The organism is Oenococcus kitaharae (assembly GCF_025758695.1).
In the GTDB taxonomy this organism is placed as follows: domain Bacteria; phylum Bacillota; class Bacilli; order Lactobacillales; family Lactobacillaceae; genus Oenococcus; species Oenococcus kitaharae_A.
Genome location: NZ_JANJQP010000002.1, coordinates 460,936 through 576,278, shown reverse-complemented (window position 1 = coordinate 576,278; position 115,343 = coordinate 460,936). Strand labels below are relative to the sequence as shown.

Here is a 115,343-nt window from a genome sequence, read left to right as displayed (position 1 = left end):
AGATAAAGGGCTTGAATAATTCAACAGCCATCTGGCGAGGAAGACCCATCTGGTTCATCTTCAAGAAGGGACCAACATCGATAACAGAACGGCCGGAATAATCAACACGCTTTCCTAACAAGTTCTGGCGGAAACGTCCTTGCTTGCCCTTCAGCAAATGAGAAAGCGACTTTAGAGGACGGTTTCCGGGACCAGCGACTGGGCGACCGCGGCGGCCATTATCAATCAAGGCATCAACAGCTTCTTGCAGCATACGTTTTTCGTTTTGCACAATAATACCAGGTGCATTCAAATCGAGCAGCCGCTTCAAACGATTGTTACGGTTAATGACACGACGGTAGAGATCATTCAAGTCAGAAGTGGCAAAGCGGCCGCCTTCCAACTGAACCATTGGGCGCAAATCTGGTGGAATAACTGGAATAACATCCAAAACCATCCATTCAGGTTTGTTGCCAGACTGCAAGAAGGCTTCAACAATGTCCAAACGACGAACTGCACGAGTCCGTTTTTGACCGGTTGCTTCCTTTAGTTCGGCCTTCAATTCTTTAGCCTGTTTGGCCAAATCTACTTCAGCTAACAATTCCTTGATAGCCTCGGCACCCATCTTAGCATCAAAAGCATCTGCACCGTATTGGTCGACATACTGACGATATTCAGCCTCAGTAATTAGTTGTTTCTTTTCCAACGGCGTACTGCCAGGATTAATGACAACGTAGCTGGCAAAATAGATAATCTCTTCCAGAGAACGCGGGCTCATATCGAGGATCAAGCCCATACGGCTTGGAATACCTTTAAAGTACCAGATATGTGTCACAGGTGCAGCAAGTTCGATATGCCCCATACGCTCACGACGCACTTTGGAACTCGTTACTTCAACACCACAACGATCACAAACGATTCCTTTATAACGGATTCGCTTGTATTTACCACAGGCACATTCATAGTCTTTGATCGGTCCGAAAATTCTTTCGTCAAAAAGACCATCACGTTCAGCTTTTAACGTACGATAGTTGATCGTTTCCGGCTTTTTCACTTCACCATAAGACCATTCACGGATCTTAGCAGGTGAAGCGAGACCGATTTGCATAGATTCAAATTTATTAACGTCTATTGCCAAGTCATTTCTCCTTATATATTTTCTTCATCGAGATTTTTTGCTGCAATGCGAGGTTTGTCATCGTCATCGCCTTTAAACAAGTCAGGTTTTTCTTTCGCGATTTGTTCAAGAGCATCAACCGTGGCAACATTATCGTCCTCGTCCATCTGCGCCATACGAACTTCTTGACCCTTGCCGTCCAGCACTTTGGTATCAAGACCTAAGGCTTGTAATTCTTTAACAAGGACACGGAAAGATTCAGGAACGCCGGGCTTTGGAATAGCTTGTCCTTTAACAATGGACTCAAATACCTTGTTACGGCCACGAACATCATCAGACTTATAGGTCATGATTTCCTGCAAAGTATAGGCAGCACCATAAGCTTCAAGTGCCCAAACTTCCATTTCGCCGAAACGCTGGCCGCCAAACTGGGCTTTACCACCCAAAGGCTGTTGTGTAACCAACGAATAAGGTCCGATTGAACGTGCATGGATTTTATCGTCAACCATGTGGGCCAGCTTCATATAGTGCATGACACCGACGGAAATACGATTATCAAAAGCCTCGCCAGTCTGACCGTCATAAAGAACGGTCTTACCGTCTTCATCTAGACCAGCCTCTTTTAAGGCATCAATAATTTCATCATCAGAGGCACCATCAAAGACCGGTGTCATAACTTTAATACCCAATTTTCTGGCTGCCATGCCAAGATGCAGTTCCAAAATTTGTCCAATGTTCATACGAGATGGCACACCCATTGGTGAAAGCAGAATATCAATCGGCGTACCGTCAGGCATGAACGGCATGTCTTCTTCAGGAACAACAACTGAAACAGTTCCCTTATTTCCATGACGTCCGGCCATCTTATCACCAACTTGAATCTTGCGTTTCTGGGCAATAAAGACACGAACCATCATGTTAACACCAGGTGCTAATTCATCACCGTTATCACGTGTGAAGATTTCAACATCTTGGACAATTCCGCCGCCGCCATGAGGAACACGCAAAGAAGTATCACGAACTTCGCGGGCTTTTTCACCAAAGATAGCATGCAGCAGACGCTCTTCAGCCGACAATTCGGTCACACCCTTTGGTGTAATTTTACCAACCAGAATATCGCCGTCTTCGACTTCGGCACCAATACGAATGATTCCGGAATCATCAAGATCTTTAAGCTGATCTTCACCAACGTTAGGAATCTCGCGAGTAATCTCTTCAGGTCCTAACTTTGTATCACGTGCCTCTGATTCATGTTCTTCAATATGGATAGAAGTATAAACATCATCACGAACGAGGCGTTCATTTAAGACGATCGCATCTTCGAAGTTGTAGCCATGCCAAGTCATAAAGGCAATGATAGGGTTCTGGCCAAGAGCTAGTTCGCCATTTTCCATCGAAGGCCCATCAGCTAAGACATCGCCTTTTTCGACAGTCTCGCCAACTTTGACGATAGGTGTTTGGTTATAATTCTTACCGCCATTAGAGCGTTGGAACTTCATCAATGGATATTCATGAAGGTTGCCATCATCTTCACGGACTTTGATATCGCGGCCATCAACATACTCAACGGTCCCTTTGGCTTCATTGATTTGAGCTAATCCTGAATCGACAGCAGCACGGTATTCAATACCAGTACCGACGATTGGCGAATGCGGTGCAACCAGCGGAACAGCCTGACGCTGCATATTGGCACCCATCAAAGCACGGTTGGAATCATCGTTTTCCAAGAAAGGAATCGCAGCAGTCGAAACGGCCACAACCTGTTTAGGAGAAACATCCATATAATCAACATCTTCGATTGGCGTTTCAATGTTGTTGTCACCATGACGTGCAGTAACGGTCGCATTAACGAAAGAACCATCATCATTTAATTCCGAGTTCGCTTGTGCAATCGTGTAATTATCTTCGACATCGGCCGTCAAATAATCGATCTTGTCTGTGACTTTATGTGTATCCCAGTCAACACGACGGTAAGGTGTCTCAATAAAACCGTATTCATTAATCCGGCCATAGACAGCCAGTGACGTAATCAAACCGATGTTCGGACCTTCTGGCGTTTCAATCGGGTCAATTCGGCCATAGTGTGAATAATGAACATCACGGACTTCATAACCAGCACGATCACGTGTCAATCCACCAGGTCCCAAGGCTGACAAACGACGCTTATGGTTCAACTCACCAAGTGGGTTGGTCTGATCCATAAATTGTGAAAGCTGAGAAGAACCAAAGAATTCTTTGACAGCCGCCACAACAGGGCGGATGTTGATTAACTGCTGAGGTGTCACAGTATCAGAATCCTGGATAGACATACGCTCGCGAACTACACGCTCCATACGTGTCAAGCCAATTCTAAACTGGTTCTCCAATAACTCGCCAACAGACCGGATGCGACGGTTACCCAAATGATCGATATCATCAGTAGCGCCGATGCCTTCCTGCAAGTTAAAGAAATAATTCATACCAGCCAAAATATCGGCAGGCAGAATGTGATGAATTGATTCGTCAATATGACCGTTTCCGATTAATTTAACTGCTTTAGTTGGATCATTCTTACTAAAAATCTTAATAATCTGCAATTTGATCGGATCAGGCAGAACACCTTCTTCGTCAGGCTGCAAAACAGTCATCTTGAAATCGTCTTTATCTAATAACGGAGAAAGCAGTTTCATGGCTTTTTTATCAATCTCTGTATTCTTGGCAACCAAGACATTGCCTTGTTCATCAAGAATATCTTCAGCCAAGGTCTGACCTAAAAGACGAGATTTCAACGAAAGCTTTTTATTAACCTTGTAGCGGCCCACGTTGCCAAGATCATAACGCTTTGGATCAAAGAAACGTGCTGCCAATAGAGAACGAGAGGAATCGATCGTCTTTGGCTCACCAGGACGCAAACGCTCATAAATATCTTCCAAGGCCTCGCCAACACGTGACATCGAAGCATCCTTATGAACATCTTTTTCAATAGCCAAATTCAAAGATTCAACATCATCACCAAAAATATCCTGAATTTCTGAATCAGAACCAAAGCCAAATGAACGGACCAATTCTGTGATTGGCAGTTTACGAGTACGGTCGATACGAATATTGGCAATCCCTTTGGCATCAGTATCCAATTCCAACCAAGCACCACGATTAGGGATCACAGTTGTGCCAAAAACAGTCTTGCCAGTCTTATCGGTATCTTCGTTGTAATAAATCCCAGGGGAACGAACAAGCTGTGAAACAACGACACGCTCAGCACCGTTAATCACAAAAGAACCATATTCGGTCATCAGCGGAAATTCACCAAAGTAAACATCCTGCGATTTGATTTCGCCAGTCTCTTTGTTCGTCAAACGCAAAGTCACATGAAGCGGTGCAGCGTAATTAACTCCCTGCTCACGCGATTCTTTTAACGTATACTTTGGTTCTCCTAATGAATAGTCAACATATTCAAGTGACAGCTTGCCGGCAAAATCTTCAATCGGCATGATATCGTTAAACATTTCCCGAATGCCCTTATCCAAAAACCACTTGTAAGACGCAGTCTGGACTTCGGTCAATGGCGGGATTTCAAGCACTTCTTTAGCAGAAGAGTAACTGCGTCGAGTGACATGCTTGTTTATCTTCACGTTGTGTGCAACCAATGTAATTCCTCCAATTTTTATCTGTGTTAGTCGACTGCTCAGCTTCAATCATAAAAAGATGCGTTTTATGTGAAATTATGAGCGTAAAAAAGCGCGGATCACATTGGATCTGCGCTTTGAAGCAGTTACGGGACAATATTGCCATAACCGCATTTTAAAAATCGACCTCACTGTGCATAAATTATACACAAGAAGCCGATCAATTACAAGCTTTACTTAGTTAACTTTGTTAACGTTGATAGCTTGTGGTCCACGCTGTCCGTCTTCAACTTCAAACGTAACCTTTTGGCCTTCATCCAATGACTTAAAGCCATCAGTCTGAATAGCAGAGAAATGTACGAAGACATCTCCACCATTATCACGAGTGATAAAACCATAGCCTTTATCGGCATTAAACCATTTAACTGTACCTGTTTCCATGAAAAAATTCTTTCTGCACCTAGTGCATCTTATTTGTAAATAATTGGTGCAGAGCTTTGAAACATTTGATTCTTGGAACCATACCGATTAATACTCCTTTAGTATAACAGATAATTGAAAATTTGTTTGGAACTAAGCGCATTGATCTCATTAAGGTGTATTCGTTGTGCCACTACTTGAGTTCCCTGCTGAGCTCGATGCTGATACTTGCGTTTGAGCCGATGCCGCAGAATCAGCTGCAGCCTGAGACTGAGCAGCAGACGCGGCTTGAGCTTGGGCATCCGCAGCCAATGATGCAGAAACTGATGCAGCTTGCGAAGCGGCGATGCTAGATGACAGCGCTTGAGCTCGGCTTGAGGCAGCGGCAGACGAGGATAGCTGTTTGGCTAATTTTTTATCAGCTGCACTTGGGGCGATTGACAATAATTCTCGAATGGCCGCAACTTGCATGCGCGCAGCTTGATTACTCCGGCCGTTTAGCAATGCTTGAGAGGAGGCCGATAATAGCATCGATACTTTTGCATCAGTTATCTTGGCTGGATTTGCCAACAGATTCTGTAGCCGTCGAAGCTGGTCGCTTGTGAGCTGAATCCATTGCTGAGATGGAATTTGGAAAACAACCTCCTGCCGGCTAATAACCCGATCCAAATGACCAATTCCAAACAAAATCCGTGATAGAGCACCGTTATAGTGCCAACGATAAGTATGTGTGACTTTATACGCGCGATTCGAATCAATGCCTTTCATCGAGACTGAACGGTAAGCATTCGGCACGCTTGTTTTGGTTTTTTCAGCTCCCGCTTGATCTTTGTACAAATAAATATCCAGATCGCTCCCAATATTCTTATTTTTCGTCGTAGCTAAGATCCCGGCGGCGAGTCTCCTGCCGGCCATAGAATAAATTTCCTGCCTTTGTGTGCTGACACTTCGTCTCATACCAAAATGCCTGCTCATATTCAAGGTCATCAAGATCACGCTGGCTAATAGCAGGCCGGTGAAGATCAGTCCAAAGAACCAGCGGGGAAACGCATGTTTAATCAGCATCCAACTAACGAAGGCCGCAGCAGTGAAAAAAATGACTAATAGAAAAATCATGCCTAATTGCCTCCCTTCTCATCCAGTAAATCAGGATCTTGCTCAATGACTTTGCCAGAATGCAGCATGCCTGCCAGAATTAATCCTAAGAGTGCAAAAAATAAGGAAATCGCAAACGAAACATGGAAACCCTTTAAAGAAGCATCCAATGTTCGCTGACCGAATTCAAAAATATTCTGCTGTTTTAGAGAAGCCGCAGGTGCATTGGTATTGGCAATGTTTTGTGTCACGGAAGATAGCAAAGAAACAACCATCGCGGTCAATACCTGCCTGACTGTATTATTTGAGGCCGTACCATCTGCCGCTTTTTCTTTTGGCAGTGCAGACATCGCCGAGGCTGTCAACGGCATCATCACCATAGCAATACCAAACATTCTTAGACTATAGAAAACCGTAATGAAATCCCTTGGTGTATTCAGGCCAAAAAACAAGAAAGGAATCGTGGCAATCAGGAGGATCAAAAATCCAACTCGTGCCAAGCGTTTTGCCCCGCTTCGATCATAAACAGCCCCAGCAATCGGTGACATAATACCGATTAAAAGCGCACCAGGCAGTAAAGTAAGCCCCGATGATAGAGGTGAAAGCCCGCGGAGCTGCTGAAGATAGGTCGGCAGCATCATCTCAATGCCAATCATGGCCATCATAGAAAGCGAAATCAAAACCGTTGTTACCGAAAATTGTTTGACAGCAAAAACACGTATATCCAGGAAGGGATGCCGCATTTCTAACTGATGCCACAAGAAAATAATGATGAAAAAAATGCCTACTGCGCCAGGAATAATCACATGCGTCATATCTGTCCAGCCGCCATAATTTGCGTTAGCGACATTAGTCAAACCCCACAAAAATAGGCCAAAACCAAGCGTCGATTGAACCAAAGAACGAAAATCAAGGTGAACTGGCTGGTTTGGAATGACATCGCGCAAAAAAATAAAACTTAAAAGAAAAGTTAATGCAATCACGGCCATCGGCAGCAGAAAAATGGATCGCCAGGAGTTGGATAGCGTAAAAGAGGCAAAACTGTGGCTGCTGTCCAAAATCCAACCGGACAGTGTTGGCCCAATTGCTGGAGCCATACCAATTACAAGTCCGCTGAGGCCCATTGCCGCGCCGCGCTTTTCAGCTGGAAAAATATAGACGAGAACGACCTGCATCAAAGGCATCGTGATACCGACAGAAATCGCTTGAATGATTCGGCCAATTAAAAACCAAGTCCAATTTGTGACTGGTGCGCTGTAGGAAATAAATTGGCCAACTAAAAGCAGTCCAAAAGCAAAGATGTAGAGTTTTTTTGTCGGAAATTTGGTTGATAAATACGCAGAAACAGGAATCATAATCCCGTTTGCCAACAAAAACCAGGTCGTGGCTTCCTGAGCCGTGGCTAAATTAATATGGAAATCATCCATCAAAGTCGGCAACGCCGTCCCTAAAGATGTCTGCATCAGCATACCTGCAAAAGTAGCAAACAAGATGACCAAGACAAACATAAATCGACTGTAACGCTTATTATGAATATCAACGGATTTAGCTGACATAAATTACCCCCTGTAAATTACAAATCACAATTATACTCGTTCCCGGCTCGGACAAAAAACTCATTAATCGCCGGAAGCAAATTGTGCGTTAAAGAGATCCGCATAAAATCCCTTAGCATCAAGCAGCTGCTGATGCGTACCAGTCTCAACGATTGAACCATGATTCATCACGACGATGTTATCCGCCTGCTGAATCGTGGATAGACGATGGGCAACAACAAAACTAGTACGTGAACGCTGAAGTTTAGCCATGGCGTTTTGAATCAAAAGTTCGGTTCGCGTATCCACCGAGCTAGTTGCCTCATCCAGGATTAAAATCTCAGGATCAGAGAGGAAGGCGCGTGCAATCGTCAACAGCTGACGTTGGCCTTGAGAAATATTTGAGGCTGCCTCATTTAACTGAGTTTGATAACCCTGAGGCAGCTGCTGGATAAAAGTATCTGCATAAGCTTCCTTTGCCGCTGCAATCACCTGATCTTTTGTAGCCCGCTCATTGCCATACTTAATGTTTTCGAAAACGGAGCCCGTAAATAACCAAGTTTCTTGCAGAACCATTGCGAAATGCGAACGCAATTCAGGGCGTGTCATGTGCCTGATATCCCTGCCCCGATACTGAATCACGCCAGCATCAACATCATAAAAGCGTTCTAACAAATTGATAACAGTCGTTTTACCAGCGCCCGTCGGGCCCACGATAGCAATCGTTTGGCCTGCATGAACATCTAAAGAATAATTTCGAATCAAAGGCGCGTGACTATCATAACTAAATGCCACATGATGAAAACTAATTAAAGGCAGTGATGACTCTCTAGGAAAGGTGGAGGCCGCCGAAATTTCTTTAGGCATTTCTTCAGCATCTAGGACCTGAAAAATCCGTTCGGCACTTGCAATCGTCGATTGAATCGTGTTGCTAAGATTAGCAATTTGGGTGACAGGCTGGGAAAACTGATTTGTATACTGCAAAAATGCCTGAATATCTCCGAGTGGCAGCTGGCCGTTAGCAACTTGAATCCCGCCGAAAACAGCAATTACCAAGTAATCTAAATTATTTAGAAACTGCATAGCCGGAAAAATCAGAACAGAAATGAATTGTGCTTTCCAAGCGGCGTGGTAATATCGCCTGCTCTGCTCTTCAAACTTGTCAGTGACAGCTTGTTCACGATCAAAAGTTTTAATAATTAAATGACCAGAAAAAGTTTCTTCCACCTGGCCGTTCATCGAACCAAGAACCTCCTGCTGTCTACTAAACAGTTTCTGAGCGTGTGGTGCAATCCAGCGTACAAGAAGAATGCTGATTGGAATCGTCGTAAAAGCCAGCAATGACAGAATCCAACTAATCGACAGCATAAAAATAATCACGGCAACAAATGTGATCGATGAGACCGCAATTTGAATTAAAGCCTGCTGCAAAGTCCCAGAAATGTTATCCATGTCATTAACAACGCGGCTCATCATATCGCCATTTTGGTGCTGATCGTAATAACTCACGGGAAGGCGGGCCATCTTGGCTTTAAATTCTGCACGTAGACGAAAAACGGTACGTTGTGATATATGAGTCATTATCACTTGCTGCAAAAAACTCATCAGAGCAGACAGAACATATAAAACAGATGCAAGCACTAGAATTGAAATAATTGCATGATAATCAATCCGGTAACGTCCCGACTGCAAGCCGGCACGAACACCACGATAGATGATCGTCGTAGCTTCGCCTAAAATTTTCGGTACGCTGACAGATAACAGCACCGAAATAATTGCCAAGGCAATCGAAAAGATGACACCGAAGCGATTTTTCCCCAAATATCTGAATAATCTAAAGGTTGTCCCCCAAAAATTATGAGCGTGTTCGGCAATCCGTGCCATTGGTCTTGGCCCGCTGCCGCCTCGCATTCTCGAAGCCGGATTACGCATGTTCGTCTCCGGATAACGCAGCAGCTGCGTCAACCCGATGCAGCTGAGAATTAACGATCTCACGATAGACAGCACTAGTTTTTAACAATTCGGTATGCGTTCCAAAGGCTGACATCCTACCTTGCTCTAATAAGAGAATCCTGTCTGCATCAGCAATCGTTGAAATACGCTGTGCCACAATAATTTTAATTGCCCGATTGATCTTGCTGTCTTTATGCAGTGCTGCCCTGAGTAATGCATCGGTCTTAAAATCCAGAGCAGAAAATGTATCATCAAAAATGTAGACATCCGCATCTTTCAAAATAGCCCTTGCAATCGACAGGCGTTGTACTTGGCCTCCTGAAAAGTTCTGGCCATTCTGCTCAACAGGTGCATCCAGTCCGCCTTGTTTTTTGACAAAGGCGTCAGCCTGAGCAGTGTGAAGCGCCTGCCACATCTCTTCTTCACTGGCTTTTGGATTGCCATAATGCAGATTGCTGCGAATAGTGCCTTGGAATAAAAAAGATTTCTGACTAGCAAAGGCAATTTTTTCATGCAAATCACTTTGGCGGAATTGGCGAATATCAATGTCGTTGATTGATACACTGCCCTTTGTCGGATCGAATAATCTGGGAATTAAATTAATTAAACTACTTTTCCCAGATCCTGTACCACCGATAATTGCTAGTGTTTGTCCACGCCCAACTTGCAGATTAATATCCTTTAATACCCTCGCGGCTGAATGCGAGAAGGCAAAATCAACATGTGCAAAACGAATACTTGTAATATTCGGCACGGTTTGGGCGTTCTTTGAATCAAGAATGGTATCAGAAATAGCCAGAACTTCCTGAATGCGCTGGGCGGATGCCTGAGCTCTGGGTACAATAACAAAAATCATCGACAACTGCATAAATGCAAACAGCATCTGTGTGGCATAAGTAATAAAAGATAACAAGTTTCCAATCGGCATCTGACTGCCGGCAATCAGACGTGCACCGAACCAAACAATGGCAATATTCGAAGCGCTGATAATAAAAGTCATGGTTGGACTCATCAGGCTCGTTGTCACATAGGCATTAATCGCATTATCAGTCAAATTCCCATTAGCTCGAGCAAAGCGTCTTTGTTCAAAGGCATCCTGATTAAAAGCGCGTATCACCCGAACACCGGTCAGCCCTTCTCGGAACACAAGATTAATGCGATCAGTTAACCCTTGTATCTTTCTAAAAAGCGGCACAGACTTTCTCATAATCAGTAAAACGACAATCGCCAAAATCGGGATGGCAGCTACAAAGACGAGCATTAATTGAGGACTTTGAAAATAGGCCATCAGGCTCGCACCAGCCAACATCATCGGTGCCCTCACCATCATCCGAAGCATCGAGTAGGTCACATTCTGCATCTGGACAACATCGTTCGTTGTTCTAGTAATCAAAGAGGCTTCACCAATCTTAGTGAAATCGGCCGTTGCCATTGCCGTAATTTTGGCAAACAAAAAATGCCGCAGTGTAACACCCAATTTCTGTGACGACGTCGCAGCTATCAGCTGATTACATACAGCACCGATAATGCCTAACAAACTCACGGCCAGCATAATCAAGCCCGTGTGCCAGATATACGGAATGTTTTTCCTCACAACACCGATATTGACAATATCGGCAGTAATTGAAGGCAGAATCAAATCCGCCGCTACTTGAAAAAACAGGCAAAAAAAGGCGAAAGAGACAAGCAATTTATTGAGATTTTTAAAGGCAAGTTTGAACATATACTTTAAAATCTATCTTACGCTTATTTGCAGTATACAATTACATGGAAAGATAGATGGCAAAATACATGGCAGCTGTACCTAAGAGCACAAATAAATGCCACCAAACATGATTCCACCAGATTTTAGTATTCAAATAGAAAAAAGTACCTGCTGAATAAGCAATTCCACCAAAAAATAACAGCCAAAGCGAATATACTGGTACGCTGTGATGAATGATTGGGAACATCACGGCAATTAACCAACCCATAGCTAAATAAATCAAAACAGTGATCCAGCGATAGCGCCCAATAAACAAGAAATCATAAACGATACCAGCAAGTGCCAAAATGAGATTGGCAACCCAAATCCAAATCGCAACGGGATCCTTGATAAAGACCCAGCAAAAGGGCGTGTAGGTGGCTAGAATGATCAAAAAAATACCCAGATGATCAAAATGTTGAAAGACCCAAGCGGCTCTTGTGAAAATTAGTGCATGAAACAAAGTAGAATTGAGCAGAAAAATGATCAAACAGACAGCATAGATAATGAATGCCGTTAAGGCAACAGCCGACGTGTAGCCCTTGTCGATGACTTTGATGAAAAGAAATATAATTCCGACAATCGCGGCTATTAAACCTAAACCGTGTGTAATCGAATTAAAGATCTCTTCAACCAAACCAAATGTTTTAACGCGGTGTTTGAAATTGTTTTTTGTAGTCTGCATTGGTTCAAGTTTACTCTATAAAAAAATCCGACAACATCGGATTTTTAAAAATTAATAAATATCATCATCAGTCAATGCATCGTCAGATTCACTGGCCTTTGGATTGTAATTAGGGTCAGCAAAAGGATCGCTGCTGCTATCTTCTATTGGTACAGCCTTGCCAGTATCAGTTGTCACTTTTTTTTTGGCGCCAATACCATAAGCATCACGTACCGCCTGAAAGATCGTATCATGTTCTTTTTGATGTTCAGGGTCTTCCAACCAAGCAATTGCATTAACGCGTCCCTGACCAATTTTTTCACCTTTATAGGCATACCAAGCGCCCGACTTGTCGATAATATCTTTATCAACGGCCAAATCAATTAATTCACCTGTCTGACTGATGCCTTTGCCATACATAATATCCACTTCGGCTACTTTGAAAGGTGGTGCAACTTTGTTTTTGACAACCTTGATTTTCGTATTATTACCAATAATATTCGTACCGTCTTTAATCTGTGTTGACCGGCGTACCTCTAAACGTACCGTTGAATAAAACTTCAAAGCGCGACCGCCAGGTGTTGTCTCGGGATTGCCAAACATAACCCCGATTTTTTCACGAATCTGATTGATGAAAATGGCAATTGTGCCTGTTCGGTTCAGAGTACCGGCCAATTTCCTCAAAGCTTGGCTCATCAAACGCGCTTGCAGGCCCACATGGGCATCTCCCATCTCCCCCTCAATTTCAGCCCTTGGGACAAGAGCTGCAACCGAATCAACGACCAGCATATCGATCGCACCTGAATTAACCAAATCATCAGCGATTTCCAAACCTTGCTCGCCTGTATCCGGCTGGCTCAGAAGCAGATCATCAACATTAACACCTAAAGCAGCTGCATATTTCGCGTCCAGTGCATTTTCAGCATCAATATAAGCAGCCGTGCCGCCCTTTTTTTGAATCTCGGCAACAGCATGAAGCGCGACAGTCGTCTTGCCAGAAGACTCAGGGCCAAACACCTCGATGATTCTTCCCTTTGGATAACCGCCAACACCTAAAGCAATATCTAATTTTAAAGAACCGGTTGAAACCACGTCGACTTTTGTGTGCGCATTTTCGCCTAAACGCATAATCGATCCCTTGCCGAAATCCTTTTCAATTTTTTTTAATGCCGCATTTAATGCGGCCTTTCTTCCATCAGACATAAAACCTCACCAATCTATTATGCTACGAAAGTCAAGAAAATGCGAACGCTTGTTCGTATTTAAAAAATACTTAACTTTCTACAGTGGTTATACGAAACCATGGGCATTTTTTTAAATCACATGCCATCCGAGAATACTGAACGGTTCTGAACGAAATAATCGATCCCTGAATAAATTGTAAAAATCACAGCAAGATAAATTAAGATCTGCCCAATCGGAATAGGACTGCCGAAGTTGCTGCAATACAGGAAAATAATGGCAAACATCTGTGTGAATGTTTTGATTTTGCCAGGCATCTGTGCAGCCATAACCGTACCGTTATTTTCAACAATTAAGGTTCTTAACCCTGTGATGGCTAGTTCGCGGATAACAATAATAGCGGTCATCCAAGCCGGAACAGCGCCAAATTGAGTCAGAAAGATCAAAGCGGTCATCACCAGTAGTTTATCAGCCAAAGGATCAGCAAACTTGCCAAAATTAGTCACCAAATGACGTGACCTGGCAATTCTGCCATCGAGTAAATCGGTCAACGAAGCCAAGGCGAAAATAGCAGCAGCCAGCAGCCAGCCACTTGGCCGGCCGAATGTCGTCGACCAATTGATAGGCAGCGATAAGATTAAAATAAATAAAGGAATCATTAAAATTCGAAAGGTTGTTAATTTATTAGGCAAATTCATTGCGGTGTTTTCTCCCGTCTAATAATTATATTCGTAATCAGAATCGATGAGCCAGACATAAACTGCGTATCTTGATTATCAAACAGGATTCTCGTGTTGTATGGATTGCCTAAATGAATCATAATTTGATTCTGGTCACCACTTAGCGTTGTATCGTGCTCGGCACCTGCTGCAATTGTACTGGCAAACTGACGGACATTATCCACTGTCACTGTCGTCCATCCGGCATTGGCCGCCTGGATCTGAATCGTATGGTCCGCCGTATCGTAGAAGGTCATGGTCGCCGTGTTATTTTGAAACTGCGGTTTCGATAAAGGCTGCGTCTGGCTATTGGACAAAGACGAGGCAGATGAACTACTGGACTGCGGCCGGCTGCTGCTAGATTGTGAAATACTCGTTGAACTTGAATTAACCGGATTCTGGCTAAATAAACTTGGCCGAATTCTACCAAATGCCAGCCATAAGGCAAAGGCCAGAATAATTAACGCAACAATTAGAAAAATAACGGGCAGGCGGCTGAGCAGGCGGCGGGTAACTGGTGTGGAGAGATTCATGCCGGCACGCGGAATCCTGTCAGACCCTACTCGAATAGAATTATTAGACAGAGAATCATTCGCATCTTTGTCTTGCTCTTCCTGCTTGTTTTCCGAAAAGCCATCAAATAAGTGCGCAGAAACACCTCTGTTCTGGCCGGCTTTAATCTCGCCGCCATCTTTAGGCTGGCGAGCACGATCTGCAGCTGGCATAGTATCCAAAATCGTATTTGGATCAAGGTCCACTGTATTAGCGTATTGGCGTATAAATGCCTTCACATAAAAAGGGCCAGGCAGCCTATTCACTTGGCCATTTTCGATTGCTTGCAGATAACGAACTTGAATTTTAGTCGACGAGGAGATATCTTCTAAGGTCAAACCATGCTGTTCACGTGCATCTTGCAGCCGTTTTCCAATTGATTGGTAATCAGTATCCATTCATTAAGATTATAACAATCTTAATCTAACGGTTCGATCGAAAAACGACTAAATGAATTTATATCGTAATATTTTTCAAATAAAGCCACTGCTCGCTTATAAGTGAGGCTTTTGAGATTATCTGTAATTTGAAAAACATTGCTATCCGTATCATATTCATCTAAAACTGTGAAAACGTTGTTTTCCAACTGATCCAAAGACATCGACAGCTCACCAAAAGTAGCTGATTTTTGGACCTCGAATTCATTTGCTAAACGGCTATCGAAAGATATGCGCTTTAACTGAGACAAAATCTCTTGAAAGGCTTTCTGTTGTTTGCCATGGCCGCTAAAACTAATGAACTGATAATTGCGGCCAATTTCTGCTTGTGCCATAAAATCGTCATTCAAAATACCTGCATCGTAATTTTTCATGTACCAGTCAGATGAATCAGAAAAATAAAGATCCAGCAGTAAATCACTTGCAAAAGCCAAATCAATAGCTTCATCCCGGCTCGATGGCATGTTTATGCCTTTAATACCGGCTGTAATTAAAGTTTGAGAAATCGGCATCTTTCTGCTACCTGACGCAAGGATCGGGATTTGATTATCAAACAAACTCATCGACGTAAACGCTATTTTCGGGCGCGACAATTCCCTTTGCGTGTCTCTGATTAAAGCCATAGTCGCCTGTGGATCAATGTTGCCTGAAATTTTGAGGTGCAGATTGCTTGGCTGATAAAAGTATTTGTGAAACTGGTAAAGCATGTCGCTGGTTAATTGGCTGATCGTCGATACTTTGCCGGCAATATCTTGAGCCAAGGGCTGTTGAGCGTATAAATTACCCATCAATCCAAAAGAAAGTGCCCAATCCGGCATATCCTGGTACATGACCAGCTCTTGGCCAATGATCCCCTGCTCCTTGTTAATAGAACTCTGCGTATAATAAGGTTCCTGAACAAAATGCAGCAGCAGCCGGATCGATGCGGCAATCTCCTCTGTTCCCTGAAAGTAGTAAACAGTGCGGGATTGGCTCGTATAAGCATTTGAAAATGCACCATAGCGGCTAAATATTTGGTCCACATCTCCCTGCTCTTTTTCAAACATCTTGTGTTCAGCAAAATGCGCAATGCCCGAAGGAAAAGTGACCACTTTGCCATTTTCATCGACGATTTTCTGGTCAACAGCACCCGCATCCACAAACAATGCGGCAAAAACTGAATGAAAATCTTTCTTAGGCATCAAAGTCACTTTCAAACCATCTGTCAGTGTTTCACTGTAAACAGTCTGTTTAAATTGCGAATATTCGTCAATCTTCATTAATCAAAACCGCCTCTGCTTGCTTTACCGACTTTTTTGCAAAATCTGCTACCTGCTGAGGCGTCACAGATTGGATCACGGCTATAATTTGGCTGCTGGAAAGAGCGTAACCAGTCAAAAAAGCATTGATCGATTTCTCAATGGCAGTCTCTTCGTAGTCCTCGCCCGCCTGAATAGCTGCAACTAGCTCCTCTTTGATCGTGGTAAACAAATCATTGGAAAAATCCTGCTTTTTAACTCGTTCCAGCTGCAGATCAATCTCATTTTTAACAAGTTCGACATTATCCTTATCCAATCCTGCCTGAACGGTCATCCAACCATCAACGGCGAAAAAAGTTGAATTTGCGTAATAAGCCAGATGTAATTTTTCACGGATATTCAAAAAAAGCAAAGATTGACTCGAACCACCAAAAAGGCGGGAAAAAACCATCGCCGTATATCTCTGTTGAGTCAGATAATCATAATCCAGAAAATTATAGGCTCGTTCCAAGAGCGCCTGATCACCCTTTTCGTGCAGTTCAGCAAATTGGTCAGGTTTTACTGCTTGTGTATAGACTGGATTGGGAATCGGCCGGCTGTTTTGCGAAACGTTTGGCCAAGAAGCGACCAACTTTTCAACTTCAAGTTCACTCGGGAGGCCAGCTACTTCCAATGACATTTCATCGTTAGCCCGCATAGCATGGTAAGCCGAAACGACGGTTTCATTTGTTAACTGCCTGATTGACAAAGGGCTCCCTTCGGGTTGAATTCTAAAATCAGGATTGACAAAATATTTTTTGAGAATCAGATCATGGAGCTTATAGCTTTTATTATCAAAATTTGCTAAAAATTCAGAAAGAAAATTCTGCTTTTCATTTTCAAACAAATGCTCAGGAAATAAGCCATCAACAATTAACGGATTAAAAATCTGGCCGGACAAAAAATTGAAACTTTTTGCCAATAATTGCTGGTCTCCCGCAGCTTGCGGGCTGGGTATCTTCAGTGCAAAACGCAGTTTGGAAAGCCGCCCAAAACGACTTGTCGACACAGAAAAATGTGCGCCGTAAAGTGTATTAAGTTTCTTAGTCAGCAACTGTCGGTTCGGAAAAAAGGCCGAACTATCTTCCAGTATTTGAGCCAGCAACGCACGATTGGCTGCCGTGCCTTTTTCAAAGGGAGCGTAAAATTCCGCAACAATTCTAACTGACTGAAATTTATCAGTCGTTAAGACATTTAAATTGATACCATTGGCTAATTTTTTCATATTTTTCACAGGATCGGTGACAGTAAACGCGAAAACTTCTGCAGTACCGTCATCCAAACCCCCTGTCCATCGAAATCTTCCTGACTCAGAAGTTTTGACTGTGACACATCTTTAGTGATTTGATTCTTGATTTTGTTGGCAAACTTGGCACTGTAAATAAAAGCATTTGCTTCAAAACTCAATTCAAAGGACCGAATATCCATATTAGCAGAACCGATGCTGATAATTTCATCATCGATCATTAATAATTTGCTGTGCAGAAAACCATTATCATAACGATAAACATGTGCGCCAGCCTGTATCAACTCTTGTGCATAATACTGTGTTGCGCGATAAACAAAGGGATGGTCTGGTCGATTGGGAATAAAAACATCTACTTTAACACCGGCAGCCAGAGCAATCAGCAGGTTTTCAAAAATCGGTTGATCGGGAATTAAATATGGCGTCTGAATCGTAATCGTTTTTGTAGCAAGACTAATCATTTTCAAATAGCCTTGTTTAATCTGATCAACAAGCGATTCCGGGCCGGACGAAACAATTTGAATCGGATGAATACCGTTGACTTGTGTTGCTGGAAAGTAATCCGCCAGAAAAGATAATTTGTCATCTTCCTTAGCCGTGGCATTCCAATCAATAAAAAAACGTGATTGCAATGACAGGACGGCATCTCCAACAATTTTCAACTGTGAATCACGCCAATTACCGAATTTTTTTGATTTCCCCAGATACTGGTCACCAACATTAAAGCCGCCGATATAGCCAACTTTTCCGTCGATGACGACAACCTTGCGGTGAAAACGAAAATTGATTCTCAACGCAAGCAGCTGAAAACGCCGCGTTAAAAAAGGATAAATGATACCACCAGCCTGCTGTAAGCGGCGGTACATACGGCGATGAGTACCGTGAGAACCATAAGCATCATAAATCACACGAACTTCAACACCTGCTTGGGCTTTTTTGGTCAGCAGATCAATTAGCTTGTTACCGGTTGGATCGTCAAAAATAGAAAAAAAAGCCAAATGAATATGGTCCTGTGCCTTCTCGATTTCAAGAAATAAATCATCAAAAAAATCTTGACCATCAAAAAAGGTATCAAGATCATTGCCATAGGTCAGAATCGCTCCGCTGTTACTGGCAAACAGTTTAGAAAGCATTGTGGCATTTTCATCCAGCTTCAAATGATGATTGTAATATTTTTGATTATCCCGAATCTGTTCTCGGCCAACAATTTCCTGACTGGTAAAATCAAAAATTTTTTTATCAGAGATTCGGCGTCCTGTAAACCAATAAATAACAAAGCCAAAAACAGGTACAAATAACAGGACAACTAGCCATGCCCAAATTCTGCTAACCTCTCTTTTGCTCCAGAAAACCGTTACAACCGCAAAGAAAGCATTCAGCAATAATATAACCGAAATTATGTAGAAAAATAAATTCATGGGATTAGCTATTAATTATATAAGTCAAAGACTCAACCGGACGATAAAATATCATCTCAATAAGACTATTTATGAAAATAGTTGGAAATACAGTGAAAATCAGGTAATTAACCAGACTAATATTAACTTCCCCGGTTAAGATACCGGTGATATAAATGAGGCTGTAAAAAACAAGCAAACCGGTTGCCACTGTCCAAAACGAAGAGAGAATTCGATAGGGAATATGTGGATCCAGCAAGAAGACAGTATAAGCGGATAAAAGATAAGCGGTTAGATAGCTGCCAATAGACTGTGTGTAATAAAGGTCGAAGAGCAGCCCAAGTAATACCAGCCACCACCAAAAATGAAAATGGCGATCGGACCGAAAATGAATCGTGTAAAAAATGCCAATAAAAGTCAGATTGGGCAGAATTGTCCAGTTTGCAAAAGACAAAAAACCGGAAAAAGCCGCCATTAATGAGCCATCAACGAATATTAACACAATTAAAATAACTGGATAAACAATAGCAGGACGGAAAAAACGATGCGTCGAGACATGGCGATTATTCATTCCCCACCTACCTGAGTGACCGCGAGAACGCTGGAAATATCGGATAGATCGGCGGCGGGACGAATATAAATTTGTTTGGCAACACCATAAGCATCATCACGTACGCTCGCAACTCGGCCAACGTATAAACCCTTAGGCAGGATGCCGCCAAGTCCCGATGTCTGCACCAAACTGCCTTTTTTAATCGTTGATTGCGTGCTGAGCTCATCTAAAATCAGTTGATCACTACTGCGGTTATAGCCAGAAATGACACCGTTAATCGTTGTGCTGCCGCTGTTGACCTGTACTGGAAAACGATCAGCATCAGCCGTCATATTCGAAATAAGCGTCACTTTACTGCTTGTATTCGACACTTGACTCACTTTGCCGATCAATCCCCGAGAATCCAGGATAGGCGCATTCTTTTTAATGCCGGCATTAATACCTTGATTAATAATCAACTGTGAATTCCAGCTGCTGGGTGTGCGGCTGATAACAACGGCGCTCACAGTCTGATAATCAGTCAGTGAATTTTTCAGTTTTAAATTGGCCTTCAGTTCCTTATTTTCTTTTTCCAAGGTCTGAATCCGAATTTGATCAGCCGCAATGCGGTCAACTCTTTTAACCAAATGCTGGTTTTCTTCATAAGTCTTAAATAGTTGTGTTAATGAATTTGTTGATCGGCTCAAGACACTGGTTGGTGCTGAAACACCGCGACCAAAAAAAGCCGCCATATCCGAGGCGAAACGCTGTATCACCGGAATACCGCTAGCTCTGCCGTAAAAGACACTTGAGCCCACAATAAGACCCACAGCTACGATAATCGAAGCTATCGTAATTAAAATTTTCTTTCCATTAAATCGCAAGACTCATCCAGACCCAACTACTTATTATTTTTACTTAAATTGCATCTGCGAAGAACGCAGCATTTCACCCAGCCCGTTAGCAACTGCTTCTTGCGGATTAGGCGCAATAAAAACAGGCACGTGAACAGTATCTGCAATCACGCGGTCAAGAAACCTTAAATTAGCACCGCCGCCTGTCAGTGTAATACCGCGGTCAATGATATCAGATACAAGTTCCGGTAGAGATTCCTCTAGCGTTGTCTGAATTTCAACCAGAATATGGCTGACTGGACTGGCAATGGCAAGTGCAACATCTTCTGCTGTCACATCGCGTTGAGCGGGCAGCCCGGAAATTAGGTCAATGCCCTTAACTGTAGCCGAACCCAGCTGCTTAGCAGCTTTAACATCAGCGGAACCAATCTCTTCTTTTAAAATCTGAGCATCACCTTCAGAAATGCGGAAATTGTAGCGTTGCAGAACCATGTCTTTAATGGCTTCGTTCATCGCATCCCCAGCAAAAGTCGTTGAACGAGAAGCATTGGCTTTGCCCAAGCTGATCGTGGCGATGTCCACTGTACCACCGCCTAAATCGACCACCATTGTGCCAGGTGCGTCATAGACGGGTAAACCAGCTCCAACAGCCGCCGCAATTGGTTCATCGATCACGTAAGCATCGCGGACACCGGCAGATTGGGCAGCGTCTTTAACAGCTCGGCGTTCAACTTCAGTGACACCACTAGGAACGCCGATAATCGCTAAGGGTTTTCCGGGACGATTATTATAGGCCACATTCAAAAAGTACTTTAAAAGACCCACTGTCGCGTCCAAATCAGAAATGACGCCTTTACGCAAAGGGCGGATGACTGAAATCGTAGGTGGATTCTTTTCAAACATTTTATGCGCTGCTGACCCAACAGCCATCAATTCACCAGTCGCAGTATCTTTTGCAACGAAACTCGGTTCGTTGATGATAATACCCGAGCCTTCTAAAAAGACCAGAGTATTGCTTGTGCCGAGATCAATCCCGACATTTTTTTGTCCAAATCCTAATGCCATATATGTCCTATCCTTACAAGTATAACACGCAGTTTTTCAGCGCCTTTTCACTTTTTTTGCAATTTATTTTTCAGATAAATCCGCGCCTGGCTGACGAAATAGAGGGATCCAGTCACCACGATCATCTGTTTTTCATTGTCTATTTTTTCAAGCAGTTCGTCCAACTGTTTATGCCATTCTTCATAATGATCCGATTCAGCTGTCTGACGGTACGATTCCCAATTAACTGGAAAAACCTTGGCAAAAGGTAGATTATCAAAGTTTCTAACTGAAATTTTTTTCTTTTCCAAATGACCGAACACAATTAATTGCTCCCGATCACCATATTCACGCAGCAGCGAATCAGTCAATATGGCAAGCCCTTGTGGATTATGTGCGCCATCAACGATAATCAGAGGATTTTTAGAAATAATTTCCATGCGGGCCGGCCAGGAAACGTGGTTAATAAATTTGATCAATTTATCAGTTGTCCAAAAATCGATTATCTCCAAGAAGCGTTCATTCGGCAGAATATTATGCAGATAAACTTTGACCACAGCCCAAGCTAGGGCCGCATTATATCTTTGATAGTAGCCGCGTGAAACTTTCAGCTTGCTATCAATCTCACCGTAGGGTACCTGCAGATCCTGAGCCTGTTTTTCCACAACCTCTTTAGCTTCACTGGGCAAACGGCCGTAAAGCAGCGCTTTCGTGGTTTTTTTAACGATACCGACCTTTTGGTAAGCAATTTTCGCTAATGTGTCGCCAAGAATGTCCATGTGATCCATGCCAACACTAGTAATAACTGCCACCGTGGCATCTATCACATTGGTCGAGTCCCAAAGACCGCCGATGCCGACTTCAATCACCAAGGCATTCAGGTGGGATTCGGAAAAATACAGGAGCGCAATGGCAGTAATCACTTCAAATTCAGTCTGGTTTGTATAATGATCAGCGATCCGCTGTGTGTAGACGGTCAAATCGCTATCAGAAATATATTGGCCGTCAATTTCAATCCGCTCATTAAATTTAATAATAAAAGGAGAAATATAGAGGCCAGTCTTAAAGCCGCTGGCAGTCAAAATAGCCTGCGAAAAGCGCGAAACAGATCCCTTGCCATTGGTGCCGGTCACATGAATGACCGGCGGTAGTTTTTTCTCTGGGTGACCCAAACTCTCTAGTAAAGCCAGCATTCTTTTTTGAGTATCATGCTCGACTCGAAGACCAGGACGGGTCAGCGAATGAATCCATGCAATAGCTTGTTCTGCGTTTTCAATCATGGCTGCTTTCTTTTAATGTCTGAATCCGTTCCTGCGTAGCTGATAATTTAGCCTGCCAGTCATCCAGCTTTTCTCTTTCTGCTGCGACAACTTTTTCTGGTGCTGACGATGTAAATTTCTCGTTGGCCAGTTTGCCGCTAGACCGTTTGACTTCGGCTTGGAATTTTGCCGCTTGTTTTTCCAAACGCTGAACTTCTTCGCCCAAATCAACCAACTCAGCCAAGGGCACATACACCACTGCGCCATTAATCACCTGAGACATCGCCAAAGCTGGAGCTTGAATATCCGGTGCAATCACTAACGACTTAGGATGGCCAAATCGCTGAATATAATCCGTATTCTCCTGGAAAACAGTTCTCAAATCGTCATCTTCTGTCTGAATCAGAATATCAACAGGCGTTGAAATGGCTGCTTTGGCTTCAGACCGGATATTTCTAATAGCTGTGATCAGATCCTGCAGGGCAGAAAATGAGGTCTCAGCTTGTTTATCGGATAAAGCCGGATTAACAGTTGGATAGTCAGCAATCACAAGACTGTCTTGTGCTTTCCGGCCGGGCAGCTGCTGCCAAATAGCCTCTGTGACAAAAGGCATAATCGGATGCAACAGTCGTAATGTCTGGTCGAGGACATAAGCTAAAATCTGCTGAACCGGCGTCTGGCCTTTATTGCCATCAGCGCCTAGCGTCTCTTTAGTCATCTCGATATACCAATCGGCGAAATCGTCCCAAATGAAGTTATACAGCTGACGTCCAGCTTCACCAAATTCGAATTTATCAAAATTGCTTGTTACTTTGTCGATCGTGGCAGTCAAACGCGACAAAATCCAACGATCGGCCAACGTCATTTGATCAGCTGACGGCAGCTGTACCAGTGTATTATCATCGAGGTTCATTAACACATAACGGGAGACATTCCAAATTTTATTAATGAAATTCCAAGCCGAATCCATCTTGTCATAAGAGAAATTCAAATCTTGGCCCGGCGTTGAACCCGTTGACAAAAACCAACGCAAGGCATCAGCACCATACTTAGCAATCACGTCCATGGGATCGATGCCGTTTCCTAATGACTTAGACATCTTGCGTCCCTGGGCATCACGAATTAAGCCGTGGATCAGGACGTTTTTAAAGGGCCTCTGGCCAGTAAATTGCCGGCCTTGAAAAATCATACGGCTAATCCAGAAGAAAATAATGTCATAGCCTGTCACCATTGTCGTAGTCGGGTAAAAACGTTTGTAATCAGGACTTTTCGTATCCGGCCAGCCCATCGTTGAAAAAGGCCATAAAGCGCTGGAAAACCAAGTATCCAAAACATCTGGATCCTGTACCCAATCATCGCCTTTGGGTGCTGTCAAACCAACATAAGTCTCGGTTTTTCCGCTTGCGTCTTTTCGATACCAGGCCGGAATGCGATGGCCCCACCAAAGTTGACGGGAGATGACCCAATCATGGACATTCTCCATCCACTTTGTATAGGTATCTTCAAAACGAGTCGGCCAAAAATCGACATGTTCATCAGTAATTCCCTGCATCTTTAAGGCTTGCTGTGCTAAAGGCTGCATTTTAACAAACCACTGCGTCGACAAACGTGATTCGATTTGGACGTCAGTTCTTTCTGAGTGGCCAACAGAGTGGACAATCGGATCAATTTTCAGCATGTAACCGCCGCTTTTTAGGTCCGCAACCATAGCTTTGCGCGCTTGGAAACGATCCATTCCCTTGTATGGCCCGGCATTTTCATTCATTGAAGCATCTTCATTCATCGTGTTGATGCGAGGCAGGTTATGACGATTGCCCACTTGAAAATCATTGGGATCATGTGCTGGCGTGATCTTGACCATACCAGTTCCAAAATCCTTATCAACATACTGGTCAGCAATGATTTCAACTTCACGGTTCACCAAAGGTACACGAATTTTTCTGCCGACTAAGTCTTTATAGCGCTCATCAGAAGGATTAACAGCCACGGCCGTGTCGCCGAACATTGTTTCTGGGCGCGTGGTCGCGATTTCAATATAATGCTGGCCGTTAAACACATAATCTGGATCAACAAAAGGATATTTAACGTGATAAAAAGCGCCCTGATCGTCTTTATGGATGACTTCAATATCAGACAGAGCTGTACGCGCTTGAGGATCCCAGTTGATGATGTACTCGCCGCGGTAAATTAATTTTTTCTTGTACATATCAACAAAAACTTTACGAACGGCATCATTCAGCCCTTGATCCAAAGTGAAGCGTTCCCGCGTAAAATCTAACGAAAGACCTAATTTTTCCCACTGAGATTTAATAATACTGGCATACTCGTCTTTCCACTGCCAGACCTGATCAACGAATTTTTTCCGACCTAAATCATAACGGCTGGTCCCTTGTTCGCGCAAGCGTGCTTCGACTTTAGCTTGAGTGGCAATACCAGCATGATCCATGCCAGGCAGCCACAAAGTGTCATAACCCTGCATGCGTTTTTGACGGATCAGCATGTCTTGTAAGGTCGTGTCCCAGGCATGGCCCAGATGCAGTTTGCCAGTCACATTTGGCGGTGGAATGACAATTGAATATGCCTCAGGCTGTGCATCGGCATATTTTTGTTTATTTAGTTTTTTGTCAACGTCTGGATTGAACAGTTCGGCTTTTTGCCAACGGTCGTACATCCCTTTTTCGACCTCGGTCGGATTATATTTGGTCGACATTTTGATCTCGCGCATCTCACTTGCCCTTTCTTCTTAAGCGGAAAAAGATCACCAAAGCAGCTATCAAAAATAAAACAGCTGCTAAATGCCATTTATCGTGAATTGTCAGCTCTAAAATTTTTCTTATTAACAATAATCTAGCTTGCATCATCAAATTAAAAGCGCCCTAGGAAAAATCCCGGGACGCTTCTGCGTGGTACCACCCAAGTTGCCTGTTGCCAAGCCGCTTAATATTTATTTTCCGCAATCTCTTAGCAACCTTCGGCCGGCTTGTGTCTGACTCGCAGCAAACGTCAGATCTCTGAACACAATAAAGCTTACTCCTCTAAGTTGTCTTTAAGTATATCTAAATGCCGCCTGCCTTTCAAGCTAGAAAGGTGTCTGATTGCGATTGACATAGCCATCTCGCAAACGCCTGTAGCTGCCGGCTTCCACTTGATTTAAGGCGCGTCCGACAATATCGACTGTCCGGCTATAATCCAGATCACGTTCATAATATAATCTAGCCTGCTGCAAGGCACTGATAATTTCCTGGCGGTCAACATAGCGATTAGCGTAATGAATTAATTCAACCGCCAAATTTGCATTGACATACAATTCCGACGAGCTGGATTTCAAATCTGCCAGATCGGTTGTCACTTCGTGCGCCTGGCGCTGTGCATCGTCCAAATTCACTCGGGCTGAAGCCACCATTTCGTTAAGCGATTTGATTTCATCCTGCACGGAGATAAACTGCAGGCGATAATCAGCTGGCAATCCCGGCATATCAACCTGTTCCAACACACGACGAATATTAGAAAGTTCGCCAGCATATTGAAGTGAAATTCGTTTTAAATCATCAAAAACCTGCGGATAGGAACTGATTGTGACATACAGATCACGCTGATTTTTAGAAATTTGGTCCAATTGTTTGAATAGGCCTAGCTGCGTTTGGCGCAAAGCTGTAAAAGGCGCCTTCTTTTCCCGCCAGCGTTTCACATTGCCGTCGTTTTGCGCAGCAACTGATTTAATCTGTTCTGCCCAACCGCGGGTGTCTTCGACCTCTGAGTGCGACAAGATAAAACGCTGGTTTAAACGATCAATTTCCAGAGTCAGCTCCTGATTTTGCGCACGAACATGGGCCAGTTCACCACTTAGTTTGCGATCATTTTTCTTAACATCGTATTCGGCACCAAACTCATTATCAATCGTGTCGTACAAAGTTTTGATCTGAACCTCCAACACAGCCTGTGCTTCAGTCGTTTTTTTAAGATTCAATGCCTTTAAACTATCAGAAATCCGTTGATAGCTTTTCTTCATATCGGAGATAACGACGTTAGGATCTGCGTCAAACACAAAGCCGCGTTTTGTTAAGGTATCGGCCCCGCTTTGCAATTCTTTAAAATTAGCTGGATAACGATTGACTAATTTGTCATAAAGCGGCGGAATATCAATCATCTTTTTTTCCAGATCATTGGTCTCAACACGCAAACGTTCATAAACATCAGTAGCCGCACTATGGTCGCCGGATTCGGTTAATTTGACAAATTTCGCAAAATTGTCTTCCAAACCGGACAGAACATTTTCCAAAGGTTCTGCGGCTGGGCCGTATTTAAACGACTCGGCCAGTATTTTTTTGCGCAGGCGGTCATAACGAACCCGTAATTCATCAACTGCTTTACGATGTTCTTGATCAACTTCGTTGAGTTTTTCAAGGCCGTCTTGGATATCTTTAATCTTGGCCTGCGTTTCTTGCAATGTTGCATCCAAAGTATTAAATTCTTCTCGTGTCTTAAAGACGTTTAATCCGCGTGCATCAAAAACCACCGAGTTGGCTAGCTGATCAATATGAAGGAACTTGGAATTCTCAATGTCATTGTAATCTGCTTCCAAACGCTGATAATCATGCAGCGATTTACCTGTCAAACTCAGTTTGCGAGCATCCAGCAAAGCCTGGCGGACATTGATCTGTGCCAATTTGTCCTTTGCATCCACGATTTCATTGGATCTCCGTGCAAAAGACCGCTGAAAAAGAATTGCTGCCAGATATGTCAGAAATAGAATTATAGAAATTATTAATACCCAAACCATAGCTGTCATTATTTTATGACTTGTTTGCCTGATTCTTGAAGAACATCAGCTTTTCTTAAAATCTAGTTCGCCTTCACACGAACGTGGGAAGCGGCTCAGCTTGCTTAAAAACCAAAATCCGTGTAGTATATAAGGGTTGTTTGCAGCAGTTAAACGAGAAGCTCGTCAACAAGTCAGTTTCAAAGCAAATCTTTGAGTAGGCAAGCTGTAGAACCGAAGCTGTTTTGCACGAATCTTGGTTTAGCCCATTTACAACAGAATGGAGAAAATATGTCACGTTATACCGGACCAAAGTGGCGTTTAAGCCGTCGTCTTGGCATTTCCCTTTCGGGAACTGGCAAGGAATTGGCAAAACGCCCTTATGCACCTGGCGACCACGGTAATACCGGCCGCCGCCCTAAGTTTTCTGAATATGCAACGCAATTGCGTGAAAAGCAGAAGCTTCGTTTCACCTATGGATTGACTGAGCGTCAATTCCATAATTTATTCTTAAAAGCCGGCAAGATCCGTCAGGGCTTGCACGGTACTAATTTCTTAATTTTATTGGAGACACGTTTGGATTCAGTTGTCTACCGTCTTGGTTTAGCAACTACACGTGCTCAGTCACGCCAGCTTGTCAATCATGGCCATATCCTGGTTGACGGCAAGCGTGTGACGATCCCTTCTTTTGAAGTCAAGCCCGGAGAAATGATTTCCGTTCGCGACCGTTCCAAGAAGATCACTCCAATTATTAACGCAGTTGAGTCATCTCTGCATAACACACCTTTTGTTGAATTCGATGCTGATAAGCTGGAAGGCAAATTAGTTCGATTCCCAGAGCGCGAAGAACTCGGTGCTGATATTAACGAATCTCTGATCGTTGAATATTACAACCGTCTTGGTTAATTGAAAAGACCAGCAATCAGATTGCTGGTCTTTTTTGTATTCAATTGCCTTATGTCGTGACACAAAAAAAGACCGCATATTCGGTCTTTTTAGTTTGCATGGTGAAACCAAGCAATTCGTTTGTCCAATAAAGCAACTGCATCATTAGCCAAGTAAAGCATATAAGTGAAGAATAGGACTAGAGAAGCATCCCCTTGTGCCGCTGTAATTCCCCACAAAATCACTTGTGCCAATCCTTGGATAATCCAAAAATAATAAGATTCTGAAAAACGCAAAGTTGTTAACAAAGCACCCGTGATACCAATAGCAGCCGTGAAAGAATCAATCATTGGACGAGGTGTTTTAGTGATATAGATTTCAAAGAAATAAAGCATAATCCAAGCCACTACAAAAGAAAATGCAAATAAACGATACCAATAGGCAGCTGAATGTTTTTCGCCACGCTGATCAACTTCAGCAATCCGCCGAACTTTCTTTTCCACGTCGATCGCCCAATTAGGCGAAATCAACACTGGAATATCCAGCAAGACGATGTAAACGGCCTGCAGAATAGCATCCGATGGATTGTGTGCCGCCACAGCCACCACGATATAAATCAGGGCCGAAATCAAGCCGAAGACGCCGTTTAGCGGACGAGTATTCGTAATTGCCAAGGTGGTTGTAAAACCAAGGATGGCCGCAATAAAAGTCCAAATCGCAATCGTACCGAGTGGGTTGGTAAAAGTCTGCCAAGCAATAAATAGATAGCCAAAAATCAAAAGAATATATGAAGACCTTGACCAACCGGACATTTGGTGAATGTACCAGGATGGTTTGAATAGATCAAAAAAAGTGTGCTGCGTCATAAATTTTTTCCTCCTCCATCAAGCATTTTTGTGAACACAAGATATAAGAATAACAAAAAAATCCCGGAACAATCCGGGATTTTATGTGAAAAATAAGTTTACATCATACCTGGCATGCCTGCACCGGCTCCAGCTGGTGCAGCAGGTTCATCTTTTTTAGGAAGCTCGGAAACAACAGCTTCGGTAGTCAGAATCATAGCCGAAACAGAAGCAGCATTCTGCAAAGCTGAGCGAGTAACTTTAGTTGGATCAACAATGCCGGCCTGAATCATGTTTACCCATTCGCCAGTTGCAGCGTTATAGCCGACTTCTGGATCTTCAGTCTTAGCACGCTGAGCAATCACAGAACCTTCAAGGCCAGCATTCTCAACGATCTGACGAAGTGGTTCCTCCAAAGCACGCAGAACAATGCGGGCACCAGTAGCTTCATCGCCCGACAAACCATCAGTCACTTTTTTGACTTCTGGGATAGCATCGATCAAAGCAGTACCGCCACCAGCAACAAAGCCTTCTTCAACAGCGGCACGAGTTGCATTCAAAGCATCTTCAATACGATATTTCTTCTCTTTTAATTCAGTTTCGGTTGCAGCACCGACTCTGACAACAGCAACACCGCCAGCCAGCTTGGCCAAACGTTCCTGCAGCTTTTCTTTATCAAAATCAGAAGTCGTATTTTCAATCTCTTGACGAATACCCTTGATGCGGTCAGCCAAGGCAGATTTATCACCTTTGCCTTCAACAATCGTGGTCTTGTCTTTTGTGATATTGACACGGTTTGCCTGGCCTAATTGGTCAATGGCGACATCCTTCAATTGAAGGCCCAAGTCTTCAGTAATCACAGTACCGCCAGTCAAAATGGCCAGATCCTGTAATTGTGCCTTACGGCGATCGCCAAATCCAGGCGCTTTGACAGCAGCAACATTAAAGGTACCACGCAGTTTGTTCAAAACAAGTGTTGGCAATGCTTCGCCTGTAATATCATCAGCGATGATCAAAAGCGAACGGCCTTGTTCAACAACGCTTTGCAAAACAGGCAGAATATCTTGGATATTGCCGATCTTCTGGTCGGTAATCAGCAAATAAGGATTATCCAGGTTAGTCTCCATTTTGTCGTTATCTGTGACAAAATATTGACTCATGTATCCACGATCGAACTGCATACCTTCAACGACGTCTAATTCGGTCTCGATACCCTTGGACTCTTCGATCGTGATGACGCCATCATGACCAACTTTTTCCATAGCATCAGCAATCAACTTGCCCGTCTCTTCATTTGCAGCCGAAATCGAAGCAATTTGCTGAATAGAAGAAGAGTCTTTAACTTCATGAGATTCCTTTTTCAAAGCAGATACAGCGGCGGCAGTGGCTTTTTCAATACCAGCACGAATGCCGACAGGATTAGCACCAGCCGTCACGTTCTTCAGGCCTTCGTTAACGATTGCTTGTGTCAAAACAGTCGCAGTTGTCGTACCATCACCGGCAACATCGTTAGTCTTAGAAGCGGCTTCAGTCACGAGCTTGGCACCCATATTTTCGTAATGGTCGTCTAATTCGATGGCTTTGGCAATTGTGACACCATCATTTGTAATCGTTGGTGTACCGTAATTCTGCTCCAAAACAACATTGCGTCCTTTAGGACCAATCGTTGTCTTAACAGCATTTGCCAACTTGTCAATTCCTGCCTGCATACGTGTGCGGGCATCTTCAGAAAAACGTACTTCTTTAGCCATGAATTACAAAACCCCCAGAATATCTTTTTCGTGAACGATGAGATAATCTTCTCCATCGATCGTAACTTGTGAACCGGCGTATTTATCAAACATTACCTTATCGCCGACTTTGACAGACTTAGGAGCTTCGGTATCCCCAATTCCCGTTTCAGAAACTGCCACAACAGAACCTGTAACTGGTTTTTCTTTGGCGTTGTTTGCAATTAAAATCCCACCAACCTTTTCTTCTTCGGGCTGGTCAATACTAAGAACAATTCGATCACCTAATGGTTTAATCATGAATTTAAAAACCTCCTTTAATTTGTTCCGCGTAAAATTATAACGCAATTGGTCAAAAAAGGTCAAACTTTTTGACAAATCCTGACTATTTTAGAAAATAATAAAAAAACGCTTTATTTAGCGCTTTTAATGTTCTTAAAATTATCCACAAAATAGATCAAAGTCTGCATACCGGTCGTCAAATCGACATTCTGAACACGGACACTGGATGGTACCGTAATCCGAATCGGTGAGAAGTTCAAAATTCCCTTGATACCAGCTGCAACTAATTGATCGGTCACTTCTTGAGCTGCTTTTTCCGGCACTGTCAGAATAGCGATCGTAATATTGTTGGCATGCAGCCGTTCTGCCAATTCTTTAACATGATAAACTGGAACCGATTTTCCCATTTCGTTTACCAGCTTGATCGAGCGCTTATCATCGTCAGCATCAAAGCCCATGACGATTTCAATATTGCTGGTATGACTGAAATTATTTTTCATCAAAGCCTGGCCAAGATTTCCAACACCAACCACGGCCACTTTGTTCAGCTTATCTTGCGACAGTACCTTACTAAAGAAGCTTAAGAGCGCGCTGACATCATAACCGAATCCGCGTTTGCCCAAAGCGCCAAAGTAAGAGAAGTCGCGGCGAACTGTAGCTGCATCGAACTTAATCGCCTCAGAAATTTCGCTGGAATTGATCCGCTTGATACCAGCATCATTCAATGTGGATAAATAATAATAATAAATCGGCAAACGTTGTGCAGTCGCCCGCGGTATTTGATTTTCAGAAGTCATATCCTTTAAAGTCCCCCAGAACCATTTCTATTACATTGTAAACGAACTAGATAAAAAAATCACAAAAAATGTGAAATAATCACATTCTCGAAAAATTCAGAGATGGATCCGTATTCAAATCCAGCCCTGAAAAACGGCCGGCTTTAAAATTCAGATATGCGGCTGCACCAATCATCGCCGCATTATCACCTGCCAGTGAAATCGGCGCCTCTGTCAGTTTCAAATGATAGGTCTGGGCCAGATGCTCAATCGCTGTGCGCAAAGCTAGATTTGCCGCAACACCACCACCTAGAAGAAGCTGCACGGGTTGAAACACTTGAATTGCGGCTTCGGTTTTTTCAATAATCGCTTCCACAACCGCTTTTTGAAAACTCGCCGCAACATCATTTTTATTAATCTGCTCGGAAAGCTGATCAGCATGATGCACATAATTTAAAACAGACGACTTCAAGCCGGAAAAAGAAAAATCAAAGGTGTTTTCCGTGTGTGCGATCGGAAAATGAATGTTGGCTTGCCCCTTTGCTGCCATTTCCTGCATTTCTTTGCCGGCAGGATAATTCAGCCCGAGAATGCGGCCCACTTTATCAAAAGCCTCGCCGGCGGCATCATCTAGAGTTGTGCCGATAATTTGAAAAGAGTTTTCCTTTGCCATCCAAAGCAATTCGGTATGTCCGCCAGAAACCATCACAGCCATAGCTGGATAACTGGTCGGCTGGACAAAATTAGCTGCGCTGATATGCCCTGCTAAGTGATTAACAGCAATAAAGGGCAGGCCGTGAACCATCGCAAACGTTTTACCGGCCATTAAGCCAATCAATAAAGAACCAACCAGCCCAGGGCCGTATGTCGCAGCCACTGCCGATAGTTGTGCAGCCGGATTAGTTATGGATGCCTCCTGCAGGGCTTCTTTTGTCACACGGTTGATCCACTCCAAATGGTGCCTGCTGGCGACCTCCGGAACAATCCCGCCAAAGCGTTGATGACTGGCAATTTGCGTTGCCACAATATTACTGAGAATTTCGTGACCGTTTTTTACAACTGCTGCACTGGTCTCATCCGCCGAAGACTCAAAGGCCAAAATTAAATTATCTTGTTTTGCTGTCAAAACAGCCACTCCATTTCTATTGCATCTTCGTGATCATCATTATAGTAACCAATCAATTCCGATTTTTTCTTAAAACCAATTTTTTCATATAAACGGCGTGCATGTGCATTAGACCGGCGTACTTCCAGCGTGAGGCGCTGCAAATGATTTAGTTGGGCGATTTTCCCAGCATAGTTCAGCAAGTAACTGCCTAACCCTTTGCTTTGCCATATTGGCAGCACAGCAATATTTGTAATATGCAAGTCCTTGCTGTTGCGGCGATATGTCAATCCAATAAATGCAATCGCCTGTCCCTCGACACTGGCCGAAAGATATAAATTGTGCCGGCCGTAAGCAATCTCAGTCACAAAAGCCAATTGATTCCAGGGAGCTAGTCCAGTATAAACAGCTTCCTCAATAGCAACAAGTTTTTTGCTGTCCTCTAGGTCCGCCTGTCGAATCAACACTTTTTTCCCGGCAATCGAAATCTCATGCTCAGTAGATCCTTCGATTTTTTTAGACTTCAGAAACATATTTGGCGTAGTCTCCATCACCGGCGTCCGGATGTTTTTTCAGCCAAGCCATTTCAGCAGCCGTCTTGCGCAAATAACGCGGCGCAAAACTATCAGCATCAGCCCTTGCGGCTGATAAGCCTTGCTGTGCTAATAATTTGGCATCAATGAGTTTTTCTGATGGCTGTTCGATAAACTTCAATCCTGCTGTTTGGATTTCCGCTTTAAAATCATCACCTGTCCCCTGTTCGAAGACAAAAATACTGTTTTTCGGAGCTTTGGACAAAAAATCTGTAAATGGCCAATGCCCTTCATCATCCAAAGGCTTCCCTGGGCGGCAAATAGCAGCAAAAACATTGTGGTTGCGGGCATTGATCATCGGCAGATAGCTAGTTGTATTGGGATCGGTGGCCGATAAGCGTGCACTAAGGGCAATCATTTCCAGCGTTGATACAGGAACTAATTCAGCAAATGTCTGGCCGGCGATCATTTTGGCCACGGCCGCACCTATTCGAAGGCCTGTAAAAGATCCTGGCCCGGCCGTCAATGCAATCCTGTCCAATTGGTCAAAGGACCAGCCGGCTTTTGTCATCAATGCCTGAATAGCTGGCAGAATTTTCATTGAATGCGTGCGCGCTTCGTCTTTTGTGTGTTCGTGTGCAAAAAAAAGGCCGGTCGAAGAATCTAACAGGCCAACATTTAAACTTGATCCACTTGTATCAATCGATAAAATCTTCATTATTTTTGATCATCGTAGCCGTTAGGATGCTTTGTCATCCAATTCCAGGCCGTTTTCATTTCGTCTTCCACATTACTGAGTTTAGGATCCCAACCCAGCACTTCCTTGGCCTTTTTAGGACTGGCAACAAGAGCATCCGGATCACCAGCGCGGCGAGGGCCGACTTCGACTTTAAAATCAACACCAGTAATTTTTTTAGCAGCATCGATCAGCTGCTTGTTTGACATTCCTTGTTCAGTCCCCAAATTGAAACGATTAGACTTGTTTTCCCGCTGCAGATAGCCTAAAGCCAGGACGTGGGCATCTGCTAGATCAACAACATGGACATAATCGCGCACGTTGGTGCCGTCAGGCGTATTATAATCATCCCCAAAAATGACCATTTTATCTTTTTTGCCTTGAGCTGTCTTTAAAATATTAGGAATCATGTGGCTTTCGGGATTATGGTCTTCTCCGATCGAACCATCTGGTTTGGCACCGGCAACATTGAAATAACGCAGTGCAACCCCTTTGATACCGTGGGCTTGATCGCACCAACCCATGATTTCTTCCATCTGCAGTTTTGTCAGACCATAAGGGTTAATCGGTTTTTGCGGTTCCTCTTCAGTGATTGGATTATGCTCAGGCACGCCATAAGTAGCAGCAGAGGACGAGAAAACGATTTTTTTAACATCATGGTCACGCATTGCTTCCAGCAAAGAAATCACACCATATGTATTATTGTCAAAGTAAAAAAGTGGTTTTGCCATTGATTCGCCAACTTGTGTCAAAGCGGCGAAGTGTACAACAGCATCGAAATTATTCTCATCAAAAATCTTTTTCATGGCCGCTTTGTCCCGCACATCAGCCTCATAAAAGGGCACTTGCGCAGGCACAGCAGCGCGGTGGCCAGTCCAAAGATTGTCGACAACCGTCACCTGATCGCCGTGAGCCAGCAATCTATCGACTGTATGCGATCCAATATAACCAGCACCACCCGTTACTAAAACATTCATGTGAACCTCCTATTATCTTCCAAATCTCTCCTTGACAATATTATCACTTGCATTACCGCCACTCAATTTCTGCAGTTGCATTAATGACAGAATCATCAGAAATTTCGTGAATACTTGTCAAAGGGTTAACAAATTGCGTTTTGGAAGCCACGGTTTGACCCTCTAAAATCTCCTTCGTGTATTTAACAATAATGCGCTTGGCCTCGTGATGCAGCAAAAAATCCTCTTTAATCGGCAGCAAAAAATACTTCAGATAATTTGAATTGTTCACATGCTGATTCGTATCGATATCAAAGTAAGTGCTCTTGACCTCCTCAACGGCAATAGCACTGCCGGTAAAAGTGCGATCCAGCAAATTCGGGCTCGGCAGTTTTTCCAGATGCTCGACACTCTGCCCATTCAGCGGATCGACAAATTCATTTAGCAGCGAAACAAGACGCCGGCGTTTTAAATTAATCATGGCCCACAAGGAATCAATATGAATTAAGAGATTGCCATCGGCATCATAAAAATCAAAAACACGCAGTGCAAAGAATTGATTGCGTTTTTTCGGATCAGTCGTCAAACGAATTTTTTCGCCAGAATCCGGCCGGCGGTTAATTTGAATATCATACTGCAGCAAGACCCAACCGCGGTCAATTGCATGCAGCTCTTTCATACCAATCCCCATTTCAGCCGTCTGTTGGATGCTGCTAGCTATAGCCAATTCGGCAATCATAGGGATGGACAATTTAGCCGTTCGGTCGCAATAGAAATCTTTAATATATAAATCTTCGGAATAAATTTTGGACATTAGTTCTCCTTATGATAAATATCGTAAACCTGTGCACGATGCAGGCCGCTAGCCTTAGCCAAAGCTTTGATTGCGTCGATGGCCTTTTCACCATGGTCAATACGCCGCTGGACAGCTTCTTTGATACTAGCCTCAGATAACGTATTTTCCTGAGGGACGGGGTGCAGTAAGATCACAAATTCCCCGCGCGGCTCATTTTCTGCCACAAAATCCAAGGCCTGAGCAAGGCTGCCGCGAAAATAAGATTCGAATTTCTTGGTAAGTTCGCGGGCCAGAACAACTTGTGCCTGCTCGGAAAATTGTTCCTGCATCGCCGATAATGTCTTTTGAATACGATAAGGCGATTCGTAGAAAATCAATGTCGCATCCACATTCTGCCAAGCTGATAATAATTGCTGCTGTTCACTGCTCTTTTTGGGCAAAAAACCAATAAAGGCAAAACGTTCAGCCGGCAAACCGCTGGCAATTAAAGCTGTCATACCTGCAGTTGGGCCAGGCAGGCTGATCACGTCAATGCCGGCCTTAATTGCTGCTAGAACCAATTCGTGGCCAGGATCCGAAATAGACGGCATGCCGGCATCGGAAATTTGTGCAATAGTCGTGCCTGCTTTTAATTTTTCAATCAGTTCCGGTACCCGTTGAGCATAATTATGTTCATGGAGGCTGATGAGAGGCTTTTTGATCTGAAAATGCTGCAGCAAAATCCCGGAATGCCGTGTATCTTCAGCCGCGATCAAATCGACTTCTTTTAAAACAGATAATGCCCTGAGCGTAATATCTGTCAAATTGCCGATTGGCGTCGGGACAAGATAAAGTTTGCCATATTTACTTGTCTGAAAACTTTTTTGTTCCATCACTTATCCTTAATGCTTCAAGTGCAAAAGTCTCTAAAATCACCTGCCAGGCAACATTGAATCGCTGCCGGGACGAGATGTCCAGCCAGCAAGCCAATATATCAGCGGTTTTCGTATCCTTTTGCTGTTTTAAAACATGGCTGAGACCGTAACTGACCCCAGCAGCAAACAAACGCTGATGATCAATCGTGTCGGCAAAGGTGATTAAATCCGTTTGAACAAAAGCAAAAGCCCGGTAATCACCCGTCAGTATCATTGACAACCATTTATCGATCGCATTTTTAAGGTTAATCGCAAAGCCAGCCAATAAAAAGGTCTGTGCTTCTTCTAAAGAAGTGCTGACAGCGCTGACAAAAGCGGCATCTTCTTGCGATAACCCATCGGCCACGAGCCGTGATTGCACTTCTCGACCGAAAGTTTTCGGCATCTGGATCAGCTGTACACGCGATAAAATAGTCGGCAGAATCTGATTAAAAACAGCTGCCTGAAAAAAGAAATATTGATTGTCAAAAGGCTCCTCAATCAATTTTAAAATTGAATTTGCAGCGGCATCGGTCATTTGATCCGCGTGATCAATCACTGCAATTCGAGCTTGTGATGATTTTTCGGAGAAGAAAATCTGCAACTCGCGCATCTGATCAACTGAAAGTGTTTTTTTGCCCGTCAAAAGATCTACCTGCATCAATTGGCCATTCTCAAAAACGTTCTCTGAGGAGTTTTCGTGAAGGATTTCAGCAGCAAGGGCTGCGATGAAATTATGTATTTGGTCTTGGCTTTGACCAAGAAAAAGGTAAGCATGCGAGAGCTTACCGGCATCGATTAATTGAAGAAAACGATCTTGCAACGAATTCACTTTTAAGGTCATGGCCGACATTAAAAGTGTTGAAAATCCTCGACGGCTTGTACGATAATAGTCGCACCGCCAATCTCTACCTCAATAGGCTCGCCAATTGTGTCCAAACTCATATCCAAGCCAACTGGTGGTGTGACAAACTGTTTTCGCGTCTTAGAATGTTCTTTGATCACATCAATTGTCTTATTGACATCTTCGTCACTGACAGCAATCAAAAAAGTCGAGTTGCCAGACCGCAAAAATCCCCCGGCTGAGGCCAAACGCGTTGCTCGAATATTATTTTCCACTAAGGCATTGGCAACTGAAGAAGCGTCTTTGTCCTGTACAATTGCAGTAATAAGTTTCATATTTTACCTTTCAAACTTTCTTGAATTAATTGTAAAGCATTATCCGCAATTTTTTCAGCCCTTTCACAAGCATCGATGACTTTTATACGCCCAGGATCAGCTTGCGCAAGCTGCAGATAAGTCTGACGGACCTTTTGATGAAAAGCCAAGGGATCCTGGTCCATACGATCAACATCATTTTTGCGGTGTTTCATAATTCTTGCGAGGCCGACTTCGCTAGGCAAGTCGAGCAGCAGTGTCAAGTCCGGCTGCAAGCCGGCAGTAGCGAAGAGGTTGATTTGGCGAACTTCTTGAACCCCTAAGCTGCGGCCGCCGCCCTGATAAGCAATCGATGAATCGAGAAAACGATCCGAAAGAATAATTTTGCCAGCTGCTAAGGCAGGCCGAATCTTCTCAGTCACGTGCTGAGCTCTGGCAGCGGCAAACAGCAAAGCCTCGGTACGGGCATCCATTTCCGAGTAATCATTATTTAAAATGATTTTTCTGATTGCCTCAGAGATACGCACACCGCCCGGTTCGCGCGTTTGAAAAAACCGGTCGCCCAGCAAGGCATGCAGTTTGGGCGTTAAGCGGTCAATTAAGCTGGACTTGCCAGCGCCATCAGGCCCCTCGATTGAAATAAAATAGCCACGACTCATTTACGGACTCCAATATCTTTTAGGCGAATCTGGCGTATCAAATAGGCTTGTTTGTCTTTGGCCAGCATCGTTTTAGCATGAATAATACGCTGATTGACATGCCCGGATTGCAAATTTCTTTCTGTCTGAAGAGCAGCATCGTAAGCATCTTGGAGACGCCCGACAGCAGCAATCAGATTTTCGTGGAAAAATTCGCTATAAGAAATTTTTTTACCCCAGATCATATTTCTGTCCTCCCATTAACAGCTTGCGTCAATGTCAGCTGGTCGGCGTAGTTAACATTTGTTCCCATTGATAATCCTAACGCCAGACGCGTTACTTTGATCCCAGCCGGCTTGATAAGACGACCCAGGTACAAAGTCGTCGCCTCTCCTTCTGTGGATGCGTTCAATCCGATAATCACCTCTTTGACCTCTGGGTGATCGGACAGGCGGGTGATCAAACTGCTCACATTAATGTCCTCTGGTCCGCGCCCTGCCATTGGCGACAAAACGCCGTTCAGTACGTGATAAAGACCGTGATAATCGTGTGTGCTTTCAATAGCCATCTCATCTTGGCTGTCTTCAACAACAAAAATTTTACTTTGATCGCGAGAAGGATCGCTGCAAATCACACAAGGATTATCACTTTTTGACGTGATAAAGCCGCATACTTGACAAAAAGTCAGATCTGATTTGCTGGCTTTTAAACTTTCTGAAAAATTGCTCACATCTTCTTCTGACATGCCTAAGGTATAAAAAGCCAGCCGAGTGGCTGTCTTTCTGCCGATACCCGGCAACTTGCTATATGATTCAATCAATTTTGCAATCGCATCAGGATACTGCATAAATTATTTCTCACCCTTCACTTTGACAATATTTCCAAATAACTTTTCTGCCTTTTCAACCACATCGGCATTGTCACCAGCTTCTTCAGGCACAGCTTCACTAGATTTTTCAGGAATATCCGGTTGCAGTTGTGGGCTTTGGCTTAAAGCGGCTTGGCTATCTGCTTCGTTTTTTTTTAACTCAGGTACCGGCATCGGCGGATCAATATCAGCACCATGCAGTTTGGCAATATAATTCTTTTTTAAAGTCATCCAAGCGGTATCGCTGATAAAAACGAGCTGGTAATCGACTCCTAATAAATCTGATAGGCTTTCTGCTAGTTTGCCAACAAAATCAGCTGTCTCAGCTGCCGCATCAGCCAATTCAGGATGGTTAAAGGCAAAAATCAAGGCAGTTCGGCTGGCCGCGACCGGTTCAGCATTTTCGGCCAACATCAGGACTGCCGGATCAAAATCGGCTTGAATATCAGGCCAAGCGTCTTGAACTGCACGCAGCTCTTCTTTAACAGCTTCGGCCATCACGTGCCAAGCCGCTGCACTATCGGTACTAACCGGCGTTGAACTTGTTAGTACTTTTTTTGTCGGAATCTGTTGTTCGACAGTTCGCGGCTGATCTACAGGCTGCGCGGGCTGACTATCTTCGTCAGCTTCGCTGCTTGAATTGCCATGAGCATTGTCTAATTGTTGGGCCACTGGAGTATTATCTGCTGCTTGTTCACTTGGTTCAGCGGCATCAGCAGCCGAGTCAACTGGAACCTGATCAGCGATGGCATCCTGTTTAGGCTGCAACTCGCTTTGCTGTGAAACAATTTTGACAGCCAAAATCTCTAAGTAGAGCTCTGGTCGAGTCGTTTGTTTCATTTTTGCTAAGCTGTCAGCAACCAAATCAATGACTTGTTGGAAAACAGCATTATGATAACCGGCCGAAAATGCCTGAATCTTCTGGCTATCGGTTTCCTTGACCAACTCAGGCGCAATTTTGACCAGCATGAGATTTTTTAATAGAACCAGCAGATCTTCAGCAAAACGAACAGGGTCTTTGCCGTCAAGCAGCAAACGGTGCAGGTCTTCAAAAGCCTGGTCAGTCTGTTTATTGAGCAGGTGGCCAAGGAAACCCAGCTGATCATCGATTCGGCTGCTCCCTGTAATTTCAAAAGCATCTGACAATTCGATTCGGCCGGTCGTCGAAACAGCAACAGCCTGATCAAGAATTGACAAAGCATCCCGCAGCCCGCCGTCAGAAGCGTTTGCAATTACAGTCAAGGCCTCAGGATCGTAGGCAATTTTTTGATCATCCAAGACGTACTGCAAACGGGCAACGATATCTTCAACACTGATACGCCGAAAATCAAAACGCTGTACACGGCTGAGAATCGTTGCTGGTATTTTCTGAGGCTCGGTTGTTGCCAAAATAAATTTAACTTGCGCCGGCGGCTCCTCGATTGTCTTCAAGAGTGCATTAAAAGCGCCGGTCGACAGCATATGTACTTCATCAATGATATAAATCTTAAAAGGATATTCAATCGGTGCGTAATTGGCAGCATCGCGAAGATTGCGGATCTCGTCAACACCATTATTGGAAGCCGCGTCGATTTCGATAATATCTGTAAAAGTATCCTGGTCGCTATCAGAAGGAATTCCTTCAATTTCGCGCGCAAAAATCTTGGCCACCGAAGTCTTGCCAGTGCCGCGAGGACCGGCAAACAGATAAGCATGCCCGACTTTATTCTCTTTCAGCGCATTTTCCAGCGTCTGTGCGATTACTTTTTGGCCGACCAAATCACTAAAAGTGCGCGGCCGGTATTGTCGATAAAGTGCTTTATACATTAATAAAATTCTAACATTGCAGAAATAAAAACGAGCACAGCGCCTGACTAGTTTAAGGCTGCTACATTCCTGTCCTGACCTGATTCACTAGCGGCGTTTGCCCGCTATTCCATTATACCGGATTTTGACTGGAACTATGAATTCAAGGGCAGAATCACATGACTTTTTTCCAAATTAAGCTGATAGTGCTGAACAGTCTTGGGGTGAAGCGTGTATTGCATATCACTGCCAAAAATATATAAACGCAGCTTGGTCTGGTCAGTCAGACGATAAACAGTCGGCTGCAAATAGAAAACGGCCTGGACATATCGATCGGGCTTTAGTTGGTTGATTTTCCCAGGCCCTTTCAGATTCTGCAGATTCAGATGACCGTTTGCGATCAAGTGAGCCTTCACTGATTGCTTGAAGAAATCACGCAAAGGGACTTGCCTGTCGCCAAGACTCAATTGAAAACCACGGTTTAAGATTGCCTTAGTTGTTTGGCTAGCATGTTCTTTAGCATCTAATTCGACTAAAGCTGCTGTGACCAGGCCAACGGTCCGATCTGTCTGAATGCGCAAATCAACCTGCACGCGGCCATTAATCGTTGCCTCGCCAAATGATGGCAGATCAAAAACAGCAGTAGATTTGGCAAAACGCGCATCACCTGCATAGAAATCTTTTTCGTAGCTTGTGTAATCGTGATAGTTTTCCCGATAAATCTGGCCCAGATCATCATCATAGCCAGCTGTCTTGGCACTCGACAATGCAGCCAAAACAGTAGATTGATGGCGTTCACTTTTAGCCCAATCCTGCTGGCTGTGCCAAATTTCCGGATCCAGATTATCTTCTACCATGACATCCGGCAAGCTTTTTTCAACCTGATTATCTTGGCCATAAAGCTCATGGCTGAGCCATAGATTACAGATATCTAGGTAATCCAAAGAACGAATATCATGCGGGCTGATATGCCGGCCCTGGTGAAGAATCACTTTGGCTGCTGCGTTCCCTGTTCCCTTCAGACTTTTTAGGATATTGAAAACATTGATCGGTTTAACATTCCAATCGTTCAATCCATGAGTATATAAACAATCAATTTTAATGTTGCCTGCGTCTTTTAGATAATTGCGCTTGTCCCAAAAAGCTGTGTAATTACCCGTTGTACGGTCTTCTTCAACCTTCATTTCTGCTAAACTGTCCTGAAAAATCTGCTTGCTTTTTGCCATTTCAGCAGCATCAAACCAGCGCGAAAATGTGTCTAATGCTAAAACATCAGCGTCTTCGCCCTGAAAACCGCCAGGTGCGACCACCAGACCGTTCTCACGGTAGTAGTCATACCAAGAAGAGATAGCCGATTCGGAGATAATGGTCTTCAGCCCAGCTGGATTGCGTGTCGCACAAGCTGTTGCCAAAGTTCCAAGATAGCTGCGGCCAGTCATGGCTACCGAACCATTAGACCAGTCGGCATGGAGACTATGGCTAGCTGTTTTATCTGTAAAAGCTAGACGGTGTCCACTTAAATACTCGATGGCTGCACAACAAGCAATCGTCTCATCGGGCCCGCCGGAAGAACGCAGGCCGTCTGACCCGCGTGTGCCAGGGCCGGCATAATAAGCCACCGCATAACCGCGGGCCAAAAAATAATCATTCAATGGAAAAGAGGCAGCGCCACTTTTCAAAGTCTGTTGAAAAGCAGCTGACTGGCTTTGTTGATCAGCGGTCAAGGCTGGTAAAAGCACTTGGTCGTCAGCAATTGGTTGATCAGCAAAATCAAAATTGTCTTTAACTGCTAAGTCACCATCCGGGTTATGAACATCCTCGGCCATATCGTTCGTGCCGTAATAATAGGGACTGGCCGTTAAAATAATCGGTACCTTTAAATCGGGACCGGACTGTTTGGGCCGCGTCAAAACCAACTGAATTAAATCATTTTTGCCGTCATGATCGCCATCTAATTGGGAATCAACATAAACAGCTTCACTAATCAAATCAGATTTTGGGACAACGGCCAGTGTTTTACCGGCGAAAAACAAAGGCAAAGGCAGATCCTGCGGCCAAGCTTTTCGCAAATAACCGTCATTGACCAGGTTGTCAATCAGGCTTAAACCGTTTGCTGAACGCAAATTCAAAGCATTGAACATAAACTGCACCAAATTAGCTGTATCGACTGTCTCATCAGACAGAATTTTCTGACCGCTCTTTGTTAAAAAGTCTCTGCTGGCTGTCAATTCAAAATCAAGCCCGGCATTAAAATCCAGTATTTGGCAAATAGCCGCATAGAATTGTTCAGCAGGGAGTTCGGTCAGCGTATTTTGCCATAATTGGTCCAACGGCACAGTATCGACAATCAAGATATTGGCCTGAGCTTCTATCAAGCTCTGTTTTGACTGGCAATTAGGAAACAGATGGTCAAAAAAATGCTTCAGATTGACCGAAAACGACTGTTTGACAAATTGGTCGTCAATCATATGAATCTTTTTAAGCTCCTCGGCCGGATTAAAAGATGAATAATCGCTAAATGCGTTATATCGGAATTGCTCAGTCAAAATAAAACCCCTTCATCGTAGATAATTTATCTCTAAGTATAGTAAAAAAACCGCATGAGGCGGTCAATATTATCTCAATCAGCTTGGGTGCCGGTACTTTCTCACCAAAGCCTTGCGAGCTTCTTCTAACAGAACCATTGGAACCGGGATACATACTAACAGCAGCCATTCATTGCTGTTTAGCGGACCGGTCTGAAACAGGTTCTGTAAGAAAGGCACATACATCAGCAACAACAGCAGCAGGATTTCAAATAAAATCCCAAAATCAATGTGATAATTTGAGAAAACGCCGATTTTAAAGACTGACGTTCGCTGTGTTCTGGCATTCAATGCTGCAGCAATTTGGAAGAAAACGATCCCAGCTAGCGTCATTGTGGTGGCTTTTCGATAATCGCCTCCCGACGATACCAAAGCTTGGCCAGGCCAGCCAAAAGTCCAGTTGGCGAAGAAGTAAGCAGCCGTTGAGATGATTGAGCCCCAAAGTCCATACCAGGCAAATGCCTTTAGCAAAAGATTTTTCGTCAGCAAATGAGCATGCCGATCCCGTGGAGGCTGATCCATCACGCCGGCTTCTATTTTTTCAGCACCCAGTCCCAAGGCTGGCAGCATATCAGTTCCTAAGTCAACCGTTAAAATCTGCATAACAGTCAAAGAGAGCGGAATCGTCCCTCCCGAGAGCAAAAACAGCACGGATGGAACAGCTTCCGGCAAATTGGAATTTAAAATATACAACAAAAACTTTTGGATATCTGCGTAAACAACTCGTCCTTCTTCAATGGCAGCCACGATGGACGCAAAATTATCGTCTGTCAGAATCATATCGGCGGCATCCTTGGCCACATCGGTGCCTGTTACACCCATTGCCACACCAATATTGGCCTTCTTTAGGGCTGGCGCATCGTTGACGCCATCACCAGTGGACGCCACAATATGCCCCATGGATTGCAAGGCTGTGACAATTTGATATTTTTGTTCAGGTGCTACACGAGCAAAAATAATCTCACCTGCCAACGCATCCGTGAGCTGATCAGTCGTCATTTTGGAAAGTTCTGCACCTGTCACAACACGAGCTGATTCAGAGACAAGGCCGATCCTTGTTGCGATCGATTTGGCGGTTAATTCAGAATCACCAGTCACCATGATGATTTTGATACCGGCTGCATGTGCCTTGCGGATAGCTTCATATATTTCCGGTCGCGGCGGGTCGGACATAGCGGCCAGGCCAACAAAGATCAGATGCTGCTCGCAATTGCTGACATGATAAGTCTTAGGGTCGCTATCATCTTGAAAGCTGCGATAGGCAAAAGCTAAAGAACGCAGGCCATCACCAGCATAACGCCGGTTTGCTGCGAGAATTTCGGTCTTGTCATCATCAGTGATAGCACGCTCAACACCGTGATCCAAAATACGGTCTGTCACTGACAAAACAAAATCCAAAGCACCTTTAGTCAGAATAAGGCGTTTGCCGTCGCCGGCTTGATGAATGGTTGACATACGCTGGCGTCTGGAATCAAAGGTCAGTTCATGAATTCGCGGTAAAGTTTGTTTCAAAGTGGCTAAATCGATACCTGATTTTTGCGCCAGGATAACCAGAGACGCCTCAGTTGGTGTGCCAATGATTTTCGGGCGGTCCTTTAAGGATTTGGCCGGCTGTACCTCAGTGTCGTTATCGAGGCTGGCAATCGTGATCAATTGTTTTAGGGTCGGATGCCTGTCTAAATGAATTGGTTTGTTTTTTTCGCGAATCTGGCCATTTTTCACATAGCCTTCCCCAGTCACCTCATACTCGGATTCTTTAGTCCAAACATGGTTAATCGTCATTTGGTTCTGCGTCAGCGTACCCGTCTTATCGGTGGCAATCACAGTCGTTTCGCCTAAAGTCTCGACAGAATTGAGATTTTTAACCAACGCATTTTTGCGTGCCATACGTTGGACGGCTTGTGCTAAAGACAGGGTCACAGTCGGCAAAAGCCCTTCCGGAATAAATGCGACGATCATGCCTAGAGCAAAAATGAAGGATTTGGCGATTGGATTTTTCACAAAGAAAACAGCGGCAAGAAAAAACAGGGTCCCAATTGAGACCGCAATAATTGATAATTGTCGAGTCAGGCGATTGAGTTCCAAATGAAGCGGTGAATCGACTTGTTTAGTGGATTGGGTCAAACGGGCAATCTGGCCAAACTCCGTCTTCATACCGGTCGCTAAAGCAATTGCCAGCCCGCTGCCGCTGGCAACAGTCGTACCAGCATAAACCAGATTACTATATGCAAATTTACCGGCTCCCTTTGCAAAGGCAGAAGATTTGCTGACAAGCAGGGATTCGCCAGTTAAGGCTGATTCATCAACCTCCAGTTCGTCTGATTCAATGATCCGTGCATCAGCAGAAACAGAATTGCCGGCCTGAACCGAAAAAATATCGCCAGGAACCAGTTGTGTGGCATCAATCTGCTGCAGTTTGCCATCCCGATAAACATGTGCATACGTTGGCAGCAGTTTCATCAAAGAATCGGTCGCTTTTTTTGCAGCAAACTCCTGCCAAAAAGAGAAGAGGCCGTTAATCACATTGACAGTCCAGATCGCGACGCCCAGTTCGCTCATGCCGGCAAAGATTGCAATCACACCAGACACCCAAAGCAAAACAGCCATCATGCTTGAAAATGATTTAAAAAAAGCCTTCAATTGAGACTCGCCGCGAGCTTTGCTGATAATATTCGGACCGGATAACTTTAACTGCGAAGCTGCCTGTGCAGTCGACAACCCTTGGCTGCTTGAAGAAAATTTGCGGTAAAGCTCGTCTAATTCAGTCCGGGCTAATTGCTCATCGTCCATATATTTGCCTCGATAACATCCAACACCAGCCTGTTTGCATTAATTATCATTTGACGGCCAAAACAGGCTTGCGCTTTTCTGTGATCATTGTATATCTATCCAAGAGTTAGTTAGATGCGATATTTGTAAAAAAATCAGTTTTCACGAAGTTTTCTAAAAAAATCCTGCATTAAAGAAGCCGCCTCATCAGCCATCAGACCGCCTTGGACACTGACAAAATGATTAGCTCGGCTATCCTCTAAGACGCGATACAAAGAGGCCACGGCACCAAATTTAGGGTCTTTGGCGCCGTAAAAAAGTTCCGGCAAACGGCTTTGAATAATGGCACCGCAACACATCACACAAGGTTCAATCGTGACAAACAGCTGACAGCCGGTCAACCGCCAATTACCAACCAGCTTATTTGCACGCTCAATCACGAGCTTTTCTGCATGAGCCGTCGCACTGCCTAACTGTTCTTTGCGATTATGATCAGAAACAAGCAGTTGGCCATCCTTAACTAGGACTGCACCGATTGGCACCTCGCCTTCCAAAAAAGCCTGTTTGGCTTCGTTTAAAGCCTGCTGCATGAAATATTCATTGCTTGGTTGATCGTAAGACATAGTATCCCTTATCGCGTTTTAAGATTTCAACATTGCCAAAGGCGGCCATCAAATTTTTTTCAGCTGAAGGCGCGCCCTGCTTTTTTTGCAAAACAGCAAAAATCATACCGCCGGAAGACAAATGTTTCCTAGCCTCTGTCAGCATTTTCGTGACGACTTGTTTGCCGGCACGAATAGGCGGATTGACGACGATGGCTGCAAACTCGCCATTCAGGCCATCATAAATATTTGATTGCAGCACTTCAGCATCCAACTGATTTCGCTGTAAATTCTCTTTTGCCAGCGCCAATGAGCGCAGATTAATATCTGTCATGGTCAACTCGCGCCTTGGATCCAGCGATTTCAGCGCAACACCAACAACGCCGTAACCGCAGCCCAAATCTAAGATAAACCCCGATCGTATTTCCGAATAATGATCGGCTACACAATCCAGCAGTACCCGCGTACCGTAATCAATGCGATTTTTCGAAAAAACGCCGGCATCTGTTTTGAAAAAAAAGGTCTTGCCTGAGAAATCAAAGGAAATTTCCTGATAATCATGTTGGGAACTAGGTTCAGCTGTAAAATATTGTTCGTTTTTATCTGTCATATTTCAATTCAAAAATCTTTCGGCCGCCTGTTCATAAGGTCTGATGCAACGCCGGCTTGACTGTCCCTATTATATCCTGAAAAGAAAAGTGAACAAATGCAGCCATATCTTTTAGGACAAAATAAAAAACGATCCGAACTCCAAACAGGAAATTTCGAATCGTTTTGAATCAAACTTCAGCTGATTACTTAAGAGTAACAGTTGCGCCAGCAGCTTCCAACTTAGCTTTCAAGTCGTTAGCATCGCTTTCGCTCAATGCTGACTTGATAACTGATGGTGCACCATCAACTAAGTCTTTAGACTCTTTCAAACCAAGGCCAGTAGCATCACGAACAGCCTTGATAACACCAATCTTAGCTTGGCCAGGTTCGGTTAATTCAACGTCAAACGAATCCTTAGCTGCGGCTTCTTCGCCAGCACCTGCTCCAGCTGCAACTGGAGCAGCAGCTGAAACACCAAATTCATCTTCGATAGCTTTAACTAAGTCAGCCAAATCGAGGATTGAAGCTTCTTTCAAAGAAGCGATAATTGCATCTTTATCAAATGCCATGTTTTTTCCTCCAACGTGCAGATACAAATCTGCGTCTTATTTATTTTCGATCGTTAAAAAAGTTAATACTCTAATAACTATTAATTTGCTGCGTTATCGCTAGCTTAGGCAGTCTCGCCATCAGCTTCACGCTTTTCAGCAACCGCTTTAACCGCATACATAAAGCTGCGGAGTGGTGACTGGAATTCAGCAAGCAATTGCTGAAGCAAAGTCTCTTTGGAAGGCAATGCTGCGTAACGATTAATTGTGTCGAGATCTGCGACTTTACCGCCGATCACACCACCTTTTAATTCCAAAGCATCAGCAGTCTTGCTGAACTTTTTCAAAATACGGGCAGGTGCGACAACGTCTTCTTTAGAAAAGGCAACCGCCGAAGGGCCATTAAAGACATCATTCAACTCTTTATAGCCGGCTTTTTCAGCAGCACGAGTCAAAATTTTGTTCTTGATAACCTTCAGGGAGACACCTTCATCACGAAGCTGAGAACGCAAATCATCAGCCTGTGCGACAGTCAGGCCACGAACGTTGGCAACGACAGCTGAAACTGAATTTGCAAACAGATCAGCGACTTCGTCAACTTTTTGGGCTTTAATCGCAATCGCTTTTTCGCTCATAAGATATCCTTTCCGTAAATAGTTCTATACATAAGAAAACCGCGCACTAGACGCGGCCATGGAAAAATTAGCTTTCCTCGGCAGGAATTACACTTTGCAGCAACCGACGTCTTAGGTAAAAACGATATTTACTTATATGAGTATATACAAAACGACCTGATTTCTCAAGTCGTTTTATTCGTTATAGTGATGCAACATCAAGGGCAATACCAGGGCCCATTGTAGAAGCCAGGTGTGCACTCAGGACGTAAGTGCCTTTAACTGTACTTGGACGAGCCGAGAGAACAGTGGAAGAAACAGTCTTAACGTTCTGTGCCAATTTTTCAGCATCAAATGAAACTTTACCAACTGGTACGGCAACATTACCATTTTTGTCGGTACGATATGTGACTTGGCCGCCCTTGGCATCTTTAACTGCCTTAGCAACATCCAGCGTCACAGTTCCTTCTTTAGGGTTAGGCATCAAGCCTTTTGGTCCTAAAGCACGGCCGACACGGCCGACTTTAGCCATTTGATCCGGTGTCGCAATCGCAACATCGAAGTCAGTCCAGCCAGCCTTGACCTTCTCAACCAATTCATCTGTGCCAACGAAATCAGCACCGGCATCAGAAGCTTCCTTCGCCTTATCGCCTTCAGCAAAGACAGCAACTTTTTTATCATTGCCAGAACCGTTAGGCAGCACAATGGCACCACGCAGCTGCTGATCAGCTTTAGTCGTATCAACATTCAAGTCAAAGACAACTTCAACATTGGAATCGAACTTTGTAAAAGCAATCTCTTTAACGAGTGCTGTGGCATCAGCCAAAGAATATTTCTTGCTCGCATCAACTTTTTCGACGGCGGCTAAATACTTTTTACTGTGTTTTTTAGTCATTATTCGGCACTCCCTTCTGCAGGCGCGTCAGTAGCGTCAGCGTCATCATCATCTTTCTTAGGTACGATACCAGCTTCAGCAGCAGCACCTTCAGCTTCGGCTTCAGCTTCGGCTTCAGCAATTTCAGCACCGGTAGCCAAGCGTGCAGCACCATCGTCCAATGACTTGCCATCAATCAAAAAGCCCATAGAACGAGCAGTTCCACTAACAACTTTCACAGCAGCTTCGACACTGGCTGCGTTCAAATCAGGCAGCTTAATCTTTGCAATTTCTTCTATCTGAGCTGAGGTCACATTAGCAACCTTTAACGTATTTGGTTGTCCAGAACCCTTATCAACTTTTGCTGCCTTACGGAGCAAGTCCGATGCAGGAGGTGTCTTCAAAACAAAGGTGAAAGAACGATCGTCATAAACAGAAATGACAACTGGGATGATTGAACCCGCTTGATCCTTAGTCTGAGCGTTGAAGTCCTTAGTGAACTGCCCGATATTTACACCGGCCTGGCCTAGAGCTGGTCCAACAGGTGGTGCTGGGGTTGCTTTGGCGGCTGGAATTTGTAATTTAACAATTTTTACGACATTTTTTGCCACGATAATGTCTCCTCTCGTAATCTAGCGGTGATACGTAGCCGTGACGCCACTCCCGCACATGATTGTCTACAAACATGCAGTTATGACTATACGCTCTTCCACTGATTTTATCAATCATTTAATGGAAAATTGCTGCCAGCAATAAGACCATCAGCAGCCCGACCACTGAAATCAGTGTTTCCAAAACGGTCCAAGTCTTCAATGTCTCTTTGACATCCAAGTCAAAGAACTCTTTAAACATCCAAAAACCCGCATCATTGACATGACTTGCAGCCAAAGAACCGGCACCGATAGCCAGAACCACAAAAGCTGGATTGATCGCTGTCTGCGCAGCCACGATCGGAGCCACGATACCAGCCGATGTCATCCCCGCAACTGTCGCTGAGCCCACCGAAACACGGATAATCACAGCTACCAGCCAAGCAAACAGAATTGGCGACATTGATGAATGGGCAAATGCCTGAGCAATCGCCGTCGAAATACCACCGGAAGTCAAGACGCCCTTAAAAGCTGCGCCGCCGCCAATAACCATTAATAAATTAGCGATTGACTTGATCGCATCAGATAGCGTTGCGTTAACTTCCTTAATAGAACGCTTTTGGTGACGGCCCATTGACCACATGGCAAACAGCAGCGCAATGACCATCGCAATCAGAGGATTACCGAGAAAAGCGACGATTTTCTGAAAATCAGTCGGATGAAGCAGATAACCATTTTGTGCAGCACTAGTCATGGCTTTCCAAGCTGTATCGCCAATCACGCCACCGTATACTTGCTTGCCGCCATTGACAATCATCGTAATAATAGTTGTCACAACCATAAAGATAACAGCCATCAAAGAAGTCAGAATTGAAAGCCCAAAAGAAGGTGTTTCTTCTAATTTAAACTCTTTGACAGTTCCTAAGGCATCCAAATGTTTCGTAATTTTGAAGGCTTTGGGCAAATACTTTTGTGCGACACGTGTAAATAATGGGCCGGCCACAATCATTGCCGGAATAGCAACTAAGATACCGTAGATTAAGACCATCCCCATGTTGGCACCAAGCACATTCGTCACCGCTGTTGGTGCAGGCTGCGGCGGCAAGAATCCTTGAGCAGCCGACAAAGCTGTCGCCATTGGAATGCCTAAATAAAGCAAAGGCACGCCAGCTTCCAAAGCAATTGTAAAGACAATCGGAATCAAAACAACCAAGCCGACTTCAAATAGCAGAGAAATACCAATAATGAAGGAGGCAAAGGCAACCGCCCACTGCAGGCGTTTTCTGCCAAACATGGCAATCAGTGTTTTGGCAATTCGATAAGAACCACCTGAATCAGATACCAAACGGCCGATCATCGATCCAAAGCCGAAGACGACAACCAGTTCTCCTAATGTGCCGCCAATACCATTTTTAATCGCATCGGCAATACCAGCTGGATTCATGCCTAAAGCGAATGCAACAACAATCGAGACAACAATCAAAGTGACAAATGTGTTGATTTTAAACTTCAAAATCAAAGTTAACAATAAAATAATGCCCAAAACCAAGATTAAAAATGGCCAAACATTCAACCCGCCCATCTGCCAATCATAAAAGCCGGTTTTCGGGTCAACTGTAATAGCTGCCAGTGATAACATAAACTTCCTCCGTCAAATCCTTTTTATGCTCAAATACTTTTTTATTCTTCAGTCATCTTAATGTGAACATGCTCACGCTGAAAATTAGCGATGTTCTCATATTCAGTCTGCAATTGCCGGCTCAAACGGATAAAGATCGGCGTCAATTCACGATAGACCTGATAATTATCCGGATTCGGCTCATAGGTTTTTGCTTCGCCAACCATGCCGGCAATGTTTTCAATCTTATCAGTCAGGCCTAAAGCTTTCTGACCAATAACCGTGGCAGCCAAAGCGCCGGATTCAAAGGCTTGTGGTACCGTGACAGACTGTTCAAAAATATCTGCCAGCATCTGACGCCACAAAGCTGAACGGGCAAAGCCGCCAGTCGCCTGAACCGATTTCAAATCGCCGACGACTTCTTCCAACGCCAAAGCCACCATATAAATATTGAAAATAATGCCTTCCAGAACAGCACGCACCATATGTGCACGCGTGTGGTAATGTGTCAGGCCGAAGAAAGAGCCTCTCGCGTTAGCATCCCAAATCGGTGCACGTTCACCACTCAAATAAGGATGAAAGAGCAGACCGTCAGCACCAGCCGGCACTTTAGAAGCAATCTTTGTCAACAAGTCATAAGAGTCAATGCCCAGTAAGGCAGCTGTTGATTTTTCAGCATCAAACAAATTATCTCTTGCCCAGCGAAACACATCTCCGCCATTGTTGACAGGCCCGCCGACAACCCAATGATCACGATCCAAAGCATAAGTAAATGTCCGCCCTTTTGGATCAATTTTTGGCTTATCAGTCACAACACGAATCGCACCGGAAGTCCCAATGGTCACGGCTGCCACACCTGGTTGAATCGCATTAACACCCAAATTAGACAAAGGCCCATCACCGGCACCATATATAAAAGGCGTCTGCACCGGAATACCGATCACTTTTGCATATTCAGAAATCATGCCGCGTTCCATTTCGTAGGGTTCAACTGGTTTTGGCAATTGATCGACCGACAAGCCGGTTAATGCCAAGGCCTGCTGATCCCACTGCAGTTTGAAAATGTTAAACAATCCAGTACCTGACGCGATGGAAATATCCATTTTGTTAGCATTGAATAAACGGTGAAAAATATATTCCTTAATACCTAAGTAATGGGCAGCTTTTTTATAAATATCCGGCCGTTCGTTTTTCAGCCATAGCAATTTGCTTAAAGGTGCCATGGGATGAATCGGCGTACCGGTCTTGCTGTAAATTTCCTGCCCAGTACCATCTTTTTTCAGCTGTTCGGCATATTTAACCGCTCGGCCATCGGCCCAAGTAATCACACGCGTCAAGGGCTGCCAATCTTTATCAAAAGCAATTAAAGAATGCATCGCAGAGCTAAAGGAAACGCCCAACACTTGATCACCTTGTTTTAATTCGGCCTTGCGCACAACATCGGTCAAAGAATCAATCAAAGCTTCGAAAATCTCGACTGGATCTTCTTCAGCCATATCAGGCTCGTCTCTGTAAAGGGGATACCCATTATTAGCAGAGGCGATCACATGCCCTTTGAGATCAAAAAGGACTGATTTTGTACTAGTTGTTCCAAGGTCCACACCAATCATGTAGTCCATATCTATCCTCCAATGTAAGAAGCTGCCCGAATTATGCTCAATAAAAAAAGCCGAAAAATGAGTTGCGAAACCATTTCTCAGCTTGGAAATCTATTTCAGGCAAACGGTTACCTGATAAATTATACACTCAATAAATCTTATCGATATCGTTGAAAGGAACTTCAGTTTCAGTTTCTCGGCCAAACATGTCAACCAATACTTTGACCTCTTGTTTTTCGCGGTCAATCGCTGTTACTTTGCCTTCCATACCATTCATGGCACCACCAACAATTGAAACCGTCTCGCCGACTTCAACATTCAGATCATCAACTTTGCGTTCGATCAGGCCCATGCGGTGCATGATCCGGTCAATCTCATCTTTCGTTACAGGGTTTGGCTTTGATCCTTGTCCATGAGAACCCAAGAATCCAGTCACACCAGGCGTGTTACGGACAACATACCAAGATTGGTCTGTCATCACCATTTCAACCAGCACATAACCAGGGAAATCGTTTTCGACAACCTTTTTCAATTCACCATTAGGCCCAGTCTTAATCGTTTCGTTTTCCGGCACAATGACCTGAAAAATGAAATCAGTCATGCCCATTGATTCACGACGCTGCTCTAAGTTTAGTTTGACACGATTTTCGTAACCAGAATAGGTATGAACCACGTACCAATCCTTTTGTAATTCTTGTTCAACCATTATTGCCTCTTTTTAATCAAAATAAAAAACCTCGGTCGCCCTTGGTCTCTTTAATAACAATTTTAACTGATTTTTATCGATTCATCAACAAGCGAACGCCAAGTCCGACTAAATAATCAACAATTCCAAGAAAGCCGGCAAAAAAAATCGCACTGAAGATCACATAGCTCGTGTCCCGACTGGTCTCACTGCCATTCAGCCAAGTCACTTTTTTCATTTCTGCAATTGTACCTTTAATATAGCGAATCATAGTTAAGTTCATTCTAACAGATTTTTTCCATCTGCTTATGTCCATTATTCGCCTAAACCATAAAAATGTGCGTAAATATCTCTGGTCACACGCTTTTTCCGATAATCCAGCGAGTGCGCTTTGACCTGCTTTTGAACAATTTGCGCCTGTTTTAAATCACCAAACAGTTCTTTAATGGCAAGCGATTCTTTGTCGCCAGCCCGAAAATCAGTTTGGCTGATCGCATCCTCAAAATCCATTTTTGTCTGCGCCTGATTCCACCCGTGATCTACCGGATCATATCCGTTAAAGGCCAGTTCTTCTAAGGACACATTCTGGCGACGGTTCTGTTCCTTTTTAGAATAACTTTTACGCAGCAGATCCATAGCTTTATGCTGCAGTGCAGCGTAATAATAGGTGGTAAATTTGCAGTTCCCATTTGTATGGTAACGACGCACTGCGTGCATGAGAACCGTCAAACACTCACTTTCCCAATCATCCAGCTCCAAAACATTGCTTAAATAATGATAATAAATTTTTCTGACTAACCCCTTAGTGACCAAAATAATGTGTTCATAACCCGTCTCATCCCCTTGACTAATTTTATTCAGTGCCTTTTCTATCCGCATCAACTTAACCTCTTCCAAAATTTAAAGTCAGCTTAGCTTACACGATCGATTAGGATAAGCGAATATATGTTCGTATTTTCAGGAATTATCGTGAATAATGTTTTACTAATAATTAAAGGGTACTCGGGGGCGGTGGCTTTTTTCAACAGAAAAAACCGCTCAGCTGAGAACAAAGTATTAAAATAATAAAATTTTAATAGATTACATTAAGACCCAATGCGGCGGCTATTAAAGCCTTGATAGATTAATAATGCGGCAGCAACGCCGGCATTCAGCGACTGCACGTGCCCGACCATTGGAATCGTCAGCATTTGATCAACTTTCTTTTTAGTCTGCGGCGAAATGCCGCGTCCTTCATTGCCGATGACCAATGCGACTGGTCCTTTAGCATTCCATTGGGTATAGTCCTGACCCTTCATATCCGTGCCGAAAATCCAAAAGCCTGCATCTTTTAAACTGTCAATAGCATTATTGATGTTGGTCACGCGGGCAACTGGGACGTGCTCAATTGCTCCGGTTGAGATTTTAGCAACTGTTTGCGTCAATTGGACGGCACGTCTTTTCGGAATAATGATCCCATCAATGCCTGCTGCATCAGCCGTTCGTAAAATCGAACCTAAATTCTGCGGATCTTCGATCTCATCTAAAATAACCAAAAAAGGGTCGTGATCAGTTTTTTTGGCTAGAATTTCTGGCAATGCCACGTAACTGTAGGCTTCTATTTCAACTGCCACACCTTGGTGGTTGCCATGATCGGTCAATTCGTCCAAACGTCGGTTATCAACTTTAACAATCGGCTGATGACCAATAACAGCCTTCTTTTCAATCTCCAAAACACGATTTTTTGCCAGAGAATCGCTTAAATAAATACGGCTGACGCTTTTATTGTTATCCAGCGCCTCGATGGCGGCATGAATCCCGTATACAACTTCTTTAACCACGTGTCTGCCCGCTTTCTACTTTCTCTATCATCCAATTAATGATCTGATCCAGACGCTTTTGATCATTCTTCAAATATAGATAACCCAAAACAGCTTCAACACCTGTCGAAATCTGATAGGTAGCAAAATCAGTATTTTTGGCCTTCGTATGCGGATGCGAATTGCGTCCACGTTTATAAATCTCGGTCTCTTCTTCAGTTAAAATGTGTTCTTCTTCTAATAAAAAGTAAAGCTTGGCATGTGCTTTGGCAGCAACAAATTCCTTGGATCGTTTTTGAAGATCGTTCACTTTTGTTAATCCCGTGGAAAGTAAATAAGTTCTAATTTTCAGTTCATCAACGGCATCGCCGATAAAAGCCAGCGAAAGTCCATTGAAACCCTTGACATCTGCAATCATGGTCTTTATTATAGTGTGCAATTCACTTATTTTAGTGTGAAGATTTAATTATTTAGGAGAAAGTTTTAAAATGAAAAAATTAGTAAGCAAGTTTTTTAGCGGTTTAGTGTCGGCGATTGCAGTTACTGGTATTTTTGCGACAGCTGGAAGTCAAGTTCAAGCGGCGGGAAATAAACAGGATGTGCTGTATTCGAAGATCAAAACCCGAGGGAAATTGATTGTTGGTACGTCTGCTGATTTCCCGCCGTATGAATTTTTAGCACAAAAGAATGGCAAGCAGACGCCAGCAGGTGCCGATATGAGTTTGGCTAAAAGGTTGGCTAAGGGTCTAGGCGTCAAACTAGAAATCAAAAATATGTCTTTTGATTCTCTACTCGTGGCTCAAAAATCTGGCAGAGTTGATGTCTTAATTGCCGGCATGGGTTCAACGCCGGAAAGAAAAAAACAAGTAGATTTTTCAATTCCATATTACACAGCGAAAGAGACTCTTGTCATCAACAAATCTGAAGCCAAGAAAATTAAGTCTTATAAAAACTTAGCTGGTAAAAGAGTTGGCGTTCAAACCTCAGCACGTCAGGAAAGTCTGATCAAAAGCTCATTGGCGAAAAATAAACTCTCAGCTGCTCATTTTGTGCAGATGCAGTCCAACAACGATTTAATTTTGGCTTTGCAGACTAATAAAATTGACGCCGTTGCTTTATCGGGCGGTGTCGGCCAGGCTTATGCACACAGTGTATCAGGTTTGAAGTACGTTTACGCAAGCTATCCTAAAGGTGTGCAGAACGAAGAAGGCATGCAGGTTGTGATCCCAAAGCATCAGCACACACTGGTTGCGCATATTAACAAAATTATCAAAAAAGTTAACAAGCAAAAAGTATTTCCAAAATGGATCGCTCAAGCTGGCAAGCAATTAGGTAAGGCAAAGTAAGTGATGAATTTTTTATCCAACACGCTGGCTTGGCGCTTTAGAGACGAGATTTTATCCGGTTTAGAAGTGACGCTGGTTATTTCTATCGCGTCAGTTATTATCGGCTCGATTTTAGGTTTGATTATTGCACTCATGCATATGTCGCATCATAAGACAATCCGGGCAGTTGCGGGTACTTATGTCGAAATTCTTAGAGGCACGCCGATGATTGTACAGTTGGAATTCGTGTACTTTTCGCTGCCTTTGATCTTGGGTGCCATTCTATCGGTCACAGGTATCCATATTCAGCCAAATATTGCCACAATTCCGGCCGGCATTATTGCCGTTTCGATTAATTCATCAGCTTATGTTTCAGAAGCTATTCGCGGTGGATTTAATTCGGTTAATATCGGTCAGACCGAGGCAGCAAGATCATTAGGCCTTTCGCAGAGAACAACAATGCGTTTTGTTGTCATTCCGCAGGCTTTGAAAAATATTTGGCCGGCACTGGGAAATGAATTCGTCGCCCTGATCAAAGAGTCGTCAATTGTCCTGATTATCGGTGCGCCTGATATCATGTACCAAATAAATAACATGCGAGCAACTACTTTTAACGGCGTCACACCTTTAATTATTGCAGCTGCTATTTATTTCATACTCACTTTCAGCCTATCTAGAATCATGAAACATTTTGAAAGGAAGATGAAACATGACTGAAGATACGATTATCGAATTAAAGGGGCTAACCAAGAAATTCGGCAAATCACTTGTTTTGGATCATATTAATGCGAAAATCAACCGTTCTGAAGTAGTGACTTTGATCGGCCCTTCCGGAACCGGAAAATCAACTTTAATCCGTGACCTGAACATGCTGGATACGCCGACTTCAGGATCCGTTCTATTCGAAGGTCAGGATCTAACAACTTTGAAGGATAAAGAATTGGACGCTGTCCGCCGTAAAATGGGGATGGTGTTTCAATCATTCAACCTCTTTCCACACTTAAATGTTGAACGCAATATTACCTTAGCACCAGTTAAATTAGGTTTGATCCCGGCTTCTCAAGCGCGGGCAAAAGCTCAGGAATTATTGGAAAAAGTCGGTCTGACAGAAAAAATCGATGCCTTCCCCAATTCCTTATCAGGCGGGCAGGCACAGCGTGTCGCCATTGCAAGAGCACTTGCGATGAACCCGGATGTGATGCTCTTTGATGAACCAACCTCAGCGCTGGATCCAGAAATGGTCGGCGAAGTATTGAAAGTCATGCAGGATTTAGCAGCTGAAGGTATGACAATGGTTGTTGTTACGCATGAAATGGGATTTGCCAAAAAAGTTGCTGATCGCGTCTGGTTTTTAGATCAGGGTAAGATTGCCGAAGACGCTAAGCCCGATGAATTTTTCTCTCACCCGCAAAATCCGCGGGCACAGGAATTTCTCAGCAAACTGCTCGAAGTTAATAATTAAATAAAAACCCGCTCACAGGTTATGAGCGGGTTTTTATGTACTAATTTTCAGCTTTGACCGGTTGGATATAACGATAATGCAAAATGACAAGCAGCATAATCAGGTCTAGGCACAGAATCATCCAACTTTTATGCAGAAAAGCCACGGCCAGCATAGCAGCAAACTCAAACATGAAAAATAAGGGTTTATTTGTACCCCTTGCCTGTTTATCGTGCGAAGTGATCCTCTGTGAATCAGCCACATCACAAAAAGGCTTGCAAACAGCAAAAATGACAGCCAGAGCCTTTGTGCAAGCTGATCTTTCTCCAAGACAAAAATGAGAAAAACACCAAAAAGCATTACCGCATAGATATCCAGCAAAAAAAGCCAGCGTACAGCCATAACCTGAATCGAGGAGGCCATCTGTACATGCAATTCACCAATCACCTGGTAATAGACAGCTGTCACCAAAGCGACGAGAACAATGCTCATAATAAACTCTGTTAGGCCAAGCATTGTCACCGGATGACCAATAGCTTCATAAAGGCCAACAATCACTTCGCCTAAAGCGATCATCGTCATCAGGCCGTACCGCTCAATCAGCGAATCCTTCAAAACAAAAGGCATATGCGTGTTTTCATATTCTCGTCTCAAACGCGGATTTGCGAAAAAAACAACCAGATAATTGATCAGCAGCGTGGCTAAAATGATCACAAACTTACCAGCTGTTGGTGCAAATAGGCCAATAAGCAGCAAAAGCAGAGCAAAGCTGTAGACTGTCGCCCAGGCACGCGATGCCGGCCCATGTGTCGGATCAAAATGGCCGATAATGTACCAAACCGCAATCAGCAGCAATTCCATCGGCACAAAAGCAATTAAGATATTTGTATAATTGCCAGCAATCGCATCAGGAATAAACAAGGCAGCAATACCTGCCAAAATCAGTTGAACATTAATAATCAAAACATTCAGGATGCTGTCATTGCCGTGGTTATCAAAATAGCCCGAGGTCTCATGCCAGCTCCAAAAGAACCAGAAAAACAAGACACTAGCATTGAAAAAACGCGGCCATGAAAAATCTGCCACTAATCCGCTGGTCAGCCTTTCCAAAACAACCGAAAAAATTAAATCGTAGAATAGTTCCAACCAGCTGATTTTACGGTGCCTGATTTGTTCGGTAATATTCCTTGGTCTTCCAAAAAAGTTCAGTATCTTGATCTGCCTCAATTATTTAAGATTATAAAACATCCGCCAAAGGGCTCAGCCATTTTTGTTCTATATCACAACATTCAGCTGAAGCTGCAGGCTCGTTCACGCAGTTCGGTGATAATCGCACGGGCCTCATCAGAACTATGTGTGTTGACCAAGCGGTCCCGATACTTTGCGGCCTCAGCCAGCCCACGAACATAAATTTTGAAGAAACGTCGCAAGGCTTCAAAACGTTTCGGCCCAACCTCAGCAACATATTGGTCATATAAATCTAACTGAAATTCAAAAAGATCCAAGAGCTCCCCTAGGGAATGTTGCTGGGGCGTCTTTTCAAAACAGTAAGGATTTTCAAAAATACCGCGGCCAATCATAATTCCATCCAACCCAGGATGCTGCTCAGCCAATTCGATGCCTTGCTGTCGCGTCTTGATATCACCGTTTATCTGCAGCATTGTCTGCGGTGCAATTTTGTCTCGCATCTTGACGATCTGATCAATCAGCTCAAAATGTGCCGGGACCTTGCTCATTTCCTTTCGCGTACGTAAATGAACAGTTAGGACTCTAACATCCTGCCGTAAAAGCCAAGGCAGCCAATCATTCATTTCGTCCACACGAGAAAATCCTAATCGCGTCTTCACAGAAACCGGCAGCCCTGCCATTTTGCTGGCAGCGATCACATCGGCAGCCGTCTGCATATGACGGATTAAATCCGAACCACCGCCGTTTTTAACGACGGTTGAATCGGGACAACCCATATTCAAATCAATTGCCTTAAAACCTTGATTTTTGACCGCTTCAGCAGCCCTTACAAATGCTTCAGGCTGGTTGCCCCATAGCTGGACAACCGGCCGCTGCTGTTCATTAGGTGAAACATGCAGCCGGCCCATCACAGAAAATTTGGCTTTCGGGTGTGTAATACTTAACGCATTTGTGAATTCCGTATTAAAAACGTTCGGCGCGGCCGCCTTTGCGACCACTTGACGAAAAACGCTATCCGTGACAGCCTCCATTGGTGCCAGACTAAAAAAAGGCTCACCAGATTTCTTTGCATTTGTCTGAATGCGATCCCAAAAATCTGCTGTCATATTAGTAAATACCCTCAAATGCGACAGGCGATCCTGTGACTGCTTGTATCTGAACCCGACTATTCGGGCCTTTTAAACCGATCGATTGGCCACCGCCAATGTACATAGCCACGCTGAACTCAGCGCCCTTTCTCCCCCAAAAAAGCAGGTCTCCAGGCAAAGATTGGGCGTAATTCTTTTCTCGCCTTCCGGCTTGGCGCAGACTAGCAGCCTGGACATACACTTTGTCTCCAATGTCGCTAAGACCAGAAATCAAGCGCAAATATGCAACAAAACCCGGTATATCCAATCCTTTTTGATCATTTCCGCCCCAGACGAAAGGAATATTCAGCAAAGATACAGCATTGGCTAGTGTCCTTTTTACTGAGATAATTTCTCGAGTTTGATATTTTTTTGGAATTGCAGTTGGTGACTTGCGTACGGGCTGATACACATCAGGCCCGAAAACAGTATCCTCGCGTCTAATCCGCTGCAGATTTTTAAAAATATCGGCCTTATGCTTTAATTCGGCAATTTCGGCATCGGAAACATGAGGGAACAAACCGCTGATTTTGCTTTGGACATCAAAAGCGTTTACCTTGTCCAATTGTGCGGCGCCTGAACTCTCCCAATTATCAAAATCAGGTGTCAAATTTACGGCTAGGAAACTGGGTGATCGTTCAGCCTCGATCCTTCGAACGACCAATTCCTGATTATTTAGTTCGTCAATAAAGGGCTGAACCTGTTTAAAGACGGCTGATGGCTGACCTGCCAAGCCAGTCTGGAAATCACGAAATTTTAATAGATCGCTTGTTCTGGCAAAATAATAATTCAGTTCTTCAAAACCGCTCACCTCATCATCAAGCCAGCGCCCGTGTTTGACGAGATCCAAAATCGATTGGTTGCGAAAAATTTGGAAAGTATAACTCAAATTCTCGCCACGCTGACCATCAGGATTTTCGAAGGGAATAATGCCAATGTTGACTGCAAAAAGAGCCTCATTGTCCGAATATTGATCGCGACTGTAGGCCCACTGGTCAACCGGAAGCATGTGATTGATAAAAATATCCGTCAAACCATCCAAGGCAGATTGGACAGAGGAAAAATTCTTTTCAGCAGCGGCTATCTGAGCAATTAGGTCGTCCGAAATAAAACGGCCTTTAAACTGAAAAGTCCTAAAGTCAGTAAAATACTGACTAACCTCGCCAATGGAAGTATTCGGCGAGAAAATCCAATGATTTTTGATTGTCAAAAAATTGCGATATTGCATATCTCTAATTTACCGTAAAAAAAAAGGCCGGAGCCTAAAATTTTTTTGAAACAGGAACTTACTTGGCATGAATGTATTGGTAACTAGATGCGGAAGCAACAGTTCTTGTACTAATCGCGTTGCCACCGGCATTGCCTTCTTTAATACGGATTGAATCACCATAAACAGCTGTCACAACAGCCACATGGCCATAAGCAGCGCTGGCACCAGCTTGGCCGCCTTGGAAGACAACAACCGAACCGATTGCAGGAGAGTGATCAACACGGAAACCTTGCGCAGCAGCTGATGATGCCCACTGATTAGCATTGCCAAGCATATTTGGTACCCAGCTAAGCATGTTCTTCACGTACCAAGTGCACTGGCCATAATAATATGTATTAGTAGTCGATGCAGCAGTTGAATAACTAGGAGTCACTGCTTTTTTGACAGCAACAGGTGCAGCTGACGCTGCGGTTGCTTTGGCTGCTGGTGCAGCAGCACTAGCGGGAGCAGCTGGCGCTTGGCTTGCGGGTGCCTGACTTACAGGTGCCTGACTTGCCGCCGGTGCGGCTGGGGCCTTAGCTGCTGGTGCGGCGCTGACAGGTGCGGCAGTCAAAGACAATTTTTGGCCGCTAGTGATAAATGTGGATCCATTGTTGTTTGCAATCAGAGTAGAGACAGAGACGTTATAACGGGTGGCGATACCATAAAGCGTGTCGCCCGCAGCAACAGTAACTGTACCATCAGCATTCTTGGGTGAAACACTTGTTGCGGCAGTTGAAGTTGCGGCAGAAGCTGCGGCTGCCGGAGCGGCAGGCGTCGCACTGTCAGGAATATTCAGAGTTTTGCCGGTCAAGATCAGATTAGGATTTTCCAAGCCGTTTGCTTTGATGATGTCGGCCGTGGTCGTCTTATACTCTTGAGCCAGTTTCCAAACGCTGTCTCCTTGCTTGACTGTGACTGTATCAGCGTTAGCCGAAACGGCACCAACCGCTAAAGCAGCCGCTGCCCCAGTTGAGACCAAAAGTACATTTTTAACAGTTTTCGTAGTCATCTATTCTCTCCAACGTGCAAAGTTTCTTTTTTCTAAAAATCTATAAGGATTTCTAAAGCACGTCCTTTAGAATAGGTGGCTTTCTTGACATTAGAATTAATACTTTTTTAAGGTTGCTTTACATTGTTACAAACATATTACATGACCTGCTGTGAATGCCTTAGGCAAGGCTTTCCCGCTTGTCAAGTTTTTCACTATAAAAAGATGGCCCACGCTGAATTCCGTAAAAAAAGGCCGCCTTGACAGAAAAAATCAACTGATTTCTGTTCACAAAGGCAGCCCATAGCTTAAAACAAAATTTAGATTTTGTTCGCCTCTTAATTGTTCCCCGCAGCCTTCACAATTTCACGAATAGTCGAAACAACTGTATTGGACGGGATGGAAAAACTCATTCCTTCGACGCTGTTGCTGCCATCACTGCTTGAAGAAATTTTCATGGAGTTAATACCAATGACACCACCAGCCATATTAATCAAAGGGCCGCCGGAATTTCCGGGATTAAGTGCAACATCCGTTTGGATGGCCGTCAAACGAACCGGATCGTCATTAATCTGCCGATCATTGGCTGAAACGATTCCCGAAGTTAATGAGTTCGCGTAATCCGACCCTAAAGGAGAGCCTAGCGCTAGAACCTGCTGGCCAGGTACAACACTGCTGGAATCGGCAAATTTGCCCGTTTGCGTCACATTTGCTGACGAAATGCGCAGCACAGCAATATCATGACTGACATTCCGTCCGACTAGGCTGGCCTTGATTCTGCGCCCATTACGGAACAATAATTCAATTTCATCAGCACCGGCCACGACATGATTATTTGTCACAACATAAGCATCACTGCCATCCTTTTCATAAACCAGGCCAGTACCTTCAGCTGCCAGTTGTGGCTGGTCGCTGGAAGAATCAGAGGAACTGCTGGATCCGCCAAAACCGCCAAACCACTGGGAAAAATAATCATTCGCCTGAGCTGAAGGGCGCTGATAGTTTTCAACTGTTACGACGGCATTTCGTACCCGGCGATAAGCCTGAGTGGCAGTCGAGCTGTGATTATTGCTCAAATTGACAACTCTTGTAATTCCAGCTTGTTTTGCGGAATTTGTCTGAACCTTATTGGATGCCGGCAGCAGATAAAATTGATAGAACAGCGTCAATACAATGACAGCGCCCACGATGGCGCTAAGCAGACCAATAAAAAAAATACGTAAACCGTGAAAATCTTTTTTCATGCTCTCATCATTATCCACAAAAATAAAATTAAAGTTAAATTTGTGAAAAATCAGTATAAAAAACCGTAGTGTTTAAATGACTTGGTCTGTCATAAAACGGTTAATAACCTGATCAACTGTTTTTTGAGTCAGCTGCCAATCGTCGTTTACGATCATCGTTGCGTCTTGTGCGAGTTCGTCAGGAATGTGCATATCTCGTTCAAAATCTGAAGAACTTGTTCTTTCAAGCACGTGTTTAGGATCATCCCCACGCGCAATTAAGCGTTTTTGCAAGCCAGTCACATCACTGACCGTGACAAACCAGATCACTGCCTGTTCTTTAATCGTCTGCCGATAAGTGATTGCCCCAATCGTGTCAACCACGAGGCTGATAATGCCCGGATGATTGGATTGCCTGGATTTACGCCAAGCACGTTCCAAGCCTTCGTATGATGAGCCATAACGATGGCCGGAATAACTGATTTCCTCGATAAAATGATTATCGTTCCAAGTCTGCGCTGTCTCAAAATAATAATCAACGCCGTCAATTTCGCCTTCTCTTGGTTCGCGGGTCGTGTGGGTAATCACACGCGGCACCCCGTATTTAACCCACAAATATCGAGCCACCGAAGTCTTGCCGGCTCCAGAGGCTCCTGTAATTACGATCACGCGATTTTCGTTTGCCATATTGATTAAAATATTACCAGCTAAAAGCAGATTTTCAATGTGAACAGACAATTTTTTCTACAAACGGTTTTCAAAAAACAGGCAGCTGTTATTCCTCAGTACCCTGTTCCATCTTCGACATAGACGCGATGTCTAGAACTTTATCAATCCAGCCATCGTAAAAACTCTTCTCATGTGTTACAAGAATCAGACTGCCATCGTAACGCTGAATGGCTTTTTTTAAAGCAATTTTAGTCGTCTCATCCAAATGGTTGGTCGGCTCATCTAAAATCAGGAAATTAGACGGTGTCAATTCCATCAAGGCTAATTTGACTTTCGTCTGCTCACCACCGGACAAAAGGCGCATCTGTTTAGTCGCATTGTCAGCATTAATACCGGCCGCTCCCAAACGCTGGCGCAATTGACGCTGTGCTTCTAAGGGATAGGCGGCCTGCATGATCTGCAAAGGCGTCTTTTTATCGTCATCCCAGATTAAATCCTGATCAAAATAATTCGTCTTGGCTGAAGGCGAAAACTTAGACTTACCTGAAATCGGCGGCAGAATTCCTAATAAGGTCTTAATCAAGGTCGATTTTCCGGCGCCGTTGAATCCTGTGAAGACAACTTTATCACCCGCCGACATACTAAAGGTCACAGGATTTAAGACGGGTTTGCTTGGATCATAGCCGACAACCAGCCTCTCGGCTTTTAAAGCATCCGTAGATTGAGAATCGACATAAGGGAAAGTGAATGTTGCTTTGGGATTGGTCTGGGGTGCTGAAATAATATCCATATGCGCCAGCATTTTTTCACGTGATTTGGCCCGGCCCGTCGTTGAAGCACGCGCTTTGTTCTTTTGGATAAAAGTCTTGGTCTTTTTAATCACTTCCTGCTGTTTGTTATAAGCACGCAGCTGCTGTTCGGCTTTTTCAGTCTTTTGCCGCATCGCCTGGTCAAAATTACCGCGATATTTGGTCAGTGTATTAAAAGAGACATCCAAAATGACGTTAGCAACATTGTTCAAAAAATCAAAGTCATGGCTGATAATCAAAGCCGCGCCTTCGTAATTTTGAATATAGCCTTCCAGCCATTTGATGTGCGACACATCCAAATAGTTGGTCGGCTCATCTAAAATAATCACATCGTTAGATTCCAGAAGCAGTTTTGCCAGAATGATTTTGGCACGCTGTCCGCCGGACATTTCGGAAATAATATGATCACGACCGATCGCATCCAGCCCAAGGCCTGTAATGACCTGCTCGACATTATTGTCGATCGAGTAAAAGTCAGCTGCATCCAATTCATTTTGAAAGCGTGTTGCCCGTTCCAGCAGATGGTCGTCGACCGTTTCAGCGTATTTGCTGTACAAATCCGTCATTTTCTTTTCTTTGGCATATAAATCGTTATAGGCCGTATGCAAAAAATCGATCAGAGACATGCCTGAAGGAATATCTGCGTACTGATCCAAATACCCGATCTGAATGTTGTTCTTCCACTCGATCCGGCCGGCAATTGGTAAAACTGCGCCCATCAGAATGCGGATTAGCGTCGATTTACCGGCCCCATTCTGTCCGACAATCCCGACATGTTCCCCTTTTTCCAGCGTGAATTCAGCATCTGTATATAATTTTTTATCCGCGTAGGCCATCGTTAGGCCGCTTACATCTAATAAAGCCATCAGAGATAGTCTATCATGCTAGAATAATTGCTGATATGAAAGCTCGAAAAATGCGTCCAAAAACAATCCCGGCAGCCGATGTAAAACGCGCATATCGCTTTTATCGCGATGTTTTTGGCTTTTTACGTGACCCTAAAGACCAGACCACTTTAATTGTCGATGGCCAAGCGATCAATTTCGTTCAAAGCGATCAGCGCATTGAAAGCGAGATTATTGTTCGAGATCATTTGACACAAATCCGTGAACATTTAGCTAACAACTTTCTGGCAGAGATTGGTCAGGCAGAAGAACGTTTTAACCAAAAAATTGCCCTGAGAATTCACGATTCCGAGGGCAATATAATCGTGATTGAGGGCAATCAGGACAAGTCAATTATTTAGCTAGGGCCTGGGCGGCTGTGATAATCGCCACTTTATAGACATCTTCTTCATCAGCACCACGCGACAAGTCAGATACCGGCGAGGCCATCCCCTGCAGGATGGGTCCGATCGCTTCAAAACTGCCCAAACGTTGAGCCACTTTATAAGCAATATTGCCTGATTCCAGACTCGGAAAAATAAAGACATTGGCATGGCCGGCAACTTTGGAACCTGGCGCTTTTGACTGGGCGACTGATGGCACAAAGGCTGCATCAAACTGCAATTCGCCATCGATACTGTCAGCCAGTTCTGGCGCTTTCTCCTGCGCCAATTTAGTTGCCTGAACAACTTTATCAACCAAAGGATGTGCAGCTGATCCCTTTGTCGAAAAGCTCAGCATGGCTACTTTTGGCTCAATGCCAAATACTTTGGCCGTGTGTGCGGACTGGATGGCAATCTCAGCTAAAGCCTCGGCATCGGGGTCGATATTAATGGCCGAATCAGCAAATACATAACGTTCGTCCCCTTTTTGCATCACAAAAGCACCGGAAATCCGTGAAACGCCGGCAGCAGTCTTGATAATCTGCAGCGCCGGGCGAACCGTATCGCTAGTCGGGTGAGCAGCTCCGGACACCATCGCATCGGCTTTACCGCTATAGACCAGCATCGTTCCGAAATAATTGGCATCTTTGAGCCAGACAGCAGCCGTCTTAGCATCTGTCTTGCCGTGTCGGCGTTCTACTAATTGATCCACCAGATCATCAAATTGGTTTTCTTCAACCTCATTTTGGTCAATCACAGTCAGGCCGGCTAAATTGAAATGATATTCGGCCGCAGTCTTCTCGATGGCTTTCCTAGATCCCAAGAGAATCGGTACCAGCAGGCCGTCTTTTTCCAAGCGCACGGCTGCGCCTTGGATTCTAGGGTCCTCGCCCTCAGGAAAGACAACCCGAATGTGGCGGCCCCTAATCTTATCTGCTAGTTCCGTAAATAGTTCTGTCATATTGCCTCCAGCCTTATTATCATAGAAAACGCTTCCATATGCACGTTATTTCAACCAATTAATTGCATTTCTGCCGTGTGCCTGCAGCCAGTCATTTGTCTGGCTAAAGGGCCTGCTGCCAAAAAAGCCGCGATTAGCCGACAAACCAGACGGATGTGCCGACTGCAGAATCAAATCTTTTTCAGCGTCGATTAACGAGGCTTTTCTCCGTGCGAAATTGCCCCAGAGGATGAAGACTTTCGGCTGCGGCTCGGCACTGGCCAGCTGAATCACTGAATCTGTAAATTTCTCCCAAATCAGCCCGGCATGCGAATTAGCTTGGTGTTCTTTAACTGTTAGCACTGAATTCAAAAGCAGCACGCCTTGCTTAGCCCACGGGATTAAATCATGCGATTGCCTTGCCTGTCCCAGATCAGTCTGAATTTCTTTATGAATATTCTGCAAACTGCTAGGTGCCGGAAAATCGTCAGGAACGCTGAAACTCAGCCCTTGTGCTTGGCCCAGCTCGTGATAAGGATCCTGGCCGACGATAATCACCTTCGTATCAGCTAAGCTTGTATCAAGCATAGCAGAAAAAATCTTGTCAGCCGGCGGGAAAACACGGTCCGGTCCTTCATAACAGTCAGCTAAAAAGTTATTGATCTGTTTAAAATACGCTTCACCCAAGACTGGCAGCAGGTGTTTGTACCAATCGGTCTTTTTTAAATTTATTAAATAATCATTCACGGTTAAAATTATAGTATGAGTCGATATTTTTTAACCCAACAGCATGATACGCGTCAAAAAGAAAATCGCGCCTACAACGAAGATTTGACAATCGCTTTTAATATTTCCGGTAAAATCGGCAGCAAAAACGATGTCCTGTATGTTTATGACACACACGGCGTTGAACAGGCCCGTATCCGCCAGGTTTCATATGGTATTCTGCCACGTTTTCAACTGCTCTATCACGATAAATATGTGGCCTCGATCGGCTTCAATTTTGCAGGGTTAGGAGATATTATTTTCATTCGCTACTTAAATTGGGTCGTCACAGGCGAAATTACTTCCGGCAAATACCGCATTCGCCATGGCCGGGTCAAACTGTTAGAAGTTAATCCTGTCTCATTTCCAGACGGCCTGTACTATCAATTGGACGTGACCAAAGACGCCCAAGCACCAGTCCATGTGGCGATTGCGGCCTTATTAGACCGATGGGGTGTTAAAAAAAATCGCAGCCTCCTGCAGCTGCCGACTCGCGCAACGAAATACAAATACAAAATGGCCACGAGAATCAATTAATCAATGATAATTTTTTAGATTTTTGCCCAATTCGCGCTGCATGTCACGCTCTTTGATTGTCTGCCGTTTATCGTAATTCTTTTTACCAGTACCAATGGCAATCAGAATTTTGGCAAAACCTTTTACGAGATAAACGCGCAAAGGGACAATCGTCTTGCCGCCTTGCATAACAGCCTCGTCTAAAGCAGCAATTTCGCGTTTGTGCAGCAATAGTTTGCGCCGCCGGAGCGGATCACTATTGAACTGGTTGCCCTGCTTATAAGGCGAAATATTGGCGTTATTCAAATAGGCCTGACCGTTGCGAATTGTAACGTAAGCATCCCCAATCGTGATTTGGCCCAAGCGGACAGATTTAATTTCCGTACCAGTCAATTGAATACCGGCTTCATAAGTCTCGCCAACCAGATAGTTAAAAGAGGCTCGGCGATTATTGGCCAAGGCTTGGTCTTTTTTCTGTTTTTTAGCCATTAATGCCGACCTCCGCGGAGACGATATTTACCTGTCGACTTGTAGGCTCCTTTTTGTGGACGCTTCTTTTGCCCTCCTTGGCTATTTTGAGAATTATTGCCTGGCCGATGATTATTATCATGATGAAAAGACCGGCGTTCAGGCTCGGCTGCCAGACGAATCTTGGTGATTGGTGCTGCTTGCGGGTTGACCAGTTTGAAATCAATTTTGCGCGTCTCTTTATTGGCATTGACAACCTGTACTTTCACTGCCAGACCAATTGTAAAAATCCGATGGCGCGTGCGGCCAATCAAAGCCTGTCGCGTCTCGTCATACTGATAGACATCATCGTCCATCGTGCTGATATGGACAAGGCCTTCAATCGTATTAGGCAAACTGATAAACAAGCCGAATTTCAAAGCCGAATTGACAACACCGTCGTATGTCTCGCCAATATGGTCCTCCATATATTCAGCGAATTTCATGTCGTTGGTGGCTCTTTCGGCATCAACTGCGCGGCGTTCTCTTTCAGAGGTATCAACACCGATTTGAGGCAGCTTGTCGCGGACGGCTTCAGTAGCCTTTGGTCCAGTGCCGAATTTGGCATAATGTTTGATCAAACGATGAACGACCAAATCCGGATAACGCCGGATTGGCGAAGTGAAATGCGTATAATATTTGGCCGCAATGCCAAAATGGCCAATTGGCTGAGGAGAATAATGGGCTTGTTTGGTCGCCCGCAACATCATGGTCTGAATCATCATCTCTTCAGGCAAGCCGGCAACAGTTTCTAAGGCCGCCTGGAAATCTTTTGGCTTTAAATTCTTCGGATCAGCCTTAATCGGATGGCCGATTGCACGCATGAATTCAAAGAAATTGGTGACTTTATCGCCTTCAGGCACTTCATGGACACGATACAAAAAAGGTACATGCAGATGATCAAAATGCTGAGCCACGGTCTCGTTAGCAGCCAGCATAAAGGATTCAATCATACGCTCGCCAATCCCGCGATCGCGTACAACGACATCAGTCGGATGACCTTTTTTATCAACGATGATCTCAGCCTCATTAGTCTCAAATTCAATGGCACCACGAGCTGTTCGCATTTTAGCTAAAATTTTGTGCAGCCGGCCCATTTGTTCGATCATTTCAGCCAGATCAGCATATTTGGCCCGTTCGGCGCTATCACCGGCTAAAATTTTATTGATCGAATCATAGGTCATACGTGCATGTGAGCGAATGATACTGGGCTGGATTTTATGTGAAACAATTCTTCCCTGCAAATCAATTTCCATCTCGCAAGACATGGCCAAACGATCCTCATTCGGGTTCAATGACGCAATGCCGTTAGAAATTTCTGTCGGCAGCATCGGAATAACGCGGTCAGTCAAATAGACTGAGGTACCGCGTTTGTAAGCCTCCTGATCCAAAGGCGTCCCTTCAGGCACGTAATTAGACACATCAGCGATATGAACACCTAAATGGTAATTGCCGTTGGGCAGCTTCCAGACAACAACCGCATCATCAATATCTTTCGTGTCGGCACCATCAATCGTGATCAGCGGCTGGTCGCGAAAATCAGGCCGGCCATCAGCTAAAGCCTGTTGTAAATCAATTGATTGCGGAATCGCTTTGGCTTGTGCTGCGGCTTCATCCGGGTAAACACTGGGGATTTTCAAGCTATAAACGATCTCAAGGATGTCAACGCCAGGCGCATCGGAACGACCGATCACTTTGGTAACAGATCCGATCAAAACGGTCGGATTGCTGCTGGTCGGAAACACACTGGTCGTTGCTGTCACGGAATCGCGATCGCTTGGCGTCAGGCCTTTATTGTCGACAAGATACTTAAATTCCTGCATTTTGTCATCGCTAAAGGTAATTGTCCCGATAAACTGGCTAGGATCCATTGGGCGCGGCAGATCGTCACGATTGACGCCCGAACGAAAAACACCCACCACCTGTTGATTGGCGTGACTGAGAATTTTTTCAACTTTGCCTTCTGGACCGCGGCCATCACGACCAGCATGAACGATTGAAGCCAGCACTTCATCGTTTTGCATGGCCAGATTCGTGTTGGCTCGGCCGATAAACAGGTCTTCTTGACCCTCATCAGTCTTAACGAAGCCAAATCCCTTGGCGTTAGCAACGAAAGTGCCGTTTATGAATTTTTCTGAAGCGAATTGGGTAGTAGGCATACTTTTCATTATATCGGTTATATGAGCAATAAAAAAACGCCATGATCCGAAGATCATGGCGGGTAGGTAGATAGATACTACCTCAGCTGGTCGCATTTATTATATCAGATTTTTTCATAAAGATGCTCATCAACCTGATTAAACAAGCGGCTAAATTCTTGGTCTGAAAGAATCGTGAGACGGTGCATCGCACGGCTGGCAACTGTATACAACAATTCACGGTCATTTTCGCCACTATAATTACGATTATCAACCTGCCATAAAATGACGGCATCAAATTCCAGACCCTTGGCCAGATAGCCCGGTATGACAATCGTACCCGGCACCAGACGCTGGTTTTCCAATGTGATCAGCGTTGAGGCGGCGCCAGCTTGCAAGAGATCTTCATGGACTTCTTTAGCCTGAGCAGCAGTTTTTGTGATAATCGCCGTTGTTAATTCATCAGCCAAATTATCCTTTAGTATCTTGACTAAATTAGCCGCGGCATTGCCCTTAATAAACTGCGGTTTTTGTCCCTCACGGGCAAAAGCCTCGATATTTTCTGAATCAGTCAGCAAAGCACTCGTAAAATCAGTGATCTGTTCGGTCGAACGATAAGTCTTTGTTAATTTGATCGTTCTCGACTTGTCCGGATCAAACAGCTGATACATGGCGGATTCCAGGCTGCTAGCATTTGTCCGTGTGAAGATGGCTTGGTTCAAATCACCCAAAAGCGTGAACTTGGCCTTCGGGAAAGAAAACTTCAAAAATGCCAGCTGGAAGGCCGTGTAATCCTGAACTTCATCAACGAAGAGGAAACGAATCGACCGGTCACCGTGATGGCCGTTGACCAAATCAAACAAATACAGATAAATAGCCGTATCATTTAAATTCAGCTTGCTGTCTGCTAAATCAGCAGCCGAACGATCACAGGCACGAGACCACTCGTCAAGCTGAATGCCGAATTGATCCAAAGACAGCAAAGTTGGGACGGCTTTGAGAAAACCGAGGAACAACTTGTTAGGATTCATGAAAATACCACGGCGGATGCGTCGGAAAACAGGTTTTAACGCTTCGCGGACGATTTTTTTAGCCAGTTCGTTGCGCTCTTTTTTTTCGGATTCGAATTCTCTTTTGTCCGGATCACCCAGCATCAGCTCAAGATCACTAGCTGCTAGATTTTCAATCGCGATATCCACCCAGCGTTTTTTCATCTCTGAGGAAATCCGGCCCATCGTCTTGCGCAGCAGTGCTTGTTTGGTCGCCTCCAAACGTTGACTGAGCGAATAATTGCCATTGAAGGAATAATAAATTTCAGCAATTTCTTCAGATGAGAAAAAGATTTCTCCTTGAAACATGAGATTTCGAAAGCTCATGCCTGAACGGCCGATATGTTGGGAATACTGGCGAACTGCCTTAAAGAAAGGCAAGCTGCCCTTAAAATCAGTCATTTTCACAGACTCAGGATCGTTTTCGCTTTCAAAACGCTCAGCTAGAGTCTGCACTTCGATTTTCGGCAGGCGGTAATTAGCATATTGATAAAAGGTCATTTGAATCATGTTGTTTTCACCCAGATCCGGCAGCACCTCATTCACATAGTCATTAAAAATCTGGTTTGGTGAAAACAAGACGACTTGTCCGGACGTGATCTTGCCGCGGTAGCGATAAAGCAGGTAAGCGATTCGCTGCAAAACAGCCGCCGTTTTTCCCGAACCAGCAGCACCCTGAACAAATAGTAGATCGGAATCTGTGTCTCGAATGATCCGGTTCTGTTCGCGCTGAATCGTCGTCACAATCGACTTCATTTTCGTCGAGGAATCCGAAGATAGTGCCTCTAAAAGCAATTTATCGCCGACCGCTTCTTCAGTGTCGAATAAAGTCAAAATCACGCCATCAGCGATTTCAAACTGGCGTTTTAACTTGACGTCGGCCGTCTGCGTCCCATCAGGTGTCTGGTAATCAATCTTCCCTAAAGCGCCGTCATAATAAATAGAAGAAATCGGGGCTCGCCAATCATAAACGTAAAAATGCCCGCTTTCATCAGCAAACGACGCAAGGCCAATGTAAATTGTCTCTTTTTGAGCTGCCTGATCACCCTGATCAATAAAATCAATCCGCGCAAAATAAGGCCGGCCCTGCAGCTTTTTTAATGTCGCCATCTGAACTTCAGCCTGGGATTGATCGCGTTCGCGCTGTGCCAAAATCTGCTGCTGGGCATGGACGGATGCGCCGGTCTCAACCACCGCATTGAAGTCGGAAAACTTCACGCGAATGTCCTGCCAGCCCTTTTCAGCTTCTTTTAAATTGTCTTTAGCTCTGCTGATCCGTGTACCGGTCTCGACGATTTTCTTGTCAAGTTCCTTTAGCACCAGATCCAGATGCTGTTGTTCATTGTCTCTTATCGTATCTGTCATAAAGTCGTCATAGTATTATACGCCAAAAACACTGATTAAGCAGGCAGAATTGCCGGCGGTGGATTTACGCGGCGTGCTAGAATGAAATTATGACAGAACAAGGTATTAACGTATTTTTTGTCCGCCACGGACAGACCTATTTTAATTTGATGGGCCGCTTTCAAGGCTGGTCGGATATTGATCTAACTGAAAAAGGTATTGCAGATGGCAAAGCAGCCGGAATTAGGCTGGCCGGCGTACATTTTAAGGCTGCATTTTCTTCCGACCTGCCCCGTGCCTACAATACAGCCCGCTTTGTTCTAAACGCCAATCAAGCTAATTCTCCGGCTTTGCCAACAGCTGAAAAGGACTTTAGAGAAATCTTTTTCGGCAGCGCTGAAGGCTTGACCATTCAGCAAATTGTCGCTGAATATGATCACGGTTTTGACAAGACTATGCAGGCAGAAGCCGTCGGTTACGGCGACACGATTGAAAAATTCGGTTTTGATGGTTTGATGGATCTCTTTAAAAAGAATGATCCGCTGCATCTTGCCGAAGATTCAGCTGAATTCAATCAGCGTTTAACACATGGCTTGAATATGATCCGAGAGACTTTCAAAGCTGGCGATAATGTGCTTGTTGTGACGCACGGCAGCCTTATGCGTGCCTTAGCGAACAAATTTCAATCAGCCGAACTCGCCTCTCACAAACTCGATAATGGTGCGATTTCTAAATTGATTTTTGAGCCAAAAAAAGACGGCCGTGTGACGATAGCCGCTTGGAACGATACGGAAAAGATCTGGTAACAGGCCTTTTTTATTGCGTTATTTTTTGAATCCGCCCATTGCGCCGTTTGCACCCTCTTCTTGCCCAGGATTAAACCAATTGACGTGTGCATTAGTCTGATTAAGACGCATATCAAATATGCGAAGCAGCGCTTTAGGTGCGGTCATCAAGGGGTATTTTTCGCTCAAGACCGCTCGTGTGATAATCCGGTAATTGATATTGGGAAACAGGCAGGAAATAATCGTCAGTGTCGGCTGTTTGCCAACGGTATTAGCCGGATCCATGACTGATACTTGGTCTTTGTAAACAGTATTTTGGACAACGACGCGATAAACGTATAAATTTTCTTTATCGGCTGCATACACTTTAGTGCCGTCCAAGGCATGCACATCATGTGTACCACCGCTGGTTAAATAAGGCGCATTCTGATTTTCAGTCAGCTGCAAAGGCGAAAATCCCGTCACATGGTTGTTAAAATTATGCGCAGCCAGCGAGTAATTGCTTGGTTGGCCTAGCTGCTGGCCCTTGACTGAAGCTGCGCCTAAATTCAGTGTCTGGCTGCTGTATGGATTGACGTAAATCGGCAGCAGAATATGCTGGCTGGGAATGGCGACATAGCCGATTTTTGTCTCATTTTCATTAGCGTGAGGATTCCATTGAATCATTTTAAGAATCTCGGCAGCATAGGAACGGTCAGGCCGTTTGGCAACTTTTCCCTTGGGTTCATAGACTTTTAAAGGCTGAATGCGCGCATATAATTCTTGAAAATGCTGGTAGCCCAAATATCCTAAAGCAGACAAAAAAATAATCAGCAAAAGCGCCGGCAGCAGCCAGCGGCGAAAACGGTGTTTACTTGTCCCAGTCTGCTTTGTTGCCATCACTTAAAGGTCTGCAGATACTGTTCGTAAGCCGGCTGGTCTAAGACTTTGTCGACTTCGCCGATATATTCCCGTGGTGCATCTTCGTAGGTAAAGCCATGTTTGAAACGGAAAAGACCGTCGGATGGGTCGAACTGACCGACACCGCCAAAATCATATTCGGCTTTGCCTAGTGATAAGCCCCATTTAGTCATCTCCCACTGTACAAGATAAGGCGCATAATGTTTGGAAAATTCCCGATCCGAGCCAGCATACATATACCAGATCTCATCCCCGTGAGCAAAACCGATTCCTGACGCGATTACCTGGCCTTGAAAATGAGCAACAAAGATCTTCAACAGGCCGGTCTGGGCAAACAAATCTACCATGCGGTAAAAATAGCTTTCCGGGCGATAGGTAATCTGCTGATAACCGGCCATTTTTTTATAAGTATCGTAAAAAGCGTCGACAAAATCCCGATTACATCCAGAAGTGACCGTCACGCCGTCTTTGATAGCCCGACGAATCTGGTTGCGGTAGTCACGTTTGAAATGTTTCATCAAATCGTCCGTGTTTGCCATGCCTTTATAGCTCATCACCATATTTTTGCGTGGCTGAATATTGCCATGCATCGTCATGACCTGGCGATTGCGTGTCTGAAAACCGGCCGCAAGATAACGCCGATTCAAATCATCATCATAAGCGACTTCCGGATCCATGCGCAGCAAAAAAGTATTCTTGGGCAAAGCAGCAACAGCTTCATCGACCAGACTGGCAATTAATTCAACATCCTGAAAATCGGCGATCGGCCCGCGCGGTGAATAGGCTAAAAGCCGTCCTGGCACGGCTTCAATTGTCAAAACAGCCATGGCCGCAATCACCTCGCCCTGATCATTTTCACGATACACAAAAAGATGCCCCCAATTGGCTTTCAAGTCTGCCCAGAGAGTATCCTGTGTTGCCTGCCCGCGCCAGTTCGTGCGGACAAAGCGATTATATTTCTCAACTGCTTGTTTATCTGTTAAATCTAATATCATTACTTATCTATCATACCCGACATTTTCAAAGCTTCCTGCCAAGTCGGGATTTTAAATCCGGTTGCTTTAGCTTTATCTAAATCCAGAATCGAATGACGCGGTCGATAGGCTTTTTGCGGGAATTGTTCCGATGTCACAGGTTCAATGGCGACCGAACTGTTCTTCAAAATTTCTTGGGCAAACCGGTACCAGCTGGCAGTACCGTCGTTTGAAAAGTTATAAATACCCGGTTCTTGATCGCTATCGACTAAATGCTGCATAAATTCAGCCAGCGATTTGGTCCAAGTAGGCCGGCCGATCTGGTCATTAACAACCGTCAGCTTCGGGTGTGTCTCAGCTAATTTTTGCATCGTATAGACAAAATTATGGCCGTATTCGCCATAAACCCAGCTGGTGCGGACCACATAGGCCTTGGCATGCGAAGCAAGGACGGCTTTTTCACCAGCGAGTTTGGCTTTGCCATATTCGTTTTGAGGATCAACTGAGTCCGTCTCCAAGTAGGCTGTCTCTTTTGTGCCATCGAAAACATAATCCGTGGATACATAGACCAGTGTTGCACCAAAAGCCGCGGCAGCCTGAGCTAAATTCGTCGTACCGTCGACGTTAACAGCCCAATTTCGTGCTTTGCCTTCATCTTCAGCGGCATCGACTTTTGTATAAGCCGCAGCATCAAAAATCACGTCAGGTGCCTGAGCCTGAACAGCTTCAAACACAGCTTGCCGATTCGTAATATCCAGCATTTTAGAATCGTAAGCAGAAAATTCTAAGTTCTGCGCTTCTAGTAGTTCGTGCAGCTCGCGGCCCAATTGGCCGTTTGCACCAGTAATTAAATATCTCATAATCCCATCATAGTAAAAAAAGCCGTCATTGCGGTTTTTTCCAGCAAAAACTCACGATTGATCAATCGATAAACAGAACTCAAAAGTTGAAAAGATCGTTTTAGACCGCTTGTCAGAGCTAACTGCGGATCGCAACTGACAAAGATGCAATCTAGCATAAAAACAGCAAACTAAAGCAGCTCGCAGAAGTTGTTTTTCATACGTCAGCCACACTTCGATCATAATCGGCAATCAAGCGCTGCCGTAAAGTCTGATCATGTGCGAAAATATATAATCCTTTAATGCCGCGTTTCATTAAAATATTGACTGTATTTAACACAAGGCTCTCTTTTACCCTTTGAAAGGCCTGCTGATCAACCAAATCTTTGCGTTGCTGAAAAGCTTCTTTGCTTGTGACCTTTGTTAGGTCAACTGCGATGTGATTCTGCCCCTGTAAATAAATCGGGGGCCCTAAAATCAAACCAACGTAATTTAAATCAAAACCTTGGCAAGTATAAACGGAGCCAACTTCGTTAACCGTTTCCGGAATCTCAGCCCAAGGAATTGATTGATAATTATATTGATCCCAAGGCATACAAAAATCACCTTCCTGAATATAGTGCTTTTCCCCATCTAAAAGCGATGCATAGCCCGTCGTCGATACAATACGGGAAAGCCCGACCAACTGGTTTTTGGCAACAATCATCTCACGCATTTGTTCCGCATCGGCGAAAATGCGAAAATCAAATCCTTGCCGAAAGTCTGCTTGTATCGGTAACAGCCGGCGATCTTTTGTGAAACTGTTAATCCAATCAAGCAGATCCGATCCAGCCTGCATGCGAAACTGTTCTTTTAAATGCACGACTTGTTTAGGATAGGCAGAAATCACGTCTAGCAAACGCCGCTCTGTCCAATAATCTTTCGTCTTAATCACTTGCCGACTATCAAAAACCAATACAATGACTTTGGCCAATTTCAAAATTTCGGCAAGCTGATTGTCGGCGGTAAAATTGTTGTAAGGATCGGATCGCGATAACAGAAGATGCGCCTCATCGATAATGACAGCATCGGCAGTCCGACCCTCTTTGGACAAGCGATTAATAAAAGTTGTGGGACGTTGAAAATCCTTTTTCAGTAACTGCGGGTAATGGCCAGCAATATTACGATACACTTTCAGTAATTCCGGATGATTGACAAGAAAGTAATTCCTGCTTCCAGCTAATGATCCGAATTTTTCTCGAGCTGCCTGCTGCAAGCGGAAAAACAAATGGCTTAAGACAACGCTTTTCCCGCTGCCAGCATCCCCAGATAAGACAAAAACAGCCGGAAAATCATGTTTCTCATGTCTGCGAATAAAACTTATTATTTGTTCAATCAACTTTGCTTGTTTATCCGTCAATTTCACTGTGGGCGCTAGTTTTTCTTCGGAACGATTAATCAAATCCATGTTTCTTATCGTAAAATAAAAAACCGCTGCTGCCAAATAAAAAAAGCTATAGACTCGCTTGGGATATTTTAAAATGACCACGCTCCAAAGACTAAGGGATATTTTTTCATATTTAACAAAGTTCCCAAAAAGTCTATTCATCACACGCGAACATTTGCCCATAAAGTCATAAAAAAGCCCAAATATCGGGCTTTTTAAACAAATTATTTCAAGACTGCCTTGCTTTTCAAAGGCTGCCACCATTCTTCGTGCGTCTTATACCAATCAATGGTTTTGACAATGCCTTCGTCAAACATAATCGTCGGTTCCCAACCCAGTTCGCGCTTGATCTTGCTTGGGTCGATTGCGTAACGGCGGTCATGGCCCAAACGGTCAGCAACATACTTGATCCGGTCGGCTGATAAACCAAGATTATCAATAATCAGATGGACGATCTGATTATTCGTCTTCTCATTGTGGCCGCCAACATTGTAGACTTCACCCGGCTTGCCATTGTGCAGCACAAGATCGATCGCGCGGCCGTGATCTTCGACATAAAGCCAGTCACGGATGTTTTCACCATCACCATAAATCGGCAGCTGTTTGCCGGTCATGCCATTAGTCACCATCAAAGGAATCAGCTTCTCAGGAAATTGATAAGGGCCGTAATTGTTTGACGTACGCGTGATATTGACATTCAGGCCATAGGTCTCATAGAAAGCACGTACTTCCAAGTCGGCAGCGGCTTTTGAAGCCGAGTATGGCGAATTAGGTGCCAGAGGTGTCTCTTCATTAAAATAGCCGCTTTTGCCCAAGCTGCCATAGACTTCATCAGTTGATACCTGGAGAAACTTTTTAATGCCGTATTTTTTGGCTGTCTGCAGTAGATTGACAGTGCCCTCGACATTGGTCTGGACAAACAATTCCGGATGCAGAATCGAGCGGTCGACATGCGACTCAGCGGCGAAATTCACGACTGCGTCAAAATCATAAGTCTTGAATAAATAGTCAACCAGTTCTGCATTGCGAATGTTGCCATGCACAAAAATATGATGCGGATTATCTTTAATATCGTCAAAATTATGCAGATTGCCAGCGTAAGTCAGCAGATCCAGATCAATCAAATTATAATCAGGATACTTGTGCAGCATGTAATGAATGAAATTTGATCCGATAAAACCGGCACCGCCTGTGACAAGAATATTCATAGCCATGTTTATATCTCTCCGTAGACAAAATTATTTTCCGCATCCTTGAAAAGCGGATGATGCTGATCCTTTTCTGAGAGAATCGCATGGGAAACATCAGTCGGCCACTGAATACCGATCTGCGGATCATTAAAAGCGATCCCGCGATCTGCTTGCGGCGCATAATAACCATCAACTTTATAGACGAAATTGACATTCGGCGTCAAAGTAACAAAGCCATGAGCAAAACCTTTTGGCACGAGCAGCTGACGGTGATTATATTCAGAAAGAATGTAGCCTTCCCATTTGCTATAAGTCGGGCTGCCTTTACGCATGTCGACTAAACAGTCCCAGACGACACCAGTCACAACACGCACGATTTTCGTCTGTGTGTAAGGCGCCATCTGATAGTGCATACCACGTAAAACGCCGGCTTCAGCCGATAAGGATTGGTTATCCTGCGTAAAGTCAAATTTCAGGCCGAGTTTTTCAAATTTTTCTTTTGTCCAAGTCTCGGTAAAAAAGCCGCGGCTGTCACCAAAAACGTCTGTTTCAATCAGCTTGACGTCTTGAAGCTGTGTATCAATCAATTTCACCATTTAATTCTTCTCCTGTCCGGCAATTCTCAATAAATATTGACCATAATCATTCTTTTTTAAAGGCTGAGCCAAAGCAATCAGCTGATCAACGGAAATATAACCCATGCGATAAGCGATTTCCTCTAAGGCTGCCACTTGCAGATTCTGCTGTTTTTCAATTGTCGCGATAAAATTCGATGCATCCAAAAGCGAATCATGCGTGCCTGTATCCAACCAAGCAAAACCACGTCCCATGACTTTCACGTCCAGGTCGCCGCGCCGCAGATATTCGGCATTAATATCGGAAATTTCAATCTCGCCGCGTGCTGAAGGCTGGACTTGTTTAGCAATATCGACGACGTCATTATCGTAAAAATACAAGCCGGTAACCGCATAATTCGATTTTGGCTGTTCAGGTTTTTCAACAATTGACAAGGCATGTCCCTGTTTATCAAATTCAACCACGCCAAAACGCTCCGGGTCTTTGACTTGATAGCCGAAGATCGTCGCGCCTGTCTCTTTGGCTTCGGCTGCCTGCAGTAAGGCTGATAAACCAGCGCCGTAATAGATATTGTCGCCCAAAATCAAAGCAACACTGTCTTGACCAATGAAATCTTCACCAAGAATAAAAGCTTCAGCCAGCCCCTTGGGTTCTGGTTGAATCTTGTACTCAATATGTAAGCCGATTTGAGAACCATCAGCGAACAATTCTTGGAACTGAGGCAGAAATTCCTCAGTAGTAATCAGAAGAATATCTTTAATTCCGGCCAGCATGAGTACGGACATCGGATAATAGATCATTGGTTTGTCATAAATTGGAACCAGCTGTTTACTCGTGGCTTTTGTTATCGGATACAGACGCGTGCCCGAACCGCCAGCTAAAATAATGCCTTTCATGAGGCTCCTTTCAAAACTGTCGTCTTTTTATGAGACCGCCAGTTTGGAGAAATCGGCAATTTTATGCTGAATCTCTCTTTCTAATTGAATATTTGCAAATGTTGTGCAGAGATGATCCCCCATCAAAACCTGCCGAATCATTTTCAAGTAAGCCAGGAAATTCGGGTTCTCATCAACATCTTCGATAAAGTGGCTGGGATGACTTTTCATCTCCCTTTGCCAAGTGCTGTCCTGGTGCGCACGCCGATATAACAAGGGCTTGTGCAGGTGATACAAAGAGCCCCGCAAAAGTGCCGACAGCCAAGTGGCCTGGTCATGCGATTGCGGCAAACCATTGGAATCGGTCGATACTTTTTGGAAAACTTCCTTTAAAAACGGGATTAATGTTTTTCTAAATGCCAAGGTACACCCATCGCGTCTAATTAATAGATTGAACAAATTCGGGATCACTTTATAAAGCGGACCCTGTCCACTTTCAGGAATTTTCGCCATTGGTAGAATATTCTGATTTTTTGGAATGAAACTGTAGTCAGATACCAAAGCCTCTATGCCGTTATTTTGACTAAAGCAATTTAGGTAATCTGAAACTTTATCCTCATGCCATAGGTCATCCTGGTCAGTATAAAAAATCACGTCCGTTTTGGCCTGGCTAATCATTTGAATAAAATTCTGACGCCAGCCTTTTCTGATTGGATTGATTTTAAAGTCCCAACTCTTTTCGAGATGACGGCTGCTGATAAATTGCTCAACAATCCGAGCTGTATCATCGCTGGAACGATCATCACGAATAATGACCTGATCCGGCCGGATTTTTTGATCATAGATTGATTGCAATTGATCAGAGATAAATTGCGACCCGTTATAGGTCGCCATGATTGATGCTGCTGTTAATTTCATAACCACCCCCAATTCTCATTGTAAATTTTTCTGACAAAAGGGCAAACGACAGGTCAGCTTTTAGAGGGATTATTCAGAGGACAACAGCTCAAATCTATCAAAGGCAAATGCTGCTGCAAACAGCCGAAAACCCGCTGTCAACAACAACTTCAGTATACAAAGGATTCTTCATGAAATACGAAAAATTTGATCATTATGAACAAAATGAAATTTTAATTTTTTCAAAAATATTAATTTGTTGAAATTAAAATCAAACAATTTTCTTTATTTCGTAATTTTTATGTTTTTAACGAAATCAAGCTTCGGAACGTAACAAACGAGTTTCGATTTCGGTTAATAATTCATTAGCAAGCTTCGGATAGGACAAAGAATGATGATTAAGATATTCCTGGACCGATTTGATGAAGAGCGGAAAATGGTCGTTTTCGCTTGGAATAGCGGCAAAGTGGCCGCTATTAGCCCGTTTTTCCAGTTGCCAGGCACTATCCGCATGGGCACGGCGAACAAACAAGGCTTTTTTAATATGATACAAAGACTGTCTTAACAAGGCCGCCAGCCATGTCGGCTGGTCGTGTGTCTGCGGCAGCCCGTTTCCGTCAATTGGTATCTCGTGAAAAATATTAAGAATGGTTGGGATGATAGTTTTCCTGACAGCCATCGCACAACCCGGCCTTAAAGTAATTAAATTCGCCAAAGTAGCTGATACGCGTGTCAGATTCTGATCATTTGATTCGTCAATTGCAAACATTGTCAGCAGGTTCTGCCTGGCCGGTAAGTAATCAAAGTCTGATACCAGCAGTTCGGCATTCGGATGACTGGCAAATATTTGCATCGACTCAGACACCTTGTTGGCATACCAAAGATCGTCTTGGTCGCAATAAAAAACGATATCTGTGTCCGCATGAGCCAGCATGTGAATAAAGTTTTCCCGCCAGCCTAAACGTTTGGCATTTACTTGAAAATCCCAGCTGTCAGATAAATGATGCTGATAGATGAAATCCCGCGCCACTTTTTCAGTGTTGTCTGAAGAACCATCATCAGAAATCAGCACTTTTGTGACGGGCGTCTTTTGCTCATAAATCGATTGCAGCTGTGCATGGAGATATTTTTCACCGTTGTAGCTTGCGATAATTACCGTGGATGTTAGATTCATGGTCACCTCCTAGTTTCATTGTATGATGACTTTTAACGAACAATTTTCGTACATTGGCCCAAGTAAGCGAAAATACCGTGATTATTGTTTTTAAATTCCCTCATTTTGCTTATTTTGTTAAAATATGAGGGAGCAAGATGGTTTACAAAACATTAAAAACAGTCGCCTACGAGGCGCATAATGATATCAAGACAATTCAGTCCGAGTACGACCGCCGTCAGCAGAACTATGGTGTTTTCAAAACTGGCCTCTTCCCATATTTGAAAAAAGGACGCGCCTTAGCCGAAGATAGCCGAGAAATGTTTCTAATTCCTTTAAGAGAAATCGCAATCTCCTCGGAACGGATTGAATATAACTCAGCGGAAATCAAATCACTGATGGCGCAGCTGCCAGCCCAGGCCCAACAGCTTTATATCGACAACAAGCTGGCTTTAGAACTGCTCAAGACCAATCAACTGGCTGGTTTGAAAACCTCTCAGCCCGAAATCACCATCGCGATGGCACAAGCTGATACAAAATCTTTTCAGCAGGTACGCTTTGCTCCGATGGCGCGTATGTATCGCAGGCTTGTTAGAAAAGACTATCAGCGGATTGAAAGCCTCGTTGATATCCGAAAAATCTATGATCAGCTGCTAGTTGGCTTGATCGATTCTCAGCAGCTGCCGGATGGCGCCTTTTTCCGTGCCGGCCAGACGACTGTACTGGATAAAAATCGTGACAGCGCTTATGAGCTGCCGGCTGATGAAAACGGCTTGGAAAATCGTTTGCAGCATTGGCTGCAGTTTATTTCTAATAAGAACATTCCCTTTATGATTAAAGGCTTGCTGGCACATGCCTATTTGATTAATATCCGGCCTTTCTATGACGGCAACCTGCGAACAGCCCGTTACATGCTGACATCCTATCTCGCCAGAAAACTTGATATTATCACGGCCCTCAGCCTTGCCAGTGCTATCAGTGATGACCAGGAAAAATTTCAAAAAGCGCTGTCCGCTGTAGACGACTACCGGAATTACGCCGAGGGCAGCTTCTTTGTTTTGGATATGTTGTCGATGATTGAAGAAAAACAGCAGCTGCTGCTTGAAGAATTAAGTGCCAGCTGCCAAACATTTCAGCTGAAAAATGAAAAAATCCGGCAGCAGCATGCGACGGCCGCGACGGATTATTATGTCTTGAACACACTGCTGCAGTCCGGCCTATTTGCGGCTGATATCGAACAAGGCCTGCTGGATCGAGACATTCTCAGCCAAGCAAAAAATTTTGGTTTATCAAAACGTGCTGTCGGCCTTGCCTTAAAAGACCTCACAAACAGGCAGCTTATCCAACTGGTCAAGAAAAATCCGATGCAGCATGTGTTTGACCTGAATTAATCTATTGCCATTGTTGTTCAAACCAGTGCGAAAAAGCGACACTATCGATGCTTTTAGCTACTTTAGCATTGGCAGACTGCTTGAGCTTACCGCGATCGTCAATGAGGCTGGCACCACGTGTATATCGACCTGAAGTTTCAATGGCAACAAACGCCGGCACGAGAGTAAAATATTCCGGATGGGCCAAATAAGCCATTGTCAGAGCATCATAAATATTAAAAGCATCTTTAGAACCGCTACGATAACCAGCAAGCATATCAGCGATTGATCGGCCAACTCTGCCAGAAGCTGCTATGGTTGGCAGTATCGTTTTTTTAATTTGTGCTTGTCGACCAATCTCCAAAGGTAAAACTGTTAGTGTCAATCCTTGATTAAAGACAATCTCAGCTGCTTGTGGATCATTAAAAATATTAAATTCAGAAAGAACACCGGCATTTCCGCGACCCCAAGCACCACCCATGATGACGAGATTAGAAATTTTTTCTCGATCTTCAGGATGTTGCTGCAAAAGACGCGCGATATTGGTTAAAGGTGCAATTGCCACAATCGTCATCGGCTGGTCGGCTTTTTTTAATACTCTATCCATGGCGGTCACGGCATCTATTTCAATAACCGAACAGGTAGGATCGGGTAATTCCAAACCGCCGAGGCCATTTGGCCCATGTACTGAGAGAGCTGTCACAGTCTTACCGGTTAAGGGAACAGCGGCGCCAGCAGCCACCGGTATGTGTTTTCCCCAAAAGCTAAGTAGTTTCAAAGCGTTTTCCGTTGATTGTGCCAGGCTGATATTGCCATGAACTGTTGTCAACAAATCAATTCTTAATCCTTCGTTCATAAAGGCCAGTGCCAGTGCCAAGGCATCATCTACACCAGGATCAGTATCTATTAAAATGTGTTTGATTGACTGCATTAAGGCTCCCCTGTCTCTTCTAGCAAAGGAATCTGCCGCTGGCTTTTGACATCGAAAATGCCCTTATCAGAAACCTTAATGGCAGGCGAGACCAATAGCGATAAGGTCGACAGAGACATGATCTCATTACTATTTTCGTAACCCAATTGTTGCATTGCCTTTCGGACTGCTTGCAGTTTTTCACCCAAACATGCGATCGGTTCATCGCTAATAATGCCAGCGATCGGCAAAGGAACATTAGCCAAAACTCTGTCATCTTTGACAACCAAATAGCCCCCCTGTTGGGCCGCGATTTGCCGATAAGCGATCGCCATTGCTTCGGGATCTGTCCCCATCACCATGAGGTTATGATGATCGTGCGCCCAGGTCGTTGCGATGGCACCGGGCTGCTTAATCGCACCGGCAACGAGTGCCAAAGTCATTTGGCCGCTTTTGCCATATCGTTCTTGGACTGCCAGCAAAGCCAAACCCGCACTTTGCCAATCGACTAATCCATGATGCACCGGCAATCTCTTTTTAACCGCTTTCGTAAAGGTACCCTTGGTTGAAATTTGAATCACATTAGCTGTGACTTGATTAACGTTAGCTGACAAACGCACTTGAAAATCAGCTGCCGAACGTTCGGGCACATGAATTGAATGATAATACGACTTATCAAAGCCCTTATGAGGAGGGATGGCTAATTGGTCAACAGGAACGCCCCTTTTATAAACATTTTGGATGGAAAACTGATCCAAATCATCTAAAATAACAAAATCAGCAATCCTACCTGGCGCAATCATACCGCGATCGGCCAAATGCATACGGCGCGCTGGTGTGTAAGTCGCCATATAGATTGCCCACTGGATCGGCAAGCCACACGCCACGGCCAGTTTAATAATCATATTCAACTGGCCGTGCCGCAAATCATCAGCCATTGTGTCATCCGTGACGAGTGCTGCATAATCAAAAAAACGATTCGCGACAATAGCAGCAATATTATCTTGATCGATAGATTTCTTTTGCAATTGGATGAACATACCATTTTCAATCTTTTCTTGAATCGAAGCTGGTGTCTGCTGTGTGTGATCCGATGAAATACCAGTATACATAAATTTGGCCAGATCCTCTCCACTAATAGCCGGTACATGACCCTCTAAGGGCATTCTCGGACGTTGCTGCTGACATAACGCAATGATTTGACGAATTAAAGAGTCGGGTTCGGAAGTAATACCGTTAAAATTCATGGCTTCACCAAGGCAAATAATCCTCGGATCAGTTAACAGTTCGCGCACCTCTTTTAAGCCAATATGGCCGCCAGTTGTCTCCAATTCCGGCGTCGTAGAAGGAACCGATGATGGAATGGCAAAAAAAGTGTCAATTAAAGATGGCTGATTCATAAAGTCTTTCAGACCCTGCAAACCATTTGTATTGGCTATTTCATGAGCATCGGCAATGATTGTTGTGGTGCCAAAAGCAATGGCGGCCTGACTAAAATTAGTCGGCGTCGCCATAGAACTTTCAATATGCATATGTGAATCGATAAGACCGGGAATCACATAAGCTCCATTTAAATCAACGATGTTTTCAAAATAAAAATCATTTGGTAATTCATCTGCAATTTGAAAGAAGTTGCCATCAACGATAGCAACTTCCTTTTTTGAAAACGACTGTGTAAATGTATTATAAATTTGGCCATTAATCAATTTAAGATCGGCTTTAATCAATTTTTGTTCTCCTTAATTATTAATCAACGAATTCCAGCGTGTGATCCAAGTCTTTAAGTGCTTATTAACGTAATTGAAATCAACTGTCCTAGCACGGTCAGCCACCTTGCCATAAGTTTTATTCTTAGCTGCAGCAGCATTGAGTTTGACTTTTTGGTTTACTGGTGCATTATTCAAAGAAGTTGTCTTAGCGACCCGCTTTTGTACCGACTGAGAAATTCGAAAATCCAAATACTGATAAGCCGCTTTCAAATTCTTGCTACCCTTGACAATTGAGACGGTATCATAGTTAGCATATGTGCCACTGTCAGGAACGACGTACTGCAACTTAGAATTTGAAGCCTGCAGCATTCCGACTGCATAGTCCCCGACAATCGCGGCGCTGATTTGACCTGAATTAAACATATTAGCTAAATCGGAAGATTGTGCATAGGTCTTAACTAAATTGGGTTTCAATGTTTTTAGAGCTGAAAAAGCTGCGGCACCGCCCTTATTGGTGATGCTTTTGCCAACGTGGTCAGCAGCAACATACATTGTCGCTGGGCCAAAAGTCGTCGTGATATCAGGAATGGCCAACTTATTTTTGAATTTAGACGACCAGAGCTGGTTCCAATTCGTTATTTTTCCAGTCTTGCTTTGATCATAGATGATGCCGAAACTGTTAATCGTATAAGGTATACTGTTCGTCTGCCGAGCCAACTTTTGCTGACTCTTTGATAAATATTTAAAGTTTTTTAATTTGGAAAAATCCAGTTTCTGAAATACTGTCGCTTTATTAGCTGTTAGTGCATTGTTCTGCGACAATTCAATCACGTCGACACCACTATTTTTATTTTTTTCCACTTGTGTTAAACGGGTCGCACTATCACCAAATTGGGCATTAGTCTTAACACCCGCTTTCTTAGAAAATGGTGTCAATACATCGGTTTGCATTTGTTTAGTACTAAGGCCAAAAGTAGAAATGGTTAAGCTTTTGGATCCCTTCGCATTTACGCTGCCAGCTGTCAGAGATAGGACTGATAAAATAGCCCCAGTGGCAAACATCGCACGTGTCAATAAATTCTTCTTAAATCTCATTTTCAATTCCCTTTAAATTCATTATTTGTTTAAGCCGAGTAATTTCCGACTAGGAAAATCCAAGAAAACAGCTTTCCCGGCCGGATATTTCTTGTCAGAAGAAGAAACAGCGATCACTGTTCCCAATGCTGTCTGAATTTCGTAGCGGTAGCTATCGCCTAAATAAGTCGAAAACAGCACTTCCCCCGGTAAAATATTTTGGCCATCAGCGTCCGGCTGTGTTTCTAAAATATCAATATTTTCAGGTCGGATCGTTAAACTGCTGCTATTTGGAGAAGCACCAGCCGCCTTGAAGACTTGGCCTTCTTTTAATAGAAAATGCTGACGGTCCAAACTCTTTGTGACTGAAAAGAAATTCTCATATCCGATAAAACGAGCAACGAATTCTGTCGCAGGTTCGTGATAAATTTTTTCCGAGCTGTCAAACTGTTCGATCGTACCACGATTCATAACCGCAACATGATCAGAAATAGCGAAACATTCCGATTGATCATGTGTCACAAAAAGCATCGTGAGTTTTAAGCGTTGTTGAATGGCGCGAATCATTTCGCGCATTTCCACTCGTAACTTGGCATCCAAATTGCTCAAAGGTTCATCTAAGAACAGCAGATCGGGTTCAGTGACCAAAGACCTCGCCAACGAGACACGCTGCTGCTGGCCACCAGACAATTCGCTTGGAAAACGTTTTTTATAATCTAACAAACCAACCATATCCAGCATTTCGTCAACTTTTTTGCTTAGCTCCGGCTCTCGCACGTGTTTATTTTTGAGACCAAAAGCCACATTATCTGCCACGTTCAAATGAGGAAATAAGGCATAACTTTGAAATACCATCCCGAAGTTGCGTTTGTAAACAGCTACTTTGCTAATGTCTTTACCGTTCACAAATATTTGTCCCTGGTTGGCTTTAATTAATCCAGCAATCGAACGTAGCGTGGTAGTCTTGCCACACCCGCTTGGTCCCAGCAGAGAAACTAATTCACCGTCTTGGACGTGCAGATTAATATCATTAAGTATTTGTGTTTTGCCATCATAACTTAACGCTAAGTTTTTTACATCTAAAGCAGCCATGTGCCCCCCCTAACTAACGAAACCCTTTAATCCAAGTTTTTTTTCAGCCAGCAGCATGAAAAGCAGTGTTAACAGCATTAAACAGCTTGAGATTGCTGAGACAGTCGGATCATAATTATTTTGCAGATAATTCAAAATTGCCGTCGGCAGCATATTGACATTAGGACCGCTCAAAAATACGGAAACGGGAATATTATTGAAAGAATTTATAAATGATAATAGAAAACCGGACAAAATACTTGTCGTAATATTAGGAACTAATATTTTGAAAAATCCGCTCAAACGCGAACTGCCTAGTATCCAAGCAGCTTCTTCAGCGCTGCCGTCAAACTGGCGCATACCTGCAATGATTAGCCTTGCGCTATATGGCAGGCAAATGAGAAAATGACCAAATAAAAGACTGATAAATAAAGGAAAATGCGCATAAATCACGAGAGATGAATAAAGCGAAAAACCTAACACAACTTCTGGTACCATCACAGGAGCCAAAAAGACATTTTCTAAAAAGCGGTTCATTCGATTACGTTTTCTAGTTAAAGCGTAAGCTGCTGGCAAAGCTGCCGCAGCAGCTGTCAAAGATGCCAACAAAGCAACCTCAAGGCTAGTGATAAAACCCTGAATAAAAGTGTCTTGCGCAAAAATATTAGCATACCAAGAAAAAGTGAAACCTTTAATCGGGAAAGAAATCGTTGGTTCGCTGCCAAATGAGGTCACGACAATCAAAAGCAAAGGTGCCAGTAGAAAAAACAAGGTTACAATACCAATAATTCTCATAAACAAATGCTGATTAGTGGCCATCTTTACCTCCTCTTATCCACTCTCTTTTGAAATTGCCGTAATAAGAGCGTCACGATTAATGCGATGACAATCATCACGGTCGCAATCACGCTGGCAGATTGCCAATTACCTAAAGTCATCGCTTGCTGGTAGAGCAAGGTTGACATAACTAAGCGCCGGTTCCCGCCTAAAATCTGAGGTGTTGTATATGCGGTTAACGCACCAACGAACACAAGCGTGACACCGGTGATAATGCCAGTAGTTAATTGGGGTATCGTCACTTTCCAAAAAATCTTAGCATGGCGAGTCCCAAGCATTAAAGCTGCATTATCTAACTCTGGATCCAATTTTTCAGATTCGCCAATCAATGTGATGATCATAATTGGGAGAAACAAGTATACAATACCGACCACGATTGAACCGTCCGTATAAAGAAGCGGTACGGACTCCTGAGTCAGGTGCAGCAGTTTTAAAAGATTATTGACAATACCGTTGTTCCCTAAAATCGTAATCCAAGCATAATTTCGAACCACGCCGTTCGTTAAGATAGGGAAAACCACCAAAGTCATCAATAATGTTTTTTTAAAGCCCAGCTGTTTTGATAACCAAATACTTGTCGGTATGCCCATGACGAGAATAATCAGCGTAGCAATCAATGCAATGGTTACCGTACGGAATATAACTAATTGATTTTGCTGATTGGACAAAAAAGACACATAACCATCCGAAGAACTGCTAGAGAAGAAGGTCGGAATCACCATCATGAGCAGTGGGTACACAAAAGTGACAAGCAATAAAGCAATTCCGGGAAATATGAGTCCTATTTTGAATTTCTGTGGCACTTAACTACCTAACCTTTCGCTCTGTAACAACGTGATAACCAATTCATCTTATCACTATTTAACGAACTATATGACCCTAAAATACCTCAACGTTCCTAAAAAAATATTAAAAAAAGCTTAAATTGCTTTTTCATTCGTCTTTGTTCGGATTTTTCTGTGATTGGGCAACGACGAATCTGATGTCTGAATTTTTTTTAGAAAAATTATTCCTTAAAAAATAGACTACGGCGATACTGCTTAGGTGTCATACCTGTTTCGGCATGGAATAATTTAACAAAGTAACTCTTGTCTGCTAAGGAGAGCGCATTCGTGATCTCCTGGAGACTTTTTTTATTTGCGGCCAAAAATTTTTTGGCTAAGGCGACCTTCTGCTGGTTCACATATTGTTTGACTGTCAGACCAAAACTATTTTTAAAAATTGGATTCAAAGCTTCTTTTGAGATGCTGGCAACCTCCGCAATTTCTTTCAAACTTAATTTTTTGTCTAAATGATTGTCGATGTAGTCGCGACAAATCGTCGCTGTATCAGAATTTTTTTCGCCATTTTGCAGTTTGAGCGCATCGAAATAAGGCCAAACTAATGCCTTGATTTCCGAGTGAAAGTCCACGATTGTATGTTTATAAATTTGATCTATCAGCATGATACGAATTTGAGCAGCCGCTTCCAAACTCAAACCGGCATCCAAAGCATGGTCAGCCAAACTGCAAGCTAAAGAAATCAGCAATTCTTTCAGGCGACGCTGGTTTGGCAGTGCTGTGAGTTGGTTTTGATGAACACGGTTGGTAAACAGAGACTTCATTTGATTCATACCACGAATCACGCTTCTTTGATCAAGCGCCTGTAAGGCATCAGCCAGTTGTTCCTGATAAAAAAAGAAAAGTTTTTCCCTATCATCAGTTGATTTGGCTGAAGGCTGGTTTACCAATCCTAGCTGACTATCAGCCAGTACATAAAAAACCACCTGCTGGCACAAAGGTATCTTCTGCCCAGCCGACATGCTGATCAAAGAAGCTAACTGTTGGATTTTTTCAAAAGTCGATCCACTAGGTAAAGAAGACAAAGACGAAAGTTCTCGTTGAAAAAAATCATTAGGCAGGACCAGTAATTGATGGTTCTTGTCCCAAGGGAGAACAATCATTATACGGCTGCGAGCATATACGAAAACAAAATTATCGGCGGCAGCCAGGCGCGATATCTTCTGCAAATCATCGTCGGCCAGACCGAGCAGTACATTGTTATCACTGGTCAAGGCTGTTGCTTTCTTGGCATCCAGCCAAAAAAAAGCTTGATCCGTCATGCAACTTAAAAAAATAAGTTTTTTGTCTGCTTCCTTCATCCGCCCAATAACAAGTAGCCCTAAAAAACAAATTTACACAAATTCATTATATCGTTACACGAATTATCTACGAGGATTGTTAGCATACAGTCATCAATTAAAAGAGGGGATGATCAGCTGCAGAATTGAGAAGATCGTTTGACACAATTTTAAAAAATTTTTGAAAAATGGAGAATTATTTTGTCAATAGAATTTAAGAACATTGTCAAAACTTATGATCAGTCGCCGGTTCTTGAAAGTATTAATGCGGAAATCGCAAATGGCGAATTCTTTGCAATAGTTGGCCCCTCCGGATGCGGCAAGAGCACACTTTTAAGAATGCTGGCCGGGCTGATTGATGTGACTGACGGCGTCATTAAAATAGATGGACAGACGGTCAATAATGTGCCACCAAAAGACCGTAAACTGACGATGGTGTTTCAAGACTATGCTCTATTCCCTTTTTTAACCGTCGAAGAAAACATCGCTTTCGGGCTTAAAGCTCGCAAAATGCCAGAAACTGAAATCAGTCAGCGCGTCACTCGAGCCGTTGATATGGTTGGCCTCGCGGATTTTCGATCAAGAAAGCCTAAAGACTTGTCGGGTGGTCAAAGGCAACGAATTGCCTTGGCACGTGCGATTGCCAGTGATGCCAAAATATGCCTGATGGACGAGCCCTTATCCAACCTGGATGCACAACTGCGTGACCGTATGCGCACTGAAATTCGTGCTTTGCAGCGCAAGTTGCAATTGACTTTGATTTATGTCACGCATGACCAGATTGAGGCGATGACGATGGCCGATCACATTATGGTATTGAACGATCACCATGTACAACAGATCGACACACCATTAGGAATCTACAATCACCCGGCCAACGAATTCGTTGCCAACTTTTTCGGTTCGCCCCAGATTAACTTTCTTTCAGGCAGTTACAAAGAGCACGAACGAGAAATCGTGATTGATACAAAATTGCGTTTGCCTATACAGAATCAATTGACAAAAGAAAACTACTTGGTTGGCATCCGACCGAATCAACTGGATTTTCAGATCGCGAAGAATAATGGCGGTAATGCTTCTCTTACGGATCTGACAAATTTGGGTTCGCAGACTTTATTAACAGCCCGCTTAGATAATGGCCAGCAGTTAAGGCTAACAAAATCGGAACAAATCTCAATGCCGATCAATCAACGGATTGATTTGCATTTAAAAGGCCAGGCTTTTATTTTTGATCCGGAAAAAAAGAATCTTGCGGCTGTGAGTGTCGGAGTCGATCATGGATGAGAGCAAAAATATTATCCATGAGACAAGAATCCCGACATTGGCTGAAAACACAGGCTTGTTTAAAAAGACGAAAATGCGAGCACAGAGGACTAACCGGCGATATGCCCTATTGTTTTTAGGCCCTTCGATCCTGCTCCTAGCAGTGTTCATCTTTTATCCCATGCTTAAAACGATTTATTTAAGTCTGTTTCTGACAAATGGGAGTGGTCATAATACAGTTTTCGCTGGCCTGGGTAATTACGCGGCTCTGCTGAGTTCTCCCGGATATTTGGCCAGCTTGATGTCGACTTTGATTTATGTCGTCGGCGTCTGGGCACTTACTTTGGCTCTGGGCCTGATTTTAGCCAACGCGGCCAGTGTAAAAGTCCGTGCTTCTTCATTTTTTAGAACGATTTTCTCATCCACGATGGGTGTTTCGATCTCCGTTTCAGCTATTTTCTGGCTTTTTATTTTCAATCCGTCTATCGGCATCCTGAATCAAATCGCAGCCTTCCTGCATTTACCGCTATTAAATTGGGCCACCGATCCTAACTTGGCGATGATTTCGGTCATTATTTCAACGGTCTGGATGAATTTAGGGTTCGCTTTCCTGGTGCTATTCAGTGCCTTTCAATCCTTGCCGCTTAGCTTGTATGAAGAGACAGCTATTGAAGGCGTCGGTCCTGTTTATCGCTTCTTTCACGTGACGATTCCGCTGATTTCACCCACTCTATTTTTCGTTTCAATCATTACTTTTATCGAGGCCTTCAAAAGTTTTGGCCTAATTGATTTAATGACGGCTGGCGGTCCGAACAACGCGACTAATCTCTTGGTTTACCATATTTACCAGAATGCATTTTTAAACGGCAACTATTCTCAAGCTAGTGCGGAATCTGTCATTTTAACGATCATCATCGCCTTGCTTACCTTTTTGCAGTTCAGATATCTGGAAAGGAAGGTTAGTTACTAATGGAAAATCTGACACAATGGACGGCCAACCGAAAGTTTTGGCATTATGCCCTTTTAATTATTTTGTCGTTTTTGATTCTCGCCCCTTTTGCAATCGGTCTTTGGACCAGTTTGCTGCCAACTGCTGATATCTCTAGCGGCCACCTCTTTGGGGGATCTATTTCTTTGGACAATTACTGGGCTGCTCTGACACAGACACCGATTATTCGCTATCTTGTCAACAGTGTTCTGATCTCCCTATACACAATGCTGCTGCAGCTTTTCTTCTGTTCAATGGCTGCATATGCCTTTGTCTTTATTAATTTCAAACATCGTGATTTTTATTTTTACCTGGTCTTGTCGACGATGATGCTGCCTTTTGAGGCCGAAGTTATCCCTAACTTTCAGACGATCAAGGCTTTCGGCTTGTTAAATAGCTATACAGGTATGGTTCTTCCTTTTATGACTTCGGCCTTCGGCATTTTCATGCTGCGGCAGGCTTTTAAACAAATTCCTTTTGAATTAAAAGAGGCTTGTGACATTGAAGGCTTGAGTCACTGGCAGTTTTATATGAAGTGTGTATTGCCTTATAGCCGTTTGAGCTTATATACACTCGCTGCTTATAGTTTTCTTTCTGCTTGGAATCAATATCTTTGGCCGATGCTGACGACTTTTAGTGACAACATTCGTCCAGTCCAAGTAGGCCTGCGCGAGTTGCAATCTCAAGAGACCTTTAATAATTGGGGCATGATTCAGGCCAGCGCCGCAATCATCGTGATCCCAACGCTGATCGTCTTATATTTTGGCCAACATTATTTTAAAAGCGGCCTGAATGAAGGAGCTGTCAAATGACCAGTCACAGAAGCATATCACGTTTCCTAATTCTGATATCGGTCAGTTTTCTTGTGACCGCGGGTTTACCATTTACTGCTTGCCGATTTGCACAAGCTGCCAATCCTAAAAGGATTAAAATTGTCTTTTGGAACGAGATGACCGGCCCAGCTCAAGCTCAACTGACGCAATTCGTACAAAAATTCAACCACTCTCAGAGCAAATATGAGGTCGAATCGCATTTCCAAGGAAGTTATGAAGAGGCTGTTCAAAAAATTTTAAACACACATGGCAGCAATGCTTCGCCGGCTCTATTTCAATCTGCTGATATCTCTGTGAGCCAGCTATATCACAGCGGCTATATTACAAAAATACAAAAATTCATTGATCAGGATAAGCAATTTAACATTAATAAAATTTCACCAGTCGCACGATCATTCTATAGCCAAAAGGGTCAACTGCTGGGAATGCCTTTTAATAGTTCACAACCTGTACTTTATTACAATGCCAGTTTGCTAAAAAAATATAAAATTACGCCACCACCTTTGGACCCAACCTACGCGGATGTGACACGAGTGGCTACGCAATTGTATCAACGCTCCGGAAAAAAAGTGAAGGGTATGACAATGGAGGTCTATGGCTGGTTGTTTGATCAGCTGGTCGCTAATTCAGGTCACTACAGCGTCAATAATGAAAACGGCCGGATTGCAACCCCTAGCAAGGCAACCTTTATCAACCCAGGATCCATAGCAGCTATGAAATGGGTTCAAGATAACATTAAGAAAGGAAACTTTATCAATTATGGTTCCGGCGGCAATGCCTCAGCCAATGAAATCGCAGCTTTCTTATCTGGTAAATTAGGCATCTTTATGGAGTCATCAGCTGAAATCGGACAACTTACTCTTGGTATGAAAAATCAAAAATTAGGTGTCAGCTATTACCCGCATCAAACAGGCAAAAAAGCTAATGGTGTGGCAATTGGCGGTGCAGCTCTTTGGATTGGCAACGATAAACCTGCCGCTGTTCAGCAAGGTGCTTGGACTTTTATCAAATATTTGGAAAGTGCCCAAAATCAAGCCGATTGGCAAAAAGCAACCGGTTATCTCGCATTAAATCGTGATGCGAAAAAGACGAAGACCCTGCAAAAACTGTATCAACAAAACCCGGCTTTAAAAGTACCCAGCGATCAGTTAGCAAGAACCGTGGCTAATAATGCCAATTCCGGCATTTTCGTTGAAGGAATTGTCCAGGAACGAATCATTTTAAACACGGCTTTGGATCAGATTTATAGCCGCAGCAATATTCATACAACGCTGCAGCAGGCCGAAAAGGCCATGAACACCTATATCAGCAACAACAACCGAGCCAATGGCTGGTCAAATTAATTTTAGAAAGTGCCTCATATGCCAGATAAAAAAACACTGATTTTTGCCCATCGCGGCATTCCCGCTTTAATAGCAGAAAATTCTCTTTCCTCTTTTCGATATACACTTGAGCATCATGCCGACGGCATCGAATTCGATGTCCATCTCACCAAAGACCGCATCCCCGTGATCATGCACGATGAACGTTTGGACCGCACAAGTGACGGCAGTGGTTTTATCAAAGATAAGACTTTTGCCGAATTGAGAAAGAACCATTTAAAAGATGGGCAGCAGGTTCCGTCTTTAAAAGAATTCTTGGAACTCGTTAATCAACAACCTATCCGCTTGAACCTAGAATTTAAAACCGATCTATTTCATTATGCAAATATTGAAAATATTGTGATGGACATGGTCGGCCAATATGATTTGAAATTCCCGGTCATTTACTCTTCTTTCTATTTAAATTCGCTTAGGAATTGCTATGCAATTGATCCGACCGGCCAATATTGTTTCCTTCATTCGAAATACGTACACAATCCGGCGCATTTTATGAAGGCCAATCATCTTGCCGGACTGCATTTAAAACACTATCAAAAGCTCACTGGCGGCTTGCCGCAGAGAATCTGGACCGTTGACGATCCTTTAGTAGAGAAAAAACTCTTGAGGAAAGGCGTCGCTGGTATTTTTACAAATAATTTTCTGAGAGCGGGCCAAGTCGCAACCTTTTTCCAGTAAAATTAAGTTAGCAGCAAAATAATAGGAGCTTTCTCATGGAATTATTGTCCACTGACCAACAAGCCTTCAAGATCTGCCAGCTAACCGATCTGCATCTGGGCAGCCGTCCTTTTTCCGTAGAGGATCAGGAAACGCTCAAACGCATCAGCCGGATGCTGGTCAGCCAACATTTTGATCTGATCATGATTACGGGCGATTTGATTTGGGGAAATAGAGTCAAACAACCTGAAAAAGTCCTGAGTTATTTTTATCACCTGTTTGACAAAATCGGCACGCCAATCGCTGTGACCTACGGCAATCATGATACAGAGGGAGATTTTGGCCGTAGCCGTTTGCGCGAGCTGGAAAAATTGATTAAGCACCCTGCCAGCAAATACGATATTTTTGTTTTTCATGACTTGGAAAACTATGTCTTAAAAATCTTTGGGCGTGATAACCGAGAACTCTCTCACCTGCTCTATGTCTGGGACAGCGGCGCCTACAGCCGCAATAATCGTATGGGCTTGTATGAGCCGATCAGTCCCGAACAGATCCGCTGGTTTGCTCAGCTACCTGAGCCAGAAGACCCGGATCGCGCTGATTTAGGTTTCATCCACATTCCGATTCCTGAATTTGCACAAGCACAAAATCTGATTCGTGATGGCCAAATTGCCGAGAAAGTCGGTTCACCAGAAATCAACTCGGGCCTCTTCTACAGCTTGCTGAAAAAAGAGAATTTCAAAGCTTTGTTCGCCGGCCACGATCACGACAATAATTTTACGGGCAGCTATAAGGGAATTGACCTGGTCTACGGAAACGTTAGCGGCTATAACACTTACGGCAACCTGGCCCGTGGTTATAAATTAATTGAACTGTATCCCGATCATGCAACCTATAAAAATATTCCCTTTATCATTGATTGATTTATATGTATAAGAAAAGACCGCTAAAAGCAGTCTTTTTATGTGGCTAAGGAACAAAATTACTTCACAGCGCCATTGACGACACCGCTGATAATCTGCTTTTGTGCAAATAGGTAGAAAACCAGAACTGGCAGCGAGGCCAGCATATAAGAAGCAAAAGCCAGGTTATAATTTGTTCCGAATTGTGACTGGAAAACCAATTGCGCCATCGGCAGCGTAACAGCTGAATTGCCGTTTCCGCTCAAAACAACCAATGGCAGCAGCAAGTCATTCCATGAGGCTAAGGCTGTCAGAATCGCCACTGTGGCGTGCATGGGTTTGAGCAATGGAAAAATAATTTTCCAGAAAATCTGCCAGCTGTTGGCACCATCCAGATAGGCAGCTTCGTCTAAGCTGACCGTGATATTTTTCAGATAACCAACATACAAGAGAACACTCATTGACATTTGAAAGACCAGATACATCAGCACCAGGCCGAATTTATTGTCAATTCTCAAAAATGACAGCTGTTTGACCAAGGGCAGCATCAGCATGGAAAATGGCACAAACATCGCGCTCACAAGATAATAGTAGGTCCAGCGATAAAAACGCTTATTCATGTTACGGGCAATCGCATAGGAAATGATCGATGTCAGCAGGACAACGACAACGACACTGCAGACCGTGATGACCAGTGAATTGAAGGCCGTTTGAAAGAAATTAGTCGTCGTGATTGCATCTATAAAATTAGCAAACTGTAAAATTTTCGGAAAACGGAAGAAGTTTGCCAGATTGGTGCCCATTTCCGAAGGTTTTTTCAAAGAAATAATAATTGCCATATAAAGTGGTATTAGGATTAGGACTGATAGAACCGTGACAAGAATTGTTGTCAGCCAATTAGTCTTGTGAGCCGTCATAACTGTACCTCCCGTTTATTCAAAACTTTCAACTGGAACACAGAGATTGCCACAATGATGATGAAGTAGATCACTGAATTGGCGCTTTGGTAACCGAACTGATTGCCACTGAGGCCGTTTTGATAAATCAGCATCGAAATTGAGGTCGTCGAAGAGGCCGGACCGCCGCCAGTCAAGGACATGATCTGATCGAAGACCATCAAAAAGTTTCTCATGCTGACAACCAGATTGATCGTAAAGAATGGTGCCAACAGCGGAAATGTAATCGTCCAGAAAGTGTTCCAACTGCTGCTACCATCCATTTTTGCCGCTTCATAGATATCCGTGGGGATTGTCTGCAGACCGGAAATATAAATCAGAATGTTAAAGGCCACAGACTGCCAAGCGACCGTAATCACGATTCCGGTCCAAGCTGTATTGGCGTTTCCCAAAATACTGGAAGAAAGAAAGACCCAGCCCAGTGCTTTGCCCACTGATGGCAGCATGAAAGTGAAAATGTAATTGAAAATATAACCCACGATCAAACCGCCTAGGACATAAGGCAGAAAATAAATGCCTCTAAAGAAAGTCTTGAACTTCACATTTGAATTCAAAGCCAAGGCCAATAAGATACCAATCACATTGACCACAACAGTCGTGACAACCGCAAATTTAAATGTGAACCAATAAGAAGATAGAACTGATCCGTCCGTAAACAGACGGAAATAGTTGCTCAGACCGATGAATCTAAAGGTGCCAAATCCCTTTGAATTGGTCAAACTATAGACGAATCCTGTCAGCAGCGGCACCGTATCAAACAGGAAGAAAATCACGACCAGCGGTACTGTCATTAATAGAAATATTTTTTTGCGGCTCATTATTCGCCATCCCCTTCCGGACCCAAAATATTCTTCAAGCCGCTGTTCATCTGATTAGTAAAGGTCTTGGTCTTCTCGTGATTAACCAGATATGCCTGCAGCATGCTTGGTATTTGCAACTCAGTCGGATACATATATTGCGGCGACATCGTGATGCGTCCCTTGCGTAAATTCGGCACCACATCACTAATGGAGGCAGGATAAGTATTGACTTTTTTCAGCGTTGACAAGGCAAACTGCTGCTTAAGATATTTTTGGTATGACTGTTTTGCCAGTAAATAAGTCAACAATTTTCTCGTCGCGGCATAGTGCTTGGTCTTTTTTGAAATTGAAAAGACAATATCGATCCCGGAAACACTCTTGCTGGGTTTGCTATTGTTGGCAGGGAAGGTAAACATGCCGAGATTAATTTTAGGATTAACCTGTTTGATTAAAGGAATTGCCCAGTTGCCCTGCAGGTACATGTAACTTTTGCCGTTGGCAAAGGCTGACGTTGCGTCGTTGTAATTATAGGAAAAAACATCACCCTGCGAATACTGACCAAGCTGGCGCAGTTTTTGCAAGGGCCGATTATATTCGGCATCATATTTCCCGATGGTCGCAGCCGTGATATTGAAGGCACGTGCTTTCATCAAATTTCCAGCCAAGGGATTAAAGGCCTGCTGAATCGTCCAGTCATCCTTATAGCCCAAATACAGCGGCGTCTTCCCTTCGGCTTTCAGCTTTTGGCATAAAGCGATAAATTCCGGCCAGGTCTGTGGGATTTTCAATCCGGATTTTTCAAACAGCGTCTTATTGTACAAAACACCCGAGACATTGGCCGCATATGGTACGCCGTGGATTTGGCTGCTCTTTTCCAGAAACTTCATGTTTGCCACATAGGAAGAGCTGAACTGCTTTAAAATCGGGTCATGTGTCAAATTCCGAAAAACATCTGCCTTGGCGTAATCAACATAATACTGTTCACCGCCCAGGCCGATTAAATCCGGCACCCGGCCTTTGACCATACGTGTTTTCAAAACCGTGTAGGCATCGCCCGGCGCAGAAAGTTCAACATGAATATTTGGATTTTGTTTCTCAAAACCATTAATCAGGCTTTGAAAAGTTGCGGTCGCCTCCGGCTTGAAAACAAATAATTCGATGCTGACACCTTTCTTTTTCGGCGTCCGGACAGCCCAAATCGAGAACAGGGCCATCAGAACTGCCGCAGCAATAATTATCCATATATAAATTTGACGACTTTTTTTCATGATGACTCCTTTTTGGACAAGAGCCAAATGGCTTCATAAGGCCTCAGGACGGCCTCTTTAAAACTGCCCTTTTGACGATCCTGATAATTGGCAGCCAGTATAGCAGTGTCATTGGCCAAAAATGGCGAATCCCAAGACAAGTTTTGATCGGAAAAATTTAAAATAACTGACAAATCAGCTGCGGCATCCGATCGCGAAAATGCGAAGACCGCTTCTGGCGTATCAGGGATTTCTCGGTAATCGCCATCCTGCAAAACTGGATTGTCTTTTCGCAGCTGAATGATCTTTTTGTAATAAGCCAGAATAGAATCTTGATCCTGCTGGCTTTGGCTGACATTGATTTTAGAAAAGTTCGGATTGATGCCAATCCAGCTTTGGGCATCTGTAAAACCGGCGCCAGCTTCTGTCCCAGACCACTGGATTGGCGTCCGGGCGTTATCCCGGCTGTTTTGTCCGATACGCGCCACAATATCTTCTTGGCTGAAACCTTCAGCTGCCATCTTGTCGGCATAATTCAGCGACTCGACATCGCGAAAATCCGACAAGGCCTGCCAAGGATAATTGGTCATGCCGATCTCATCTCCTTGGAAAATATAAGGCGTACCCTGCAGAGAAAAAATCAGCGTCGCCAACAGTTTGGCACTTAAATCCCGATATTGCAGGGAATCATTGCCAAAACGCGAGACAATCCGCGGAAAATCGTGGCTGCCTAGGAACTGTCCCGACCAGCCTTGCCCATTCAGTTCAGTCTGCCAAAGACCGATAACACGTTTAAAATCCGCCATCGTAATCGGCCGTTTGACCCAATCGCCGCTGCGCAAATGGTCCAGATTCATTAATTGAAACTGGAAAACCATCGTCATCTCACCGGTCTGCGGGTTCGTATAACGTTTGGCCTCTTTAATATCAGCACCGCCAGTCTCGCCAACTGTCAAAATTTGCGGATCTTTGCCATAACTGCGATTCTTTAGTTCAGTCAGATAACGATGCGTCAAGTCTGAATCATGGGTAATTTTCGTCTGCAGAATTTTTCCGATACCGTCAATAGCATCAAAACGAAAACCTTTAGCACCTTTAGCCATCCAAAAATTAACCACTTCAGCCAGTTTTTCACGCACGAGTGGATTGTGCCAATTCAAATCGGGCTGGCTTTTATCAAAAGAATGATAATAATAACTTTGTCTGAGCTCATCAAACTGCCAGACAGAACCGCCAAAAGAGGCCTCGTCTTCAGATCCAGAGCCTGCCATGTCCTGCGCATCGCGCCAAATGTAAAAATCATCATAGGGCTTGATCGAAGCACGCGATTTGATGAACCAGTCATGCTGATCCGACGTGTGATTGAAAACCATATCCAGCATGATGCCAATATGACGGTCGGCCGCCTGAGCTGTCAAGGTTTCAAAATCAGCCATCGTACCGAACTCAGGATTGATAGCGTAATAGTCGGACACATCATAGCCATTGTCGTGGTTAGGTGATTTGAAAATCGGTGTCAGCCAGATCATTGTGATGCCTAAATCGTGCAGATAATCCAGTTTCTCCGTGATGCCAGGCAGATCGCCAATACCATCATGGTTGCTGTCTTTAAAACTTCGCGGATAAATCTGATAAATTACCTGTTGATTGAGTTGCTCATTCATCGTTAAACTTTCCCCCAAAGAAAAGAATATTTGTTTTTGTAAGCGTTTTCTATTAGAATAACAACTAAAAGTATAACGATACTGACATGAATAAATTGACGAACACATTAAAAGATTTCACAAAACACGGCGACCCGCTCACACCGCTCGCCATTTACGACCAGAATTATCCGCATGGTGGTTTGAATGTGCCCTACCATTGGCATGACGAATGGGAATGGATTTGGGTCCAACAAGGCGATCTCAGTTTTACGATTGACGAAAAGAAGCTGATTGTTCACGAAAATGACATGGTTCTGATTAACAGCTGCGTGCTGCACGAAATCCGTTCAATCAAAAATACGCCTTCCCTGCACCATGCAATTGTTTTTTCTCCGGAAATTTTAAAGAGCAGTTACGAAGATCAGATGATGGTGGAATTGATCAAACCCTTTCTGACTGGGAAAATCGTTTTGAACACCTTGCTGCCGGCCGACCGCAATGCGAAATACCGGGCTTTGATGCAGGGTATTATCACAGCACATGCGACCGGTCAAAAAGATTGGTATTTTCAAAGCAAAATTTTGATTTTGGAACTATTGAATCTTTTCTTTTCGGATCATCTTTATCAGACCCGCCAAGAAAAAGACCACGTTGATTTAAATGAACATTTCTTCCAAGCGGTCAGTTACATTCACGAAAATTACGCCAAAAAGATTACGATCTCTGAGTTGTCGCAGATAACCGGCCTCTCTAGCGAATATTTTATTCGTAAATTCAAAAAGACTTATGACCAGACGCCGCTTACTTACATCAATAATTTCCGCCTTTATAAGGCCAGTCAAATGTTGGCTGAAACGCACAATGACATTACCGAGATCTGTTTTGCCTGCGGATTCAACAGTGTCAGCTACTTTATTAAGCTATTCAAACACGAGAAAAACATGCCACCTGGCAAATACCGCAAACAAGCCCTATCCAACAAAAAGCGTGCAACTGAAAAGTGATCTTCAAGCAATTTAAAAAAATAGTTTAAGCACGTGCATTTTCAAAAATATGTGTTAACATAATTGGTGTAAGCGCTTCCGAAGTTATTCCACTCATAAAAGTAATCACTTAAAGCTATCAGTAGGTCGCTTACATTAATCAATTCCATTTATGCTCGACCCGCAAGCAGGTACATGGTTCTCCGCCCTTATTGCTTGCGGGTTTTTATATACAAAAAATCCCCGGCGAATGTCAGGGATTTATGTTTTTACATCTTCTTTTTTAAATTGAAAAGCGTCCCAACGGCAAAACCGAGTGCCACGCCCAGGGCAATATTAGCTGCCGCAAAGGCAAGGACTGGTTTGACAGGTAATTTTGTTTTAATGGTCAATGGTCCGCCGAACATGTCATGTGCTGGTTTGTTATGGTCTTTCATTCTTGCCTCCTTGTATAAAAAAACAGCTCCCCCGACAGTCTTGAATCATTTGGCACTGCCCAAATGCTCTCACTGTAACCATTTCAATGCCGATGTCTTGAAAGCTATTGCTCAAACACCGAAACATAAATGCTGGTAGGAACTGCTCCGGGTCTCATGAGATCCAATTTGCTCATACGAGAAATCTTTCGAGTGGCTTAAACCGCTTTTATGATCTCTTAAACCCTATAAACATCATAACATAGATCTGATTGAAAAGAAAGCGCTCTCACAAAATTATCCTAAACCTTTAATGCCAAAATCCGCGATCTCATAAAAGATTGGTCAAAAAATCCAAGTTGCTCATGATTGCAGCTCCAAATACTGCAATAATCGTACCGATGATAATCAGCCTCATCTGATAGCTAGTCTTCTTTTCTTTCAATATGAAAATACCACCAAAGGTACCAACAATAAAGCCCATAGAACTGAGCGTTGAAGATACGGCCTGGCCAAGATTTGGATTGGCAATTGAAATAAATAATGCGATGTTGCCAATTCCCCAAACAAAACCAGGAATAAAGTTTTTAAAAGTACTGGCGTTAAAAATCTGCTTAGTCTCATGCGTGATCAAATAAATAAATAAGAAGGCACCGATCACCATACCAACGGACTGCGGAAAAATGATCGTAATCATATATTGGACTCCGTGATCCGCGTTAAGAATACTTTGAGAGACATGCATCCAGCTTTGCAGCAGACGCGGCGTAATAAAGTAGCCCATGAAGCCAAGTGTTGAGAAAGTCAAGGGCAGTAGACCCGCTAATGATGACTTTTCTCGATTGTCAGACCTAGTCTGCGTGCGATCACGCGTCTGAATAAGCATGGCCCCGATAACAATCAAAATGATACCGATAATCGCAACAAACCACTTGGCCATAGTTTGCCACTCTCCTAGTACAGCTGCCCCTAACAATGCATTACCAACAATTTGACTAGTCATCGATAATGGCACTGCTCTGGAAACTCCTAAAGATTTAATCGCAACGAATTGAAAACCTTGTCCAACAGTCCATAAGATACCTGATATTGAACCAATCACAACAATCGTCGAATTCATTGTATAGTTGTGCGGCAATACCCATAATAAATAAATTAGCACACCAAATATCAAGCCACCAAAAGTTAATCCTAGTGTCTGCTGAGATGAATTCCCGCCAAATTTTGTTGCAAACAATCCAAGTGATCCCCAACACAAAGCTGGAATCAGTGCAATGATAATCGCCATTTCTTTGTCCTTCCTAAACCCAGTTTTACTCAAAACAGATATTGAGATAAATAGTGTGCCGACTGAAGCATCCCGGCTTTTCGAACAGCTAGGCTCTTATCAAAGGCCGCGTCTTCCATCTCAACTGCGCCGGTACCATCATAACCAACATCTGTCAGTGCTGAAACAAACTTGCCAAAATCAACATCACCCAGCCCAGGAAGCTTCGGTACCATAAACTGCAGAGGTGTCGCTAAAATACCAACATCGGATAACTTATTCTCTAAGACTTTAATATCTTTGAAATGAATCTGAAAAAGTTTGTCTGAGAATTCATAAATCGGGGCAATGTAGTCCATTTTCTGCCAAACCATATGCGATGGATCGAAATTAATTCCTAAGTTTTTGGTTGGGAGAATTTTGAATATTTCGCGCCATGTCTGCGGTGAATAAAAGATATTTTGCCCTCCTGGCCATTCATCATTTGTAAACAGCATTGGACAATTTTCAATACCAATGCGAACATGCAAGTCCTCAGCATACTGCAGAATGTCTGGCCAGATCTTGGCAACTAATTTATAATTATCTTCTAAATTCGTATTCTGTTTTCTACCAATGAAGGTATTGACTAGGTCCAATCCGAGAATATGTGCTGATTGAATGACCTTCTTCAGATGCGTAATTACAAAACTTCGTCGATCCAAATCCTGATCCATCACATTTGGATAATAACCAAGTGCGGATAGAGAAACACCATGATCGGACAAATATTTTTTGATATAGCTTGCATAGCCATCATCGGCTATTACTTTGTCAACATTTAAATGACTGACGCCAGCATATTTTCTTGTCGCCTTTTCCTCTGGCCAGCTCGCTAATTCGATTTTCTGAAAATGATTTTTCTCAGCAAAATCAACTACCTCTTCAAAAGTTAGATCTGGAAATATTGCACTTAAAAAACCTAATTGAATCATTTTTACTCCTCTCAATATATAGATATATAGAAAATTTTCAAACCATTGATAAATTCATGTAGTAGCTAGCTACTTAGTCACCTGAACCGTTTTACCTAATTTATTAGATTCAACTGCAGCAAAGACAGCTCGCATCGCAGCTAAAACAGTGATCGCATCAATCATCGACGGGCGCTTTTCTAAAATGGCACTGACAAATTCATCAATGACGCCTGAATTGGCTTGGTGATCATTTGTCTGAATCTGATCAGTGTCGTAGAAAATCTTTTCACCATTTTTCAAAATAATTTTAATTGCATAATGTGGATCATCATAAATTTTCATGATGCCCTTGCTACCATAGAGAATCGTAGAATTATCTTCTTCGCCGTAATAGGTCCAGCTAGCAGACATAGTACCGATGGCACCGTTAGCCATTGTGTAGATACTGATCGCATTGTCATCAACCGCAATAAAATTACCGTCAGCATCTTTTTTGTCCAAAGTGGCCATCTTGGCCGATACTGAAACAACCCTGCTATCTAACAAATATTGAATCAGGTCTGTTTTGTGGACGCCTAAATCAAAAATAGCGCCAAACTTAGAACGATTTTGATCAAAAAACCAGGTACCAGGTCCAGCGTTCACACTCCATTGTTCAGGCCCACCGTGGCCAAAAGTAGTCTTAAAACTTAAAACTCTGCCGATCAATCCTTGAGACAGTAATTTTTTTGCAGTCAAGTGTGCCTGAGCCAAGCGCTGGTTGTGGCCAATCATTAAAGCGCGATGATAGTCTCGAGCAGCGTGAATCATGGCCTTGCAATCTTCGATAGTAGTCGCCATAGGCTTCTCACATAAGACATCTTTCCCAGCTTCAAGTGCCTGAATCGATACTTGAGCGTGCGCAGCATTGGCTAAGCAAACACTCACAGCATCTATTTTGCTATCAGCTAATAGTTCCTTGATACTCGCATAGACTTGTCCACCATACTCTTGAGCTGCCCTGGCAGCGCGTTGTGCCGTGTAGTCAAAATAGCCAACCAAGGTCACATTTGGATTCGCTGCATATTCTGGCAGATGCCTCATCTGAGCAATCTTTCCGCAGCCAATAACAGCAACGTTTAATTTTTTTTTAGTCATTTTTCTCCTTTCGTCTGCTCAACAGAGATAATTATATTCTAGAAGCGCTTACATTTCAATTAATATTTCATTTTATAAAATATTTCATTTTTAATTTCATTATTCAATGGAAGAAATCTGCGAAAGAACTATCGCATATAATTGAGCATATGAAGATTTTGCTCAATTTACACATAAAACAGCATTTGCAGAAATCGGGTCCAAAGCAATGAAAACAAAGATAAACGCTTACGATATTGCCAAGGCTGCCAACGTTTCAGCGGCAACTGTTTCTCGTTTTATGCATCACCCTGAAAAAATCAAAAATAGCACAGCTGAGCGCATTCAAGCAGCGATAGACAAGTTCGGCTATGCACATAAAGATACAAAACAAAATGGCCAAAAACGAATTATTTTACTAAACGTGCCTGATATTACGAACATTTTTTACGCAGAAGTGATTGAAGGTGCCAAAGAATCAGCTGAATCCAATGGCTATCATTTACTTGTTGATCAGACTGCCTTGAACGCATCCAATATTCTGCTTTTTGCGACTCTAATTACGAAGCTGCACGTCTTCGGCGTAATTATTCTCAACCAGCTGCCAACGTATATTTTGAACAAGATTGCTAAAATGACGCGTGTCGTCCAATGCTGTGAATATAATCCTAGTGCTCAACTGCCATTCGTATCTATAGACGATTACAGCGCTGCCAAAATGGCAAGTAAACAATTTTTAGTGAGTGGCAAAAAACAACTTGCCATGATCAATGGCAATCAAGACTTTAAATATGCGCATGAACGAGAACGTGGTTTCTGTTCCGCTATCACGGAGGCGGGCGCAAAAATCAATCCAGATTGGATTGTGTCCTTGCCTGTGATTAGTTATGATCTTGCCTATTCAACAGCTGTTCGTCTCCTAAATCAGAAAAACCATCCTGATGCCTTCTTTTGTGTTTCAGACACTCTTGGGGCAGGGGTTGTTAGCGCTGCTCGCAAATTGAAATTAAAAATTCCTGAAGATGTGGCAATTATCGGTTTTGACAACACCATTATTTCGAATGTGATCAGCCCTTCTCTCACAACTATTAATCAGCCAAAATGGCAAGAAGGTTATTTGGCAGTAGATCTGCTTGTCAATAATTACGATCGCGAGCAGCTGAACAATCCCGATAAACAAATTAATTTACCAGTTGAACTGATTGTCAGGGAGTCTACTTAAGTAATCAAGAAAGCGCTTTCAAATAAAATCATTTAGGCCCTTTTTCCCAGTTTACTCGTAAAGAAAGCGTTTACACTAATGAAGGGTTATGCTAACATGAAGTCGTTCGGATGAGTGCTCATTCGAATGAGTCTGTTTGCCGGCCCCGCCTTTTCGGCTAGCGAACAACTTCTTTTAAAGAAAAATGTAAGCGCTAACAATAAGGATTGGAGTTTAGAATGGCTACTAAAATTTTATTAGTTTGTGCAGCTGGTATGTCGACCAGTATGCTGGTTTCCAAAATGAAAAAAGCAGCTGAAGCCGACGGCATTGACGCGGAAATTCAAGCCACGGCAGCGTCTGACGCCGGTAACATCATTGAAGAAATGCATCCGGATGTTCTAATGCTCGGCCCACAAGTCAGGTACATGGAAGATGACTTTAAAAAGAGAATCGATATTCCGGTTGAAGTAATTAATATGCAGGATTACGGCCTAATGAAGGGCGACAATGTTTTAAAGTCTGCTCTGGCCCTGGTAGGACAAAAATGACAGAAGCAAAAACACTCGAAGAAAACGATCAAGAACTGCAGGTTGTGATGCAGTTGATTATGTTTGGCGGAAACGCAAAAAGCTCGGCTTTTGAAGCCTTAAGAGCTGCTAAGACAGGTGATTTCGACCAAGCGGAAGCCAAATTAAAAGAGGCTGACGGCTTCTTATCACAGGCTCACAACGCCCAGACTGCCATGCTGACAGATGAAGCGAATGGCAAGCACGCCCATGTGTCGCTGCTGATGGTACACGGCCAGGATCATATTATGAACGCAATTACCTTCCGTGACTTGGCCGGCGAGTTGATTGACTTGTATCGACGTTTGGATCAGCAAAAATAAGCATATCTGTACAGAAATTGGCGAAAGCCGCAATTAGGCTAAATTGGAGGTATTTTTTGGCGTTCTCAAAAAACTTTTTATGGGGCGGCGCTGTCGCCGCCCATCAACTCGAAGGCGGCTGGCAGGCTGGCGGCAAAGGTATCAGTATTGCTGATGTGATGACAGCTGGTGCCAATGGCGTTCCCCGAGAAATTACAGATGGTGTCATCCCCGGCAAGAATTATCCCAATCATGAAGCGATCGATTTTTACGACCGATATCAAGATGATGTGAAACTTTTTGCTGAATTAGGCTTGAAGTGCTTTCGGACCAGTATTGCCTGGTCTCGGATTTTCCCTCAAGGCGATGAAGAATTGCCAAACGAAGCCGGCTTGGCTTTCTATGACAAGCTTTTTGACGAGCTGCTGAAATACCATATCCAGCCCGTCATTACGTTGTCTCATTTTGAAATGCCCTACCACCTGGTCAAAGCCTATGGCGGCTGGCGCAATCGTAAACTGATCGGCTTTTTCACACATTACGCCGAAGTTGTCTTCAAGCGTTACAAAGACAAAGTTACCTATTGGATGACTTTTAACGAAATCAATAATCAGACCAGCGGCATGAACGACTGGTCGCTGTTTACGAACTCCGGCCTGCAGATTCAGCCAGGCGAAAACGCCGAACTGCTTATGTACCGTGCCAGCCATCATGAATTAGTGGCCAGCGCATTAGCCGTCCAAATCGGCCATCGAATCAACCCGAATTTTATGATCGGCAGCATGTTTTCCACCGGGCCTGTCTACCCGGCCAGCCCTGACCCTAAAGATACGATGAAGGCTCAGAAACTGATGCAGGCCAACTGCTGGTATGCTGACATCCAATGTAAAGGCAGGTATCCAGCTTGGCTGAAACATTATTTTTCCGTTAAAAATTATGATATCGGCATCACGCTGGCCGATGAAGACATATTAAAGGCCGGTACTGTCGACTACATTGGTTTTTCCTATTATGCTTCGCACGTCGTCAAAGCGGCCGCAGACGAACCAGCTGATTTTATGACGCCGGGCCAAAATATCGAGGTTAAAAATCCGGCCCTATCCCGATCCGATTGGGGATGGGAAATCGACCCAGTCGGCTTAAGGGTCACTTTGAATTGGTTCAGCCAGCGTTTTGACCTGCCGTTATTTATCGTCGAAAACGGCCTTGGTGCTTTTGACAAACTAGACGGTGACCAGATCCATGACGACTATCGGATTGATTACCTGAAAAAGCACATTGAACAGATGGCACTGGCCGTCGACGAGGACGGTGTCAATCTGCTTGGCTATACGCCTTGGGGGATCATCGATCTGGTCTCAGCGGGCACCGGCCAAATGGATAAACGCTATGGACTGATTTACGTCGATAAAAACGATGCCGGAGAAGGCAGCCTCAAGCGCCTTAAAAAGGACTCCTTCTATTGGTATCAGAATTTGATTCGGCATAATGGCAGTCAGCTCGCTTAAAATTTTTTAAAACGCATCCATGAGCGGATGCTTTTTTAAACGCCGCATATTTTGCCTGCTAGAAAGGATCTATCATGACACAACAAATCAGCAGCTTGGATACGGCCGCATTGGTTAAGAAAATGACAGCTGAAATTCAAAAAGGCCATATCGGTGACCACAGCCGTAAATTGGCGAGCGAACCGGAACTGATGGCTCGCTACGATGTGACCCGCTACACGCTTCGCCAGGCCTTGTCGCAGTTGGCCAGCATGGGCTACACTTACCAAGCCCATGGCATCGGGACTTTTGTTCGGCCGCGGCGAAACAGCCATACGATCACAATGCAGAATAAAGTTAACCTGGCTGAAGAATTATCACGCCAGACTCATCGGCTGGAGACAAAAAAAGCCCGTCAGCGAACCATTCCTCTTCAGGAAGCTGAATTTTTGCCAATCGGCTGCGAACTTCCGATCGGCACGAGATTAATTGAGGTCAAACGTTTTCGAACTCTGGACGGTGCGCCCTACGTACTGGAATGTTCTTATTATCTGGACGATGTTGTCGGTGCGATTCCAGAAGACGCTTTATATGGGTCTTTATTTGACTTTTTGCGCTCGCAGGCCACTATTAAACCGGGATTCTTAGACGAGATCATTTCAGCCGACACACTGACTGAAAAGGAAGCGGATTTCTTCCATTTGTCTCAGGGCGCACCAGCTTTGGTCGTGCGCGATGATTCCTATCTGAATTCAGGACAGCTTTTTGCCTTTTCCAAGCTGAAATATAATTGCGGGACCACACAGCTGTTTATGTTTAAAAAACTCAGTTAAATCCCTCCCTGATCGACTACCAGTAGCATGTGATACAAAGCCCCATACAGATTGGCATCGTTGTGGAATTTGGCCTCCATGATTTCAGGCATTTTTAAAGTCGCGTCCAGCACCGGAATTGCTTTTCTCAGTGTCAGATATTCCTTTTGAATCGTCTCGATCACGATATTTTGGGCAGAAATGCCGCCGCCAATCACGAAACGTTCACCATCAATCGCGGTCTGGACATTATTAATCAAGGCTGCGATTGTTCGGCAGAAATCTTGGAAAATCGCCAAGACCCTTGGGTCTGAAGCATTGATCGCTTTAAAGACAGCTAAACCGTCTTTTTTATTTGGCAAGTTTAAAAGCTCGGCAATCTTCTGAATCATGACAATTGCCGAACCAGTCTTCCCAATGGTCGTATCGGTTTGAATGTCCTGCCAGTCGGACATAAAGCTCAATTCACCGGCTTGAAAATGGCTGCCATATAAAAGTTGGCTGTTGGCAACGATACCGCCGCCGACGCCCGTGCCTAATGTAATCACAGCACCATTTTTAATGCCCTTTAAATTTCCCAGCCATAATTCTGCCAGTGCGGCTGCTTTGGCATCGTTTTCCACGGTGACAGGAATGGTCTCGCCTAGATTCAGCAATTCCGGTAAGGATTTGTGATCCATAAAAGGCAGACTGCCGCCACCATAAATAATCTCGCCATGGTCATGATCGATTGTGCCCGGCACGCTGAAACAAATACCGCGAAAACGGCCGTCGAAACGTTCGATAATCGTTTTAATTGCAGCCATGAACACATCTAAATTCTGGTCCGGCGTCGCCACTTTGTCGTGTTCGATCAGATTGCCGGAATGATCCAGCAAACCATATTTAATATCCGTCCCGCCAATATCAAAGGCTAAATAATCTTTCTGCATCTTCATTATCCTCATTGCCCATTTAAAACAGACTACCTACATAAACAATTATATATGAAAGCGTTTACATTAGAAACATGTTCGTATTATAATTAAATCAGGCGTTAATTTGCCTGTTTCACCGAACTATTGCAGCACAGTTCAAAACAACCTATTGAAAATCACAGTCAACTTTAATAACCAAAGGAGTGTTCATTTCCATGGAAGAATTCAAAAAGTTTCTCAAAATTACCGCATCATTTGCTTTGATTACCGGCGGTATCTTGGTTGCCAGCACAGTATTTGCGGCTAAGAAAATTGATGAGTCGGCAGACGATTGGACGGACAAAGCCGATTCGCTGAAAGATAAATTCACAGATAAGGTCAAAAAAATCTCTGATAAAACTACCGGCGAAATCTTCCAAGAAGGCAAAAAGACACTTGGCGATGCAGCCGGCAAAGTCAAAGATGTCTTAACTGATGCAACTGGTGTTGTCAAAGACAAGGTCGGCGAGCTTGCCAGCAAAAAAGACGACATGATGCGTAAAGTCGATGAAGTAGAAAAACAGCAGAAAAAACAGGACTAAAAAAAGGACCACAAGGGTCTTTTTTTGATTGAGTCCGTATAATTAAGGGCACAAAACTATTTCATCGTCTGCAAATGCCTGGCAATCAAGCGGTGCAGCTGATCAAAATCGGGGCGAAGATCAAAATCATGTATTTTGCTGGCCATTAAACGATCAACAATCTGCTTCAAGCGATTGGGATCCGTCTCATCCGTATAATCAATCCAATCAATATGTTCAAGCCAATCGACATAAGCATGTTTGCCCTTGCCGTAACTGTTGCCAAAAAGCAGGCACGGTGTCCCGGTCAGCACAGAAAAGACCATGGCATGCCAGCGGTCGGTAATGATCATTTCTTGATGGGCAAACAATTCCAACTGCTGGTTAAATAAGGTTTCGCGTGTCAATGGACTAATTTTGTCAACCGAATCCAAAACCGTATCTGTCCGGTTAATCGGCCGGCCGTTATTCAGGATCGTCTTCATCGAATCCATCAAGGGTTCGTCAACAACTTTTTCGCCATCATGGCGCAGCACAAAAAGTGCACCCGACCGTTTAAAATTGAATTTTCTTGGCTTAAAATACAGCACCATATCAGGCGTAA

General features: G+C 43.8%; 109 protein-coding genes, 1 other RNA gene and 1 pseudogene (2 of these 111 only partly in view). 21 read left to right on the top strand and 90 right to left on the bottom strand.

Features of this window, described 5'->3' with window-relative positions:
• The 20 genes from rpoC to ezrA form a co-directional block, all read right to left on the bottom strand.
• Positions 1–1,117 carry the 5' end (the start) of a DNA-directed RNA polymerase subunit beta' gene (gene rpoC / locus NRF22_RS06230; RefSeq protein WP_263779712.1) on the bottom strand. The gene continues 2,555 nt to the left of window position 1, outside the view, so 1,117 of the gene's 3,672 nt are visible here — the first part of the coding sequence; it begins with the start codon at positions 1,115–1,117; its stop codon lies beyond the left edge, outside the window.
• Between the two features lie 11 nt (positions 1,118–1,128).
• Positions 1,129–4,722: a DNA-directed RNA polymerase subunit beta gene (locus NRF22_RS06225; RefSeq protein ID WP_263779711.1), complete on the bottom strand. Its 3,594-nt coding sequence runs from the start codon at positions 4,720–4,722 to the stop codon at positions 1,129–1,131.
• A gap of 216 nt (positions 4,723–4,938) precedes the next feature.
• Positions 4,939–5,142: a cold-shock protein gene (locus NRF22_RS06220; protein WP_007747105.1), complete on the bottom strand. Its 204-nt coding sequence runs from the start codon at positions 5,140–5,142 to the stop codon at positions 4,939–4,941.
• A 150-nt stretch (positions 5,143–5,292) separates the two neighbouring features.
• A complete protein-coding gene (locus tag NRF22_RS06215; RefSeq protein WP_263779710.1) occupies positions 5,293–6,237 on the bottom strand; it encodes a DUF4811 domain-containing protein in 945 nt (314 codons plus the stop codon).
• A gap of 2 nt (positions 6,238–6,239) precedes the next feature.
• Complete coding sequence (locus NRF22_RS06210) at positions 6,240–7,772, bottom strand: MDR family MFS transporter (protein WP_263779709.1); 1,533 nt, start codon at positions 7,770–7,772, stop codon at positions 6,240–6,242.
• Between the two features lie 63 nt (positions 7,773–7,835).
• Complete coding sequence (locus tag NRF22_RS06205) at positions 7,836–9,683, bottom strand: ABC transporter ATP-binding protein (RefSeq protein WP_263779727.1); 1,848 nt, start codon at positions 9,681–9,683, stop codon at positions 7,836–7,838.
• Positions 9,676–11,427 (bottom strand): ABC transporter ATP-binding protein, encoded by a 1,752-nt coding sequence (locus NRF22_RS06200; RefSeq protein ID WP_263779707.1) that lies wholly within the window; start codon positions 11,425–11,427, stop codon positions 9,676–9,678. The genes NRF22_RS06205 and NRF22_RS06200 overlap by 8 nt, the downstream gene beginning before the upstream one ends.
• 40 nt (positions 11,428–11,467) lie before the next feature.
• Positions 11,468–12,133 (bottom strand): PAQR family membrane homeostasis protein TrhA, encoded by a 666-nt coding sequence (gene trhA, locus NRF22_RS06195; RefSeq protein WP_007747128.1) that lies wholly within the window; start codon positions 12,131–12,133, stop codon positions 11,468–11,470.
• Positions 12,134–12,184: 51 nt separating this feature from the next.
• Complete coding sequence (gene recA, locus NRF22_RS06190; RefSeq protein ID WP_007747130.1) at positions 12,185–13,315, bottom strand: recombinase RecA; 1,131 nt, start codon at positions 13,313–13,315, stop codon at positions 12,185–12,187.
• 116 nt (positions 13,316–13,431) lie between these two features.
• Positions 13,432–13,992, bottom strand: a complete 561-nt coding sequence (pgsA, locus tag NRF22_RS06185) for a CDP-diacylglycerol--glycerol-3-phosphate 3-phosphatidyltransferase (protein WP_263779706.1) — start codon at positions 13,990–13,992, stop codon at positions 13,432–13,434.
• The gene (locus NRF22_RS06180) at positions 13,989–14,963 is read right to left on the bottom strand and encodes a helix-turn-helix domain-containing protein (RefSeq protein ID WP_263779705.1); all 975 of its coding nucleotides are present in this window, start codon (positions 14,961–14,963) and stop codon (positions 13,989–13,991) included. The genes pgsA and NRF22_RS06180 overlap by 4 nt, the downstream gene beginning before the upstream one ends.
• 20 nt (positions 14,964–14,983) lie before the next feature.
• Positions 14,984–16,261 carry an EF-P 5-aminopentanol modification-associated protein YfmH gene (gene yfmH / locus NRF22_RS06175; protein WP_007747151.1) on the bottom strand — a complete coding sequence of 426 codons (1,278 nt, stop codon included), beginning with the start codon at positions 16,259–16,261 and terminating at the stop codon, positions 14,984–14,986.
• The gene (gene yfmF, locus NRF22_RS06170; RefSeq protein ID WP_263779704.1) at positions 16,251–17,561 is read right to left on the bottom strand and encodes an EF-P 5-aminopentanol modification-associated protein YfmF; all 1,311 of its coding nucleotides are present in this window, start codon (positions 17,559–17,561) and stop codon (positions 16,251–16,253) included. Before yfmF ends, yfmH begins: the two co-directional genes overlap by 11 nt.
• On the bottom strand, positions 17,510–18,943 hold the full coding sequence (gene cls / locus NRF22_RS06165) for a cardiolipin synthase (RefSeq protein ID WP_007747153.1): 1,434 nt from the start codon (positions 18,941–18,943) through the stop codon (positions 17,510–17,512). The genes yfmF and cls overlap by 52 nt, the downstream gene beginning before the upstream one ends.
• Positions 18,944–18,947: 4 nt before the next feature.
• Entirely contained in the window at positions 18,948–19,493 is a 546-nt protein-coding gene (gene mreD, locus NRF22_RS06160; RefSeq protein ID WP_007747156.1) for a rod shape-determining protein MreD, read from the bottom strand.
• Complete coding sequence (gene mreC, locus NRF22_RS06155) at positions 19,490–20,338, bottom strand: rod shape-determining protein MreC (protein WP_007747162.1); 849 nt, start codon at positions 20,336–20,338, stop codon at positions 19,490–19,492. Before mreC ends, mreD begins: the two co-directional genes overlap by 4 nt.
• Positions 20,339–20,368: 30 nt before the next feature.
• The gene (locus NRF22_RS06150; protein WP_007747164.1) at positions 20,369–21,373 is read right to left on the bottom strand and encodes a rod shape-determining protein; all 1,005 of its coding nucleotides are present in this window, start codon (positions 21,371–21,373) and stop codon (positions 20,369–20,371) included.
• A gap of 47 nt (positions 21,374–21,420) precedes the next feature.
• The gene (locus NRF22_RS06145; protein WP_263779702.1) at positions 21,421–22,632 is read right to left on the bottom strand and encodes a bifunctional folylpolyglutamate synthase/dihydrofolate synthase; all 1,212 of its coding nucleotides are present in this window, start codon (positions 22,630–22,632) and stop codon (positions 21,421–21,423) included.
• Entirely contained in the window at positions 22,625–25,336 is a 2,712-nt protein-coding gene (locus NRF22_RS06140; protein ID WP_263779701.1) for a valine--tRNA ligase, read from the bottom strand. The genes NRF22_RS06145 and NRF22_RS06140 overlap by 8 nt, the downstream gene beginning before the upstream one ends.
• Before the next feature lie 354 nt (positions 25,337–25,690).
• Positions 25,691–27,391: a septation ring formation regulator EzrA gene (ezrA, locus tag NRF22_RS06135; RefSeq protein ID WP_028291767.1), complete on the bottom strand. Its 1,701-nt coding sequence runs from the start codon at positions 27,389–27,391 to the stop codon at positions 25,691–25,693.
• Positions 27,392–27,661: 270 nt separating this feature from the next.
• On the opposite strand from ezrA, the gene rpsD reads away from it, so the two are divergent.
• Positions 27,662–28,276 (top strand): 30S ribosomal protein S4, encoded by a 615-nt coding sequence (gene rpsD / locus NRF22_RS06130; protein WP_007747173.1) that lies wholly within the window; start codon positions 27,662–27,664, stop codon positions 28,274–28,276.
• 89 nt (positions 28,277–28,365) lie between these two features.
• Here the strand turns inward: rpsD and pnuC are convergent, their stop codons facing one another.
• The 32 genes and pseudogenes from pnuC to NRF22_RS05970 form a co-directional block, all read right to left on the bottom strand.
• Complete coding sequence (pnuC, locus tag NRF22_RS06125; protein ID WP_263779700.1) at positions 28,366–29,121, bottom strand: nicotinamide riboside transporter PnuC; 756 nt, start codon at positions 29,119–29,121, stop codon at positions 28,366–28,368.
• A gap of 98 nt (positions 29,122–29,219) precedes the next feature.
• Complete coding sequence (groL, locus tag NRF22_RS06120) at positions 29,220–30,851, bottom strand: chaperonin GroEL (RefSeq protein ID WP_263779699.1); 1,632 nt, start codon at positions 30,849–30,851, stop codon at positions 29,220–29,222.
• A gap of 3 nt (positions 30,852–30,854) precedes the next feature.
• The gene (locus tag NRF22_RS06115) at positions 30,855–31,130 is read right to left on the bottom strand and encodes a GroES family chaperonin (protein ID WP_007747182.1); all 276 of its coding nucleotides are present in this window, start codon (positions 31,128–31,130) and stop codon (positions 30,855–30,857) included.
• A 113-nt stretch (positions 31,131–31,243) separates the two neighbouring features.
• The gene (locus NRF22_RS06110; protein ID WP_007747184.1) at positions 31,244–31,909 is read right to left on the bottom strand and encodes a redox-sensing transcriptional repressor Rex; all 666 of its coding nucleotides are present in this window, start codon (positions 31,907–31,909) and stop codon (positions 31,244–31,246) included.
• A gap of 79 nt (positions 31,910–31,988) precedes the next feature.
• Complete coding sequence (tsaD, locus tag NRF22_RS06105) at positions 31,989–33,014, bottom strand: tRNA (adenosine(37)-N6)-threonylcarbamoyltransferase complex transferase subunit TsaD (RefSeq protein ID WP_263779697.1); 1,026 nt, start codon at positions 33,012–33,014, stop codon at positions 31,989–31,991.
• The gene (gene rimI / locus NRF22_RS06100; protein ID WP_263779695.1) at positions 33,011–33,526 is read right to left on the bottom strand and encodes a ribosomal protein S18-alanine N-acetyltransferase; all 516 of its coding nucleotides are present in this window, start codon (positions 33,524–33,526) and stop codon (positions 33,011–33,013) included. The genes tsaD and rimI overlap by 4 nt, the downstream gene beginning before the upstream one ends.
• Positions 33,510–34,244, bottom strand: a complete 735-nt coding sequence (gene tsaB / locus NRF22_RS06095; protein ID WP_263779693.1) for a tRNA (adenosine(37)-N6)-threonylcarbamoyltransferase complex dimerization subunit type 1 TsaB — start codon at positions 34,242–34,244, stop codon at positions 33,510–33,512. The genes rimI and tsaB overlap by 17 nt, the downstream gene beginning before the upstream one ends.
• Positions 34,244–35,239 (bottom strand): UDP-glucose 4-epimerase GalE, encoded by a 996-nt coding sequence (gene galE / locus NRF22_RS06090; protein WP_263779692.1) that lies wholly within the window; start codon positions 35,237–35,239, stop codon positions 34,244–34,246. The genes tsaB and galE overlap by 1 nt, the downstream gene beginning before the upstream one ends.
• A 52-nt stretch (positions 35,240–35,291) precedes the next feature.
• Positions 35,292–36,032, bottom strand: coding sequence for an acyl-[acyl-carrier-protein] thioesterase (locus NRF22_RS06085; protein WP_263779691.1), 741 nt, complete (start codon positions 36,030–36,032; stop codon positions 35,292–35,294).
• Entirely contained in the window at positions 36,032–36,886 is an 855-nt protein-coding gene (rsmI, locus tag NRF22_RS06080) for a 16S rRNA (cytidine(1402)-2'-O)-methyltransferase (protein ID WP_263779690.1), read from the bottom strand. Before rsmI ends, NRF22_RS06085 begins: the two co-directional genes overlap by 1 nt.
• Complete coding sequence (locus NRF22_RS06075) at positions 36,858–37,751, bottom strand: DNA polymerase III subunit delta' (protein WP_263779689.1); 894 nt, start codon at positions 37,749–37,751, stop codon at positions 36,858–36,860. Before NRF22_RS06075 ends, rsmI begins: the two co-directional genes overlap by 29 nt.
• Positions 37,752–37,759: 8 nt before the next feature.
• Positions 37,760–38,086 carry a cyclic-di-AMP receptor gene (locus NRF22_RS06070; RefSeq protein WP_007747206.1) on the bottom strand — a complete coding sequence of 109 codons (327 nt, stop codon included), beginning with the start codon at positions 38,084–38,086 and terminating at the stop codon, positions 37,760–37,762.
• Positions 38,083–38,724, bottom strand: coding sequence for a dTMP kinase (gene tmk / locus NRF22_RS06065; RefSeq protein ID WP_263779688.1), 642 nt, complete (start codon positions 38,722–38,724; stop codon positions 38,083–38,085). The genes NRF22_RS06070 and tmk overlap by 4 nt, the downstream gene beginning before the upstream one ends.
• Positions 38,721–38,948: a hypothetical protein gene (locus NRF22_RS06060; RefSeq protein ID WP_263779687.1), complete on the bottom strand. Its 228-nt coding sequence runs from the start codon at positions 38,946–38,948 to the stop codon at positions 38,721–38,723. Before NRF22_RS06060 ends, tmk begins: the two co-directional genes overlap by 4 nt.
• Positions 38,945–39,550 carry a recombination mediator RecR gene (gene recR / locus NRF22_RS06055; protein ID WP_007747210.1) on the bottom strand — a complete coding sequence of 202 codons (606 nt, stop codon included), beginning with the start codon at positions 39,548–39,550 and terminating at the stop codon, positions 38,945–38,947. Before recR ends, NRF22_RS06060 begins: the two co-directional genes overlap by 4 nt.
• 3 nt (positions 39,551–39,553) lie before the next feature.
• On the bottom strand, positions 39,554–41,377 hold the full coding sequence (dnaX, locus tag NRF22_RS06050) for a DNA polymerase III subunit gamma/tau (RefSeq protein ID WP_263779686.1): 1,824 nt from the start codon (positions 41,375–41,377) through the stop codon (positions 39,554–39,556).
• 15 nt (positions 41,378–41,392) lie between these two features.
• An RNA gene (gene ffs, locus NRF22_RS06045) (signal recognition particle sRNA small type) lies at positions 41,393–41,491 on the bottom strand.
• Positions 41,492–41,511: 20 nt separating this feature from the next.
• The gene (locus tag NRF22_RS06040) at positions 41,512–43,902 is read right to left on the bottom strand and encodes a Xaa-Pro dipeptidyl-peptidase (RefSeq protein WP_263779685.1); all 2,391 of its coding nucleotides are present in this window, start codon (positions 43,900–43,902) and stop codon (positions 41,512–41,514) included.
• Positions 43,903–43,980: 78 nt separating this feature from the next.
• Positions 43,981–46,731 carry a cation-translocating P-type ATPase gene (locus tag NRF22_RS06035; RefSeq protein ID WP_263779684.1) on the bottom strand — a complete coding sequence of 917 codons (2,751 nt, stop codon included), beginning with the start codon at positions 46,729–46,731 and terminating at the stop codon, positions 43,981–43,983.
• Between the two features lie 134 nt (positions 46,732–46,865).
• Positions 46,866–47,333 carry a nucleoside deaminase gene (locus NRF22_RS06030; protein WP_263779683.1) on the bottom strand — a complete coding sequence of 156 codons (468 nt, stop codon included), beginning with the start codon at positions 47,331–47,333 and terminating at the stop codon, positions 46,866–46,868.
• Positions 47,308–47,922, bottom strand: a complete 615-nt coding sequence (locus NRF22_RS06025; protein WP_263779682.1) for a class I SAM-dependent methyltransferase — start codon at positions 47,920–47,922, stop codon at positions 47,308–47,310. Before NRF22_RS06025 ends, NRF22_RS06030 begins: the two co-directional genes overlap by 26 nt.
• 184 nt (positions 47,923–48,106) lie before the next feature.
• The gene (gene rplL / locus NRF22_RS06020) at positions 48,107–48,472 is read right to left on the bottom strand and encodes a 50S ribosomal protein L7/L12 (RefSeq protein ID WP_007747220.1); all 366 of its coding nucleotides are present in this window, start codon (positions 48,470–48,472) and stop codon (positions 48,107–48,109) included.
• A 104-nt stretch (positions 48,473–48,576) separates the two neighbouring features.
• Entirely contained in the window at positions 48,577–49,086 is a 510-nt protein-coding gene (gene rplJ / locus NRF22_RS06015; protein WP_007747221.1) for a 50S ribosomal protein L10, read from the bottom strand.
• A 181-nt stretch (positions 49,087–49,267) separates the two neighbouring features.
• Positions 49,268–49,960 carry a 50S ribosomal protein L1 gene (gene rplA, locus NRF22_RS06010; protein WP_007747223.1) on the bottom strand — a complete coding sequence of 231 codons (693 nt, stop codon included), beginning with the start codon at positions 49,958–49,960 and terminating at the stop codon, positions 49,268–49,270.
• Between the two features lie 170 nt (positions 49,961–50,130).
• Positions 50,131–50,550: pseudogene (gene rplK, locus NRF22_RS06005) on the bottom strand (50S ribosomal protein L11); the annotation flags it as partial.
• Between the two features lie 118 nt (positions 50,551–50,668).
• Positions 50,669–52,168: a gluconate:H+ symporter gene (locus NRF22_RS06000; protein WP_007747227.1), complete on the bottom strand. Its 1,500-nt coding sequence runs from the start codon at positions 52,166–52,168 to the stop codon at positions 50,669–50,671.
• Between the two features lie 41 nt (positions 52,169–52,209).
• On the bottom strand, positions 52,210–53,766 hold the full coding sequence (gene gntK, locus NRF22_RS05995) for a gluconokinase (protein ID WP_263779681.1): 1,557 nt from the start codon (positions 53,764–53,766) through the stop codon (positions 52,210–52,212).
• 127 nt (positions 53,767–53,893) lie between these two features.
• Positions 53,894–54,451, bottom strand: a complete 558-nt coding sequence (gene nusG, locus NRF22_RS05990; protein WP_007747240.1) for a transcription termination/antitermination protein NusG — start codon at positions 54,449–54,451, stop codon at positions 53,894–53,896.
• 73 nt (positions 54,452–54,524) lie between these two features.
• A complete protein-coding gene (gene secE / locus NRF22_RS05985; RefSeq protein ID WP_007747249.1) occupies positions 54,525–54,701 on the bottom strand; it encodes a preprotein translocase subunit SecE in 177 nt (58 codons plus the stop codon).
• Positions 54,702–54,745: 44 nt separating this feature from the next.
• Positions 54,746–55,309, bottom strand: a complete 564-nt coding sequence (locus tag NRF22_RS05980; RefSeq protein WP_007747251.1) for a sigma factor — start codon at positions 55,307–55,309, stop codon at positions 54,746–54,748.
• A 206-nt stretch (positions 55,310–55,515) separates the two neighbouring features.
• The gene (gene rlmB, locus NRF22_RS05975; RefSeq protein ID WP_263779678.1) at positions 55,516–56,250 is read right to left on the bottom strand and encodes a 23S rRNA (guanosine(2251)-2'-O)-methyltransferase RlmB; all 735 of its coding nucleotides are present in this window, start codon (positions 56,248–56,250) and stop codon (positions 55,516–55,518) included.
• Positions 56,243–56,647 (bottom strand): Mini-ribonuclease 3, encoded by a 405-nt coding sequence (locus NRF22_RS05970; RefSeq protein ID WP_263779677.1) that lies wholly within the window; start codon positions 56,645–56,647, stop codon positions 56,243–56,245. Before NRF22_RS05970 ends, rlmB begins: the two co-directional genes overlap by 8 nt.
• A gap of 70 nt (positions 56,648–56,717) precedes the next feature.
• Between NRF22_RS05970 and NRF22_RS05965 the strand changes: the two genes are divergently transcribed.
• Genes NRF22_RS05965 through NRF22_RS05955 form a run of 3 tightly spaced genes read left to right on the top strand, consistent with a single transcriptional unit; the run spans position 56,718 to position 59,016 of the window.
• Positions 56,718–57,575: a transporter substrate-binding domain-containing protein gene (locus NRF22_RS05965; protein WP_263779676.1), complete on the top strand. Its 858-nt coding sequence runs from the start codon at positions 56,718–56,720 to the stop codon at positions 57,573–57,575.
• Between the two features lie 3 nt (positions 57,576–57,578).
• The gene (locus NRF22_RS05960; protein WP_007747258.1) at positions 57,579–58,271 is read left to right on the top strand and encodes an amino acid ABC transporter permease; all 693 of its coding nucleotides are present in this window, start codon (positions 57,579–57,581) and stop codon (positions 58,269–58,271) included.
• A complete protein-coding gene (locus NRF22_RS05955) occupies positions 58,264–59,016 on the top strand; it encodes an amino acid ABC transporter ATP-binding protein (protein WP_318528707.1) in 753 nt (250 codons plus the stop codon). The genes NRF22_RS05960 and NRF22_RS05955 overlap by 8 nt, the downstream gene beginning before the upstream one ends.
• 117 nt (positions 59,017–59,133) lie before the next feature.
• Here NRF22_RS05955 and NRF22_RS05950 read toward each other — a convergent pair whose 3' ends face one another.
• From NRF22_RS05950 to NRF22_RS05920, 7 genes are all read right to left on the bottom strand, one after another.
• A complete protein-coding gene (locus NRF22_RS05950; protein ID WP_263779675.1) occupies positions 59,134–60,141 on the bottom strand; it encodes a low temperature requirement protein A in 1,008 nt (335 codons plus the stop codon).
• A gap of 143 nt (positions 60,142–60,284) precedes the next feature.
• Positions 60,285–61,289 carry a tRNA dihydrouridine synthase gene (locus NRF22_RS05945; RefSeq protein WP_263779673.1) on the bottom strand — a complete coding sequence of 335 codons (1,005 nt, stop codon included), beginning with the start codon at positions 61,287–61,289 and terminating at the stop codon, positions 60,285–60,287.
• A gap of 1 nt (position 61,290) precedes the next feature.
• Positions 61,291–62,538, bottom strand: a complete 1,248-nt coding sequence (locus tag NRF22_RS05940) for an NlpC/P60 family protein (protein WP_007747266.1) — start codon at positions 62,536–62,538, stop codon at positions 61,291–61,293.
• 58 nt (positions 62,539–62,596) lie between these two features.
• Positions 62,597–63,571, bottom strand: coding sequence for a LysM peptidoglycan-binding domain-containing protein (locus tag NRF22_RS05935; protein WP_263779672.1), 975 nt, complete (start codon positions 63,569–63,571; stop codon positions 62,597–62,599).
• A 317-nt stretch (positions 63,572–63,888) separates the two neighbouring features.
• A complete protein-coding gene (locus NRF22_RS05930; RefSeq protein WP_263779671.1) occupies positions 63,889–64,794 on the bottom strand; it encodes a S1C family serine protease in 906 nt (301 codons plus the stop codon).
• 72 nt (positions 64,795–64,866) lie between these two features.
• Positions 64,867–65,460 (bottom strand): guanylate kinase, encoded by a 594-nt coding sequence (locus tag NRF22_RS05925; RefSeq protein WP_028291771.1) that lies wholly within the window; start codon positions 65,458–65,460, stop codon positions 64,867–64,869.
• 88 nt (positions 65,461–65,548) lie between these two features.
• Entirely contained in the window at positions 65,549–67,117 is a 1,569-nt protein-coding gene (locus NRF22_RS05920) for an ABC-F family ATP-binding cassette domain-containing protein (protein WP_263779670.1), read from the bottom strand.
• A 50-nt stretch (positions 67,118–67,167) separates the two neighbouring features.
• Between NRF22_RS05920 and NRF22_RS05915 the strand changes: the two genes are divergently transcribed.
• Complete coding sequence (locus NRF22_RS05915; RefSeq protein ID WP_318528714.1) at positions 67,168–67,497, top strand: lactoylglutathione lyase; 330 nt, start codon at positions 67,168–67,170, stop codon at positions 67,495–67,497.
• On the opposite strand, the gene pta is transcribed toward NRF22_RS05915, so the two are convergent.
• Together pta and NRF22_RS05905 are read right to left on the bottom strand one after the other, a co-directional pair.
• Positions 67,490–68,479: a phosphate acetyltransferase gene (gene pta / locus NRF22_RS05910; RefSeq protein ID WP_263779668.1), complete on the bottom strand. Its 990-nt coding sequence runs from the start codon at positions 68,477–68,479 to the stop codon at positions 67,490–67,492. The two genes, NRF22_RS05915 and pta, sit on opposite strands and share 8 nt — an antisense overlap.
• Before the next feature lie 45 nt (positions 68,480–68,524).
• The gene (locus NRF22_RS05905) at positions 68,525–69,205 is read right to left on the bottom strand and encodes a uracil-DNA glycosylase (RefSeq protein WP_263779667.1); all 681 of its coding nucleotides are present in this window, start codon (positions 69,203–69,205) and stop codon (positions 68,525–68,527) included.
• 15 nt (positions 69,206–69,220) lie between these two features.
• On the opposite strand from NRF22_RS05905, the gene NRF22_RS05900 reads away from it, so the two are divergent.
• Positions 69,221–69,760 (top strand): LURP-one-related/scramblase family protein, encoded by a 540-nt coding sequence (locus NRF22_RS05900; protein WP_263779666.1) that lies wholly within the window; start codon positions 69,221–69,223, stop codon positions 69,758–69,760.
• On the opposite strand, the gene smpB is transcribed toward NRF22_RS05900, so the two are convergent.
• The 3 genes from smpB to helD form a co-directional block, all read right to left on the bottom strand.
• Positions 69,761–70,228, bottom strand: coding sequence for an SsrA-binding protein SmpB (gene smpB / locus NRF22_RS05895; protein ID WP_263779665.1), 468 nt, complete (start codon positions 70,226–70,228; stop codon positions 69,761–69,763).
• On the bottom strand, positions 70,228–72,405 hold the full coding sequence (gene rnr, locus NRF22_RS05890; protein WP_263779664.1) for a ribonuclease R: 2,178 nt from the start codon (positions 72,403–72,405) through the stop codon (positions 70,228–70,230). Before rnr ends, smpB begins: the two co-directional genes overlap by 1 nt.
• 104 nt (positions 72,406–72,509) lie before the next feature.
• Positions 72,510–74,798 (bottom strand): RNA polymerase recycling motor HelD, encoded by a 2,289-nt coding sequence (gene helD / locus NRF22_RS05885; RefSeq protein WP_263779663.1) that lies wholly within the window; start codon positions 74,796–74,798, stop codon positions 72,510–72,512.
• Between the two features lie 89 nt (positions 74,799–74,887).
• Between helD and NRF22_RS05880 the strand changes: the two genes are divergently transcribed.
• On the top strand, positions 74,888–75,583 hold the full coding sequence (locus tag NRF22_RS05880; protein WP_263779662.1) for a histidine phosphatase family protein: 696 nt from the start codon (positions 74,888–74,890) through the stop codon (positions 75,581–75,583).
• Positions 75,584–75,601: 18 nt separating this feature from the next.
• Here NRF22_RS05880 and NRF22_RS05875 read toward each other — a convergent pair whose 3' ends face one another.
• The 9 genes from NRF22_RS05875 to NRF22_RS05835 all read right to left on the bottom strand — a co-directional run bounded on the left by NRF22_RS05875 (position 75,602) and on the right by NRF22_RS05835 (position 84,413).
• A complete protein-coding gene (locus NRF22_RS05875) occupies positions 75,602–76,441 on the bottom strand; it encodes a class A sortase (RefSeq protein ID WP_263779661.1) in 840 nt (279 codons plus the stop codon).
• A complete protein-coding gene (locus NRF22_RS05870; protein WP_263779660.1) occupies positions 76,441–77,457 on the bottom strand; it encodes a lipid II:glycine glycyltransferase FemX in 1,017 nt (338 codons plus the stop codon). Before NRF22_RS05870 ends, NRF22_RS05875 begins: the two co-directional genes overlap by 1 nt.
• Complete coding sequence (gene rfbD / locus NRF22_RS05865) at positions 77,457–78,296, bottom strand: dTDP-4-dehydrorhamnose reductase (RefSeq protein ID WP_263779659.1); 840 nt, start codon at positions 78,294–78,296, stop codon at positions 77,457–77,459. The genes NRF22_RS05870 and rfbD overlap by 1 nt, the downstream gene beginning before the upstream one ends.
• A gap of 196 nt (positions 78,297–78,492) precedes the next feature.
• On the bottom strand, positions 78,493–79,722 hold the full coding sequence (locus NRF22_RS05860) for a DUF2075 domain-containing protein (RefSeq protein ID WP_263779658.1): 1,230 nt from the start codon (positions 79,720–79,722) through the stop codon (positions 78,493–78,495).
• Between the two features lie 203 nt (positions 79,723–79,925).
• Positions 79,926–80,915 carry a dTDP-glucose 4,6-dehydratase gene (gene rfbB, locus NRF22_RS05855; protein WP_263779657.1) on the bottom strand — a complete coding sequence of 330 codons (990 nt, stop codon included), beginning with the start codon at positions 80,913–80,915 and terminating at the stop codon, positions 79,926–79,928.
• Between the two features lie 2 nt (positions 80,916–80,917).
• Complete coding sequence (gene rfbC / locus NRF22_RS05850; protein WP_263779656.1) at positions 80,918–81,487, bottom strand: dTDP-4-dehydrorhamnose 3,5-epimerase; 570 nt, start codon at positions 81,485–81,487, stop codon at positions 80,918–80,920.
• A complete protein-coding gene (gene rfbA, locus NRF22_RS05845; RefSeq protein ID WP_263779655.1) occupies positions 81,488–82,363 on the bottom strand; it encodes a glucose-1-phosphate thymidylyltransferase RfbA in 876 nt (291 codons plus the stop codon).
• A 27-nt stretch (positions 82,364–82,390) separates the two neighbouring features.
• The gene (locus NRF22_RS05840; protein WP_263779654.1) at positions 82,391–83,260 is read right to left on the bottom strand and encodes a glycosyltransferase; all 870 of its coding nucleotides are present in this window, start codon (positions 83,258–83,260) and stop codon (positions 82,391–82,393) included.
• Between the two features lie 295 nt (positions 83,261–83,555).
• The gene (locus NRF22_RS05835; RefSeq protein WP_263779653.1) at positions 83,556–84,413 is read right to left on the bottom strand and encodes a glycosyltransferase; all 858 of its coding nucleotides are present in this window, start codon (positions 84,411–84,413) and stop codon (positions 83,556–83,558) included.
• Positions 84,414–84,550: 137 nt separating this feature from the next.
• Here NRF22_RS05835 and NRF22_RS05830 point away from each other — a divergent pair, with 137 nt between their 5' ends.
• On the top strand, positions 84,551–85,783 hold the full coding sequence (locus tag NRF22_RS05830; protein WP_263779652.1) for a Fic family protein: 1,233 nt from the start codon (positions 84,551–84,553) through the stop codon (positions 85,781–85,783).
• A 1-nt stretch (position 85,784) separates the two neighbouring features.
• Here NRF22_RS05830 and NRF22_RS05825 read toward each other — a convergent pair whose 3' ends face one another.
• The 7 genes from NRF22_RS05825 to NRF22_RS05795 form a co-directional block, all read right to left on the bottom strand.
• Positions 85,785–86,693 (bottom strand): nucleoside hydrolase, encoded by a 909-nt coding sequence (locus tag NRF22_RS05825; protein ID WP_263779651.1) that lies wholly within the window; start codon positions 86,691–86,693, stop codon positions 85,785–85,787.
• The gene (locus NRF22_RS05820; RefSeq protein ID WP_263779650.1) at positions 86,693–88,399 is read right to left on the bottom strand and encodes an adenine deaminase C-terminal domain-containing protein; all 1,707 of its coding nucleotides are present in this window, start codon (positions 88,397–88,399) and stop codon (positions 86,693–86,695) included. The genes NRF22_RS05825 and NRF22_RS05820 overlap by 1 nt, the downstream gene beginning before the upstream one ends.
• A gap of 12 nt (positions 88,400–88,411) precedes the next feature.
• Complete coding sequence (locus NRF22_RS05815; RefSeq protein WP_263779648.1) at positions 88,412–89,476, bottom strand: ABC transporter substrate-binding protein; 1,065 nt, start codon at positions 89,474–89,476, stop codon at positions 88,412–88,414.
• 21 nt (positions 89,477–89,497) lie between these two features.
• Positions 89,498–90,547 carry an ABC transporter ATP-binding protein gene (locus NRF22_RS05810; RefSeq protein ID WP_263779647.1) on the bottom strand — a complete coding sequence of 350 codons (1,050 nt, stop codon included), beginning with the start codon at positions 90,545–90,547 and terminating at the stop codon, positions 89,498–89,500.
• 9 nt (positions 90,548–90,556) lie between these two features.
• On the bottom strand, positions 90,557–91,345 hold the full coding sequence (locus tag NRF22_RS05805) for an ABC transporter permease (RefSeq protein WP_263779646.1): 789 nt from the start codon (positions 91,343–91,345) through the stop codon (positions 90,557–90,559).
• A 2-nt stretch (positions 91,346–91,347) separates the two neighbouring features.
• Positions 91,348–92,166 carry an ABC transporter permease gene (locus NRF22_RS05800; RefSeq protein ID WP_263779645.1) on the bottom strand — a complete coding sequence of 273 codons (819 nt, stop codon included), beginning with the start codon at positions 92,164–92,166 and terminating at the stop codon, positions 91,348–91,350.
• 203 nt (positions 92,167–92,369) lie between these two features.
• Entirely contained in the window at positions 92,370–93,464 is a 1,095-nt protein-coding gene (locus NRF22_RS05795) for a helix-turn-helix domain-containing protein (protein ID WP_263779644.1), read from the bottom strand.
• Between the two features lie 219 nt (positions 93,465–93,683).
• On the opposite strand from NRF22_RS05795, the gene NRF22_RS05790 reads away from it, so the two are divergent.
• Genes NRF22_RS05790 through NRF22_RS05765 form a run of 6 tightly spaced genes read left to right on the top strand, consistent with a single transcriptional unit; the run spans position 93,684 to position 99,525 of the window.
• On the top strand, positions 93,684–94,766 hold the full coding sequence (locus NRF22_RS05790) for an ABC transporter ATP-binding protein (protein WP_263779643.1): 1,083 nt from the start codon (positions 93,684–93,686) through the stop codon (positions 94,764–94,766).
• Complete coding sequence (locus tag NRF22_RS05785) at positions 94,759–95,715, top strand: carbohydrate ABC transporter permease (protein WP_263779642.1); 957 nt, start codon at positions 94,759–94,761, stop codon at positions 95,713–95,715. The genes NRF22_RS05790 and NRF22_RS05785 overlap by 8 nt, the downstream gene beginning before the upstream one ends.
• Positions 95,715–96,545, top strand: coding sequence for a carbohydrate ABC transporter permease (locus tag NRF22_RS05780; RefSeq protein ID WP_263779641.1), 831 nt, complete (start codon positions 95,715–95,717; stop codon positions 96,543–96,545). The genes NRF22_RS05785 and NRF22_RS05780 overlap by 1 nt, the downstream gene beginning before the upstream one ends.
• Positions 96,542–97,909 carry an ABC transporter substrate-binding protein gene (locus tag NRF22_RS05775; RefSeq protein WP_263779640.1) on the top strand — a complete coding sequence of 456 codons (1,368 nt, stop codon included), beginning with the start codon at positions 96,542–96,544 and terminating at the stop codon, positions 97,907–97,909. Before NRF22_RS05780 ends, NRF22_RS05775 begins: the two co-directional genes overlap by 4 nt.
• A gap of 18 nt (positions 97,910–97,927) precedes the next feature.
• Positions 97,928–98,623 (top strand): glycerophosphodiester phosphodiesterase family protein, encoded by a 696-nt coding sequence (locus NRF22_RS05770; RefSeq protein WP_263779639.1) that lies wholly within the window; start codon positions 97,928–97,930, stop codon positions 98,621–98,623.
• A 35-nt stretch (positions 98,624–98,658) separates the two neighbouring features.
• A complete protein-coding gene (locus tag NRF22_RS05765; RefSeq protein ID WP_263779638.1) occupies positions 98,659–99,525 on the top strand; it encodes a metallophosphoesterase family protein in 867 nt (288 codons plus the stop codon).
• Between the two features lie 59 nt (positions 99,526–99,584).
• Here the strand turns inward: NRF22_RS05765 and NRF22_RS05760 are convergent, their stop codons facing one another.
• The 4 genes from NRF22_RS05760 to NRF22_RS05745 are packed head-to-tail and all read right to left on the bottom strand — an operon-like array spanning position 99,585 to position 104,171.
• A complete protein-coding gene (locus NRF22_RS05760) occupies positions 99,585–100,421 on the bottom strand; it encodes a carbohydrate ABC transporter permease (protein ID WP_263779637.1) in 837 nt (278 codons plus the stop codon).
• A complete protein-coding gene (locus NRF22_RS05755) occupies positions 100,418–101,278 on the bottom strand; it encodes a carbohydrate ABC transporter permease (protein ID WP_263779636.1) in 861 nt (286 codons plus the stop codon). Before NRF22_RS05755 ends, NRF22_RS05760 begins: the two co-directional genes overlap by 4 nt.
• Positions 101,278–102,528 carry an ABC transporter substrate-binding protein gene (locus tag NRF22_RS05750; RefSeq protein ID WP_263779635.1) on the bottom strand — a complete coding sequence of 417 codons (1,251 nt, stop codon included), beginning with the start codon at positions 102,526–102,528 and terminating at the stop codon, positions 101,278–101,280. The genes NRF22_RS05755 and NRF22_RS05750 overlap by 1 nt, the downstream gene beginning before the upstream one ends.
• Entirely contained in the window at positions 102,525–104,171 is a 1,647-nt protein-coding gene (locus NRF22_RS05745) for an alpha-glucosidase (protein WP_263779634.1), read from the bottom strand. The genes NRF22_RS05750 and NRF22_RS05745 overlap by 4 nt, the downstream gene beginning before the upstream one ends.
• 86 nt (positions 104,172–104,257) lie before the next feature.
• Here NRF22_RS05745 and NRF22_RS05740 point away from each other — a divergent pair, with 86 nt between their 5' ends.
• On the top strand, positions 104,258–105,157 hold the full coding sequence (locus NRF22_RS05740; protein ID WP_263779633.1) for an AraC family transcriptional regulator: 900 nt from the start codon (positions 104,258–104,260) through the stop codon (positions 105,155–105,157).
• 248 nt (positions 105,158–105,405) lie between these two features.
• Here the strand turns inward: NRF22_RS05740 and NRF22_RS05735 are convergent, their stop codons facing one another.
• The 4 genes from NRF22_RS05735 to NRF22_RS05720 all read right to left on the bottom strand — a co-directional run bounded on the left by NRF22_RS05735 (position 105,406) and on the right by NRF22_RS05720 (position 108,912).
• Positions 105,406–105,573: a hypothetical protein gene (locus tag NRF22_RS05735; protein ID WP_263779632.1), complete on the bottom strand. Its 168-nt coding sequence runs from the start codon at positions 105,571–105,573 to the stop codon at positions 105,406–105,408.
• Between the two features lie 310 nt (positions 105,574–105,883).
• A complete protein-coding gene (locus NRF22_RS05730) occupies positions 105,884–106,840 on the bottom strand; it encodes a GRP family sugar transporter (protein ID WP_263779631.1) in 957 nt (318 codons plus the stop codon).
• A 29-nt stretch (positions 106,841–106,869) separates the two neighbouring features.
• The gene (locus tag NRF22_RS05725; RefSeq protein WP_263779630.1) at positions 106,870–107,793 is read right to left on the bottom strand and encodes a sugar phosphate isomerase/epimerase family protein; all 924 of its coding nucleotides are present in this window, start codon (positions 107,791–107,793) and stop codon (positions 106,870–106,872) included.
• 69 nt (positions 107,794–107,862) lie between these two features.
• The gene (locus NRF22_RS05720) at positions 107,863–108,912 is read right to left on the bottom strand and encodes a Gfo/Idh/MocA family protein (RefSeq protein WP_263779629.1); all 1,050 of its coding nucleotides are present in this window, start codon (positions 108,910–108,912) and stop codon (positions 107,863–107,865) included.
• Between the two features lie 208 nt (positions 108,913–109,120).
• Here NRF22_RS05720 and NRF22_RS05715 point away from each other — a divergent pair, with 208 nt between their 5' ends.
• The 5 genes from NRF22_RS05715 to NRF22_RS05695 all read left to right on the top strand — a co-directional run bounded on the left by NRF22_RS05715 (position 109,121) and on the right by NRF22_RS05695 (position 113,283).
• Entirely contained in the window at positions 109,121–110,113 is a 993-nt protein-coding gene (locus tag NRF22_RS05715) for a LacI family DNA-binding transcriptional regulator (RefSeq protein ID WP_263779628.1), read from the top strand.
• Positions 110,114–110,331: 218 nt separating this feature from the next.
• Positions 110,332–110,643 carry a PTS sugar transporter subunit IIB gene (locus NRF22_RS05710; protein ID WP_263779627.1) on the top strand — a complete coding sequence of 104 codons (312 nt, stop codon included), beginning with the start codon at positions 110,332–110,334 and terminating at the stop codon, positions 110,641–110,643.
• On the top strand, positions 110,640–110,984 hold the full coding sequence (locus NRF22_RS05705; RefSeq protein WP_263779626.1) for a PTS lactose/cellobiose transporter subunit IIA: 345 nt from the start codon (positions 110,640–110,642) through the stop codon (positions 110,982–110,984). The genes NRF22_RS05710 and NRF22_RS05705 overlap by 4 nt, the downstream gene beginning before the upstream one ends.
• Before the next feature lie 56 nt (positions 110,985–111,040).
• Positions 111,041–112,471 carry a 6-phospho-beta-glucosidase gene (locus NRF22_RS05700; protein ID WP_263779625.1) on the top strand — a complete coding sequence of 477 codons (1,431 nt, stop codon included), beginning with the start codon at positions 111,041–111,043 and terminating at the stop codon, positions 112,469–112,471.
• Between the two features lie 74 nt (positions 112,472–112,545).
• The gene (locus tag NRF22_RS05695) at positions 112,546–113,283 is read left to right on the top strand and encodes a GntR family transcriptional regulator (protein ID WP_263779624.1); all 738 of its coding nucleotides are present in this window, start codon (positions 112,546–112,548) and stop codon (positions 113,281–113,283) included.
• Here NRF22_RS05695 and NRF22_RS05690 read toward each other — a convergent pair.
• Positions 113,280–114,194: an ROK family protein gene (locus tag NRF22_RS05690; protein ID WP_263779725.1), complete on the bottom strand. Its 915-nt coding sequence runs from the start codon at positions 114,192–114,194 to the stop codon at positions 113,280–113,282. The two genes, NRF22_RS05695 and NRF22_RS05690, sit on opposite strands and share 4 nt — an antisense overlap.
• A 200-nt stretch (positions 114,195–114,394) precedes the next feature.
• On the opposite strand from NRF22_RS05690, the gene NRF22_RS05685 reads away from it, so the two are divergent.
• Complete coding sequence (locus NRF22_RS05685) at positions 114,395–114,760, top strand: hypothetical protein (protein ID WP_263779623.1); 366 nt, start codon at positions 114,395–114,397, stop codon at positions 114,758–114,760.
• 56 nt (positions 114,761–114,816) lie between these two features.
• On the opposite strand, the gene NRF22_RS05680 is transcribed toward NRF22_RS05685, so the two are convergent.
• Positions 114,817–115,343, bottom strand: partial view of a polysaccharide pyruvyl transferase family protein gene (locus tag NRF22_RS05680; protein WP_263779622.1) — the 3' portion only. Its footprint extends 499 nt past the window's final position; only the last 527 of its 1,026 coding nucleotides appear in the window; the start codon falls outside the window, past its right edge; its stop codon occupies positions 114,817–114,819.

Excerpts from the sequence above, each read along its gene's own strand:
- NRF22_RS06000 (WP_007747227.1), bottom strand. The coding sequence starts at position 52,168 with ATGTTATCACTGGCAGCTATTACAGTTGACCCGAAAACCGGCTTTTAT.
- tmk (WP_263779688.1), bottom strand. The coding sequence starts at position 38,724 with ATGAGTCGTGGCTATTTTATTTCAATCGAGGGGCCTGATGGCGCTGGC.
- rplA (WP_007747223.1), bottom strand. The coding sequence starts at position 49,960 with ATGACTAAAAAACACAGTAAAAAGTATTTAGCCGCCGTCGAAAAAGTT.
- NRF22_RS06200 (WP_263779707.1), bottom strand. The coding sequence starts at position 11,427 with ATGTTCAAACTTGCCTTTAAAAATCTCAATAAATTGCTTGTCTCTTTC.
- NRF22_RS06150 (WP_007747164.1), bottom strand. The coding sequence starts at position 21,373 with ATGGCATTAGGATTTGGACAAAAAAATGTCGGGATTGATCTCGGCACA.
- galE (WP_263779692.1), bottom strand. The coding sequence starts at position 35,239 with ATGAATGTTTTAGTAACGGGTGGTGCTGGTTATATTGGATCGCATACA.
- NRF22_RS06210 (WP_263779709.1), bottom strand. The coding sequence starts at position 7,772 with ATGTCAGCTAAATCCGTTGATATTCATAATAAGCGTTACAGTCGATTT.
- NRF22_RS05760 (WP_263779637.1), bottom strand. The coding sequence starts at position 100,421 with ATGACGGCTCACAAGACTAATTGGCTGACAACAATTCTTGTCACGGTT.
- NRF22_RS05830 (WP_263779652.1), top strand. The coding sequence starts at position 84,551 with ATGGTTTACAAAACATTAAAAACAGTCGCCTACGAGGCGCATAATGAT.
- yfmH (WP_007747151.1), bottom strand. The coding sequence starts at position 16,261 with ATGAAGATTGACGAATATTCGCAATTTAAACAGACTGTTTACAGTGAA.
- trhA (WP_007747128.1), bottom strand. The coding sequence starts at position 12,133 with ATGCAGACTACAAAAAACAATTTCAAACACCGCGTTAAAACATTTGGT.
- NRF22_RS05880 (WP_263779662.1), top strand. The coding sequence starts at position 74,888 with ATGACAGAACAAGGTATTAACGTATTTTTTGTCCGCCACGGACAGACC.
- helD (WP_263779663.1), bottom strand. The coding sequence starts at position 74,798 with ATGACAGATACGATAAGAGACAATGAACAACAGCATCTGGATCTGGTG.
- recR (WP_007747210.1), bottom strand. The coding sequence starts at position 39,550 with ATGCAGTATCCTGATGCGATTGCAAAATTGATTGAATCATATAGCAAG.
- NRF22_RS06215 (WP_263779710.1), bottom strand. The coding sequence starts at position 6,237 with ATGATTTTTCTATTAGTCATTTTTTTCACTGCTGCGGCCTTCGTTAGT.
- NRF22_RS05940 (WP_007747266.1), bottom strand. The coding sequence starts at position 62,538 with ATGCAATATCGCAATTTTTTGACAATCAAAAATCATTGGATTTTCTCG.
- NRF22_RS05795 (WP_263779644.1), bottom strand. The coding sequence starts at position 93,464 with ATGACGGATCAAGCTTTTTTTTGGCTGGATGCCAAGAAAGCAACAGCC.
- NRF22_RS05765 (WP_263779638.1), top strand. The coding sequence starts at position 98,659 with ATGGAATTATTGTCCACTGACCAACAAGCCTTCAAGATCTGCCAGCTA.
- NRF22_RS05720 (WP_263779629.1), bottom strand. The coding sequence starts at position 108,912 with ATGACTAAAAAAAAATTAAACGTTGCTGTTATTGGCTGCGGAAAGATT.
- rplL (WP_007747220.1), bottom strand. The coding sequence starts at position 48,472 with ATGGCATTTGATAAAGATGCAATTATCGCTTCTTTGAAAGAAGCTTCA.
- NRF22_RS05835 (WP_263779653.1), bottom strand. The coding sequence starts at position 84,413 with ATGAATCTAACATCCACGGTAATTATCGCAAGCTACAACGGTGAAAAA.
- NRF22_RS05960 (WP_007747258.1), top strand. The coding sequence starts at position 57,579 with ATGAATTTTTTATCCAACACGCTGGCTTGGCGCTTTAGAGACGAGATT.
- NRF22_RS06030 (WP_263779683.1), bottom strand. The coding sequence starts at position 47,333 with ATGTCTTACGATCAACCAAGCAATGAATATTTCATGCAGCAGGCTTTA.
- NRF22_RS05770 (WP_263779639.1), top strand. The coding sequence starts at position 97,928 with ATGCCAGATAAAAAAACACTGATTTTTGCCCATCGCGGCATTCCCGCT.
- mreD (WP_007747156.1), bottom strand. The coding sequence starts at position 19,493 with ATGAATAATCGCCATGTCTCGACGCATCGTTTTTTCCGTCCTGCTATT.
- NRF22_RS05965 (WP_263779676.1), top strand. The coding sequence starts at position 56,718 with ATGAAAAAATTAGTAAGCAAGTTTTTTAGCGGTTTAGTGTCGGCGATT.
- NRF22_RS06035 (WP_263779684.1), bottom strand. The coding sequence starts at position 46,731 with ATGGACGATGAGCAATTAGCCCGGACTGAATTAGACGAGCTTTACCGC.
- NRF22_RS05935 (WP_263779672.1), bottom strand. The coding sequence starts at position 63,571 with ATGACTACGAAAACTGTTAAAAATGTACTTTTGGTCTCAACTGGGGCA.
- pnuC (WP_263779700.1), bottom strand. The coding sequence starts at position 29,121 with ATGACGCAGCACACTTTTTTTGATCTATTCAAACCATCCTGGTACATT.
- NRF22_RS06060 (WP_263779687.1), bottom strand. The coding sequence starts at position 38,948 with ATGATCTGGGGTAAAAAAATTTCTTATAGCGAATTTTTCCACGAAAAT.
- NRF22_RS06145 (WP_263779702.1), bottom strand. The coding sequence starts at position 22,632 with ATGATTGAAAACGCAGAACAAGCTATTGCATGGATTCATTCGCTGACC.
- NRF22_RS05775 (WP_263779640.1), top strand. The coding sequence starts at position 96,542 with ATGACCAGTCACAGAAGCATATCACGTTTCCTAATTCTGATATCGGTC.
- NRF22_RS05980 (WP_007747251.1), bottom strand. The coding sequence starts at position 55,309 with ATGCGGATAGAAAAGGCACTGAATAAAATTAGTCAAGGGGATGAGACG.
- NRF22_RS06140 (WP_263779701.1), bottom strand. The coding sequence starts at position 25,336 with ATGCGCGAGATCAAAATGTCGACCAAATATAATCCGACCGAGGTCGAA.
- NRF22_RS06205 (WP_263779727.1), bottom strand. The coding sequence starts at position 9,683 with ATGCGTAATCCGGCTTCGAGAATGCGAGGCGGCAGCGGGCCAAGACCA.
- NRF22_RS05745 (WP_263779634.1), bottom strand. The coding sequence starts at position 104,171 with ATGAATGAGCAACTCAATCAACAGGTAATTTATCAGATTTATCCGCGA.
- NRF22_RS06115 (WP_007747182.1), bottom strand. The coding sequence starts at position 31,130 with ATGATTAAACCATTAGGTGATCGAATTGTTCTTAGTATTGACCAGCCC.
- NRF22_RS06075 (WP_263779689.1), bottom strand. The coding sequence starts at position 37,751 with ATGACCTTAAAAGTGAATTCGTTGCAAGATCGTTTTCTTCAATTAATC.
- NRF22_RS05750 (WP_263779635.1), bottom strand. The coding sequence starts at position 102,528 with ATGAAAAAAAGTCGTCAAATTTATATATGGATAATTATTGCTGCGGCA.
- NRF22_RS05755 (WP_263779636.1), bottom strand. The coding sequence starts at position 101,278 with ATGAGCCGCAAAAAAATATTTCTATTAATGACAGTACCGCTGGTCGTG.
- rfbA (WP_263779655.1), bottom strand. The coding sequence starts at position 82,363 with ATGAAAGGCATTATTTTAGCTGGCGGTTCGGGCACGCGTCTGTATCCG.
- gntK (WP_263779681.1), bottom strand. The coding sequence starts at position 53,766 with ATGGACTACATGATTGGTGTGGACCTTGGAACAACTAGTACAAAATCA.
- cls (WP_007747153.1), bottom strand. The coding sequence starts at position 18,943 with ATGAATTTATTTTTCTACATAATTTCGGTTATATTATTGCTGAATGCT.
- recA (WP_007747130.1), bottom strand. The coding sequence starts at position 13,315 with ATGTCTGATGGAAGAAAGGCCGCATTAAATGCGGCATTAAAAAAAATT.
- rpsD (WP_007747173.1), top strand. The coding sequence starts at position 27,662 with ATGTCACGTTATACCGGACCAAAGTGGCGTTTAAGCCGTCGTCTTGGC.
- rfbC (WP_263779656.1), bottom strand. The coding sequence starts at position 81,487 with ATGGTGAAATTGATTGATACACAGCTTCAAGACGTCAAGCTGATTGAA.
- rfbD (WP_263779659.1), bottom strand. The coding sequence starts at position 78,296 with ATGAGATATTTAATTACTGGTGCAAACGGCCAATTGGGCCGCGAGCTG.
- NRF22_RS06220 (WP_007747105.1), bottom strand. The coding sequence starts at position 5,142 with ATGGAAACAGGTACAGTTAAATGGTTTAATGCCGATAAAGGCTATGGT.
- NRF22_RS05810 (WP_263779647.1), bottom strand. The coding sequence starts at position 90,547 with ATGGCTGCTTTAGATGTAAAAAACTTAGCGTTAAGTTATGATGGCAAA.
- NRF22_RS05920 (WP_263779670.1), bottom strand. The coding sequence starts at position 67,117 with ATGGCTTTATTAGATGTAAGCGGCCTAACGATGGCCTACGCGGATAAA.
- dnaX (WP_263779686.1), bottom strand. The coding sequence starts at position 41,377 with ATGTATAAAGCACTTTATCGACAATACCGGCCGCGCACTTTTAGTGAT.
- groL (WP_263779699.1), bottom strand. The coding sequence starts at position 30,851 with ATGGCTAAAGAAGTACGTTTTTCTGAAGATGCCCGCACACGTATGCAG.
- NRF22_RS05780 (WP_263779641.1), top strand. The coding sequence starts at position 95,715 with ATGGAAAATCTGACACAATGGACGGCCAACCGAAAGTTTTGGCATTAT.
- NRF22_RS06110 (WP_007747184.1), bottom strand. The coding sequence starts at position 31,909 with ATGACTTCTGAAAATCAAATACCGCGGGCGACTGCACAACGTTTGCCG.
- rsmI (WP_263779690.1), bottom strand. The coding sequence starts at position 36,886 with ATGGAACAAAAAAGTTTTCAGACAAGTAAATATGGCAAACTTTATCTT.
- pta (WP_263779668.1), bottom strand. The coding sequence starts at position 68,479 with ATGACAGAACTATTTACGGAACTAGCAGATAAGATTAGGGGCCGCCAC.
- NRF22_RS05875 (WP_263779661.1), bottom strand. The coding sequence starts at position 76,441 with ATGGCAACAAAGCAGACTGGGACAAGTAAACACCGTTTTCGCCGCTGG.
- rimI (WP_263779695.1), bottom strand. The coding sequence starts at position 33,526 with ATGTTTCTGAAGTCTAAAAAAATCGAAGGATCTACTGAGCATGAGATT.
- NRF22_RS05685 (WP_263779623.1), top strand. The coding sequence starts at position 114,395 with ATGGAAGAATTCAAAAAGTTTCTCAAAATTACCGCATCATTTGCTTTG.
- NRF22_RS05725 (WP_263779630.1), bottom strand. The coding sequence starts at position 107,793 with ATGATTCAATTAGGTTTTTTAAGTGCAATATTTCCAGATCTAACTTTT.
- ezrA (WP_028291767.1), bottom strand. The coding sequence starts at position 27,391 with ATGGTTTGGGTATTAATAATTTCTATAATTCTATTTCTGACATATCTG.
- NRF22_RS05840 (WP_263779654.1), bottom strand. The coding sequence starts at position 83,260 with ATGAAATTAACAGCAGCATCAATCATGGCGACCTATAACGGGTCGCAA.
- NRF22_RS05870 (WP_263779660.1), bottom strand. The coding sequence starts at position 77,457 with ATGATATTAGATTTAACAGATAAACAAGCAGTTGAGAAATATAATCGC.
- NRF22_RS05705 (WP_263779626.1), top strand. The coding sequence starts at position 110,640 with ATGACAGAAGCAAAAACACTCGAAGAAAACGATCAAGAACTGCAGGTT.
- NRF22_RS05735 (WP_263779632.1), bottom strand. The coding sequence starts at position 105,573 with ATGAAAGACCATAACAAACCAGCACATGACATGTTCGGCGGACCATTG.
- NRF22_RS06085 (WP_263779691.1), bottom strand. The coding sequence starts at position 36,032 with ATGTCCAAAATTTATTCCGAAGATTTATATATTAAAGATTTCTATTGC.
- NRF22_RS06025 (WP_263779682.1), bottom strand. The coding sequence starts at position 47,922 with ATGACAGATAAAAACGAACAATATTTTACAGCTGAACCTAGTTCCCAA.
- NRF22_RS05710 (WP_263779627.1), top strand. The coding sequence starts at position 110,332 with ATGGCTACTAAAATTTTATTAGTTTGTGCAGCTGGTATGTCGACCAGT.
- NRF22_RS05825 (WP_263779651.1), bottom strand. The coding sequence starts at position 86,693 with ATGCAGTCAATCAAACACATTTTAATAGATACTGATCCTGGTGTAGAT.
- NRF22_RS05815 (WP_263779648.1), bottom strand. The coding sequence starts at position 89,476 with ATGAGATTTAAGAAGAATTTATTGACACGTGCGATGTTTGCCACTGGG.
- NRF22_RS05740 (WP_263779633.1), top strand. The coding sequence starts at position 104,258 with ATGAATAAATTGACGAACACATTAAAAGATTTCACAAAACACGGCGAC.
- NRF22_RS05925 (WP_028291771.1), bottom strand. The coding sequence starts at position 65,460 with ATGGCAAACGAAAATCGCGTGATCGTAATTACAGGAGCCTCTGGAGCC.
- rplJ (WP_007747221.1), bottom strand. The coding sequence starts at position 49,086 with ATGAGCGAAAAAGCGATTGCGATTAAAGCCCAAAAAGTTGACGAAGTC.
- NRF22_RS06070 (WP_007747206.1), bottom strand. The coding sequence starts at position 38,086 with ATGAAACTTATTACTGCAATTGTACAGGACAAAGACGCTTCTTCAGTT.
- NRF22_RS05715 (WP_263779628.1), top strand. The coding sequence starts at position 109,121 with ATGAAAACAAAGATAAACGCTTACGATATTGCCAAGGCTGCCAACGTT.
- NRF22_RS06180 (WP_263779705.1), bottom strand. The coding sequence starts at position 14,963 with ATGGATACTGATTACCAATCAATTGGAAAACGGCTGCAAGATGCACGT.
- pgsA (WP_263779706.1), bottom strand. The coding sequence starts at position 13,992 with ATGAATTTGCCTAATAAATTAACAACCTTTCGAATTTTAATGATTCCT.
- NRF22_RS05730 (WP_263779631.1), bottom strand. The coding sequence starts at position 106,840 with ATGGCGATTATCATTGCACTGATTCCAGCTTTGTGTTGGGGATCACTT.
- NRF22_RS05805 (WP_263779646.1), bottom strand. The coding sequence starts at position 91,345 with ATGGCCACTAATCAGCATTTGTTTATGAGAATTATTGGTATTGTAACC.
- NRF22_RS05785 (WP_263779642.1), top strand. The coding sequence starts at position 94,759 with ATGGATGAGAGCAAAAATATTATCCATGAGACAAGAATCCCGACATTG.
- tsaB (WP_263779693.1), bottom strand. The coding sequence starts at position 34,244 with ATGAAGATTTTATCGATTGATACAAGTGGATCAAGTTTAAATGTTGGC.
- NRF22_RS05695 (WP_263779624.1), top strand. The coding sequence starts at position 112,546 with ATGACACAACAAATCAGCAGCTTGGATACGGCCGCATTGGTTAAGAAA.
- NRF22_RS05860 (WP_263779658.1), bottom strand. The coding sequence starts at position 79,722 with ATGGATTTGATTAATCGTTCCGAAGAAAAACTAGCGCCCACAGTGAAA.
- NRF22_RS05945 (WP_263779673.1), bottom strand. The coding sequence starts at position 61,289 with ATGACAGCAGATTTTTGGGATCGCATTCAGACAAATGCAAAGAAATCT.
- NRF22_RS05900 (WP_263779666.1), top strand. The coding sequence starts at position 69,221 with ATGAGTCGATATTTTTTAACCCAACAGCATGATACGCGTCAAAAAGAA.
- NRF22_RS05690 (WP_263779725.1), bottom strand. The coding sequence starts at position 114,194 with ATGCAGAAAGATTATTTAGCCTTTGATATTGGCGGGACGGATATTAAA.
- rnr (WP_263779664.1), bottom strand. The coding sequence starts at position 72,405 with ATGCCTACTACCCAATTCGCTTCAGAAAAATTCATAAACGGCACTTTC.
- NRF22_RS05915 (WP_318528714.1), top strand. The coding sequence starts at position 67,168 with ATGCGTCCAAAAACAATCCCGGCAGCCGATGTAAAACGCGCATATCGC.
- NRF22_RS05930 (WP_263779671.1), bottom strand. The coding sequence starts at position 64,794 with ATGAAAAAAGATTTTCACGGTTTACGTATTTTTTTTATTGGTCTGCTT.
- smpB (WP_263779665.1), bottom strand. The coding sequence starts at position 70,228 with ATGGCTAAAAAACAGAAAAAAGACCAAGCCTTGGCCAATAATCGCCGA.
- nusG (WP_007747240.1), bottom strand. The coding sequence starts at position 54,451 with ATGGTTGAACAAGAATTACAAAAGGATTGGTACGTGGTTCATACCTAT.
- secE (WP_007747249.1), bottom strand. The coding sequence starts at position 54,701 with ATGATTCGCTATATTAAAGGTACAATTGCAGAAATGAAAAAAGTGACT.
- rfbB (WP_263779657.1), bottom strand. The coding sequence starts at position 80,915 with ATGGCTATGAATATTCTTGTCACAGGCGGTGCCGGTTTTATCGGATCA.
- NRF22_RS05955 (WP_318528707.1), top strand. The coding sequence starts at position 58,264 with ATGACTGAAGATACGATTATCGAATTAAAGGGGCTAACCAAGAAATTC.
- NRF22_RS05970 (WP_263779677.1), bottom strand. The coding sequence starts at position 56,647 with ATGATTGCAGATGTCAAGGGTTTCAATGGACTTTCGCTGGCTTTTATC.